This window comes from Pseudomonas urethralis, assembly GCF_021602465.1.
Classification (GTDB): Bacteria; Pseudomonadota; Gammaproteobacteria; order Pseudomonadales; family Pseudomonadaceae; genus Aquipseudomonas; species Aquipseudomonas vlassakiae.
On sequence record NZ_BQIJ01000006.1, the window covers coordinates 113067 to 224492 of the forward strand.

The following is a 111426-nucleotide window of genomic DNA, read 5'->3' on the forward strand; positions in this document are numbered from 1 at the left end:
GGCGCCGACAAGGCATCGAACGCTGCGATGCCGCTGGCCCACAAGGTGTCGCCGCCATAGGCCGGCAATTGCTTGGCGCTAAGCACCGCGCCCAGTGCCGGGGTCGGCAGGAAGGTCACGTCGGTGTGCCACACGGCGTTGTCACGCACGTCGGTGACGGCCGTGTCGAGGATCAGCACCTGCGGCGTCTCTGGCACGTTGGGGTAGATCGGGTGGATATGCAGGTCGCCGAAGCGGGCGGCGAAACGCGCCTGTTGCTCCGGGTTGAGCGGCTGGTCGCGGAAGAACAGCACCTGATGCTGGAGCAGCGCCTGCTCGATGGCATCGCGTTGTTCGGCGCTGATGTCGCGGCTGATGTCCACGCCGCTGATCTGTGCGCCGAGCGCCGGGCTGAGGGGGGTAATGGTCAGGCTCATGTCGGTCTCTTCAATCGGGCGCCAGGGTGCTGGCGTGGTCAACAGGAATTCAGTGGCTCTGCCCGTGCCAGGGCACCAGCTTGCGTTGCAGGGCGCGCAGGCCCATCTCCAGGGCGAAGGCGATCAGGGCGATCAGCAGGATGCCCAGCACCACCACGTCGGTGACCAGAAACTGCGCCGCCGACTGCACCATGAAACCCAGGCCGCTGGTGGCAGCGATCAGCTCAGCGGCGACCAAAGTCGACCAGCCGACCCCCAAACCGATGCGGATGCCGGTGAGGATGTCGGGCAGGGCGCTGGGCAGGATCACGTGGCGAATCAGCTGCGCCCGGCTCGCGCCCAGCGACTGTGCCGCCCGCAGCTTGGCCGGGTCGACGGTACGCACGCCGGTAGCGGTGGCGATGGCGATCGGGGCGAAGATCGCCAGGTAGATCAGCAGCACCTTGGACAGCTCACCGATGCCGCACCAGATGACGATCAGCGGCAGGTAGGCCAGCGGCGGGATGGGCCGGTAGAACTCGATCAGCGGGTCGAGGATGCCACGGGCCACACGGTTGTAGCCGATGGCAATGCCGACCGGGATCGCGGTCAGGGTCGCGGCGACCAGGGCCAGGCCGATACGGCCCAGGCTGGCGCCCAGGTGCTGCCACAGGCTGGCGTCCATGTAGCCTTGGGTGAGCAGGGCCCAGGCCTTGGTCAGGATGTCGCCGGGCGAGGGCAGGAACAGCGGCTCGATCCAGCCGGCGGCCGTCACCAGCCACCAGGCGAACAGCAAGCTGACCAGGGTCAGGGTACTGATCCAGCGGGTGGACAATGGGCGGCGCGCCTGGGGGGCAGACCGGGTTTGAGTGTCGCGTTTGCCGGCGACCGGCAGATCCAGGCTGCTCATGCGCGCTCCTGCAGGCTTTGGCGTTGGGAGAACACGCGGGCAAGGACGTGCTCGCGGGTTTCGATGAAGCGTGGGTCGGACTTGATCGCCCGGGCCGACTCGCCAGCCGCGTAGCGCTGGCCGAAGTCCAGTTGCAGGCGCTCGACCACGCGGCCGGGGTTGGGCGCCAGCAATACCAGTTCGCTGGCCAGGAACACCGCTTCCTCGATGTCATGGGTGATCAGGAACACCGGTTTGGCGGTGCGCTGCCAGACTTGCAGCAGCAGTTCCTGCATCTGTTCGCGGGTAAAGGCGTCGAGGGCGCCGAACGGTTCGTCCATCAGCAGTACCCGCGGGTCGGCGGCCAGCGCCCGGGCCAGGCCCACGCGCTGTTTCTGGCCACCGGACAGTTGCCAGATGCGCCGTTCGCCGAAGCCGTCGAGGTCGACCAACGCCAGCATCTCGCGGGCCTTGGCCTCACGCTGGGCGCGCGGCACTCCGGCCAGTTCCAGGCCGAAAGCGACGTTGCCCAGCACGTTCTGCCATGGCAGCAGGGCATCATCCTGGAACACCACGCCACGCTCGGCACCCGGGCCTTGCACGGGTACGCCGTCGAGGCTGATGCGCCCGCTGCTCGGGGTAACGAAGCCGGCGATCAGGTTGAGCAGCGAGGTCTTGCCACTGCCGGATGGCCCCAGGGCCACCAGCAGCTGGCGTGGCCCAAGGCTCAGGTTGATGTCGGCCAGCACCGGGGCGGTAGTGCCGGGGTACTGTGCGCTGATGCGCTCCAGTTCGAGCAAGGCCATGGCAGGCTCCGGATCAGTTTGGAAGGAATTTGTCGCTGACGTACGGCGAATAGTCGGGCAACACGGCTTCGACTTTGCCTTGTTGCTTGAGGAAGGTGGCGGTATCGGTCAGCGCCTTGGTGGTCGGCGCGCCCAGGGCGCTGGCCTGGTCAGCGGCCAATGGGTAGACGTTGCCTTGCAGCAGCACCGGAATGTCGCTGGGCTTGGCACCGGACAGCTTGGCCAGCTTGTCGATGTTGCCTTTGTCGGCCAGCCAGGCTTTCGGGTCCTTGCGGTAGTCGGCGTAGGCGTCGAGGGTGACCTTGGCGAACGCCTTGACCACGTCAGGGTGCTTGTCGGCAAAGTCCTTGCGCACGATCCAGGCATCGAAGGTCGGTGCGCCTTTCTGGGCCAGTTCGCCCGAGGTGATCAGCACCTTGCCGTTTTCCTTGGCGACACCGAGTGCCGGGTCCCAGACGTAGGTCGCGTCGATGTCGCCGCGCTTCCAGGCCGCGATGATCGCCGGTGGTGCCAGGTTGAGGATCTGCACCTTGGACGGGTCGATGTTCCAGCTTTTGAGCGCGGCCAGCAGGCTGTAGTGGCCGGTGGAGACGAACGGCACGGCGACTTTCTTGCCGATCAGGTCTTGTGGAGTCTTGATGCTGTCACGGGCGACCAGGGCCTCGCCGGCACCGATCTGGGTGGCGATGAGGAAGGTTTCGACCGGCAGTTTGCGGGTGGCGGCGGCAGCCAATGGGCTGGAACCGAGATAACCGATCTGCACATCGCCGCTGGCGACGGCGGTGATCACGTCGGCGCCGTTATCGAACTTGCGCCAGTCGATGCTGGCCTTGCTGGCTTTTTCATAATTGCCATCGACCTGGGCCACTTTGGCCGGGTCGACAGTGGTCTGGTAGGCAACGGTCAGGTCGGCGGCCTGGGCCAACCAGCTGGTGCTGGCGAGGGTCAGGGCGGCGAACAGGCGCAGCGGAGCGTGCGGGATCATGGTGAACCTCTCGTCAGGCAATGCATGTAGTGGATGGCGAGAAGACTAGATGATCTAAGAAATCAAAAATAAATAACTTTTTAGAATTAGCTTAGGAGCCAAATGCTTTAACGCTGGCCACAGCTGAGAACGGGCGGCTGGCGAAACAGTGATCCGCTGCTAACCTCTTTTCCCTTCGTGAGGGTGAGGAATCGGCTACTGGTCGGCAAACGTTTGCAAATAACCTAAAGGTATGATTGACATCGCCGATACAACTTTTCGCAGTAAAGGTTCCTACGATATTCCTTAAAAATCTTACAAATTCATAAAACGGTCATTTTGGATTTATAGGATTGTCATTATCCTGTAGCGCAGGGGCGTCTTAGACCAAAGTCGAGAAATGTTTAGAAACGATTGACTAAATGGTCACGCTTTGGGGCTAATCGCCCATCCACGGTTGAGCAGGGCAACAGATCCTGCCGCCAGAGATACACAAGAATTAGAACGTAGAGGAGCAAAACATGTACAAGTCCAGCCTGGCTCTGGCCGTGGCAGTGGGGGTTTTCGCCCAAGCAGCAGGTGCCGCCGGTTTCGTTGAAGACAGCAAACTGTCGCTCAGCTCGCGCACCATGTACTTCAACAACGACAACCGTGAAGCGCACGCCAGCCGCTCCACCAACTTCGAGCGTCCGGACCAACGCGAATCGGGTCAGGGCTTCAAGCTCGACTATATCTCGGGTTTCACCCCGGGTACCGTTGGCTTCGGTGTTGACGCCCAGGCGCTGTGGGGTATCCACCTGGATGGTGGTGAGGGTTACCACAAATCCGGTTTCTTCCCTGATGACGGCAAGGGCGCAGCTGCCCAGTGGGCTCGCTTCGGCGCCAATGCCAAGGCTCGCTTCTCCAAGACCGAAGCTCACTTCGGTAGCGCCCTGGCACCGAACCTGCCGATCCTGGTCTCCAACGATGGTCGTCTGCTGCCACAGACCTTCGAGGGTGGCACCATCCAGTCGAAAGAAATCGACAACCTGACCATTAACGCCGGTCAGCTGACCCACGCCATGGGTCGTGCTTCGAGCAACCGTACCGGTCTGTCCGTTGCTGGCGCCACTGCAGAAAGCAACAAGTTCCGCTTCGGTGGCCTGGACTACAAGCTCACTCCAGACCTGACCCTGCAGTACTACTACTCGAACCTGGAAGACTTCTACAAGCAGCACTTCCTCGGTGCGACCCACGTCTTCAAAATCGCTGACAACCAGTCGTTCAAGACCGACCTGCGCTATTTCGACAGCAGCAGCGACGGTAAAAACGGCAACGACAGCACTTACAACTTCAACAACAACGGTGGCTACGCCAAGAACACTGGCGAGGTCGACAACAAGACCTGGTCCGCCATGTTCACCTACACCCTGGGTGGCCACGCGTTCATGGTCGGCCGTCAGCAGGTTAGCGATGATGGTGGCTTCGTCTGGCTGAACCAAGGCAACCTGGTGAACGACAGTGGCACTTCCGAAGGTGCCGGTGGCTCCAGCTTCTACCTGTTCACCGACAGCATGATCAACCAGTTCGCCCGTGCCGGTGAGAACACCAACTTCGGCCAGTACTCCTACGACTTCGCTTCGCTGGGCATTCCGGGCCTGAAGGCTTCGATTGCCTACCTGCGCGGTGACGACATTCGTTACAAGAGCGGCCATGGCACCTACAACGAGTGGGAACGTGACGCACGCGTTGACTACACCATTCAGGAAGGCACCCTCAAAGGCCTGGGCTTCAGCCTGCGTCAAGGCGTCTACCGTGGCGGTAGCAACGAAGCCAGCGCCGACCAGGATCAGGCTCGCTTCATCGTGAACTACACTTACAGCTTCCTGTAAGCCGTAGCCACACAGAAAGCCTCGCCTAGTGCGAGGCTTTTTTATGTCCGCGCTTTCGTATGCTCAAAGGTTATAAATAAATCATTATTTATTCTTTTTATTTCTCATCGAATGCAGGCACATTGAACCCACACGCCAGAACACAGCACAGGAGCCGCACCCCATGAGCCTCAAACTCGGCGACATCGCCCCGGACTTCGAGCAGGAATCCAGCGAAGGCAAGATCCGCTTTCACGAATGGCTGGGCAACAGCTGGGGTGTGCTGTTCTCCCACCCGGCGGACTTCACCCCGGTGTGCACCACCGAACTGGGCCTGACCGCCAAGCTCAAGGAAGACTTCGCCAAGCGCGGCGTGAAGGCCATCGCCCTGTCGGTCGACCCGGTCGAGTCGCACCACAAGTGGATCGAGGACATCAACGAGACCCAGAACACCGTGGTCAACTTCCCGATCATCGCCGACGCCGACCGCAAGGTCTCCGACCTGTACGACCTGATCCACCCCAACGCCAGCGACACCCTCACCGTGCGCTCGCTGTTCGTCATCGACCCGAACAAGAAGGTGCGCCTGACCATTACCTATCCGGCCAGTACCGGGCGCAACTTCAACGAGATCCTGCGGGTGATCGACTCGCTGCAGCTCACCGACAACCACAAGGTCGCCACACCAGGTAACTGGCAGGACGGCGACGAGGTGGTGATCGTGCCTTCACTGAAGGACGAAGACGAGATCAAGCAGCGCTTCCCGAAAGGGTATCGGGCGGTGAAACCGTATCTGCGGCTGACTCCGCAACCTGACCGTTGATGAATTCCTCGTTGCATTGCTCTTAGCCATAGCAGGGATTTTCGGGCCGTTTCGACGGCCCTTTTTTTGTGTTTGCCGTGGCATTTGTAGCGCCAGTGAGATCGAGCGCCGCGCGCGCGGCGCTCGATCTCACTGGCGCTGAAAACGTCTCGACGTAAAGATAGAAAAAGAATAAACAAATGAAAAAATATGATTTCTAGATATATGAGCAGGCTGGTAATGTCACTCCAACAGAACATCAGGCAACGCCGGCACCACTGACCGGCCTAGCCATTCGCTCCACCACCTTACTCGCCCGTCAACGAGGCAAGCAGGTGCAACCCGAACCCAACTCGCACAGGAGAGCGCCATGCGCACAGTCTTCTTGCGTCGTGGTCTGGTCGCCCTGTTTGCGGCGGCTGTGTCCTTCGGCGCCATCACCCAAGCCCAGGCCGAGAGCCTGCGTATCGGTTATCAGAAATACGGCACCCTGGTGTTGCTCAAGGCCAAGGGCACGCTGGAGAAGCGCCTGGCCGAGCAGGGCGTGCAAGTGCAGTGGACCGAGTTCCCCGGTGGCCCGCAGCTGCTCGAAGGGCTGAACGTCGGTTCCATCGACTTCGGCGTCACTGGCGAGACGCCGCCGGTATTCGCCCAGGCCGCTGGCGCCGATCTGCTCTACGTGGCCTACGAGCCACCAGCGCCGCACAGCGAAGCCATCCTCGTGCCGAAGGGCTCGCCGATCCAGTCGGTGAAGGAGCTCAAAGGCAAGAAAGTCGCCCTCAACAAAGGCTCCAACGTTCACTATCTGTTGGTCCGTGCCCTGCAGGACGCTGGCCTCAATTACAGCGACATCCAGCCCGTCTACCTGCCGCCTGCCGATGCCCGCGCCGCTTTCGAACGCGGCAGCGTCGATGCCTGGGTGATCTGGGACCCCTACCAGGCGGCCGCCGAGCAACAGTTGCAGGCCCGTACCCTGCGTGACGGCAAGGGCCTGGTCGACAACCACCAGTTCTACCTGGCTACCCGCACCTACGCCAACCAGCACCCGGCGGTGATCAGCACCCTGATCGACGAGGTACGCGCGGTGGGCCAATGGTCCCAGGCCAACCCGCAGGAAGTCACCGATCAGGTCGCGCCACTGCTTGGCCTGCCCGCCGATATCACCCTGACCTCGGTTAAACGCCAGGGCTACGGTGCTCAGCCGCTCACCCCGCAAGTGGTGGCCGCACAACAGAAGATTGCCGACACCTTCCAGGCGCTCAAGCTGATTCCCAAGCCGCTGAGCATCAAGGACGTGATCTGGACACCCCCGGCCAAGGTCGCCACTGCGCCTTGATTGATTCGCCTGCGCCGGGGCGCCGCCCTGGCCTGCGCCACCCTTGAGGAGACAACTCCAATGAGCCTTAACATTTTCTGGTTCCTCCCTACCCACGGTGACGGCAAGTACCTGGGCACCTCCGACGGCGCCCGCGCAGTCGATCACGGCTACCTGCAACAAATCGCCCAAGCCGCCGACCGCCTCGGTTTTGGTGGGGTGCTGATCCCTACCGGGCGGTCCTGCGAGGACTCCTGGCTGGTGGCGGCGTCGCTGATTCCGGTGACCCAGCGCCTGAAGTTCCTCGTGGCCCTGCGCCCAGGCATCATTTCGCCGACCGTGGCCGCACGGCAGGCCGCTACCCTCGATCGGCTTTCCAACGGCCGTGCGCTGTTCAACCTGGTGACCGGCGGCGACCCGGATGAACTGGCCGGCGATGGCCTGCACCTGAACCACGAGGAGCGCTACGAAGCCTCGGTCGAGTTCACCCGCATCTGGCGCAAGGTGCTGGAAGGCGAAACCGTCGACTACGACGGCAAGCACATCCAGGTGAAGGGCGCCAAACTGCTCTATCCGCCGATTCAGCAGCCGCGCCCGCCGCTGTACTTCGGTGGCTCTTCGGAAGCTGCCCAGGACCTCGCCGCCGAACAGGTCGAGCTGTACCTGACCTGGGGCGAGCCGCCAAGCGCCGTCGCCGAGAAAATCGCCCAGGTGCGTGAAAAGGCCGCTGCGCAGGGCCGCGAAGTCCGCTTCGGCATTCGCCTGCACGTGATCGTGCGTGAAACCAACGAAGAAGCCTGGGCTGCCGCAGACAAGCTGATCTCGCACCTGGACGACGACACCATCGCCCGTGCCCAGGCCTCGCTGGCCCGTTTCGACTCGGTCGGCCAGCAGCGCATGGCGGCCTTGCACAAGGGCAACCGCGACAATCTCGAGGTCAGCCCCAACCTCTGGGCCGGTGTCGGCCTGGTGCGTGGCGGTGCGGGTACCGCGCTGGTCGGCGATGGCCCGACCGTGGCCGCACGGGTCAAGGAGTACGCCGAACTGGGCATCGATACCTTCATCTTCTCCGGCTACCCCCACCTGGAAGAGTCGTATCGGGTTGCCGAACTGCTGTTCCCGCACCTCGATGTGCAACGCCCGGAGCAGGCCAAGGCGGGCGGTTACGTGAGCCCGTTCGGTGAAATGGTCGCCAACGACATCCTGCCCAAGTCCGTCGCGCAGAGCTGAGGGCCGGGCCATGAGTCGCAAAACTTCCACCACCCTGAGCCAGCGCCTGGCCCCGTGGGCACTGCCGGTGCTGCTGCTGGCAGCCTGGCAGCTGGCGGTCAGCGCCGGCTGGCTGTCGACCCGTATCCTGCCTGCGCCGAGCGCGGTGGTCAGTGCGGGTGTCGAGCTGGTGCGCAGCGGTGAAATCTGGACTCACCTGGCGATCAGCGGCTGGCGGGCCGGGCTGGGCTTCGTGATCGGCGGCAGCATCGGCCTGGTGCTGGGCTTCATCACCGGCCTGTCGAACTGGGGCGAACGCCTGCTCGACAGCTCGGTGCAGATGATCCGCAACGTGCCGCACCTGGCGCTGATCCCCCTGGTGATCCTGTGGTTCGGTATCGATGAGTCGGCGAAGATCTTCCTGGTCGCGCTCGGCACACTGTTCCCGATCTACCTGAACACCTACCACGGCATCCGCAATGTCGACCCGGCACTGGTGGAAATGGCACGCAGCTATGGCTTGTCCGGCTTCGGCCTGTTCCGCCAGGTGATCCTGCCCGGTGCGCTGCCCTCGATCCTGGTCGGTGTGCGCTTCGCCCTGGGCTTCATGTGGCTGACGCTGATCGTCGCCGAGACCATTTCGGCCAGCTCCGGCATCGGTTACCTGGCCATGAATGCCCGTGAATTCCTGCAGACCGACGTCGTGGTGCTGGCCATCGTCCTGTACGCCGTGCTCGGCAAGCTCGCCGACCTTGCTGCCCGCGGCCTGGAACGGGTGTGGCTGCGCTGGCACCCGGCCTACCAGGTGGCGAAGAAGGAGGGCGCATGACCGTGCTCAAAGAACAGCCGCCACGCCTGCTGCGTGGTATCCCGCTGGCCGCCAACGGCCTGCGCAAGGCCTTCGGCCAGCGGGAAGTGTTGAAAGGTATCGACCTGCATATCCCGGCCGGGCAGTTCGTGGCCATCGTCGGTCGCAGCGGTTGCGGCAAGAGCACCTTGCTGCGCTTGCTGGCCGGTCTCGACCAGCCGACTTCCGGCCAGTTGCTGGCCGGAGCCGCCCCGCTCAGCGAAGCCCGCGAGGAAACCCGGCTGATGTTCCAGGAGGCGCGCCTGCTGCCCTGGAAGAAGGTGATCGACAACGTTGGCCTGGGGCTCAGCGGCAACTGGCGCCAGCGCGCTCTGGATGCGCTGGAGGCGGTCGGCCTGGCTGATCGCGCCAACGAATGGCCGGCAGCGTTGTCCGGTGGCCAGAAGCAGCGTGTGGCCCTGGCCCGGGCCCTGATCCACCAACCGCGCCTGCTGCTGCTGGATGAGCCGCTGGGCGCGCTGGATGCACTGACCCGCATCGAGATGCAGCAACTGATCGAACGCCTGTGGCGTCAGCACGGTTTTACCGTGCTGCTGGTGACCCACGACGTCAATGAGGCGGTGGCCGTCGCGGATCGGGTGATCCTGATCGAAGACGGTGAAGTCGGCCTCGACCTTACCGTTGACCTGGCCAGGCCAAGGGCGCGTGGTTCTCACCGCCTGGCCGCGCTGGAAAGCGAAGTGCTCAACCGTGTTCTGTCGGTTCCGGGTACTCCGCCCGAGCCGGACCCTGTAGCCCCTTTGCCCACGCAACTGCGTTGGGCGCACTGAAGCCAAAGAGAAGGAATCAAGCCATGACCATCAAAGCGATCAACGTCCGTAACCAGTTCAAAGGCACCGTGAAAGAAATCCTCGAAGGCCCGGTACTGTCCGAAATCGACGTGCAGACTGCCTCGGGCGTCGTCACCTCGGTGATCACCACCCGCTCCGTGCGCGAGCTGGAGCTGCAGGTGGGCAGCGAAGTGATTGCCTTCGTGAAGTCGACTGAAGTGTCCATCGCCAAGCTGTGATGCAGCGCGTGACAGGGGCTGCGTTGCAGCCCTTCGCGGGTAAACCCGCTCCCACAGGTACTGCGCAAGATTCGGAGTTTGCGCGGTCCCTGTGGGAGCGGGTTTACCCGCGAATGGGCGCTAATGCGGCTCCAACATCTCAGTTCGAACGCTTGGCCAGAAACGGCGGCAGATAAAGCCCCAGATACGCCTCGAATACCCGCTTGCCCTCTTCGGCCATGCGCGGGGTGATTGCCTCATGCAGCTGCACCGACCGCGCATACACCCGGTCGCTCAGTTCCATCGCCAAGGCGAACACATCCACATCCGTCGGCATCGGCGGCAGATGAAAATGCTGGCCGAACAGCTTTTGCATCAGCTCGCCCAGTTCCATGTCGTGTTGCCGATCGGCCTGCACCACTTCACTGAGGCCGTGCTGGGCCAGGATCAACTGCCGCGCTGCGGCATCCTCGTTGTAGATGTCGAGCATGCGTTGTTCGATCAATCGCGACAGCTCATGCCACGTGGCAAACGCGCTGCTGTCGATTGGCGCACTCAATGCCTCGCGAAAGGCCCGGTGCACATCGGCGGTCAGCGCCTCCAGCAAGGCCGGGACGCTGGCGAAGAAGTGATACACCGACGACGGCGGAATCTGCGCCCGCTCGGCCACGCTGTAGATCGACAGCGCCGCCACCCCTTGTTCAGCCAGCAGCTCGCGCGCGGCTGCCAGGATCGCGTCGATCCTGGCCTGGCTGCTGGCGCGGGGCTTGCGCTGGACGGTGCTGCGGTTCATCAGTTGCTGATTGCCAGGATGCTGGCCTGGTAGGCGCCGACGAACAGGTCGAAGTCGCCGACTTCCTCCTGCTCCAGCTCGGACTGCCTGGCAAGCGACTCATGGGCCAACGTCTCGAAGGCCTGTTGCTGCTCGACTGACAGCGGCTGCTCGCGGAAGGTCTGTGCGTGCAGGCGGCTCTGGCGCAGGGAGAACTGGATGAAGGTTTCGTCGTGCTCGGTCATGCGCGCCAGCACCTGGGCCGACGGGGTCAGCGAGGCGTCATCGACCTTGGCCTGCTGGGCGGCCAGGGCCTTGGCGTGGTCGTCGCCACCCTGGGCGCGGTCGAGCAATTCTGCCAGCTGGCCAATACGGCCGATCAGTTCGGTGGCCCATTCGCGCAGGCCGACAGGCTGGCCATTGCGATGCAGTTCCAGGCCCGGACGACGGCCTTCCTTGACCACGTTGAGGAAGTTGCTGGTGCACTGACCGCACTCACCGTTGTCCAGTTGCGGGCTTTCTTCAAGGGCGCAGAACAGCAGGAACGCGTCGAGGAAGCGCGCTTCGGTAAGGTCGATGCCCACCGGCAGGAAGGGGTTGATGTCCAGGCAGCGCACTTCGACATACTGCACGCCGCGCGAGGTCAGGGCCTGGATCGGCCGCTCGCCGGTGTAGGTGACGCGTTTCGGGCGGATGTTCGAGTAGTACTCGTTCTCGATCTGCAGGATGTTGGTATTCAGTTGCACCCATTCGCCATCGACGTGCGTACCGACCTCGACGTAAGGCGGGTAGGGCGTGCCAACGGCCTTGCGCAGGCTGTCGGTGTAGCTGGCAAGGTTGTTGTAGCAGGGCGTGAGGCCGGCCTGGGCGTTGCTCTGGTAGCCCAGGTCGCTCATGCGCAGGCTGGTGGCATAAGGCAGGTACAGGGTTTCGGCGTCGAGTTCTTCGAGCTGGTGCGGGCGGCCGCGCAGGAAGCCCTTGTCCAGTGCTGGCGAGGCGCCGAACAGGTACATCAGCAGCCAACTGTAGCGGCGGAAGTTGCGGATCAGCGCAATGTACGCCGAGGACTGGTAGTCGCGATCGCTTTCCTCACCGCCTTCGGCATCACGCAGCAGTGGCCACAGCGCTTCCGGCAGGGAGAAATTGTAATGAATGCCGGCGATGCACTGCATGGTGCGGCCGTAGCGCAGGGCCAGGCCCTTGCGGTAGACGTGCTTGAGCTTGCCGATGTTCGACGTGCCGTACTCGGCGATCGGGATATCCTCCTCGGCCGGTAACGTGCAAGGCATCGACGGACTCCACAAATACTCGTCGCGAAGCTTGCTGTAGACGAAGCGGTGGGTCTGTTCGAGGCTTTCGAGCACCTCGGCCGGGTCGGCCAGCGCCGGTGTGATGAACTCGAGCAGCGACTCGGAATAGTCGGTGGTGATCTGCTCGTTGGTCAGCGCCGAGCCCAGTGCCTCGGGGTGCGGGGTCTGGGCCAGGCGACCTTCGTCGGTCACGCGCAGGCATTCGCGCTCAATACCGTGCAGGCACTGCTTGAGCAGGGGGAGATTGGCGCCGAGCAGGCTCAGGCGGCGGTTGAGGAGGTCGCTCAAGATGTATTCCTTCACGCGTCAGTCGCCCCAATATGGGGGTAGAGCTGACGGTCTACAAGGGTAGGAAGAAAGGAACTGGCGTTGTCGCCTGGTTTACGCGGTTCCGGCAGTGCCAGCGCACTGCCGAAAAATACCGCAGATAGCCCTTGGTGAGCTAGAGAACCGCGAAGGTTCCTTGCGCTTTCGCCACCAGTTTGTCGCCTTGAACTACGTCGGCGTCGACCACCAGGGTACGGCGCCCGGCGTGCAGCACACGGGCGGTGCACAGCACTTCACCGTCGCTGACCGCGCGCAGGTAGTTGATCTTGCATTCGATGGTCACGCTCTGCTGGTCGAAACCGTGGCTGGCCGAGCAGGCCAGGCCCATGGCGATGTCCACCAGGCTGAAGATCGCCCCGCCGTGCAGCTTCTGGCCACGGTTGCGCAGGTGCGGCTCGAGCGCCAGGGCCACTTCGGCAACGCCTGTATCCAGACGTTGCACGCGGCAGCCCAGGAGCTGGCTGTAAGCGCTTTGGACCACTTCCTTGGGGATGTCCATCACTTCTTCTTCAGTTGCTTGGCGTTGGCGAACAGGGCGGCCATGGCGTTGTTGGCCGGGGCTGCGGTGGCGGTCTCACGCTGGCGTGGCGCCTGCTGCTGGCGGTTGCCGCCATTGCCCCGGCTGCCGCCACGGTTGCCGTCGACTTTCTCGCCCGGGGTGTCGCTCATGCGCATGGACAGGCCGACGCGCTTGCGCGGGATGTCGACCTCCATGACCTTGACCTTGACCACGTCACCGGCCTTGACCGCTTCACGCGGGTCCTTGACGAACTTCTCCGACAGCGCCGAGATATGCACCAGGCCGTCCTGGTGCACGCCGATGTCGACGAAGGCACCGAAGTTGGTGACGTTGGTCACCACGCCTTCGAGGATCATCCCCGGCTCCAGGTCCTTGAGGTCCTCGACGCCGTCCTGGAAGGTGGCGGTCTTGAACTCCGGGCGTGGGTCGCGGCCAGGTTTGTCCAGTTCCTGGAGGATGTCGGTGACGGTCGGCAGGCCGAAGGTCTCGTCGGTGAACTGCTTAGGGTCCAGGCGCTTGAGGAAGGCGCTGTCGCCAATCAGCGAGCGGATGTCACGGTCGGTGCCGGCGGCGATGCGCTGCACCAGCGGGTAGGCCTCAGGGTGCACGGCTGAAGCGTCGAGCGGGTTGTCGCCGTTCATCACGCGCAGGAAGCCTGCGGCCTGCTCGAAGGTCTTCTCGCCCAGGCGGCTGACCTTTTTCAGTGCCGCTCGGGTGGCGAACGGGCCGTTGGCGTCGCGGTGGGCGACGATGTTCTGGGCCAGGGTCGCGTTCAGGCCCGAAATCCGGGTGAGCAGCGCGACCGAAGCGGTGTTGACGTCGACCCCCACGGCGTTCACGCAGTCCTCGACCACCGCGTCCAGGCCGCGGGCCAGCTTGATTTGCGACACGTCGTGCTGGTACTGGCCGACCCCGATGGATTTCGGGTCGATCTTCACCAGTTCGGCCAGCGGGTCCTGCAGGCGGCGGGCGATCGACACGGCGCCACGGATCGACACGTCCAGGTCCGGGAATTCCCGGGCGGCCAGTTCAGACGCCGAATACACCGAAGCACCTGCTTCGGAGACCATCACCTTGGTGATTTTCAGGGCTGGGTACTTCTTGACCAGTTCGGCCACCAGCTTGTCGCTCTCGCGGCTGGCGGTGCCGTTGCCGATGGCGATCAGCTCCACCGAGTGCTTGGCGCACAAGGCGGCCATGATGGCAATGGTGCGGTCCCAGTCGTTCTTCGGGGCATGCGGGTAGACCGTGGTGTGGTCCAGCAGCTTGCCGGTGGCATCGACCACGGCGATCTTGCAGCCGGTGCGCAGGCCCGGGTCGAAGCCCAAGGTGGCGCGCGGGCCGGCCGGGGCGGCCAGCAGCAGGTCGTGCAGGTTGTGGGCGAAGACGTTGATCGCCTCGCTCTCGGCATTGTCGCGCAGCTCGCCGAACAGGTCGGTTTCCAGGTGAGTGTAGAGCTTGACCTTCCAGGTCCAGCGCACCACCTCAGCCAACCATTTGTCGGCCGGGCGGCCGCGGTTTTCGATGCCGACGTGGTTGCCGATCATCAGTTCGCACGGGTGCAGGGTCCCGGGCAATTCTTCGCCGACCTTGAGCGAGGCGCTCAGCACGCCTTCGTTGCGCCCGCGGAAAATCGCCAGGGCGCGGTGCGACGGGGCCGTGCGCAGCAGCTCGTCATGGGCGAAGTAGTCGCGGAACTTCGCGCCCTCTTCTTCCTTGCCCGCCACCACGCGGGCGCTGAGCACCGCTTCCTGCTTGAGGAAATTGCGCAGCTTGTCGAGCAGGGCAGCGTCTTCGGCGAAACGCTCCATGAGGATGTACTTGGCGCCTTCCAGCGCGGCCTTGACATCGGCCACGCCCTTTTCGGCGTCGACGAAGCGCGCGGCTTCGCTTTCCGGCGCCAGGCCGGGGTCGTTGAACAGGCCGTCGGCCAGCTCGCCGAGGCCAGCTTCCAGGGCGATCTGGCCCTTGGTGCGGCGCTTCTGCTTGTACGGCAGGTAGAGGTCTTCGAGACGCGTCTTGGTGTCGGCCAGCTTGATCTCGCGGGCCAGTTCCGGAGTCAGCTTGCCCTGTTCCTCGATGCTGGACAGGATGCTGGCACGGCGCTCGTCGAGCTCGCGCAGATAGCGCAGGCGCTCTTCCAGATGGCGCAGCTGGGTGTCGTCGAGGCTACCGGTCACTTCCTTGCGGTAACGGGCGATGAAAGGCACGGTCGAGCCTTCGTCCAACAGGCCCACGGCCGCCTCGACCTGCTGGGGGCGTACGCCCAGTTCCTCGGCGATACGGCTGTTGATGCTGTCCATGTAAACCACCTGACATTTGTGAATACGGGGGTCGCCGGTGGGCCTTGGGCCCGGTGGCGCTGGATGAAAGCCGCGCATTATACCCATCGCAAACAGCTTGCGGTGATGGCGCCCGGCCAGCCGAAACTGGCGCCCGGGGAAAAATCTGCTAACAATGCTCACGCAACGTGCAGCAGTGGCTACGCCATAATGCGCGGCGATATCAGAGGAGTTATTCATGACCGGCACCGCAAACACCGCTGAAGGTGACAAGATTCTCATCGTCGACGACGACCCGGGGCTGAGCAGCCTGCTGGAACGTTTCTTCACCAGCAAGGGCTACCGCGCCCGTGCGGTGCCCAACACCGAACAGATGGACCGCCTGTTGGCGCGCGAGGTGTTCAACCTGGTGGTGCTCGACCTGATGCTGCCAGGCGAAGACGGCCTGTCCGCCTGCAAGCGCCTGCGCCAGTCGAACAACCAGATCCCGATCATCATGCTCACCGCCAAAGGTGACGAGCTCAGCCGCATCAAGGGCCTTGAACTCGGCGCAGACGACTACCTGGGCAAGCCGTTCAACCCGGACGAGCTGATGGCGCGGGTCAAGGCCGTGTTGCGCCGCCAGGCACCGAGCGTGCCGGGCGCCCCGGGCAGCGAGGACGAGTCGGTCACCTTCGGCGACTACGAGCTGTCGCTGGCCACCCGCGAGCTCAAGCGTGGCGACGAAGTGCACATGCTCACCACCGGCGAATTCGCCGTGCTCAAGGCGCTGGTGATGCATGCGCGCGAGCCGCTGACCCGCGACAAGCTGATGAACCTGGCCCGTGGCCGCGAGTGGGATGCCCTCGAGCGCTCCATCGACGTGCAGATCTCGCGCCTGCGCCGCATGATCGAGCCGGACCCGTCCAAACCACGCTACATCCAGACGGTCTGGGGCGTCGGCTATGTGTTCGTGCCAGACGGAAACGCTGGCAAATGATGCTTCGCCGTCGATGAAAACGCCGCTCTGGTTCCCGCAAAGCTTCTTTGCCCGCACCCTGTGGCTGGTGTTGATCGTTGTCCTGTTCTCCAAGGCACTGACGCTGGTCTACCTGCTGATGAACGAGGACGTACTGGTCGATCGGCAGTACAGCCACGGCGTGGCGCTGACCCTTCGCGCCTATTGGGCGGCGGATGAGGAAAACCGCGACAAGATCGCCGAAGCCGCCGGGCTGATCCGGGTTACCGGTTCCGGTGTGCCGGAGGGCGAACAGCACTGGCCTTACAGCGAGATCTACCAGCGGCAGATGCAGGCCGAGCTGGGCGAAGATACCGAAGTGCGCCTGCGCATCCATGCGCCGCCCGCCTTGTGGGTGAACGCACCGAGCCTGGGCCCGGGCTGGCTGAAGGTGCCGTTGTACCCGCATCCGCTGCGTGGGCAGAAGATCTGGAACGTGCTGGGCTGGTTCCTGGCCATTGGCCTGTTGTCCACTGCCTCGGCATGGATCTTCGTGCGCCAGCTCAACCAGCCATTGAAACGCCTGGTGTTCGCCGCCCGGCAGCTGGGACAGGGGCGCAGCGTGCGCCTGCCGATCAGCGACACGCCCAGCGAGATGACCGAGGTTTACCGGGCCTTCAACCAGATGGCTGAAGATGTCGAGCAGGCTGGTCGTGAGCGAGAACTCATGCTGGCGGGGGTTTCACATGACTTGCGGACCCCGCTCACGCGCCTGCGCCTGTCGTTGTCGTTGTTGAACAGTGACAACGAGCTGAGTGACGACATGGTCCGCGATATCGAGGACATGGACGCGATTCTGGATCAGTTCCTCGCGTTCATCCGCGATGGTCGGGACGAGCCGGTGGAGGAGGTCGACCTGGCCGACCTGGTGCGCGAGGTGGTGGCGCCTTATAACCAGCCGGAAGAGCGCGTGCGCCTGTGTCTGGAGCCCATTCCGCCATTCCCGCTGCGTCGGGTTTCGCTCAAGCGCATGCTCGGCAACCTGATCGGCAATGCCTTGCATCACGCTGGCAAGGGCGTCGAGGTGGCGGCCTATGTGTCGGGGGACGAGAGCGCACCCTATGTGGTGCTCAGCGTGCTTGACCGGGGTACCGGGATCGACGAATCCGAGCTGGAAACCATTTTCAACCCGTTCATTCGTGGGGACCGTGCCCGCGGGGGCAAGGGGACCGGGCTGGGCTTGGCCATCGTCAAGCGGATCGCGGCGCAGCATGGCGGCAATGTCGAGTTGCGTAATCGCTCCGGTGGCGGGATCGAAGCGCGGGTGAGGCTGCCATTGGGGCTGTTGTTGCCGCGCAATGCTGTTTGAGGTTCTCTGGCCTCATCGCGGCTAAAGCCGTTGCTACAGGTATTGCGCAATCCCTGTAGAAGCGGTTTTAGCCGCAATGAGGCCGGTACAGGCTTGATTCAGCCCTTGCCCTTGGTCCGGGTCTGGTTCGGCCCGCCATTCTTCTCGAGGTGCTCGATGATCATCGCGGCCACATTCTTGCCGGTGGTCACTTCGATCCCTTCCAGCCCAGGCGACGAGTTCACTTCCATCACCAGTGGCCCATGGTTCGAGCGCAGGATATCCACACCCGCCACGCTCAGCCCCATTACCTTGGCGGCACGAATGGCGGTCATACGCTCTTCAGGGGTGATCTTGATCAGGCTGGCCACCCCGCCGCGGTGCAGGTTGGAGCGGAACTCCCCCGGCTTGGCCTGGCGCTTCATCGAGGCGATCACCTTGTCGCCCACCACGAAGCAGCGGATATCCGCACCCCCGGCCTCCTTGATGTACTCCTGAACCATGATGTTCTGCTTCAGCCCCATGAATGCCTCAATCACCGACTCGGCTGCCTTGGTGGTCTCGCACAGCACGACGCCGATGCCTTGGGTGCCTTCCAGCACCTTGATCACCAGTGGTGCGCCATTGACCATCTGGATCAGGTCGGGGATGTCATCCGGCGAGTGGGCGAAACCGGTGATCGGCAGGCCGATACCCCGCCGCGACAGCAGCTGCAGCGAGCGCAGCTTGTCGCGCGAGCGGGCGATGGCCACCGATTCGTTTAGCGGGTATACGCCCATCATCTCGAACTGGCGCAGCACCGCGCAGCCGTAGAAGGTCACTGAGGCGCCGATGCGCGGGATCACTGCATCGAAGCCTTCCAGCGGTTTGCCGCGGTAGTGGATCTGCGGCTTGTGGCTGGCGATGTTCATGTAGGCCCGCAGGGTGTCGATCACCACCATTTCATGGCCCCGCTGGGTACCGGCTTCGACCAGACGGCGGGTGGAATACAGACGCGGATTGCGCGACAGCACAGCGATCTTCATGCAGCACCTGTGACAGGGGAGAGGGTGGCCGGATAGACCGGTTTGTCTTGTACGTACTTCAAGCCGGGGTTGACCACCAGCTGGCCATGTATCAGCGCCTTGGAGCCCAGCAGCAGGCGATAGCGCATGTTCTTGCGGCAGGCCAGGGTGAATTCGACTTCCCAGACCGCATCGCCCAGTGCCAGCGTGGTGCGGATCACGTAACGGGTCTGTGCCTGGCCGTTGGAGCTCTTGATGGTCTTCATGGTTACCAGCGGAGCTTCACAGCGGCGGTGGCGCAGTTGCACCACCGAACCCAGGTGGGCGGTGAAGCGTACCCAGCGTTGGCCGTCACGCTCGAACGGTTCGACCTCGGTGGCATGCAGGCTGGAGGTGCTGGCACCGGTGTCGATCTTGGCGCGCAGGCCTGCCACGCCAAGGTCGGGCAGGGCCACCCACTCGCGCAGGCCGATGACTGTCAGATGGTCAAATTTCTTCACGAAGCACACCCTGCGGATAAGGTGGTGAACTGTAAGCACGGCGGGGACTTTTTGCATCCGTCAGTTACGGTAGTACAGTTCGATGAAAGACAGAATTCGAGGAAACGAGATGGCACAAAAAGCCGAGGATGACGACAAGGTCCGCCTGGACAAGTGGCTGTGGGCGGCGCGCTTCTACAAGACCCGTGCGCTGGCCAAGGCGGCCATCGAGAGCGGCAAGGTGCACTGCCGGGGTGAGCGCTGCAAGCCGGGCAAGGAGCCGCGGGTAGGCGATGAGTTCGTACTGCGTACCGGGTTCGACGAGCGCACGGTCGTGGTCAAGGCGTTGTCGGTGGTGCGGCGTGGGGCGCCAGAAGCGCAGACGTTGTATGAAGAGACCGAGGACAGCGTGCGCCGCCGCGAGCAGGCGGCCGAGATGCGCAAGGCGGGGGCGATGGGGGTTACTTCGGATGGCCGCCCGAACAAGAAGCAGCGGCGGCAGATTCACCAGTTACACGGGAGCTTTGAATAGCTGGGGCCGCAAGGCAGCCCCAGTGGTCTAGCGGATTACTGCCAATCGCCCGACCAACGGTAACTTCCTGGCCAAGGCAAACAGCGGAGCGGTCCAGCGCAGCAGCAAGGCACTGCCCTTGGCTGCCAACGGCGTATGGCAGCTCCAGCCCAGCGCCAGCACTGCCATCAGCAGGCCACCGATGTAGTCGTCCTGTCCCCAATGTGCTCCGGCCACCAGCCGCGGCATCATGAACAGGAACGCCAGGCCCCAGACCACCAGATGCTGCACAAGCCGGCGGCTGAACAGGCTCATGAACAAGGCCCAGATCAGCAGCACCGAGGCATGATCGCCCGGGAAGCTGTTGCTTGAACGGTCTTTCAGCTCCCAGGCTTTTTCCAGGTTCGGGTAGTAGCTGCTGAGGTGTACCACGTTGTCGAACACCATCGATGGGCTGTCGTGTTGCCAACCCATTGCGTCCACCCACTTGGAAAACAGCGCGCGAATCACCACTAATAGGAGCAGCGTGACCATAAAGCCAAAGAAGGCTTCGCGAACCTGGCTGGCCTTGAACACCCAGTTGCCGCGGATCAGTACGGTCAGAAGGATCAGGCCGACGACGATGTCGAAGGGGCGCAGGCTGCCGACGGTCCAGATGTAGCGCCAGGCCGTGTGGTCGGCCAGGGGAGCGTTCAGGCTGTGGAATAGCCACTCGTCGAAAGTCAGGCACAGGATCTGGCCAATAGGCCATAACCAGAAACACAGTAGAGCGATGGGAAGCAGCGTACAGGCTGCCAACGGCCCCCAGGACCACCTTGCTTGGAACAGTGGTCGATTGTCCATAAAATACCTCTATTGCCAACGGGAATCAGAGCGCCTTGTGAGCGTTCTACCGCGGGATTGCGCAGTAGTTCGAAATCCCGTGTAACCATTTTGTCATCATTTTTCAGATAGCCAAAACCTATGAGCGATTTGCCTGATACCGATTTCACCCAACGTTTCATCTTCGACGAGCGCGATGTGCGCGGCGAGTGGGTGTCTCTCGATGACAGCTACGCCGCGGTGCTGGCGCGTCATGATTACCCGCAGCCGGTGCAGGCGCTGCTTGGCGAACTGATGGCCGCCACCGCCTTGCTGGTGGGCGCGCTGAAGTTCGACGGCCTGCTGATTCTGCAGGCGCGCTCCGAAGGTCCGATCCCGCTGCTGATGGTCGAATGCTCGGGCGAGCGTGACATCCGTGGCATGGCCCGCTACGAAGCGGAGCAGATCCCGGCCGACGCTACCCTGGAGCAGTTGATGCCCGGCGGCCACCTGACCCTGACCATCGACCCCATCAAAGGCCAGCGCTACCAGGGCACCGTCGACCTGGACGGCGCCAACCTGTCGGAGTGCTTCACCAACTACTTCGTGCAGTCGCAGCAGCTCAACACCCGCTTCTGGCTCAATGCCGAAGGCGGCAAGGCCCGTGGCCTGCTGCTGCAGCAACTGCCACGCGACCGCCAGCCGGACGATGAGGAACGTGAAGACAGCTGGCAGCATGTGATTGCCCTGGCCAAGACGCTCAAGCCCGAAGAATGGTCGGAAGACAACGAAACCCTGCTGCACCGTCTTTACCACGAGGACGCGGTACGCCTGTTCGACATCCAGCCGCTGCGCTTCAAATGCAGTTGCTCGCGCGAACGTTCCGGCAATGCGCTGGTCAGTTTGGGCGAGCAGGATGCCAAGGCGCTGGTCGAGGAGTGCGGCGGAACGGTAGAGATCGATTGCCAGTTCTGTAACGAGCGCTATTTCTTCGATGCCAGCGATGTTGCGCAACTGTTTGCCGGTGGCGGCACGGAAGCGGCGTCAGAAACTCGCCACTGAAACGTTTAATTTCAGGGAAATCTCCTGTCGAATTGCGCAAAAGAGCGGTTCTGACAGGAGGGGCCTACTTTTTTTGGGCGTTTCTGGCATAATCCGGCCACTTTTTTCGCTGTAGTAGTTTTTTCGAGACAACTACAAAACGTTTGGAGCACTCGGCCTCGGGCCGGATGGGGTATCTCATGACGCAAGCCAACAACACCGTGTACACCGACCTGAGCGTCGATGAGCTGGTTAAAGAAGCGCTGTCCCGCGGTGAAGGCGTGCTGGCCGATACTGGCGCACTGGTAGTCGAAACTGGCCACCGTACTGGTCGCTCGCCGGCTGACCGTTTCATCGTCGAAGAACCTTCCACCCAGGCCGCCATCGCCTGGGGCCCGATCAACCGCAAGTTCCCGGCCGACAAGTTCGATGCCCTGTGGGACCGCGTCGAGGCGTTCAACAACGCCCAGGATCACTTCGTTTCCTACGTTCACGTAGGCGCTGCTGCCGAGCACTACCTGCCGGTGAAGATGACCACCCAGACTGCCTGGCAGAACCTGTTCGGTCGTTGCCTGTTCATCAACCCGGAGCAGTTCAACCCGGCTGGTCGCGACCAGTGGCAGATCCTCAACGTCGCCAACTTCGTTTGCGAACCTGAGCGTGACGGTACCAACTCCGATGGTTGCGTGATCATCAACTTCGCCCAGAAGAAAGTGCTGATCGCTGGCATGCGCTACGCCGGCGAAATGAAGAAAGCCATGTTCTCGGTGCAGAACTTCCTGCTGCCGGCCGCTGACGTGCTGCCGATGCACTGCGCTGCCAACATTGGCGAAGAGGGTGATGTCACCCTGTTCTTCGGCCTGTCCGGCACTGGCAAGACCACCCTGTCGGCCGACGAAAGCCGTTACCTGATCGGCGACGACGAGCACGGTTGGGGCGAAGGCGTTGTCTTCAACATGGAAGGCGGCTGCTACGCCAAGTGCATCGACCTGTCCGAGAAGAACGAGCCGGTCATCTGGAAAGCCATCAAGCATGGCGCCGTGCTGGAAAACGTCGTTCTCGACGCCAACAAGCACGCCGACTACGCTGACGTCAGCCTGACCCAGAACAGCCGCGCTGCCTACCCGCTGGAGCACGTCGCCAAGCGCGCCGAGGCCAACCTGGGTGGCGAGCCGAACGCAGTCATCTTCCTGACCTGCGACCTGACCGGTGTTCTGCCTCCGGTTTCGATCCTGAATAACGAGCAGGCGGCCTACCACTTCCTGTCCGGCTACACCGCGCTGGTCGGTTCCACTGAAATGGGCTCGGGCGGCGGCATCAAGTCGACCTTCTCCACCTGCTTCGGCGCGCCGTTCTTCCCGCGCCCGGCGGGTGAATACGCCGAGCTGCTGATCAAGCGTATCAACGCTTTCGGCTCCAAGGTCTACCTGGTCAACACCGGCTGGACCGGTGGTGGCTACGGCGTTGGCAAGCGCTTCAGCATCCCGACCACCCGTGGCGTGATCGCCGCTATCCAGAGCGGTGCTCTGGTAGGCGCCGAAACCGAGCACCTGGACATCATCAACCTGGACGTGCCGAAGGCCGTACCGGGCGTGGAAACCGAGCTGCTCAACCCACGCAACACCTGGGCTGACAAAGCTGCCTACGACGAGGCAGCCAAAGGCCTGGCCAAACTGTTCATCGAGAACTTCAAGAAGTTCGAAGTTTCCGATGCGATCAAGGCAGCGGGTCCAAAGCTGTAAACTGAGCCCAGCCGTAACGAGAAAGCCGCCCATTCGGGCGGCTTTTTAGTGTCTGGGTCACGGCCACTGCTGCCGTGCATGGAGGATGCGTATGATTTCTATGCGGTCATCCATGATTCGGTAAATCATCACATAATTCGACCTTACGACAATTTCTCTCGTGCCTGGGCATCTGCCGGCCTTATACAGCGTAGGTGCCAGGGTAGCGCGCCGCGCCTTGTCTCTGAACGTCTCGTCCAACACTAGGGCAGCTGCAGGGTTGTCCTCGGAAATGTGCTCCATGAGGCGAATACGGTCTTTGAGCGCCATTTCTCGCCAAACCAGGCGCATCAGCGAATCTTGGCTTTGAGGTTGGCGCGCAAGACATCGAGCTGCCGCTCCGCATCATCCTCCTCGATCACAGGGGATGCATCTTTGAGGCTTGCCTCGACCTGTTCGGCAAACCAGCCTTCATAGGCTGCTGCCTCATGGGCTCGCTTTAGTGCCTGAGCACGGTCAGGGCGCTGATAGGTGCTCAGCTGGCTAGGGTCGAAGGTGGACGCATCGACCTGGAAATGGTCAATGCCGAGGTCGAGCAGGTAGGTCACCAAGGTTTCGAATTTCTTGAACAGCCTGACATTGCCACTGCGTTGGGCAATCAGCACATGTTCCTGATGGTTGACGTCAACCTGGACTGCCCAGCCTCCGGGCTGCCCTACAATATGTGTTGCATTGATTCGGCCTGATTCTGCCATTCGGCTAAGGTTTGCATGGTCCAGCTGATGAGTAGGCACTGGTGTGATTCTCGGGTTCATTGGCGATACACCATGCTATGCAATCTATAGTTGATTGCGACTATAGGCCTTCCTCACTTGTTGTGGGAAGCTTCTCTTTGAAGTAACCAATTGTGGATAACTCATGACCGAAACCCCCAACCGCACGGCCTTCTCCCACTTCCACCCAATCCTCACCCGTCCCCAGGACAACGAGGTCAACGGCCATATCGCCGGCGCCACCGTGCACGGTTTCTTCGAAACCGCGATCCAGGCCTTCCTGGTTGAACAGGCGGATCTAGACCTGCGCGATGGCGAGTTGGCGGCCTTCGTGGTGAGCTCTGCGGCAGACTTCTTCGCCTTGCCGGGCTTCCCGGATGTGCTGGAGGTGGGGCTGGGGGTGACGCGGCTGGTGGGCAGTACCGTGGAGTACCGCCTGGCGCTTTACCGCCCTGGGGAAACCGATGCGTGCGCGGCGGGGACGGTGGTGCAGGTATTCATCGAGCGCGCCAGCGGCCGGCCGGTGCCGCTGCCCGAGCCGCTGCAGGTAATCCTGGCCGGCCTGCAACTCGATTCGCAGGCATGAAAAAGCCCTGCCGGTGAGGGTAGGGCTCTTTTTACCCGCAGGCTGAGCCTCAGGTATCAGTCGCGCCAGTGGCGCTTGTGCTTGCGGTGGCCGTAGTGGTGGCCACGGTCGTAGTGGCGACGGTCGTCGTAGTCACGACGGTAGCGACGCTCGTCATGGCGCTCGTCTTCATCGGCCTTGTTGCCCATGTAGTTACCCAGCGCACCACCAGCACCGCCGCCTGCGGCCGCACCGATGTAACTACCGGTGGTGCCGCCCATCGAGCGACCTACCACGTTACCGCCTGCAGCGCCCAGGGCGCCGCCGATGGCGGCCTCGCCACGCTGGCGCTTGTCGGCACCGAGGGCACCGCCGGCCGCACCGCCCAGGCCGGCACCAATGGCACCGCCAGTGCTACCACCGATGGAGTTGCCCACTACGGAGCCGAGTACCCCACCCAATGCGCCGCCAATGCCAGCCTCGGTATTGCCGCCTGCCATGGCAACGCCGCTGAGCAAGCTGAAAGACAACAACAGAATCGAGGAGTACTTCTTCATCGAGAAAGCCTCATAGGGATGACGATGGCGAATTTGAGGCTAAGGTGAGCGGCTGGCAACGAAAATCCGACGAGTAACACGAGTTGTACACAATTCTCTAAGTTACTGTATTTGCTATGAAACTTTATCGCTTTTTGCTTGTCAGAGGTATTTGTGACAAAGCCCTGGACCTCGCGGTTCAGGGCTTTTTTGGTTTTTGCCGAGGCGCTTCCGTTACAGGATACGGCCGTCGTCCCGCGCGCGTTCCAGTTTGATGGCAACGAATTTGGACGTCGGCGTATGGCTGCCGTCGCCGATGCTTTCCAGCGGAATCAGCGGATTGACTTCCGGATAGTACGCCGCCGCCTGCCCGGCCGGGATGTCGAAGGCCAGCAATGTGAAGCCGTGCACACGGCGCACATGTTCATCTCCCCACAACGAGACAATGTCGACCTTCTGCCCAGGCTGGAAGCCCAGGCGGATGATGTCGGCCTCGTTGGCAAAAAGTACCTCGCGCTGCCCGCGCACGCCACGGTAGCGGTCGTCCAGGCCGTAGATGGTGGTGTTGTACTGGTCGTGGGAACGCATCGATTGCATGATCAGGTCCGGCACCTGGCCGCTGGCTCGAACGCGCTCGTCGATCAGGGTGTCGGGCAGCAGGTTGGCCTTGAAGTTGGCGCGGCCAGTGCTGGTCTTCCACTGACGGCTGCCGGCGCTGTTGCCAAGGTAAAAGCCGCCCGGGTGAGCCAGGCGCTGATTGAAACCGGCAAATCCGGCAATGGTGTCGCCAATCAGGTCGCGAATGCGCGCGTAGTCGGCCACCAGCCAGTGCCAGTCCACCGGGTGTTTGCCAAGGGTGGCGGCCGCGATACCGGCGACCACGGCAGGCTCCGAGCGCATCTGGTGTGAAAGCGGCTTGAGCTGGCCATTCGAGGCGTGAACCATGCTGAACGAGTCTTCCACGGTGACTGCCTGAGGCCCGTCGGCCTGCAGGTCGATGTCAGTGCGGCCCAGGCACGGCAGGATCAGTGCTTGCTTGCCGTGGATCAGGTGGCTGCGGTTGAGCTTGGTGCTGATCTGCACGGTGAGTTCGCAGTTGCGCAGTGCCTTGGCGGTACGCTCGGTGTCTGGGGTGGCCTGGGCGAAGTTGCCGCCAAGGCCGATGAACACTTTCGAACGGCCATCGAGCATGGCGTGGATCGCCTCCACGGTGTTGTGGCCGTGATGTCGCGGCACCGGGAAGTTGAAGCGTTTTTCGATGGCATCGAGCAGCGCCACTGGCGGCCGCTCGTTGATACCCATGGTGCGATCGCCTTGCACGTTGCTGTGCCCACGTACCGGGCACAGGCCGGCGCCCGGCACACCGATGTTGCCGCGCAGCATCTGCAGGTTGACGATTTCCTGGATGGTCGGCACCGAGTGACGGTGCTGGGTGATACCCATCGCCCAGCACATGATCACGCGCTTGCCACGGCAGTACATGCGCGCAGCCAGCTCGATGTCGGTCAGCGTCAGGCCGGATTGTGCCTGGATGTGCTCCCAGGAGGTGGCGTCAACCGCTGCCAGGTATTCGTCCACGCCATGGCCGTGTTCGGCGATGAACACATGGTCGAAGATGGCGGGCTCGCCGTTGGCCTGGGCTTCGCGCTCCCACTGCAAGACGAACTTGGCCATGCCGCGCAGCAAGGCCATGTCACCGCCCAGTGCCGGGCGGAAGAATGCGGTGTTGGTCGGCCGGTCGCTGTTGGTCAGCATCTCCAGCGGGTTCTGCGGGTGCTGGAAGCGCTCCAGTCCACGCTCCTTGAGCGGGTTGACGCAGACCACCTGGGCGCCACGTTTCACCGCATCGCGCAGTGGGTCGAGCATGCGTGGGTGGTTGGTGCCCGGGTTCTGGCCCCAGACGAAGATCGCATCGGCGTGCTCGAAATCGTCGTAGGTGACGGTACCCTTGCCGACCCCGACGCTCTGGCTCAGGGCCACGCCGCTGGCCTCGTGGCACATGTTCGAGCAGTCGGGGAAGTTGTTGGTGCCATAGGCCCGCACGAACAGCTGATACAGATAAGCCGCTTCGTTGCTGGCCCGGCCGGAAGTGTAGAACTCGGCCTGGTCGGGCGTGGCCAGCTTGTTCAGCTCACGGGCGATCAGGGCGTAGGCGGCATCCCAGCTGATCGGCTGGTAGCGATCGGTTTGTGCGTCGTAGACCATTGGCTCGGTCAGGCGGCCCTGGTACTCAAGCCAGTAGTCACTTTGCTGCAGCAATGCGTTGACGCTGTAGCGAGCGAAAAACGCCGCGTCGACACGGCGTTTGGTCGCTTCCCAGTTGACCGCCTTGGCACCGTTCTCGCAGAACTTGACCATGCCGCTCTCGGGCGAGTCGCCCCACGCGCAGCCGGGGCAGTCGAAGCCGCCGTTCTGGTTGGTCTTGAGCAGGGCGCGAATGTTCTTCAGCGCGTTATCGCTGCCGACCCAGGCCTTGGCTACGCTGCGCAGCGCGCCCCAACCACCGGCAGGGCCGTGGTAGGGCTGGTAACGAGGAGTGGAGGCAGGGGTGTTGTCCGGGAGTTGCTGGTACGAGGTCACGACTGTTACGACTCCGCCGCAGGGCTGTAGACCCGCGGTGCACTGTGTTTGGGCAGATGAATAAGGTTGAGGTTGTGCTTGCGCGCCCATTGCAGGGCCAGGCCAGTGGGCGCCGAAAGGCTGACCAGGGTCTGAATGCCGGCGCGCAGCACTTTCTGGATCAGCTCCAGGCTGCAGCGGCTGGTGACGATGGCCAGGCCGCCCGCTGTGCTGATGCCTTGGCGCAGCAGGGCGCCGATCAGCTTGTCGAGGGCGTTGTGCCGGCCAATGTCTTCGCGGCCCATCAGCAATTCGCCCTGGGCGTTCATGAACAGCGCGGCGTGCACGGCACCGCAGTGCTGGCCCAGCGGCGTGAACGCATCGATACGCTCGCGCAGGCCCGCCAGCCATTGCGCCGGCGGCAACGGCGCGCCAGGCAGAGCGGTCAGCTCTGGCAGCGCCTGTTCCAGGGCTTCCACCCCGCACAGGCCGCAACCGCTGGTTCCGGCCAGCTGGCGGCGCTGGTTCTTCAGGTTCCAGAACGCACGGCTGGAAATCTCCAGGTCGGCATACATCGCCGAGCCACTGCCGGACAGTTTCAGGTCGTAGATTTCCGCAGTGCCTTCGACGATGCCGCTGCCAACGCTGAAACCGACCGCGAAGTCTTCCAGGTCGGTAGGGCTGACCAGCATGACCGCCTGGTTCAGGCCGTTGTAGGCAATGGCCAGGGCGACCTCTTCGGCCAGTGGCGTGCAGGCGCTTGCGCCATCGCTGAGCTGGACGTAGTCGTAGGTGTTGCTGGCGGCGGGCAGTGCCAGAGGCAGGTTGGCCGCGCAGACCGGAGGTTTGCTTTGCATCAGGAGGCTGACTACCGGCGGCTATTTGATAGCATCCAGCCTAGGCCTGTGGGCCGGTCGCGTCTAATCGCTAGGGTCTATGCCTTGATAGACCGCGTCGATTGGTCGCAGCGGGGCAGGCGCGGCAATCCTGGCCTAGACTCCTGGCTCCAGGGTTTACGTCAACAAGGAGCGCGTCATGAGCCTGTTCAGTTTCGTCAAGGAAGCCGGCGAGAAGTTGATCGACCTGCTGACTCCCGGCAATGCGAAGGCCGAAGAGCAGCTGAAGAAACACGTGGAAAGTGTCGGCCTGGGCAACCCGAACATCTCGGCCACTGTAGAGGGTGACACGGTCATCCTCAAGGGCGAGGTGGGCAGCCAGGAGGAGAAAGAGAAGATCATTCTTGCCGCCGGCAATATCGAAGGGGTGGCCAGTGTCGATGACCAGATCACCGTGGCCGGGCCGGTCGTGGCGGCGGCAAGGTTTGTCACCGTGAAAAAGGGTGACACGCTGTCAGCTATTTCCGTTGTCGTGTACGGCAATGCCAGCCAGTACAACAAGATTTTCGAGGCCAACAAGCCGATGCTCAAGCACCCGGACAAGATCTACCCGGGGCAGGTGTTGCGCATTCCTGACTGATCTCTATCTGCTGTCCCGGCCCTTTCGCGGGTAAACCCGCTCCCACAGGTTTTTCATCACATTCAAATGTGGCGCCATATCTGTGGGAGCGGGTTTACCCGCGAAGAGGCCTTTACAGGCCGACCAGCAATTCCCGGTAGTTCTCGACCGCCGCGAACTCCTCGGTATCGCGCGGCTGCGCCTTGCTGTCCGGCTGGCGTACCGCCAGCAGGTGCCCCACGCCAAAGCGCCGCGCACTGCGCAGGATGGCCAGAGTGTCATCGATGAACAGGCTGCGCTGCGGATCAAAGCCGATATCCGCCTTCAAGGCGTCCCAGAACTGCGGGTTTTCCTTCGGGTAGCCGTAGTCGTGCGAACTGATCAGCCGCTCGAAATACGGCGCCAATTCCACCCGCTCCAGCTTCAGCGACAGTGAATCGCGGTGGGCGTTGGTGATCATCACCACGCGCTTGCCGGCCTTGCGGATAGCAGCAAGGAAGGTATCGGCATCGGGCCGCAGGGCGATCAGGTCGGCGATTTCGCGTTTGAGCTCGCGAATCGGCAATTGCAGCTCGCGGCTCCAGAAGTCCAGGCAGTACCAGTTGAGCGTGCCGGCATTGCGTTCGAACAGCGGTTGCAGTTCCATTTCCGCCATGGCCCGGCTGACCCCGTGCAGCTCGGCGTAGCGCTGGGGCAGGTGGTCGAGCCAGAAGCGGTTGTCGTAGTGCAGGTCGAGCAGGGTGCCGTCCATGTCCAGCAGGACGGTATCGATGGCAGACCAGGGAAGAACAGGCATGGGAAACTCTCGATCAGTCGGCAAGCCACGGTATAGTAACGCGTTCACGCCAAGGAGCTGCCCCATGCGCCAGAAACCCACCGTCCTCAGTCGCGAGATCGTCGCCAGCAGTCGCCTGTTCAGGGTCGAGGCCGTGCAACTGCGCTTCAGCAATGGCAACGAGCGTACCTATGAGCGCCTGGTTGGCCGAGGCAACGGCTACGGCGCGGTGATGATCGTCGCCATGCTCGACGCCGAGCACGCGGTGCTGGTGGAGGAATACTGCGGCGGCACCGACGAATATGAGCTGTCGCTGCCCAAAGGCCTGATCGAGCCGGGTGAGGACGTGCTGGCCGCGGCTGACCGTGAGCTCAAGGAAGAAGCCGGCTTTGGCGCTCGCCAGCTGGAGCATCTGACCGAGCTGTCGCTGTCCCCAGGCTACATGAGCCAGAAGATCCAGGTGGTGCTGGCCAGCGACCTCTACGAGGAGCGCCTGGAGGGCGACGAGCCGGAGCCGATGCGGGTCGACAAGGTCAACCTGCGCGAACTTTCGGCCCTGGCCATGCACCCGCAGTTCACCGAAGGGCGGGCGTTGGCGGCGCTGTACCTGGCCCGTGACCTGCTGATCCAGCGGGGGTTGCTCGAAGCATGAACGACCTGCAACTGATGCACGAAGTGGTCAAGCTGGCCCAGCAGGCCGGCGAGGCCATCCTGCCGTTCTGGCGCGCCGACGTGAGGGTGACCACCAAGGCCGACGATTCGCCGGTGACGGCTGCCGACCTCGCGGCGCATCGGGTTATCGCCGATGGCTTGCTGGCGCTGGCGCCGCAGATTCCGGTGCTGTCCGAAGAGGACTGCAATATCCCGCTGGCCGAGCGCCAGGGCTGGAGCCGCTGGTGGCTGGTCGATCCGCTCGATGGCACCAAGGAATTCATCGCCGGCAGCGAGGAGTTCACCGTCAACATCGCGCTGGTCGAGAACGGCGAAGTGGTGTTTGGCGTGGTGGCGATGCCGACCAACGGTCGCTGCTATTTCGGTGGCCGCAGTTTCGGTGCCTGGCGCTGTGAAGGGGCGGCCGAGGCGCAGCCGGTTCAAGTGCGCAATGCGCCGCCTGCCGGTGGCCGCTTCACCGTGGTAGCCAGCCGTCGTCATTCCAGCCCGCAGCAGGAAGCGCTGCTGGCTGGCCTGAGTGCTGCCGTGGGTGAGCTGGAACTGGCGAATATCGGCAGTTCGCTGAAATTCTGCCTGCTGGCTGAAGGCAGCGCCGATTGCTACCCACGCCTGGCGCCGACTTCGCAATGGGACACTGCGGCGGCGCAGGGTGTGCTGGAAGGCGCCGGGGGCGAGGTGATCGAGGTCGATGGCCAGCCATTCCGCTACCCGGCGCGTGAGTCGCTGCTCAATCCGTTCTTCCTGGCGTTACCTGCCAACGCGGCCTGGCGCCAGGCATTCCTCGAGCTGATCTGACCTACCCTGTCAGCGGTGCAGGACGTACTGCCCGCTGAACGCGACGGCGGGCTCGTCGCTGCCAGCGTTGCTGACGGTGGTCGCCAGTGTCAGCCGCGCCCGGCCCCGGCGCTGGTACATCGTCAGGAACCGCTGCCAGGTCTTGTCGTCCGGTGCTGCGCAACGCGCCACCGCCGCGCCGGTCACCGGTAACGGGTAACTGATCTGGCCTTCCTGGATGACGATATGCCCGTCATCGATGCCCAGTTCACGCAGCCGAAGGTGCAGCCAGCCCCAGCCCGCCAGTACCGCGGCACAGTACAGGCTGCCGCCAAACATGGTGCTCTTGTGGTTGACGTTGGCCGCCAGTGGCAGCTGCAGGCGCAGGGTCTGGGCTTGCCAATCGATGACTTCCAGGCCCATGTCACGGGTCAGGGGAATGTCGCCGTGCAGCACGGACTGCAGGTATTGGCTATCGGCACTCATGAGCGGTTTTCCTCGTGGTCGTCGCTGCCGCTGCTACCGCCTTCGAAATGCAGGCCGTGCTTGCGTAGCTTGTCGTGCAGGGTCTTGCGCGGAATGCCGAGGGCTTCGGCGAGGCTGCGCATGGAGCTGTGGGGTTGGGCCAGTTCGGCGGCGATCAGCGAGCGTTCGAACTGCTCGACCTGTTCGCTGAGGTTGCCCAGCAGGATTGGCGCCGCCGTCGGGGCAGCAGCAGGTGCCTGGCCGTCCAGGGCCAGCTCCAGGCCCAGGGCAAAGCGTTCGGCGGCGTTCTGCAGTTCGCGCACGTTGCCTGGCCAGTCATGGCGCAGCAGCATGGCCCGCTGGGCCGGTTGCAGGCTGTGGGGCGGCAGGCCATGCCGCTGGCTGGCGGCATCGGCGAAGTGCTGGAACAGCACCAGGATGTCGTCCCCACGCTCGCGCAAAGGGGGGATGCGCAGTGGCGCCACGTTGAGGCGATAGTAGAGGTCGGCGCGGAAGCGGCCCTGGTCGGCGGAGGTGCGCAGGTCTTCCTTGGTGGCCGCGATGATGCGGATATCCAGCGGGATGAGTTGGTTGCCACCGAGCCTCTCGACCACTCGCTCCTGCAGCAGGCGCAGCAGCTTTACCTGCACGTCCAGGCTCATGCTCTCGATTTCGTCGAGGAACAGCGTGCCGCCATTGGCGAACTCGAACTTGCCGATGCGGCGCTTCTGAGCACCAGTGAAGGCGCCCGGCTCGTGGCCGAACAGCTCGCTTTCGACCACCGACTCGGCCAGTGCGCCGGCGTTGATGGCCACGAACGGGCCTTCGCGGCGGCTGGACAGGTCGTGCAGGGCGCGGGCGACCACCTCTTTGCCGGCACCGGTCTCACCGAGAATCAGGACATCGGCACGGGTACCCGCCAGGGCGCCGATCTGTTCACGCAGGCGTTGCATCGACGGTGAATGGCCGACCAGGCGCGTGGCCAGTTGCTGGCGGTCGCTCAGGGCCAGGCGCAGGCTGCGGTTGTCCAGCACCAGGCGGCGCACGGCCAGGGCGCGGCGCACGCTGTCGAGCAGGGCGTCGCTGGCGAAGGGTTTTTCCAGAAAGTCGTAGGCGCCCGCGCGCATGGCCTGTACCGCCAGCGGCACATCGCCATGGCCGGTAATCAGCAACACCGGTAGCTCGCTGTCGCCGCCGTGCAGCTGCTCCAGCAGTTGCAGGCCGTGGATGCCTGGCATGCGGATATCGCTGACCACCACGCCTGGCCAGTCAGGCTCGATGCGCTCGGCCAGGCCCTGGGCGTCGGCCAAGGCGACAACCTTGAGCCCGGCCAGGTCGAGGGTCTGGCTCAGGGCCTGGCGCAGGTGTGGGTCGTCATCTACCAGGATCACCTGGGCCTGGCTGTCGATGTTAGGCTCGGTCGTCATGCCGAGGAGTCCTCCGAAGTGGGCAAGGTCGCGCCGGGTGCGGCCACGCGCAATTGCAGGGTGAGCAGGGCACCACCTTCAGGGTGATTGGCCAGCAGCAGCTCACCGCCCAGCGTCCGCATCAGGCTTTCGCAGATGGCCAGGCCCAGGCCCAGGCCCTGGGTGCGGGTCTTGGTGGTGAAGAACGGCTCCTTGGCGTGCTCCAGGGCCTGGCGGCTGAAGCCTGGGCCGTTGTCGCGAATGTACAGGTAGACGCAGTCCTCGTGCTTCTCGGCACTCAGCCACAGGCGACGCGGGTTGGCCTTTTCGGTCAGGGCATCGAGGGCGTTGGCCAGCAGATTGCCGAGCACCTGGCGCAGGCGGGTTTCGCCGGCCTGCACCCACAGGGTGGCCTCGGGCAGGTCGCGGATCAGCTCCACGGCCATCGCCCGGCGGCGCTTGGCCAGCAGCGCCAGGGCATCATCCAGTGCCGGTTGCAGCGCCACGCTTTCCGGGGCGTGGCGGTCGCGACGGGCAAAGGCGCGCAGGTGGGCGATGATCGAGGCCATGCGCCCGGTCAGCTCACCAATCAGCTTGAGGTTGCCGCGGGCGTCCTCGGTGCGCTGGTGGTCGAGCAGGATCTCGGCGTTTTCGGCGTAGCTGCGGATCGCCGCCAGGGGTTGGTTAAGCTCGTGGCTGATGCTCGCCGACATGGTACCGAGTACCGACAGCTTGCCGGCCTGGACCAGTTCATCCTGGGCGCGCACCAGCTCCTGCTGGGCATTTTCGCGCTCCAGCACCGCGCTTTTCAGCCGGGCATTGAGGCCTTCGAGGGCCGCAGTACGCTCGGCCACGCGTGACTCCAGCTCCTGGCGGCCGCGGGCTTCAAAGTCGATACGGTCGATGTAGTGGCGCCGCCGCTGCATCACCAGGCCGGTAAACAGCATCAGTACCAGCAGAGCGCCAGCGCCAATCGCCATCACCGTCTGCACCGAGCGATCAACCAGCTGGCGCGGGGCGAGGATGCTCACCTGCCAGCCGGTTTCCTTGATGTCGCGGGTCTGGGTGAGCCAGGCGTCATGGTTGAGCACCAGCGGCTGCGGGGCCTGGGTCGGGTAGGGCTGGATCGCGATGATCGCCTGGCGCTCGGCGTCGGTCAGCTCACGGGTGGCGCGAAAACGCCATTCGGGGCGTGAGGTGAGGATCACCACGCCGTTGTGGTCGGTCAGCAGCAGCTGTTCGGGGGTGCGGCCCCAGAGGGTTTCGGTGTGGTCCAGGTCGACCTTGACCACCAGCACACCCACGATGCGCTCGCGGTCGCGCACGGCGGCAGCGAAGAAGTAGCCGCGTTTGGCCGAGGTGGTGCCTTGGCCGAAAAAGCGCCCCAGGTGGCCGGCCATGGCTTCGATGAAGTACGGGCGGAAAGAGAAGTTACGGCCGACGAAGCTGTCCGGCTTGTCCCAGTTGGAGGCGGCGAGCGTATTGCCACTGACGTCCATCAGGTACATCACTTCGGCGCCGGTCTGGTGGACGATGTCCTTGAGCAGGCGGTTGGCATTGGTCACGGCTTCGAGGCGGAACGGGTCGGCCAGCACGCCGCGCAGCGCCGGGAGGTCGCCAAGGATCTGCGGCAGGGTTTCGTAGCGGTGCAGGGTGCCGAGCAGGTTGGCGACGTACAGGTCGAGGGTCTGGCGGTTCTGTGAGGCCAGCTCATCCTGGTAGTAGCGCTCGGCCAGATGGTGCAGTGGCCACAACAGGGGCGCCAGGCACAGGGCCAGCAGGGCCAGGCTGCGCCAGCGGGGTCGGCGTGGGGGCGTGGGTTTTGCAATCATCAGGTCAATGCGCCAGAAGGGTCTGGCGCAATTATGCGCTACTTGAGGCAGTCGATCAGTGCCTGCTGCCAGTGCGGCAGGTGCACATCCCACTCACCGGCCAGGCGCGAGCAGTCCAGGCGTGAGTTGGCCGGGCGACGCGCTGGGGTCGGGTATTCGCTGGAAGCGATCGGCACCAGTTCGGCGCAGGGCAGGCCGCGTGCCTTGAGCTGTTCGCCGATAGCCTGGGCGAAGCCGAACCAGGACGTCTCGCCTTGTGCGGTCAGGTGATAGGTGCCCCATGCGCCGCGCTGCCCGGCTTGCCAACGGGCGATCAGTTGCCGGGTGGCGACGGCGATGGTCGTGGCCCAGGTGGGGGCGCCGACCTGGTCGTCGACCACGCGCAGTTGCGGTTTTTCCTGCAGCAGGCGTTGCATGGTCAGCAGGAAATTGCGCCCGTACAGCGAATAGACCCAACTGGTGCGCAAAATCAGGTGTTCGCCATCCACAGCGGTGATGGCTTGCTCCCCGGCCAGTTTGCTGCGGCCATAGACGCCCAGCGGGTTGGGGCGGTCGAGCTCGGTGTAGGGCAGGGCCTTTTCACCATCGAAGACATAGTCGGTGGAGTAGTGAATCAGCGGCGCACCCAGGCGTACCGCCTCTTCGGCCAACACCCGTGGGCCTTCTGCGTTGATTGCGAAGGCCAGGTCCGGTTCGCTTTCGGCCTGGTCCACTGCGGTGTGGGCGGCGGCGTTGATGATCAGTTGCGGGGCCAAGCGCCGCAGTGGTTCGCGCAGGGACTCGGGTCTGGCCAGGTCCAATTGGTCGCGGCCAAGCAGGTGCACCTCGCCGAGCCCGCGCAACTGCGCTTGCAGGGCCTGGGCGACCTGGCCATGGTGGCCACAGACGAGCATTCTCATGGGAACAGGTCCGCGTCTTTCAAAAGCACGGCCGCCTGGTCCTTGGCCGACAGGGTCGGGTGCTGCACGCCCCAGTCGATGGCCAGATCAGGGTCGTCCCAGCGGATCGAGCGCTCGGCGGCGGGATTGTAGTAGTCGGTGGTCTTGTACAAAAAGTCGGCGGTTTCGCTCAGCACCAGGAAGCCATGGGCGAACCCCGGTGGAATCCAGAACTGCAGGTGGTCAGTGGCGGTGAGGCGTCGCGCCACCCAACGGCCAAAGGTCGGTGAACTGCGGCGGATGTCGACGGCCACGTCCAGCACCTCGCCCTGCACCACGCGCACCAGTTTCCCCTGAGGATTGTCGATCTGGTAATGCAGGCCCCGCAGCACGCCGCGCTGTGAGCGCGAATGGTTGTCTTGCACAAAATGGCCGTCGAACCCGGTCTGGATCTTGAATTCGCGCGCATTGAAGCTTTCGAAGAAGAAGCCACGGCTGTCGCCGAAGATCTTCGGTTCGATGATGACTACGTCAGGTATCTCGGTCGCTATGATGTTCATGGAAGTTCTTCGGTCAGTGTGCTGATGGTCCGACCTTGAAAGGTCCGCTCTAGGTCCGCCGCCCTGCAACCTGAGCCTAGATCGGCTGGCGGTGAGCCAGCATGAGACTACCTGCGGATTTCATCTTTACACGGGGTTATCGGCCACAAGCCCGGCTTCCCGAGCAGAAAAATGAAACAGATTTCATCTTGAGGCCTTTTGGCGTCCTGGTGCAGCCTGCGCCAAGCGATTATATCGAAGGTATGAGCCCCAAGGGCTCTGGCAAGCCTTTTGCCGATCTATATCGGTAAAATTTGCGATTTTATCGGGATAAAATGACTTTATAGGCTTCTAAAGTCGATATGTATCGGTTATAAATTAGCCAGTCGCGGCGAGCATCCTGCACCGTCGAAAATGCCACATTCATTTGCCATCCATCGCCCAGTGCCTTGCAGAGGTCAACCATGAAAACCCTCAACTCCACCCCCCGCGCCGACGGCTTCCACATGCCCGCCGAATGGGCGCCACAAAGCCAGGTCTGGATGGTCTGGCCGGAGCGCTCGGACAACTGGCGCCTGGGCGGTAAGCCAGCCCAGGCGGCCCATGTCACCCTGGCCAAGGCCATTGCCCGCTTCGAGCCGGTAACCGTGGCCGTTTCCGCCGGGCAGTACGAAAACGCCCGTCGTCAGCTCGACCTGCCGAACATCCGCGTGGTGGAAATCAGCAACGACGACGCCTGGGTGCGCGACACCGGCCCGACCTTCGTGATCAATGACCACGGTGAAGTGCGTGGTGTGGATTGGGGCTTCAACGCCTGGGGCGGCTTCGACGGCGGCCTCTATGCGCCGTGGAACCGCGATGAGGAACTGGCGGCCAAGGTCCTGGAAATGGAGCGTTGCCAGCGCTACCACACCGAGGGCTTCGTGCTGGAAGGCGGCTCGATCCATGTCGATGGCGAAGGCACCCTGATCACCACCGAAGAGTGCCTGCTCAACCGCAACCGCAACCCGCACCTGAACCGCGAGCAGATCGAAGAGATCCTGCGCGAGCACTTGGCAGTGGAAACCATCGTGTGGCTGCCCGATGGCCTTTACAACGACGAAACCGACGGCCACGTCGACAATTTCTGCTGTTACGTAAGCCCAGGCGAAGTGTTACTGGCCTGGACCGATGATTCCAACGACCCCAACTACGCCCGTTGCCACGCCGCCTACGAGGTGCTGAAAAACACCCGTGATGCCAAGGGCCGCGAGTTTGTGGTGCACAAGATGCCGATCCCTGGCCCGCTGTTCGCCACGGAGGAAGAATGCGCCGGTGTCGACCAGGTGGCCGGTAGCCAGGAGCGTGATCCGTCGGTTCGCCTGGCGGGTTCGTACGTGAACTTCCTGATCGTCAACGGCGGTATCATTGCGCCGAGCTTCAACGATCCCGCAGATGCTCAGGCCAGAGCGATTCTTGCCAAGGTCTTCCCGGACCATGAAGTGGTGATGATCCCAGGCCGCGAGCTGCTGCTCGGCGGTGGCAACATCCATTGCCTGACCCAGCAACAGCCGGCACCGCTCAAGCGCTAATCGACTGCCAGCGAAAAAGCCCGTCTAATGACGGGTTTTTTTTGCCCGGGCGATATGCGGACAGTCGGGTGGCATACGTTTTGTATTGTTTTTCAGGGGGTTACCCAGGCAGACCGGGCACACCGTTCTGTAACAATCAAGACGTAAATTAGCCGCTCACGGGCCAGGGAGTACGTGTGGACATGAACGCAGCAAGTGAGACGGCTTTGCGCCCATCGGCAGTCAATCACCAATCGCTCAGGGTTGTGGCGCAGTGGTTGAAACACCATGGAGGCAAACGGGTCAGGACGACCGACCCACGACGTCTGCTTGACGGCCGCTACCCTCAAGGGCTGATAAGCGACGCTGAGCTGGAAGCGCTGCTGGGGGTCTGGCACTGACCAGGGCAGGAGCCCGACCCATGAATAACGCCACCGCATTTGCGGTGGCGTTTTCGTTTGTGGGCTCGCAAAGGTGGGTTACCCAATGGCTCGGACTTTCTGATCGGACAATCCGGCAAATCATACAAAGGCGAAATTACCTTTCGTCTTGCTGAACATGCATGGAAATGCACCAGGCAAGCGCTCGATTTTGGTTATAACAACCTGCAATTCACGACTTTTTGACATTTGTAATCGCCCACGGCTAGGATTCGGCCAACGCTTGCTGGCCACCCATGGCCATGCTGCTGCGAAAGCCCCGCCACACGATGGTCGGCGGGCCTTTCAGTTCGGATCCGCATAGCGTCGAACCTACGAAGGGGCGTTGGTTCCTGGCGTAATAGTGCAAAGCGTTTTTGATTTAGAAATAAGGAAAACAACATGTTGAAAACCAGGATCAGCCTGGTCGCCCTGGCGATGATCGCCGCGACCCAGGCCCAGGCCAACGATCAGGCCGACAGCAAGGGCTTCCTCGAGGACAGCCACGCCAACATTCTGCTGCGCAACGCTTATATCAACCGTGACAAGAAGCACGGCAAGAACGACCAGAGCGAATGGGGCCAGGCCTTCATCGGCAAGTTCTCCTCCGGTTTCACCCAGGGCACCGTGGGCGTGGGCGTTGACGCCTTCGGCCTGTACGCACTGCGCCTGGATGGCGGCAAGGGCCGTAATGGCGCGGCCGGCGTCGACTTCTTCAAGCCCAGCGACACCGCGCCGACCAATTCGCCGCACAATCTGGCCCGTGGTGGCGCTGCCATCAAGTTCCGCGTCTCCAACACCGTGCTCAAGTACGGTGACATGATGCCTGAGCTGCCGGTGCTGCAATACGACGACAGTCGCCTGCTGCCCGAGAGCTACACCGGTACCTTCATCACCTCCAAGGAGATCGAAGGCCTGGAACTGAACGCCGGTCACTTCACCGAGGAAGCTCGCAAGAGCGCCGAAGGGCGCGACAGCGGCCACCTGAAGTCGATCGATGTGTTCGGTGGCAGCTACAAGTTCACCAAGAACTTCACCGCTTCCGCCTACACGTCGAACATCGAAGACGTGATGAAGAAGCACTACCTGGGCATGAACTACGTCTTCCCGATCGCGGTTGACCAGTCCCTGACCCTGGACTTCAACGGCTACAAGTCGGACATCAACAGCAAGTACGTCCAGAAAGCCGAGCTGACCGGTGACGAAAACACCATCTGGAGCCTGGCGGCCACCTACGCCTTTGGCCCGCACTCGGTGACCCTGGCGCACCAGCGCAGCACCGGCAGCACCGGCTACAACTACGGCTGGTACCAGGACCGCGGTGGCGTGGGTGATGGTGGTTCGACCATCTACCTGGCCAACTCCTACTGGTCCGACTTCAACGCCGAAGACGAGCGCTCCTGGCAGCTCGCCTACGGCCTGGACTTCGGCGCCTTCGGCGTGCCGGGCCTGACCTACAAGATCGCCTACGTGGCGGGTGACAACATCAATACCCACGGCTTTGGCGAAGGTAAAGAGCGCGAAATCTTCAACCAGCTGCGCTACGTCGTTCAGGACGGCCCGGCCAAGGACCTGTCGGTCAAGCTGCGCGGTTCCTGGGTGCGCACCAACAACGCGGTACAACAGAACGGCTACTTCGACGACGGCAACGAAGTCCGCGTATTCGTCGAGTACCCGATCAGCATCTTCTGATCCTGACCACGCGTCACGAGCAGCCCCGGCCTATGCCGGGGCTGTTTCTTTGCGGCGCACGCTGGCCGCTGTCGGTGCGACCGCTGCATCCCCCGTCTCCGGCGCAAAGCTGTCACTGCGCGCCATCCGCCACATCCGCGCATAGAACTCGCTTTCGATCGAGCCGCTGAGCAATTCGCCAGGCTTGAGAAATTGGTGCAGGTCGGAAAACAGGCTGATCTCGCTGGTGCTGATACGCCGCGCCAGGTGCTTGGGCTTGAGCTCCGAAGGGTGTTCAAGGCCTGCGGCAGCAAGCATTTCGGCCAGGGCATGCAACGTGTTGCGATGGAAGCTGGCTACACGCTCGGCCTTGTCGGGCACCACCAGCGCACGCTGGCGCAACGGGTCTTGGGTAGCAACGCCGGTCGGGCACTTGTTGGTGTGGCAGCTCTGCGACTGGATGCAACCGATGGCGAACATGAAGCCACGGGCCGAGTTGACCCAGTCGGCGCCGATGGCCAGCACGCTGGCGATATCGAAGGCGCTGACGATCTTGCCCGCCGCGCCGATGCGGATGCTCGAGCGCAGGTTCAGGCCGACCAGGGTGTTGTGCACGAACATCAGGCCTTCGCGCATCGGCACGCCCATGTTGTCGCTGAACTCCCGGGGCGCCGCGCCAGTGCCGCCTTCCTTGCCGTCGACGACGATGAAGTCCGGGGTGATGCCGGTGACCAGCATGGCCTTGGCGATGCCCATGAACTCCCACGGGTGGCCCAGGCAGAACTTGAAGCCCACCGGCTTGCCGCCCGACAGCTGGCGCAGGCTGGCAACGAAGTGCAGCAGCTCCACCGGGGTACGGAACGCGCTGTGCGCTGCCGGCGAGATGCAGTCCTCACCCACTCGCACACCGCGGGTGGCAGCGATTTCCGGGCTGACCTTGTGTGCCGGCAGAATCCCGCCGTGGCCGGGCTTGGCGCCCTGGCTGAGCTTGATTTCGATCATCTTCACCTGCGGGCTGCGCGCCTGCTCGGCGAACCGTTGCGCGTCGAAGCGGCCGTCTGCGGTGCGGCAACCAAAGTAGCCGCTGCCGATTTCCCAGATCAGGTCGCCGCCATGCTCGCGGTGATAAGGGCTGATGCTGCCCTCGCCGGTGTCATGGGCAAAGCGGCCAAGGCGTGCACCTTGGTTGAGCGCAGCAATCGCGTTGGCACTGAGCGCGCCAAAGCTCATGGCCGAGATGTTGAAGATCGACGCGGAATAGGGCTGGCGGCATTGCGGCCCGCCGATGGCAATGCGGAACGATGCCGGGTCGGGCGTGGCGACCGGCAGCATCGAGTGGCTGATGAATTCGAAGCCAGGCTTGTAGGCATCGTTGAGCGTGCCGAAGGCTTTCTCGGCGCTCTCGTTCTTGGCCCGGGCATACACCAGCGAGCGCTGCGAGCGGGAGAACGGCAGCTTGTCGTCGTCACCTTCGATCAGGTACTGGCGGATCTCCGGGCGGATGGTCTCGATCAGGTAGCGGATGTTGCCCAGGATCGGGTAGTTGCGCCGCACCGCGTGGTGGCTCTGGCGCAGGTCGTTGAGGCCGACCAGGCTGAGCAGGGTGGTAACCGCCGTCAGCGGCCAGAGCCAACTGTGCTGGGCAAGGAACGGAATGCTGGCGAAGGTCAACAGCAGGCACAGGGCCAGGCAGGCATAACGGCTGGGGAGCGAGTCTTTCATGGGTCCATCGCAGGCAGGATGACGCGGCCTAGGATAGGCAAACCCCAGGTCGCGAAAACCTGGGGTTTCGGTAAAAGACTATTACCTTGTGAGCACTTTTGCCTGGCGTGAGCTCACGCTGGCGCCGAGGCTGCGTGGGCGTCGTCGATTCAGGTGGCGGGGGGGATAAGGGTGAAGTCGAAACAGTCTGGGCAATTTGTCTCCAGCCAGTGCTTCGCGCGCTCGTTGAGAAAATAGCCACCGTAGGTGTCAGCTTTGAAAAAGTCGGCCTTGTCGTCGACCTTGAGCACCTGCAGGTACTGGCTCAGCTCGCTCTGCTGTTTCTCATGATCCTTGCGCAGGCTGAGCTTGCCCACCACGAATGCCTGCCAGTACTCCGGCATGCGCCTTGCCAGTTCTGGATCATGGGGGCGGCTATGGATGATCGACTCAGGTTCACCGTCGAGGTCCAGGTGCTCGGTGATTGCTTGGCGGGTGTCCCAGTGTTGCCATTCAAGCTCGACGACGTGGGTCTTCTCCAAGTGCTCAAAGCGACTGATACCCTTCAGGTCACTGCTCTCCAAGGCGTCCTTGATTGCCTGGGTCAGAACCAGCACGCCAGAACGAATGTAAGCGAGCGGCGTGTAAGGGCCACTGCGCTCGATACTGTCGATGTCGGTGTCTTCGTCCCAGCCGATCATGCCGTAGGCCAGTACCGTACCCCAGTCTCCCCAAGGCCTGGTCACGTTGTTGAAATGATAGATGTTCATATCAGCCTCCACAGTTTTCGCCATAGCGACGGGCGTGGTTTCTGGTCGCTTTGGGCACGTTGTATTTGCTGCCCCGTGGGCTCAGGACACCTCGAAGTACCATTCAAGGAACGCATTGAAATCCGGCCATTGCGGCTTGACGCTCCCTTGCAGGAAGCCTTCCAGCAAGGGGCCCGCCTCCAGTTCGAGTACTTCCTGCGTGTGGCGGTTGTAGAAGAAACCATGCTCGCTCTGGAAGTCATCCAGGGGCAGGTACGCTTCTGGCAGGCCCATGTCGTGGGCGGCTTCGATTGTGTCCTCATAGCTGGAGTAAGTCAGGCACCAGCCGATCTGAAACATCTCTGCACCGCGCCCGCGGAATGTCGGGCAGTCTTCCACATGAAGGAAGAAACGCATGAAGTCGGTGCCTGGCGTGAGTCCCAGGTCCAGCAGTGGTTGCCGGTACGCCTCTATGGCCGTGTCAAACCACCAGCCCTTGGCTTTGCAGTGTGCGATCAGTTCTTCGGAAAGCATTCAGGCTCCACATTGGTTGGCTTTGCCACGGATTTCCGGGCCAATGGTTCCGATCAGGGAGGCAGCTGCTCATGGTTGCTCAGCTTGCCAGCAGTTCGGGATAGTCGCTGAACCAGTAGCGCACGGCGCCATCGTTGATGCCGTGCTCGCCGCACCAGAAGTCCAGCGGATAGCTCCAATCCGACGAGCGCGAATTGCGCGGTGCCAGGCCGAGGTTCGTGTAGTGATAGAGCAGGCCAGGGTGCTCCGGCGTTTGCAGAATGCCGCAGTGGCCCAGCAGGTTAAGAAACCCGCGCCCCTCGTCATAATGCCGGGCTCGGCGCTTCGTTAGGGTGCTGTGCCTTGAGGAGCTTGCACAGTAGTTCCGCAGTTACTGTCATGTACATTTCCCACAAGATTTTTCATTGGCCTTCGGTGGCAATGCGCCGCGACTGGTGAGCACGGGAAGCTGTGTGACTTTCCTGACGGCGTTGGCCTTGAGATACTCGTTGGCCAATGCGATGCGTTTGATGCGGAGTTGTTCATTAATTTGCGTGTCAGCATAATGCTTCAAGTTGCTTTTTAACTACCCTCGCAAACCAGTTCTCATGGTGTTAACGAATTGTTTTTTTCGAGGTTTTTCCAAAGAGATTATTCAGTGATGCCGATCTATCCATTTGGATGGAAGTACGATTCGGGTACAGGCAAGGAAGCAGGATGGCAATTCGTCTTACTATCACCCGTTATCAAAAGGAATGAAGATGGGCTTCAGTGAGTTTCGGGCTTTCATGGCCCGTTACTTCCCGACCTTCATGTTGGGGTACTTCCTCTGTGTGCTGGCCGTCGCCATCACCACGGTACTGTTCTTCAATACTTACTGGCGGCATCATCCGGACGCGCCGTTTTACGCGATTGGCTGTGCCACCATGCTTTCGTTGCTGCTGTCGTTCGGCCATATCATGATGGTCCGAGGGGTGAGCTGGTCGATGTGGGCCACGCTGCCGGTACCTGGTGCAGCCTTGCTGATGGGCTTGAGCCTGATCGGTACCGGCACCAGCATGGCTGAATTGGGGGTTGCCCTTGCTTTCCCGTTGCTGGCCTTGCTGGCCTTCAACAGCGCCCGCCATCGACAGATGCGCCAGCGCCTGGTCGAGCTGCGCCAGGCCCGCCAGCACAGCTAGGCGGCGCCATTTCGTGGCAGCAGCACACTAACCCGCAAACCACCGCCTTCGCGGTTGTGCAGCAGCAGGGCGCCACCGTGGCTGCTGGCGATGCGCTGGGCGATGCTCAGGCCCAGGCCATAACCACCCGAGGCCTGGTTGCGTGAGCCTTCGCCACGCACGAACGGGTCGGTGATGGTTGCCAGCAGCGCTGGCGCGATGCCCGGGCCGCGGTCGTCGATGTGCAGGTAGACACCGGTGAGCGCGGTCTCCAGGGTGACCGAGACCGTGTTGGCGTAACGCAGGGCATTGGTCAGCAGGTTTTGCAGGCAGCGCTGCAACAGGAGGGCATCGACCCGCAAGGTACCGCCTTTGCCGTGTACCGGCAGCGGTTCGCTCGCGGTGGCCAGGTCGGCGCACAGGCGCGCCACCAGGCGGTCCAGGTCGACCTGCTGGAGGTTGCACTGCTCGCCGGCCCGCAAGTAGTCCAGCACCTGGCCGATCATGGCGTCCATCTGGGTGATGCTCTGCCGCAGGCGTTCGCGGTGTTCGTTGTCGGGCAGGCGCTCCAGGCGCAGGCGCATGCGTGTCAGCGGGGTGCGCAGGTCGTGGGACACGGCGGCGAGGAAGTAGGCCTTGTCGTTGACCATGGCGATCAGCCGTTGCTGCATGGCATTGAAGGCCAGCGCAGCCTGGCGCACTTCCTCCGGGCCGTCCAGGGCCAACGGTGGCTGTTCGAGGTTGCTGCCCAGCCCACGCGCTGCATCGGCCAGGCGCCGCAGCGGGCGCAGGCACAGGCGCACCGCGATCAGGCAGACCAGCAGCACGGCGACGATGCGCAGCGCGTAGACCCGCAACAGGTAGTCACTGATCAGCACCCACGCCGACTCGCCGCTCCAGCCCTGCAGCTCCTGGCCGTCGATGCTCAGCCAATGGCCATCGGGCAACGGCACGGCGAACTGGATATGCGCCTGGGCGGTGCGCAGGCCGAACAGGCTGCGCCAGACGATCGGCTGGCCAAGTTCATCGGTCAGTTGCACCTTCAGCAGGCGCACTTCCTGGGCATGGCCCAGTTCATACCTGAGCGCCTGTTGCAGCAACAGCTCGACGCGCCGGCGCCCGCGCCGCTGATCCTGCTGTTGAACAGGTTCGTTCTCGGCGCAACGCAACTGGTAGTGCGCGGGCACCTGCAGGTGTTCCGCGTGACAGCTGGCCTGGGCAATCAGTGGGGCACTGCGTGCAGCCATGAGCCGGACCGGTGCCTCGAGCACCTGGGCGAAACGCACATCGAACCAGATGCTGCTCGACATCAGCTGGATCACCAGCGTGCCGCTGACCATGATCAGCAGCAGCTGGCCAAACAGCGTGCGCGGCCACAGGCGACGGAGCCAAGGCATTTCAGCTCCCGACCTCGGCACGGCCGAGGCTTAGCAGGTAGCCTTCGTTGCGGATGGTCAGGATCTGGATATCGCTGGCCGGTGCACGGCGCAATTGCTGACGCAGGCGGCTGATGCACATGTCCACCGAGCGATCGTCGGGGTGGTGATCGCGGCCAAACGCGCTGCGTGTCAGCAGATCGCGCGAGACCACACGGTTGTTGGCCTCCAGCAGCTCCCGCAGCACCCGGTAATCGGAGCGGGGCAGGGTGAGGCTCGCGCCGTCTGGGCGGGTCAGCAGACGTTTGACAGGGTCGAGGCTGAAACCGGCGAAACGCTGAGCTTCGCTAGCCTGCTCGTCTGGGCTATCCAGGCGTTGCGGGCGGCGCAGCACGGCCTTGATGCGGGCGACCAGCTCGCGCGGTTCGAAAGGCTTGGCCAGGTAGTCGTCGGCACCCACTTCCAGGCCGATGATGCGGTCCAGCGTGCTGCCCTTGGCCGACAGCATGATCACCGCCAGGCCCGGCGTCGCCTGCAGCTGGCGGCACAGGCTCAAGCCATCCTCGCCAGGCAGCATCAGGTCGAGCACCACCAGGTCGACCTTGCTCGCGGCCAGTTGCTCGCGCATGCCTTCACCGTCTGCTGCCGCCAGTACGGTGTAGCCGGCATCGGTAAGGTAGTCGCAAAGAAGTTCGCGGATCTCGTCGTCATCGTCGACAACCAGCAAGGTCGTGCTCATCGGAAAAACACCTGTTGGGGAGGGCCGGCAGCGCTCGTTACGTTCAATTACATCCCCGTACAAGCCGGGTATGGAGCCCAAAGGGCGGTTCCCTAGAATCGTAACAAAAAATCATCTGCGAATACGAAACCTTCCCAAATGAACCTCAAGAGCGCCATGAACGACTTCACTCCTGTTGTCCGGGGCGGTAGCCGCCTGCACCCGCTTGCCTTCTTCATTGCCGTCGCCATCAGTGGCAGCGCCCTGGCTGCCGAAAGCCAGCCGTTGGAACTGGAGGCCACGCAGATCGAGGACAGTGCGCTGGTATCCGCAGACGAAACCGGCCAGCTCGGCTACACGGTGGAAAGCACCCGCAGCTCCACCGGCCTGCAGCTGACCCCACGGCAGACGCCACAGTCGGTCACCACCATCACCCGCCAGCAGATGGACGACCGCGATGTGCACTCCATCGAGCAGGCGCTGGACACCACGCCAGGCGTGAGTGCCACCAAGTCCGAAGTGGGTGGGCGCACTGACTTCCGTGCCCGTGGCTACTCGATCAGCAACTGGAAGGTCGATGGCCTGCAGTTCCAGGGCGGCTCCGACTTCAGCGGTGGCGGCAACGCGCTGAACATGGACCTGTACGAGCGCATCGACATCGTCCGCGGCGCCAACGGCTTGCTTGGCGGCACCGGCGACCCGTCGGCCACCGTCAACCTGATCCGCAAGGCCCCGACCCGGACCTTTGGCGGCAGCGCCTACGCCACTTATGGCAGCTGGGACAAACGCCGCCTGGGCGCCGACCTCAACCTGCCGCTGTCTGAAGATGGCCGCCTGCGTTCGCGTTTCGTAATGACCCAGGGCGACGCCAACTCGTTCCGCGACAACCAGTCCGAACGCGCGCGTGCGGCGCTGGCCAACTTCGAATTCGACATCGACGATGCCACCACGATTGGCGCCGGTTACCAGTACGAATACAACAAGGTGGTCGGTGGCGGTTGGGGCGCCAACATCCCGATCTGGTACAAGGACGGCAGCAAGACCGACTTGCCACGCAGCACCAACGTGGTGCCGAGCTGGAGCTTCGGCGAGTACACCACCCGCACCGCCTTCGGCTCGCTGGAGCACCGCTTCGACAACGACTGGACGCTCGACCTCGAGGCGGCCCAGAGCACGGCCGAAGTGCTCAACCATCGCGGCCTGGCCAAGGTCAATTCGGCCGGACGTGGCAGTTACGGCGGCTACTGGGACCAGGATGGCAGCGGCGCGGTGCTCAACGGCCTGCACAGCTCCAGTGACACCACCCAGCAATCGGCGCAGATCGACCTGTCCGGCCCGTTCCAGCTGTTCGGTCGCACCCATCAGGCGATGGTCGGCTACAACGACAGCCGCACCGTGGCCTGGTCGCCGGAATACAGCTGCACCCTGGTCAGCGACGACCGCGTCAGCGCGCCCTCGGTGGGCTGCCAGTTCCGCGCCAACAACGGCTTCCCGCTGACCGACTGGCACAACGGCGTGGACAGCGACTACGACATGATCGCCTCGCGCACCGGCCGCCACAGCAAGACCACCACCCGCTTACAGGGCATGTACGCCGCCACCCGCCTGAGCATTACCGACCCGCTGTCAGTGATCGTCGGCGTGCGCACCACCGATTATTCGGCAACCACCAACAGTGTCGCCGGTGTGCGCAGCAACCAGCAGAACAACGGCATCGTCACCCCCTACCTGGGTGCGGTGTACGACCTCAACGACACCTACTCGCTGTACGCCAGCTACACCGACATCTTCAACCCGCAAACGGCCGAGACCGAAAGCGGTGCCAAGGTCGAGCCGATTCGCGGCCAGAGCTACGAGACCGGCATCAAGGGCGAGTGGCTGGATGGGCGCCTGAACGCCTCGGCGGCGTACTTCCGCACCAAGCAGCAGAACAAGGCAGTGCTCGACGACGGCCTGACCACGCCAACCGGGGGTGACGCCTACAAGGCCGGCACCGGCCAGGAAACGGACGGTATCGACCTGGAAATTGCTGGTGCGCTGACGCCGAACTGGAATGTGTATGCCGGTTATACCTACCTGCATTTCCGCCGCGTCGACAGCGACGGGCGCAGCGACCCATCGCACCTGTTCAAGGCCTCGACCACCTATCGTCTGTCTGGCTCGCTGGATCGCTTGACCCTGGGGGCCGGGGTGAAGGCACAGACCAACATCCGCGCGATTTCCAGCCCGGCCGGGCAGCCGGTGAACGGGGTGAGTGCGGGGGCGACCGATGTGAACTGGTCTGGTTATGCGATCTGGAATGCCATGGCCAAGTACCAGCTCACCGATGACACCACGGTGAGCCTCAATGTCGACAACCTGTTCGACAAGCACTACTACACCCAGTACGGGTTCTATGCCGGGGCGATTTACGGTGACCCGCGCAACCTGTCGCTGACGGTCAGCACTGCGTTCTGATCAATTGGGGCCGCAAAGCGGCCCCACTTTGTGGGGCAACTGTCTTGCACAGACCCTGAAATCGACGCGATCCCTGTAGGAGCGGGCTTGCCCGCGAACACGGGCGAAGCCCGTGCCATCCACCGCAGTGCCTGCTTCGCGGCTAAAGCCGCTCCTACAGACATGCGCAAGGCTACTCGTCCTCTGGTATTTCATCGGTGACCATGACGCGCACATGCGAGCCGCACGGGTCTTCCATGTGCAAGCCAAAATAGCGCGCGTCGTTGGCATCCCAGAATTCCTCGACCTGCGCCATGGAGGCATTGGCAAGCAGCACTTCGGCGGTGTGCTCCAGGATGATCGAGTAACGGATTTCGGCATTCATTGCACAGGGGCTCGCAAGGCGGATTAAAAAACGGATGGGCGGGTAAATCGCTAAGGCGATGCCATTATGCCCACCTGTGGATGTTCGATCTTCGCCACTCGTCGCGCGGTGCCTCACAGCTTTCCGCTTACCCGTGACTTGGGGCTGCCCGTTTTGCAACGGTTTGTTCGAGCATTCAAGGCCAATCAGCCGCTCCTTGATGTATCGCCAAATTGGCGATACGATCGAGCCATGTCTACCAAATACCGATTTCGCGAAAAGTATCGTATCGAGCTAAGGGAAAGGGACCATCTGCCACCTCACGTGCACCTTACGGGAGGTGGGGTGGACGTGGTGATCAGTCTTGAAACTGTGACTGTTACGCAGGGCAGAGCACCTGCCAAAGTAATGCAAGAGGCCCTAGCGTGGGTCGCGGCCAATCAGGCCGATCTGTTGAAGGAGTGGATGAAATGGCATCGATGAAACGTCCCCGCTTGCGGGCTGTTCAGCCTCGCTCGGGCGCCTGCCTCGAACTGATCTTTACCAATGGTCAACAGTTCATCCTGGATATGAGCGACGCTTTGAGGGCTTATCCGGGATTGGCACCACTGGTTGAGCGTAAAGCGTTTGACGGTGTCACGTTGGGCGATGGGGGGTGGTCTGTGGAGTGGCCGGAGCTGGATATTCAGATTGGTGCCGACACTCTATTACTGGACGCGCTTGCCCAGACTGCCCCTGATGAGAACACCCGAATCTTCATTCGCTGGCGTCTGCGACACAGGATGACGCTCGACCAGGCAGCCGAAGCGCTGGGGGTTAGTGCGCGCAGTATTAGCCGCTATAGCAGTGGACGTGAAGCGGTGCCGCGTACGTTAGCGCTGGCTTGTTTAGGTTGGGAGATGTTGGAGCAGAAAGCTGCCTGATAGGCAGTCGTTTCAAGCATGTGAAAACAAAAAAGGCCCACCTTTGGGTGAGCCTTTTTTGATACTGCGTATGGTGCCGGCACCAGGAATCGAACCCGGGACCTACTGATTACAAGTCAGTTGCTCTACCATCTGAGCTATACCGGCAATGGGGCGTCATTATAACGATCGGTTGGCGCCTGTAAACCACTTCCTTGCGAAAGCTTGAAAATAGCCTAAGTCACCGGCCCAAAAGGATATTTTCTTACCAGCCGCGGTGAATGGTGTTGACGTTCGGCTCGGTCTTGCCGGGGTTGAAAAACAGCTTGTCGTTATCGCAGCCGCGCTTGCGGCACGGGCTTTCGACGCGCAGGGGCAGGCCGTTGTCGCCGCCCAGCTGCATGCCGGGAGTGTTCCAGTCCAGGTTACTGACCGGCTGCGGGGCAGGATCGCTGGCGCAGGCGCCCAGGGTCAGGGTGAAGGCCAGCAGGGCGAGGGATTTGGCTTGGGTCACGATGGTGTAGTCCGTTAGTCCATTGTCGATTCTGGCGCAACGCCAGACGGTCGCAGGGCTGGCGGGCAGCGTGCGACGTAGCTTTTTAATGATTTGGGGGGCGGATGATACACCGTCGCGCCTCTACGCGGGTGAACCCGCTCCCTCAGGGTGTGCAATCAGGCGCAATTTCTGGGCATGCCTGGGGGGAATTTGCTTAATCGAATTTTTGTTTATGCACAAGAGGCATTGCCGCCGTGCGCGAAAGGCATGCCGCTTCTCCGTACCGCCTGTCTTTGCGCAAACATCTGTTTTTACTGGGCTTGAGGCCCGTTCTGGAATAAGCCAAGCGCTTGAAATAGCGCTTGGCTCCATCCAGTCATCAAAAGCTTGTTCACAGAGTTATCCACAGGTTGTGCTGCGGCTAACAGTCACGTTCGGCCAGCAGCAGCAGGTTGCGTGGGGTGAGTGGGTAATCGCAGAAAGTACCGAGGCGCACGGAGTAGCCCTGTTCTTCGAGGAACAGGGCGCGGTCGAGCACCAGCCATAGCTCCAGCGGCCGGCGGAACAGGTTGCGCAGGCGCTCGAGGTTGCGTACTTCGGCCAGGCGCTGCCAGCCGGCGGCCTCCAGCGCAGCCCAGTCCGGGTTGCCCCTCAGCTCGACCTCGCGCAGGGCGGCCAGCTCACGGCAGTACTGCTCGAAAGGCTTGTCCAGCCAGGCGATCGGCAGCGAAGGGGTGGACAGGTATTGATCACACTGGCGCTGTTCGCGCTGCAGCAGGTCGAAGCCCAGGCGCCGGGCCATGGAGCAGTCGCGCTGATGGCGCACGCGGGTGCTGGCGGTGACGGCTTCGTTCAGCGGCAGGCCCAGGTCGATCATGCTCAGCTGTAGTGGAGAATTCTGCGCGGCTGAGGATAACGGTTGATAGTGCTCGCCAGGGATGCGGTTGTAGCAACAGGGGGCCACGGCCAGGTGTCGGCAACCTTGCTGGCTGGCCTGGCGCAGCAGGTGTACGTGCAGCTCGCCGCACGCGTGCAGGGCGACCACGCTTTTCTCGTGGTTCAGGTGGAGGGTGCAGCTGGCAGCCATCACATCCTGGTGGATATGGGTCGCGGGCAGGTGATGGTGATCGCTCAGGGCCTGGCCGGCGGCCACCAGCTCAGGGTTGTATTCCAGGCAGGTGAGCTGCTGGCCGGGTTGCAGCAGGCGGCGGCCGAGGTGGCCTTTGCCGGAGCACCAGTCTAGCCAGTGACGGGTCTGCTCGCGAAAGCCCAGGCGGCGGCTGAAGGCTTCGATCTGCTGCCATTTGCGGCCGGGAACGGCGACGTTGAGGCGGTGCCCGGCGGCAGGCAGGCCGTTGTCGGGGAGTTCGCCCAGGGCCGACAGTTGCCCGGCTTCTGCAGCCAGTTGCGGAAACGGGGCCGGTAGGCCTTGCGGGTCGATGTCGGCTTCGGCGTCGGCCAGGGTGCACTGGCGCAGGTGGGCGGCGAGTTCGGGGTATTCGGTTTCCCAGTCCAGGCGCAGGACGGTGAAGGGCCGGGGTTTCCACAGCGACTGGTGCTCGGTCAGGAACTGGTCGAGGGCCTGGAAGCGGTCGTGCAGGTGGTGGCTGTGGAGGTAGGTGGACATGGGGCGGGTTTGAAATGTGTGGTGTTTTTCAGGACCCTATCGCGGGTAAACCCGCTCCTACAGGGTTCACCACAGGCCTCGAGGCAGTGGGGATCCCTGCGGGAGCGGGTTTACCCGCGAAGACGGCAGTGTAGGTTTATCGACCCTGGCAGGCGTCCACGCGCAACCAGCGCTCCAGCAGCTTGAAGCCTTGCACCAGCACGAACGAGATCACCAGGTAGAACACCCCGGCAGCGAAGAAGATTTCCACTGGCAGGTAGGTCCGGGCAATGATCGTACGGGCCATGCCGGTCAGTTCCAGCAGGGTCACGGTACTGGCCAGGGCGCTGGCCTTGAGCATCAGGATCACTTCGTTGCTGTAGGCCGGCAGGCCGATGCGCGAGGCGCGTGGCAGCATGATGTAGAACAGCGTCTTGCCCCGCGACATACCCAGTGCCCGTGCGGCTTCGATTTCACCCTTGGGGATCGACTGCAGCGCACCGCGCAGAATCTCGGCGATGTAGGCGGCGGTGTGCAGGGTCATGGTCAGCACCGTGCACCAGAACGGATCGCGCAGGTACGGCCACAGGCTGCTCGAGCGCACTGCGTCGAACTGCGCCAGGCCGTAGTAGACCAGGAACAGCTGCACCAGCAGCGGCGTGCCGCGGAAGAAGAAAATGTAGCTGAACGGCACGGCGCGCACGTACCAGTGGCGCGACGAGCGGGCGATGCCCAGCGGGATGGCCAGGATCAGCCCGGCGACCACGGCGATGGCCACCAGCTCCAGGGTCAGGGTCGCGCCTTGGGCCAGGCGCGGCAGCCACTTGATGATGACTTCCCAATTCATTATTCAGCCCTCGCAAAGCCGCGAGCGGCACGTTTTTCCATGAAGTGCATGCCGGTCATGGCGAGGATCGTGAGGCTCAGATAGATACAGGCGGCGACCATGTAGAAGGTGAACGGCTCCTTGGTCACGGTCACGCCGATCTGCGCGTGGCGCATGATTTCTTCCAGGCCGATCACCGACACCAGTGCGGTGTCCTTCATCAGGATCATGAACAGGTTGCCCAGGCCCGGCAGGGCGATGCGCCACATCTGTGGCAGGATGATCCGCGACAGGATGCGGCCCTTGGACAGGCCCAGTGCCAGGCCGGCCTCACGGTGGCCCTTGGGGATCGCCAGGATCGCGCCGCGGAACACTTCGGTGGCATAGGCGCCGAAGCACAGGCCCAGGGCGATGACGCCGGCGGCGAAGGCGCTCAGCTCGAGGCCCGGCATGTTCAGGGCTTCGCCGAGGCTGTTCATCAGGCCGACGGTGCCGAAGTAGATGAGCAGAACCCAGAGCAGCTCGGGCACGCCGCGCACCAGGGTCGAGTAGAAACCGCCAAGCCATTGCAGCGGCTTGATCGTGGAAGTCTTGGCCAGGGCGCCGAGCAGGCCCAGGACCAGCCCCAGCAACAGGGCGCAGAGCGCCAGTTTTACGGTCATCAGGGTGCCAGCCATCATGGCCGGACCGAATCCGTGCAGGTCGATATTCATGGGCAGGTCATTCTAGGGACCTGCGCGCCCCGGGGGCGCGCAGGTCGGAGCGGATCATTCGATGCTGAATGGGAAGTACTTGTCGTTGATCTTCTTGTACGTACCGTCAGCCTTGATTTCCGCCAAGGCCTTGTTCAGCTTCTCGCGCAGCGGGTCACCCTTGCGCACGGCGATGCCGATCTTGTCGCTGTCGACCACTGGCTCGCCCTTGAACTCGAAGTTCATGCCGTCCTTGCTCTTGAGCCACTCGTACTGCACGTACTTGTCGGCCAGGATGCCGTCGATGCGGCCGGACACCAGGTCCAGGTAGGCGTTTTCCTGGGTGTCGTACAGCTTGATCTCTACGTCGTTGCCGTAGTTGTCTTCCAGCCAGGTGCCCGCCAGGGTAGCGCGCTGGGTGCCGATCACCTTGCCTTTGAGCGACGCCTTGTCGGTCTTGAAGTCGACGTTCTTCGGCGCGATGAACTGCAGCTTGTTGGAGTAGTACGGGTCGGTGAAGTCGACCGCCTGCTTGCGCTCGTCGGTGATCGACAGCGACGACACCAGGAAGTCGAACTTCTTGGCATTCAGGGCCGGGATGATGCCGTCCCAGTCGGAGGTGACCACGTCGCACTCGACCTTCATCTTGGCGCACAGGGCGTCGCCGATGTCCTTGTCGAAGCCGACGACGTTACCGCTGGCATCCTTGTTGTTGAACGGTGGGTAGGCGGCTTCGATACCCATGCGCAGTTTTTCCGCGGCCATGGCGTTTGCCGACATCACCAGGGTGGCAGCGGCTGCCAGGAGGAACTTCTTGTAAATGTGCATGTATTGCTCCGTTAGCGGTGGCTGGACATGAATTGCTTGCAACGCGCCGAGGTCGGGTTCTCGAAGACCTGCTGCGGCGATCCTTGCTCTTCAACCAGGCCCTGGTGCAGGAAGACCACTTCACTGGACACCTGGCGGGCAAAGTTCATCTCGTGCGTCACCAGCAGCATGGTACGGCCTTCTTCGGCCAGTGCGCGGATAACGTTAAGCACTTCCTGGACCATTTCCGGATCGAGCGCCGAGGTCGGCTCGTCGAACAGGATGACCTTGGGCTTCATGGCCAGGGTGCGGGCGATGGCAGCGCGTTGTTGCTGGCCACCGGAAAGCTGGGCGGGGTAGCTGTGGCGCTTGTCGTGGATGCCGACCTTGTTCAATAGCGCTTCGGCGGCTTCGATGGCCTCGGCCCTGCTCTGGCCGAGCACGCGACGCGGCGCCTCGATGATGTTGTCGAGGATCGACATGTGTGGCCACAGGTTGAAGTTCTGGAAGACGAAGCCGATCTCGCTGCGCAGGCGGTTGATCTGGCGATTGTCGGCGGCGATCAGGTCACCGTTCTTGGCGGCCTTGAGCTTGAGGCTCTCGCCGGCGACGAGGATTTCACCCTGGTGGGGGTTTTCCAGCAGGTTGATGCAGCGCAGCAGGGTGGACTTGCCGGAGCCGGACGACCCCAGGATGGAGATCACGTCACCGTCGCGCGCGGTCAGCGAAATGCCCTTGAGAATTTCCTGCTCGCCGTAGCGTTTGTGCAGATTGCGGATTTCCAGCGCGGGCGTGGCCTGGGCCATGTGCGGTCCTCATGTGATCGGGTGCGTTCCCAGCTGTTGGCGGCCTTCCTGGCGAGCGCCACGCTAGCATAGCGGCAATAGACGGCCAACAGGGTCGCAGGGGGCTCAAGGCGTTGCCGGGGCAGTTTGTCGCATCGTTGCAGCGCAACGTCGCGCAGATGTCCGCAAAGGGTCTCGCCCAGCGCCGTAGCCTTGATGAAAAAAGGCGCGATGGTGCCAGTTTTGGCCGGCACTGGGAAGCGCTTTTAGACCACTCGCGGGTCTGGCCCGCTGCTGTGGGTGCGACCGTAGCCTATTGAAGTCGGCGGGGAGGGTTGTACCTGCAGGTTGCGCTTTTGTGCTTTGCGCCGGTGCAAAGGTGTTACCGTGGAGCACCTTTGGTGCGTTTGTAAGTGGGTATTTCCGTAATCCGGACGCAGCAGGGTTGTTTGGCGCCCTTTCGGACAGAGGTTGGCCGAATGCCCTGCAACCCGCACCGTTAGAAGGCTCGTGTAAGGATCCGACGAATGTATTCAGCACATGGCGCGGTTATTGCCAGTACGAAGCCGCCGATTGCAGCGACGCCTAGGTCAACCCCAGGTGCGCTCTGTTAACGCAGTCGGAGTGGTCCACTCCTTACAAAGGTAGTTTTAATGAGCGGTAACAATTCCAATGACCTCGCTCAGGGGCTCAAACAACGGCATGTCACCATGCTGTCCATTGCTGGCGTTATCGGCGCCGGTCTGTTCGTGGGTTCCGGCCATGCCATCGCAGCTGCCGGCCCTGCCGTGCTGCTGGCCTACGCCGCCGCTGGTACCTTGGTCGTACTGGTGATGCGCATGCTCGGCGAAATGGCGATCGCCTCGCCGGATACGGGCTCGTTCTCCACTTATGCCGACCGCGCCATTGGCCGCTGGGCCGGTTTTACCATTGGATGGTTGTACTGGTGGTTCTGGGTGCTGGTGATTCCGCTGGAAGCCAACGCCGCTGCGGCCATTCTTCACGCCTGGTTCCCGTCGGTGGACCTGTGGGCCTTCTCGCTTCTCATTACCTTGGCGCTGACCCTGACCAACCTGTGCAGCGTGAAGAACTACGGTGAGTTCGAGTTCTGGTTCGCCCTGCTCAAGGTGCTGGCGATCATCGGCTTCATCGTCGTCGGCTGTATCGCCATGTTCGGCTTCGTGCCGAGCAGCCAGGTGAGCGGTGCTGCGCACCTGTTCGACACCCAAGGGTTCATGCCTAACGGTCTGGGCGCAGTGCTGGCGGCCATGCTGACCACCATGTTCTCGTTCATGGGTACCGAGATCGTCACAATCGCCGCTGCCGAATCGAAAGACCCGGGCAAGCAGATCAGCCGCGCCACCAACTCGGTGATCTGGCGTATCTGCCTGTTCTATCTCGTGTCGATCTTCCTGGTCGTGGCCCTGGTGCCGTGGAACGACCCGGCGCTGGCCGAAGTCGGTTCCTACCAGACCGTGCTGAGCCGCATCGGCGTGCCGAACGCCAAGCTGATCGTCGACATCGTGGTACTGGTCGCCGTGACCAGCTGCCTGAACTCGGCGCTGTACACCTCGTCGCGCATGCTGTTCTCGCTGAGCAAGCGTGGTGACGCCCCGGCCATCGCCCAGCGCACCACCAAGGCGGCAACCCCGCATGTGGCCGTGCTGCTGTCGACCGCTGCTGCGTTCCTCTGCGTATTCGCCAACTACGTGGCCCCGGCCCAGGTGTTCGAGTTCCTGCTGGCCAGCTCCGGCGCCATCGCGCTGCTGGTGTACCTGGTGATTGCCGTGTCGCAACTGCGCATGCGTAGCCAGCGTGAAGCGCGCGGCGAGAAGATCGACTTCAAGATGTGGCTGTTCCCTGGCCTGACCTGGGCAACCATCGCCTTCATCATTGCCGTGTTGGCGGTGATGGCACTGCGTGAGGATCACCGTGCCGAGATCATCGCGACTGCGCTGTTGAGCATTGGCGTGGTGGCGGCGGGCTTGCTGGTGCACCGCAAGCGTGAAGCGGCCGGGCGGGTGGCGCTGGATAACTGATCCGCGCTGCTTGAAATGAAGAAAGGCCGCGTCCTGCACAGGACGCGGCCTTTTTTGATGCCTGTTCCGGCCCTTCGCGGGTAAACCCGCTCCTACAGCTTGCGGTGAATCTGTGGGAGCGGGTTTACCCGCGAAGAGGCCAGATCAGGTCAAGCAGCCCGGTCAGCCAAACTGCTTCTGCTGTTGCTGCTGCTTGGCGACCAGTTCGGAAGCGGCGATATAGGCTTCCTGGAACTCATCGCTCTCCAGCCAGGCCATGGTGGTGTCTTCGTCGGCGCCGTCGAGCCAGGTGCGGTAGGCGTTGAACACCAGCACGATGTAGTCGGTGGCGTGCTCTTCCTTGTGGCCCTTGAGTACCAAGGCCAGCAGCGGGTCGACCAGGAACACCGAGATCATCGCTACCAGGCTGGTTTCCTGGGCGGCTTTCATCTTCGCGAACAGCTCTTTGTAGCTGTCGGTCTCCATGGCTTTGTTGAACACCTGCTCGATGCTGGCGCTGTCACCGGCACTGGCCTTGACCGCCTGGCCGCTGCGCACCATGCGGTTCTGCTTGGCTTTGCTGGCGGCACGCTTGGCGCGTTTCTGTTGCTTGGTTGGGGTGGCCATGGGTGAATCCTTGGGGTGTTCGGAAATTGCGCGTATTGAAGCGCAGCAGCCCGGGTGATTCAACTGGTGGGCGGTGTCGGCTCGTCTCCCTCGAACCCGCGCGATGCGCGGCCGACCAACAGCTCATCGGGCGCATGAGCCACGCGGTGGTCCTTCCCCGGATAATCCAGCGAATGCAGGAAGTGCCGGATACAGTTGATTCGTGCGCGTTTCTTGTCGTCCGACTTGATCACCGTCCACGGTGCATCGGCGGTATCGGTATGGAAGAACATCGCCTCCTTGGCTGCGGTGTAGTCTTCCCACTTGTCCAGCGACTTGATGTCGATGGGTGAAAGCTTCCAGTGCTTGAGTGGGTCGTCCCGGCGCGAGATGAAGCGGCGCAGCTGCTCTTCGCGGTTCACCGAGAACCAGTACTTGAACAGCAGGATGCCGCTGTTGCACAGCATTCGCTCCAGGTCCGGTGCCTGGCGCATGAACTCCAGATACTGCACCGGCGAACAGAAGCCCATTACCTTCTCGACCCCGGCGCGGTTGTACCAGGAGCGGTCGAAGAAGACCATTTCACCCGCCGTGGGCAGGTGCTGGATGTAACGCTGGAAGTACCACTGCCCCAGTTCCTGCTCGGAAGGCTTCTCCAGCGCGACGATCCGAGCGCCTCGCGGGTTGAGGTGCTCCATGAAGCGTTTGATGGTGCCACCTTTGCCCGCTGCGTCACGCCCCTCGAACAGTATGACCACGCGCTGGCCGGTTTCCTTGACCCAGCTCTGGACCTTCAGCAGTTCGATCTGCAGCGCATGCTTGGCCTTCTCGTAATCCTGGCGGCGCAGGCGGGTGCGGTACGGGTAGCTGGCCGGCAGGCGCGCCGAGGTGCTGTCTTCGTTGCTGCCCTTTGGTGCGCTGGCCACTTCCAGCGCGGCTGGGGCCTGGCTGACCTTGCTGATGGAGGGCTCGGGTTTGCGCTGGCGAGGGCGGCGCGTGCGAGGTGCAGCAGGGGCGGGGGAAGAGGATTCGCCGGGTGCGGGGAGCAGGAGGGTGGCTTCTTCGCTCATGGAGGTCCTTGCGAGGTTGGGTCGAATGTCCACTTCTGATTGTGAGTTTGGGGGTGGGGGAGGTCGTTGATGCTGATCAATGCCGGTGGGCGGAGGATGCGGCGCTGCGTAATCAAATAGTTTGAAACACGTCCAGATTGATGTAGTGTGAACTACGGTTTACATTTTTCCCATGCACACACTATTCCAAACCGACAGCTACAGAAGGTGGTTCGCCGCGTTGCGGGATGCTCATGCACAGGCTCGTATCAATGTGCGCTTGCGACGGGTCGAGCTTGGCGTGATTGGGGACTGTAAGCCGGTAGGTGAAGGAGTGTCCGAGTTGCGGATCGATTACGGTCCGGGCTATCGGGTGTATTTCGTTCAGCGAGGCTACGAGGTGATCATCCTTCTGGCGGGTGGCGACAAGTCCACTCAGGCCAGGGACATCAGTTCAGCCCTCAAGCTGGCACGCGAGCTTTAGGAGGCCGTCATGACTGAGACCAAACTGACCAAGTGGGATGCCGCAGATCACCTCAAGACAGAGGAAGACATGGCTCTGTACCTTGAGGCCTGCCTTGAGGAAAACGATCCGGTGTTGCTTGCCGCTGCCTTGGGCGATATCGCGCGTGCTCGTGGCATGGCTCAGCTGGCGCGTGATACGGGCCTGACTCGCGAAGGGCTCTACAAAGCTTTGTCGGCGGAGGGTAATCCAAGCCTGGCGACCATCATGAAAGTGATGGCGGCACTCGGACTGAGGCTACATGCCGAGGTGGTGTCTCCGCGAACTGGGGGGTAGGGCTGGAGGTGTGGGGGTGGCAGCTACCGATGCTGCTCATCCCAAAAGCAAAAAACGCAGACAACAAAAAACCCGCACTAGGCGGGTTTCTTGTGTCGCTTCGGGTAACTTTGCAACCACCAGAAGCTTGAAGGTGGTGCCCAGAGACGGAGTCGAACCGCCGACACGAGGATTTTCAATCCTCTGCTCTACCGACTGAGCTATCTGGGCGACGAGGTGAATTAAATAGATTTTCTGACGGCCCGTCAACGACTTTTTGAAAAAATTTTAAATTAATTCCGTCGCTTACGGTTCGTGGGGTCATTCGGAGGGGGGAACGTACCCTTCCGCCTGGGCGTATTCCTCGCCAGCGAAAAACTTGTCCATCTCGCCCTGGAGGAACTTGCGGTCCTCGCCGTTCATCATGTTCAGGCGTTTTTCGTTGATCAGCATGGTCTGGTGTTTTTTCCAGTCTTCCCAGGCTTTCTCCGAGCTGTGTTCGATGATGTCCTGGCCCTTGGCACCGGGGTAGGGCGGGCGGGCCAGGCCTGGGAGTTCTTCTTTGTACTTGCGGCACATCACGGTGCGGGTCATCGGGCTTCTCCTGCAATCAGTTCGTCGGCCGCGCGTTTGAGCAGCTTCTTGACCGGGGCGGCGAGGCCCAGGCGCGGCGGGGTGGCGAGGTTATACCAGAGCCAGTCGGCCTCGGCCACGTGCTGGCCAACCGGCTCGACACGTACCAGCCATGGCTCGATCGCCAGCTGGAAGTGGCTGAAGGTATGGGTCAGGCCGTCCAGTGCGCGGCTTTCGGCCAGGCGCAGGCCGTGCTGGTAGGCGAGGTCGTCGAGCTGGGCAAGATCGTCCAGCTCCGGGAGGCTCCATAAGCCACCCCACAGGCCGCTGGATGGGCGGCGGTAAAGCAGAATGGCGCCTTCATCGTTGGCCAGCAGTGGCATCAGCGCGCGTCTTTGCGGCAGGGCCTTGCGGGGTTTGGGCTCGGGGTAGCGGGTTTCTTCGCCGTGCAGATGTGCTTCGCAGCCGCGCTGCAACGGGCAGATCAGGCAGCTGGGCTTGCTGCGCGTGCACAGCGTCGCGCCCATGTCCATCATCGCCTGGGTGTAGTGGTTGGCGCGCTGCTGCGGCGTGAAGCGCTCGGCTGTGGCCCACAGCTGGTTGGCCACCTTGGGCTCGCCGGGGTAGCCGGCCTGGGCGGTGTAGCGGGCCAGCACACGCTTGACGTTGCCATCGAGAATCGGCGCGCGAATGCCCATGCTGATGCTGGCGATGGCACCCGCTGTGGAACGGCCGATGCCGGGCAGCTCGGTGAGCTGCTCGACGCTGCGCGGGAATTCGCCGCCATGTTGCTCGACGACGATCTTCGCGGCCTTCTGCAGGTTGCGTGCGCGGGTGTAGTAGCCAAGGCCGGTCCACAGGTGCAGCACTTCGTCCTCTGGCGCCTCAGCCAGGGCCTGCACGGTCGGCAGGGCCTGCATGAAGCGGTCGAAGTAATTGAGCACGGTGCTGACCTGGGTCTGCTGCAGCATGATTTCCGACACCCACACGCGGTATGGGTTGATGCCCTGTTGCCAGGGCAGGTCGTGGCGACCGTGCTGGTCGTACCAGTCCAGCACGGCGTTGGAGAACTGCGTGGGGGTCATCGCTTGAACAGCCCCTTCAGCGCGTCTTTCAGTTCTGGGCTCACTTTATCTCCGAGCTTTTCATCGATCTTGTCTTGCAGGCGGTTGCCGGCCAGCTTGGCCGCGACCTTGCCCAGGCCGTCCTGGTCCAGGCGGCAAGCCTTGGCGCCGATCTCCAGCGGGCCGCGGCAGCGCAGCGGCACTTCCACGCCCACGAAGCGTTCGTTGACCTGGCAGGCCGGGTCGGGCATGGCGCGCTGATCGCCTTCGACGATCACGCCGACGTTGTAGTCCATGCCCAGCACGCGCAGGTCGAGGTCGCCATGGCCGTTGACGGTCAGGCCAGGGATGCGTGCCTTGAGGTCCGGGTTGCTGGCCACGCCATTGCGAATCACCAGGCTGCCGCGTAGCTCTTCGAACGGGGTGTCCTTGCCACGGGGTTCGCCGCTCAACGTCTTGCGGTTAAGGGTGGCGATGGCCTGGCACAGTTGCTGTTCGAGGTTGGCATTGACCAGCACGCCATCGTTGATGGTGAAGTTTGCGCTGCCATTGAGGGTGTCGACCAGTGCCTTCTGGCTGTTACCGGTGGCCGTCAGATCACTGGTCAGGGTCAGCAGGCCTTTGACCGGCGGCGTCTGCTCCTTGCCTTCAGCTTTGATGAAGTGCTCGACCGGCACCCGGTTGATCCTGGTGTTGATGCCGAGCTGCGGCACGGCAGGGCGCACGTCGACGTTGCCCTTGGCTTCGAAGGTGCCGTTGTAGAGGCCGCCACGCAGGGTTTGCAGGGTCAGCAGCCCGCCCTGGGAGGTGGCCCGCAACTGAGCGTCGCTGATGGGCAGCTTGTCCAGGGTCAGCGCACCGAAGGCCAGGTCAGCTTGCAGGTCGAGCACGCGCAGGCGGTCTACCGGCAACAGCTTGTCGTCGCTCCAGGCTACCTGGGTCGGGGCATTGGGCAGTGGCGAGCTGCCGGCACCGGCGACTGCGCTGGCTTCCTGCTGCTGCACCTCCGCCTGGCGTGCGGCAGTGGCGCCTTTGGCTTGCTCGCTCTTGGCCAGCAGGTAGCGATCGGCAACGAACCTGTCGCCTTTGAGCTGCAGGCGCAGGGCCTGCTTGGCGAAGTCATCGATGGCCACGCGGCCAGTGAAGGTGGTGTCGTCCAGCTTCACAGCCAGGTCGGCCAGGGTCAGGCTGGACGGTGTGCCTTGCAGGCGGGTCACCAGCTCCAGCTTGCCAAAGGCTGCCGGGTCGTTGGTGGCCGGCAGCGGGTGGCCGATGCCGTCGAGGAAGGTGCGCAGGTTGAACTGGGCGATGGACAGGCCGCCGCTCAGTTGCGGCGCCTTGTCCAGGTCGCGCAGGTTCAGTTCGCCGAGGGCGCGCAGCTGGTTCGCCGAGACTTTCAGGCCGCTCCAGGAGGCCACGTTGGCCCCCATGTCGACCAGCAGCTGGCCCTGGGCGCCAAAGGTGACGGTCTTGCCAGCGGTAGGTTCGCCGGAGGTTTCGCCCGTCAGGCGCAGGTCTTCGAAGTTGTAGCGCTTGAGCTTGCGATCGAAGCGCAGCTCGCCGGCAAGCTCGGTGCGGGCCTTGATGGCCGGCTGGCTGGCGCCGAGGAAGGCGCTGGCTTTAAGGGCGATATTGGTGCCCTCGTGGACCGGGCCGGTGCTCAGCTGGATGCTTTCGGCGCTGTAGCTCTGGCCGCTCTTGGCATCGGTGTAGTAAACCCGGGCGTTGTTCACGGTCAGGCTGTCGATGTCGAGCTTCACCGCGCGCTCACTGCTGCTTTCAGCAGGCTTCGCCGGTTGCTCGGCAGGTGCCTGGGCCGGCGCACTGGCAGTGCCATCGGTGGTGGCCGGTAGCGGCTTGCCGATGTCCTCCCAGTTGCCGTGGCCGTTTTCGTCGCGTACCAAGCTCAGGTTCAGGCCCTCGACGCGTACATCGCTCATCTGCACTTCGCGGCGCAGCAGTGGCAGCACACGCACGGAGAGGCCGAGCATCTGCAGGTCGGCGAACGGCTCCTTGGGTTTGGCCAGCGTCGCGATGCTGGCTTCGTGCAGCTCCAGGCCCAGCCAGGGGAACAGGCTCCAGCCGATGTCGCCGTTGAGGGTCAGCTCGACGTGCGCCTTGTCGCGCGCCAACTGGCGGATCTCGTCTTTGTAGTCGTTGGGATCGAAGAGGTGGGTCAGGGCGAAGCCCAGCGCCACGATGATCAGCAGCAACCCGAGAAGCCCCAGTCCCAGGATTTTGCCGAACGCTTTCATGGGCGAGTCCTTGTAGTCCGTAGTGTGAATTCCGAACGGCTGAGTATAGCGCCGCAGGGGTGGGCCCTGCGCATACGACTAGCGATGCAGGGTGTTTCCGATGATTGCGGCATTCGACAGCTGTGGCTTCGTCAGTTCCTTCGCCGCCGGATTGCTGGAAATACCGATTCAGCCACCCGAAAAATAACGATATCAGATTGCTTTCATGTCATCTTCGAACTGGTACCCTTGTGCCGCTTTGCGGAGCGACCGCGACCCATTGTCGCGGGCCGTTGCCCAGGGAAAAGGCCCAGATCGCCCTGCGTGCGAGAACAAGAGCCCGGGATTGCCATCCGCCAGCACTGTCTACCTACAAAAGGAATGAATCCATGAGCAGTACCATCACGGCAGAGGGGCTGGCCAGCGCGCCGAGCTTCCTGTCGAAGGAGCGCATCATCGCCCGCCCGGGCTTCAACCGCTGGCTGGTCCCGCCAGCTGCCTTGGCTATCCATCTGTGCATCGGCATGGCCTACGGCTTCTCGGTGTTCTGGCTGCCGCTGTCGCAAGCCATCGGCATCACCGCACCGGTTGCCTGTTCGGCGGACATGGGCTTCATCGCCCGCATGTTCAGCGCCGAATGCGACTGGCCGATCTCGATGCTGAGCTGGATCTACACCCTGTTCTTCGTCTTCCTCGGCTGTTCGGCAGCGGTGCTGGGCGGCTGGCTGGAACATGCCGGTCCTCGCAAGGCTGGCCTGGTATCGGCCCTGTGCTGGTGTGGCGGCATGCTGATCTCGGCGATCGGCGTAAAGACCCACCAGCTGTGGCTGATGTGGTTGGGGTCCGGTGTGATCGGTGGGATTGGCTTGGGGTTGGGCTACATTTCACCGGTCTCGACCCTGATCAAGTGGTTCCCGGACAAACGCGGCATGGCCACCGGCATGGCGATCATGGGCTTCGGTGGTGGCGCCATGGTGGGTGCACCGCTGGCTACCGCGCTGATGGGCCATTTTGGCAATGCCCATGAAGTGGGCGTATGGCAGAGCTTCGTCGCCATGGCCGCAATCTACTTCGTGTTCATGACGGCTGGCGCCCTGGCGTACCGCGTTCCGCCAACCGGCTGGAAGCCTGAAGGCTGGAGCGCACCGGCGAAGAAGGCCGGCAATGGCATGGTCACCGACCGCCACGTGCACGTCAGCGTCGCCTGGAAAACCCCGCAGTTCGCCCTGGTGTGGCTGGTGCTGTGCCTGAACGTTTCGGCCGGTATCGGCATCCTCGGCATGGCTTCGCCGCTGCTGCAGGAAGTGTTTGCCGGCAAATTGCTGGGCAACGAGCTGAGCTTCAGCGAGCTGAACGCCGCGCAACTGGCGCAGATCGCCGCCATCGCCGCCGGCTTCACCGGCCTGCTGAGCCTGTTCAACATCGGTGGTCGCTTCTTCTGGGCATCGTTCTCCGACTACATCGGCCGCAAGAACACCTACTTCGCCTTCTTCGCCCTGGGCGTCGGCCTCTACAGCCTGGTGCCGAACATGGGTCACCTGGGCAACGTGGCGCTGTTCGTGGCGGCATTCTGCATCATTCTGTCGATGTACGGCGGTGGCTTCTCCACGGTACCGGCCTACCTGGCCGACCTGTTCGGCACGCAGATGGTGGGGGCCATTCATGGTCGCCTGCTGACTGCCTGGGCGGCAGCCGGCGTGCTGGGCCCGGTGCTGATCACCTACCTGCGCGAGTACCAGTTGGCGGCGGGCGTGGAGCGTGCAGCGGCCTACGACATGACCCTGTACATCCTCGCCGGCCTGCTGGTGCTGGGCTTTATCTGCAACATGCTGATCCGCCCGGTGGCCGACAAATACTTCATGACCGATGCCGAACTGGCCGCCGAGCGTGCGCTGAGCCACGACAAAGGTGCTGATGGTGCGCGTTCGCTGGAGTGGCATGCCTCGCCGGGTAGCCTGCCGCTGGTGCTGCTGGCCTGGGCTGTGGTGGTCGTGCCGCTGGCCTGGGGGGTGTGGATTACTCTGCAGAAGACCGCTGTACTGTTCCATTGATGTAGCTGCCTGGGGGCGCTTTGCGCCCCTTTCGCGACGCAAGGCCGCTCCCACAGGGGTCGCCTGGCAGCCCCAATGATCGGGTTGTATAGACCTGTAGGGCTCTCCGGCCCCGCAATTGCTTGCCATGCCATATGTCATCCGCGTTTCAAGCGGGCGCGTTCTGGGCCTATAATGGAGCCCTTTTCGCCCAATGATTTTGCGGAGCTGGTGATGGTCGAACGTAAGGCTTCCGTCGAGCGCAATACCCTGGAAACCCAGGTCAAGTGCTCGATCAACCTCGATGGCAGTGGCAAGGCCCGATTCGATATCGGTGTGCCTTTCCTTGAACACATGCTGGACCAGATCGCCCGCCATGGGCTGATCGATCTGGATATCGAGTGCAAGGGTGACCTGCATATCGACGATCACCATACCGTCGAAGACGTCGGTATCACGCTGGGCATGGCATTCGCCCAGGCCATTGGCGACAAGAAAGGCATCTTCCGCTACGGCCACGCCTACGTGCCGCTGGACGAAGCGCTGTCGCGCGTGGTCATCGACTTCTCCGGCCGCCCAGGCCTGCAGATGCATGTGCCTTACACCCGTGCCACCGTTGGCGGCTTCGATGTCGACCTGTTCCAGGAGTTCTTCCAGGGCTTCGTCAACCACGCCCTGGTGACCCTGCACATCGACAACCTGCGTGGCCACAACACCCACCACCAGATCGAAACCGTATTCAAGGCTTTCGGCCGCGCCCTGCGCATGGCCGTGACCCTCGACGAGCGCATGGCCGGGCAGATGCCGTCCACCAAAGGGTGCCTGTAAATGCAGACGGTAGCCGTAATCGACTATGGCATGGGCAACCTGCACTCGGTGGCCAAGGCGCTTGAACACGTTGGCGCCGGCAAGGTGCTGGTCACCAGCGACGCTGCGGTGATCCGCGAGGCTGACCGCGTGGTGTTCCCGGGCGTGGGCGCGATCCGTGACTGCATGGCCGAAATTCGCCGCCTGGGCTTCGACAGCCTGGTCCGCGAAGTGAGCCAGGACCGCCCGTTCCTCGGCATCTGCGTCGGCATGCAGGCGTTGCTCGACCATAGCGAAGAGAACGACGGTGTCGACTGCATCGGCCTGTTCCCTGGCCAGGTGCGCTTCTTTGGCAAGGATCTCAAAGAAGACGGCGAGCACCTGAAGGTGCCGCACATGGGCTGGAACGAAGTCAGCCAGTCCATCGACCACCCGCTGTGGCACGACATTCCCGACCGTGCGCGTTTCTACTTCGTGCACAGCTACTACATCAATGCCGGCAAGCCGGGCCAGGTGGTCGGCCGCGGCCACTATGGCGTCGACTTCGCTGCCGCGCTGGCAGACGGCTCGCGCTTCGCCGTGCAGTTCCACCCGGAAAAAAGCCATACCCATGGCCTGCAGCTGCTGCAGAACTTCGTCGCCTGGGACGGGCGCTGGTAAATGAGCCGTTCGAAGACCAAGGCCCCGATCATCACCCTGGCCCCCGAAGAGGAACGCGAGGCGCTCGACACGCTCAAGCGCTTTCTCGAAGACCGCTTCGAACTGCAGCTCGGGTCGTTCGAGGTGGCCGAGGTCCTCGAGCTGTTCAGCAAAGAAATTGCACCCCATTACTACAACAGGGCGATTGCCGATGTTCAGCTGCACCTCAAGGAGCGGTTCGAGAGCATCGAAAGCGATCTGTGGGCACTCGAAAAGCCCTGAACCCCCAAGAACAGACAGGTTCCCAAGATGCTGATTATCCCCGCTATCGATCTGAAGGACGGTGCCTGCGTGCGCCTGCGCCAGGGCCGCATGGAAGATTCCACGGTATTTTCCGACGACCCGGTGAGCATGGCTGCCAAGTGGGTCGAAGGTGGCTGCCGCCGCCTGCACCTGGTCGACCTCAACGGCGCCTTCGAAGGCCAGCCGGTCAACGGTGAAGTGGTCACCGCCATTGCCAAACGCTACCCGAACCTGCCGATCCAGATCGGCGGCGGCATCCGCTCGCTGGAAACCATCGAGCACTACGTCAAGGCCGGCGTCAGCTACGTGATCATCGGCACCAAGGCGGTCAAGCAGCCTGAGTTCGTCGCCGAAGCGTGCAAGGCCTTCCCGGGCAAGGTCATCGTTGGCCTGGATGCAAAGGACGGCTTCGTTGCCACCGACGGCTGGGCGGAAGTCAGCTCGGTACAGGTCATCGACCTGGCCAAGCGTTTCGAGGCCGATGGCGTCTCGGCGATCGTCTACACCGACATCGCCAAGGACGGCATGATGCAGGGCTGCAACGTGCCGTTCACCAAGGCACTGGCCGAAGCCACTTCGATCCCGGTGATCGCCTCGGGCGGTATTCACAACCTGGGTGACATCAAGGCCCTGCTGGACGCCAAGGCGCCGGGCATCATCGGCGCCATCACCGGCCGTGCCATCTACGAAGGCACCCTCGATGTCGCCGAGGCCCAGGCTTTTTGCGACAACTACCAAGGCTGAGGACTGAACCATGGCACTGGCCAAGCGCATCATCCCTTGCCTGGACGTGGACAACGGCCGGGTGGTCAAGGGCGTCAAGTTCGAGAACATCCGTGATGCCGGCGACCCGGTGGAAATCGCCCGCCGCTACAACGAGCAGGGTGCCGATGAAATCACCTTCCTCGACATCACGGCCAGCGTTGATGGCCGCGACACCACCCTGCATACCGTCGAGCGCATGGCCAGCCAGGTGTTCATCCCGCTGACCGTGGGCGGCGGCGTGCGCACCGTGCAGGACATCCGCAACCTGCTCAATGCCGGCGCCGACAAGGTTTCGATCAACACCGCCGCGGTGTTCAACCCGGAGTTCGTCGGTGAAGCAGCGGACCGCTTCGGTTCGCAGTGCATCGTCGTCGCCATCGACGCCAAGAAGGTGTCCGCGCCAGGCGAAGCGCCACGCTGGGAGATCTTTACCCACGGCGGGCGCAAGCCAACCGGGCTGGACGCGGTTGAATGGGCGAAGAAGATGGAAGGCCTGGGGGCCGGCGAGATCCTGCTGACCAGCATGGACCAGGACGGCATGAAGAATGGTTTCGACCTGGGCGTAACCCGCGCCATCAGCGATGCGCTGGGGATTCCGGTGATTGCTTCGGGTGGTGTGGGTAACCTGCAGCACCTGGCAGACGGGATTCTGGAAGGGCACGCCAGCGCGGTGCTGGCGGCGAGTATCTTCCACTTTGGCGAGTACACGGTGCCGGAGGCCAAGGCCTACATGGCTTCGCGCGGGATTGTCGTTCGCTGAGATAGTGATTGTTGGGGCCGCAAGGCGGCCCCAATTGCATCATCCGTGGTTCTTGCCCAGCAAGGCGTGGTAGAGCTCGGTATCGCCAAGAATCCCCACCACCCGGTCATTCTCCTGCAGCACCAGCTTGTTGCCGGTCTGGTAACGAATCTGCAGCGCCTCACGCATGCCAATGTCGGCATGCACCAACGTCGGCTTGCGACCCAGGCCTTCCACAGCCTGCCCCGGCACCCAGTTCTGCATGTCCAGCCCGTTCTGCCCCTGGCGTGCACGCTTGATCGAATTCCCTTCGCCCAGGTCCAGCCACGAATCGCCACCCGGGTCCAGGCACACCGAGCCGTTGACCCGCTTGCAGTTGTCCAGGCTGCGCATCAGGCTGCGGCCGCACAGCACGTTCAGCGGGTTGGTGTGGGCGACGAAGGTACGCACGTATTCGTCGGCCGGGTTCAGCACGATCTCTTCCGGCTTGCTGTACTGGATGATCCGCCCATCCTTCATGATGGCGATGCGGCTGCCCAGCTTCAGCGCCTCGTCGAGGTCGTGGCTGACGAACACGATGGTCTTGCTCAGCTTGGCCTGCAGGCCCAGCAATTCGTCTTGCAGGCCTTGGCGGATCAGCGGGTCGAGGGCCGAGAACGGTTCGTCCATCAACAGGATGTCGGCATCCATCGCCAGCGCCCGGGCCAGGCCCACACGCTGCTGCATGCCGCCGGAGAGTTCGTCTGGCTTCTTGTTGCGCCACTGGGTCAGGCCGACCAGTTCGAGTTTCTCGTCGACCAGCTTGCGCCGTTCCTTTTCCGGGCGGCCCTGCATTTCCAGGCCGAAGCTGATGTTCTCGCGCACCGTCAGCCATGGCATCAGGGCGAATTTCTGGAACACCATGGCGATGCGCTTGGTGCGCATCATCTTCAGCTCTGCCGGGGTGCAGTGGGCAATATCGATGTGCTTGCCCTCATGTTCGACGAACAGCTTGCCGCGGCTCACGGTGTTGAGGCCGTTGATGCACCGCAGCAGGCTCGACTTGCCTGAGCCGGACAGGCCCATCAGCACACAGATCTCGCCTTTGTTGATATCGAGGTTGGCCTTTTCCACACCGACCACCATCCCGGTCTGCTTGAGGATCTGCTCGCGGGTCTGGCCTTTGTCCAGCAGCGCCAGCGCTTCGCGCGGCTTGTTGGAGAAGATGACGTCTACGTCTTCGAATCGAATGATGCTCATGCCTCACCCCTTACCGGCAGTTCCGGTTGCTTGCAGATACGGTCGAGCATGATCGCCAGCAGCACGATCGCCAGGCCCGCTTCGAAGCCCAGGGAGATATCGGCGGTGTTCAGTGCGTTGACCACAGGTTTGCCCAGCCCGTCGGCACCCACCAGGGCGGCGATCACCACCATCGACAGCGACAGCATGATGCACTGAGTGACGCCGGCGGCGATGCTCGGCATCGCGTGCGGCAGTTCGATACGGGTGAGTAGCTGGCGGCGCGAACAGCCAAAGGCCTTGCCGGCGTCCATCAGCTCCTGCGGCACGTCGCAGATGCCCAGGTAGGTCAGGCGGATCGGTGCGGCGATGGCGAACACCACTGTCGAGATCAGCCCCGGCACCACGCCCAGACCGAACAGGGTCAGGGTCGGGATCAGGTAGACGAAGGTTGGCACGGTCTGCATCAGGTCGAGCACCGGGCGCATGGCGGTGTAGAACATCGGCTTGTGCGCGGCGACGATGCCCAGCGGCACGCCGATGGCCACGCAGACCACGGTGGCGAAGGTCACCTGGGCCAAGGTTTCCATGGTTTCCTGCCAGTACCCCAGGTTGAGGATCAGCAGGAAGGAAAGGGCGACGAATGCGGTGAGCGCCCACTTGCGCTGGATGAAATGCGCCAGGGCGGCGAACAGGGCGATGAGCACGAACGGGTTGAAGAAAGTCAGGGTACTGGTGACGCCATGGATCATGAACTCCAGGCCTCGGGCAATGGCATCGAAATAGTTCGCGCCATTCTGGGTCAGCCATTCGACGAACGCCGCGATGTACTGACCCAAGGGTATTTTCTGATCGATGAGCATGATAGCGAGCTTCCACCTGCGAAGATTGAAAACAGTCCGGGGCGGGCACGGTCCCGCCCCGAGGTAGCGCTACGACGTATTGCGTTATTGAGTGAGTTTCGCCTTGGCCGCCTCAAGGCCGGGTTTGCCATCCACGGTGGTGACGCCCGCCAGCCAGGTGTCCAGCTTGCCGGGGTTGTCTTTCAGCCACTTCCTGGCGGCCGCCTCGGGCTTCATCTTGTCGTCCAGGACGTAGCCCATCATGGTGCTTTCATCCTTGAGCTCGAACGACAGGTTCTTCAGCAGTTGGCCGACGTTGCTGCATTCCTGCACATAGCCCTTGCGGGTGTTGGTCAGCACGGTGGCCTTGCCGAATTCGGGGCCGAAGAACTCGTCACCGCCGGTGAGGTACTGCATCTTGAAGCGGGTGTTCATCGGGTGCGGTTCCCAGCCCAGGAACACCACTGCCTCGCCACGCTTCTGTGCGCGATCGACCTGCGACAGCATGCCGGCCTCGCTCGATTGCACGATCTTGAAACCGGCGTCCTTCAGGCCGAAGGCGTTCTTGTCGATCATGCTCTGGATGGTGCGGTTGCCATCGTTGCCCGGCTCGATGCCATAGATCTTGCCGTCCAGTTCCTTCTTGAACTTGGGAATATCGCTGAAATCCTTCAGCCCCTTGTCATACAGCGCCTGGGGCACGGCCAGGGTGTACTTGGCGTTTTCCAGGTTGGCGCGCACGGTTTCTACAGTGCCGGCATCGCGGTATTGCTTGATGTCGTTCTCCATGGTCGGCATCCAGTTGCCGAGAAACACGTCCAGGTCCTTGCCGGTGGCCAGCGACTTGTAGGTCACCGGTACCGAGATCATGGTGGTGTGGGTCTTGTAACCCAGTGCTTCGAGCACAACGCTGGTGGTCGCCGTGGTGACGGTGATGTCGGTCCAGCCGACATCGGAGAAACGTACCGTCTGGCACTGCTCCGGCTCGGCGGCCTGGGCCAGCAGAGGTGCGGACAGCATCGCAACCAGCAACAGCGAGGGTGAACCTTTCATGGATGGACTCCTGTGATTTTGTCTTCGGGTTCGCGTGGGTCGCCGGGCTTTCTCAGGGTCCGGTCGACCAGGCCTGCAGAGGGCAGGATGCGTGGCCGTGCTTTACGAGTCGCTTTCGATAATCCTCCAGCGCCGGGCAATCGCCTACTGGTGGGGTCGTAACCAGTACGGAACGGGTCGCATCCAGTACGGGCGATGTCGTTTATGAGTTTTTCCACCCCTGTAGCCGCATTTTTGCGTCAACCGGCCACCGGAAAACGGCGATCGGGTGGCCGAAATGACAGCGGCGCTGCTGGACAAAATTACGTCGGTTGCAGACGGCGAGGGGGTAGGCAAAAGCCCGATGATGCGTGCATTCGTGGCGGCTCGCAGCTTCAGCCTAGCAGTTGCCCCGCCCTGCGCATGGCGCGCAGAGACAAGCCCAGCAAGAGGTGATTCGACAATGGCCATCAGCGTGTTCGACCTGTTCAAGATCGGTGTCGGGCCCTCCAGCTCCCACACCGTCGGCCCCATGCGTGCCGGTGCCCTGTTCGTCCAGGGCCTGCGTGAACGCGGCGAGCTGGAACAGGTGCGCAGGATCGAAGTGCGGCTGTACGGTTCCCTGTCGGCCACTGGCATCGGCCATGGCACCGACAACGCCACCATCATGGGCCTGATGGGCGAGTGGCCGGACGCCATCGACCCGACCCAGATCGTCCCGCGGATCGCCGACCTGCGCGAAACCAACACCCTGAAGCTGGATAACCGCCTGCCCATCGAGTTCGTCTGGGCCCGCGACATGCTGCTGCTGGACGAGAACCTGCCGTACCACCCCAACGCCATGACCCTGATCGCCGAAGGTGCCCAGGGCGAGCTGCATCGCGACACCTATTACTCGGTCGGTGGCGGCTTCGTGGTCGACGCCGCCCAGGCCGCCAGCGGTGTGCTGGATGCCGACCAGACGGTGCTGCCCTACGATTTCAACAGCGCCGCCGAGCTGCTGCGCCTGTGCAAGCAAAACGACCTCAGCGTGTCGCAATTGATGATGGCCAACGAGAAGGTCTGGCGCAGCGAGGAAGAAATCCGCGCCGGCCTGCACAAACTCTGGGAAGCCATGCAGGAGTGCGTCAACAACGGCCTGAAATACGAAGGCACGCTGCCCGGCGGGCTCAACGTGCGCAGGCGCGCCGCCAAGTTGCACCGCAGTCTGCAGGAAATCGGCAAGCCCAACGTGATCGGCTCGACCATGAGCGCCATGGAGTGGGTCAACCTGTTCGCCCTGGCGGTCAACGAAGAGAACGCCGCTGGCGGGCGCATGGTCACGGCGCCTACCAACGGTGCGGCGGGCATCATCCCGGCGGTGCTGCACTACTACATGCGCTTCAGTGATGCGGTGGACGAGTCGAGCGTGGTCGACTTCTTCCTCGGCGCCGCCGCCGTGGGCATCCTGTGCAAGAAGAACGCGTCGATTTCCGGTGCAGAAGTCGGCTGCCAGGGCGAGGTCGGCTCGGCCTGTGCCATGGCTGCTGCCGGCCTCGCCGAAGTGCTGGGGGCGACCCCGGCGCAGGTGGAGAACGCTGCCGAAATCGCTCTGGAACACAACCTCGGCCTGACCTGCGACCCGGTCGGCGGCCTGGTGCAGGTGCCGTGCATCGAGCGCAACGCGATAGCCGCAGTGAAGGCGATCAATGCCGTGCAGATGGCGTTGCGCGGCGATGGCGAGCACTTCATCTCCCTCGACCAGGTGATCCGCACGATGCGCGACACCGGGGCCGACATGCACGACAAGTATAAAGAGACTTCTCGCGGTGGCCTGGCGGTCAGCGCCATCGAGTGCTGAGTTCTTGAGCCAGCCTCAAGGGCCCCATCGCGGATGAATCCGCTCCTACAGGAAATGCATGATCTTGTAGGAGCGGATTCATCCGCGATGGGGCCCTTGAGTGTTTTAAGTGCACCGCGCCCTGTTTAAGTGCATGACCCAAGCTGACCAATCGTCGGCTGTCGCTATCAGTGTGGGCATTGTCGGTGACACTCAAGAGTGTCGTTTCTGGGCAACCAAGGCTGCGCGTGTCACCAAATTGCTCAGTTGTTACACGCAAGGCGCTAGCACGGCGCTTTGCGAAGAATTGCCAACTTGATCGAAGTCCCTGATTTGCCGAATGAAGGCGTCGTTTTCAGGTTTTTTCGGATGGTCGTTCAATTTCAGGCACGACCCTTGCGTTGAGATTGGCAGCAAGCCCCTGCACATGAACCTGGGGCCATAACAAGAAAATCAGTGCCCGCCTGAGGCACACCCTGCATTTGTGTGAGGAGAAATCGCGATGACGTCGTACACCTCCGGGAACCCAACCCAGAACCGCACAGCCCCCCAGTCCATCGGGTTTCTCCTTCTGGACAATTTCACCCTGATATCTCTGGCATCGGCCGTGGAGCCGCTGCGCATGGCCAACCAGCTTTCTGGTCGCGAGCTGTACCGCTGGCACACGCTGACCGTCGATGGCGGCCAGGTATGGGCCAGTGACGGCCTGCAGATCACTCCCGATGCAGCCATGCACAGCGCACCGCCGATCGACACCGTGATCGTCTGCGGCGGTGTTGGCATCCAGCGCACGGTCACCCGTGAGCATGTCACCTGGCTGCAGGCCCAGGCTCGCCAGTCGCGCCGCCTCGGTGCGGTGTGCACCGGCAGCTGGGCGCTGGCCTGTGCCGGCCTGCTCGATGGTTTCGATTGCAGCGTGCACTGGGAATGCCTGGCGGCCATGCAGGAGGCCTTCCCGCGGGTCAACATGAGCACCCGCCTGTTCACCCTCGACCGCAACCGTTTCACCAGTTCCGGCGGCACCGCGCCGCTGGACATGATGCTGCACCTGATCAGCCGCGATCACGGCCGTGAGCTGTCGGCGGCGATCTCGGAGATGTTCGTCTACGAGCGTATCCGCAACGAGCAGGACCACCAGCGCGTGCCGCTCAAGCACATGCTCGGCACCAACCAGCCGAAGTTGCAGGAAATCGTCGCGCTGATGGAGGCCAACCTCGAAGAACCGATCGACCTGGATGAACTGGCCGTATATGTGTCGGTGTCGCGCCGTCAACTCGAACGGCTGTTCCAGAAGTACCTGCATTGCTCGCCGTCGCGCTACTACCTCAAGCTGCGCCTGATCCGCGCCCGGCAGTTGCTCAAGCAGACACCGATGTCGATCATCGAAGTGGCCTCGGTGTGCGGCTTCGTCTCTACCCCGCACTTCTCCAAGTGCTACCGCGAGTACTTCGGCATTCCGCCGCGTGACGAGCGCGTGGGCTCCAACACCGCGCAGCAGGTGGCAATGATGCCGATTCCGCAGGCCATGACCCTGTCGCCGCACAGCGGGCCGATGGCGGCCCTGAGCCAGGCGCGCAACGAGTCGACCTTTGCCAGCGTAAGGCTCTGAAACGGCACCGGCCCCTTCGCGGGTTTACCGCGAAGGGGCCGGTGCCGGAATAATCGCTCAGGCGCGTTTGTTGAACTGCGCCAGCGCTGGCAACAGCTGCTTGTCGATCGCCTGGCGCACTGCCGGCAGGATCGTCGCGCTGCCGGTATACATCTGCTCGACCATCCCCTTCAGCGCCCGCGCATTGGGCTCGGTCAGCCCGCGCACCACCGCTTCGCAGGCCTGCTCGGCACTGGCCCCGGCCGGAATGTCGAACCCGCGCGCGCGCAGGTGGCCTGCCAGGTCGTCCTGGTCTATCAAATCCGCATGCATCATGGCTGTTGTCCCTTTTATTGCGAAGAGAGTGCTGCTGTGATTTACGACCGATTCTGTGTCCGCTGCGACAGGCCCGCAAGGGCAGAATGTCGCAATGGCCGGTTTGGCTAAGAACAGGTCGTTCCCGGCTAATTGCAGGGGCCGGGAAGCCAGCAGACTGCATGCATTCACGGCTCACGAGGGTTTGGTCACCCTCACTCATGCACAGTGGATGTTGCTCGCTCTTGGCCCCGGATGCTCACGGCTTTCCGGGGTTATTTTTTTGAGCGCTCAGCGGGGTAGTTGCAGGACGCGGCCGACGAATTCCGCAGCAGGCAGGTCGCGTTGGCTATCTACCAGGCTCTGCAGCAAGGCCGCACTTTGCTCACTGAAAGGCGCCGATTTCGGCCCCGCCAGGTCGACATGCAACAGCATCTGCTCGCTCGCAGCCAGCACCTCGTCGAACCCGGCCCGGTGCAGGCTGTGGTAGACATGCAGGCGCTTGAGGTCGAAACCGATGATCTGTGTCTGCACCCACACCTCGGTACCTAGCTTTACCTCGTGCAGGTAATTGATGTGCGCTTCCAGGGTGAACAGCGAGTTGCCACTCTGCCCACGGCTGTCGGCATCGAGGCCGATGCGCTCCATCAGCGCATCGGTGGCGTAGCTGAAGATCAGCAGGTAAAAGGCATCGCGCAGGTGCCCGTTGTAGTCGACCCAGTCCTCCTGGACTGGGGTGCGGTAGGTGATCAGTGCGGGCATCGTCTGCTCCTCAGTCGCCAAAGGCCATGCCGTGGCTGGCTTTGCTGGTCTTCACCGCTTCCAGTACGGCCAGCAGCGTGTCATCACGATAGCGCTCCAGCGCGGCGATGCTGCGCTCGCCCAGTTGTTCCGAGGTGCCTTCGACCACATCGTCGATCAGCTTGTCGGTCAGCTCCGGTGCTGGCAGGTAGGTCCAGGGCAGCTTCAGCGCCGGGCCGAACTGGGCCATGAAGTGGCGCATGCCGGCATCACCGCCTGCGAGGGTGTAGGTGAGGAAGGTGCCCATGAACGACCAGCGCAGGCCGGCGCCGAAGCGGATCGCATCGTCGATCTCCCCGGTGCTGGCCACGCCATCGTTGACCAGGTGCAGGGCCTCGCGCCACAGCGCTTCGAGCAGGCGGTCGGCGATGAACCCGGGGACCTCCTTGCGTACATGCAGCGGGCGCATGCCTAGTGCGGTGTAGATGGTTTTCGCGGCCTCGATGGCTTCGGGTGCTGTGCGGTTGCCGCCGACGATCTCCACTAGCGGCAGCAGGTAAACCGGGTTGAACGGGTGACCGACCACACAACGCTCGGGGTGCGTGGACGACTCGTAGAACTCGCTGGGCAGCAGCCCCGACGTGCTGGAACCGATGATTGCGTTGGGCTTGGCGGCGGCACTGATCTTGGCGTGCAGGTCGAGCTTGAGGTCCAGGCGCTCGGGTGCGCTTTCCTGGATGAAGTCGGCGTTGCGTACGCATTCCTCGATGGTCGCCACGAATTTCAGTCGGCCCTGCGCTGCACCCGCTGCCAGGCCTTGTTTCTCCAGTGCCGGCCAGGCGTTGGCGATGCGCTTGCGCAGGGCCTGCTCGGCGCCGGGTGCCGGGTCCCAGGCGACCACGTCCAGGCCGTGGGCCAGGGCCCGGGCGACCCATCCGCTGCCGATCACGCCGCTACCCAGGGCGGCGAAGGTCTTGATTTCGGTGATGAAGGGCATATCGGTCTCCTGAAGGGGATCAGCGGCGCTTGAGGTTCATTTTTGCCCGGCCTTCTGCCGGGCTGAGCACGCGGCCACCCATGCGGGTGATGATTTCGGCGGCACGCTCCACCAGCTGGCCGTTGCTGGCCAGCACGCCACGGTCCAGGTACAGGTTGTCTTCCAGGCCCACCCGCACGTTGCCACCCAGAAGCACGGCCTGCGCCGCCATCGGCATCTGCATGCGGCCGATGCCGAAGCCGGCCCAGGTCACATTGGCCGGCAGGTTGTCGACCATGGCCTTCATGGTGGTGGTGTCGGCCGGCGCGCCCCATGGGATGCCCAGGCACAGCTGGAACAGCGGGTCCTCGAGCAAACCTTCTTTCATCATCTGTTTGGCGAACCACAGGTGGCCGGTGTCGAAGATTTCCAGCTCGGCCTTCACCCCAAGTTCGGTGATGCGCTTGGCCCCGGCGCGCAGCTGCGCGGGGGTGGAAACGTAGATGGCGTTGCCGTCGCCGAAATTCAGGGTGCCGCAGTCGAGGGTGCAGATTTCCGGGAGCAGGGCTTCGACGTGGGCCAGGCGCTCCAGTGGGCCGATCAGGTCGGTGCCGGGGCCGAACTCCATGGGCGATTCGCCCGGGCCGATTTCCAGGTCGCCGCCCATGCCGGCGGTGAGGTTGACGATGATGTCGACGTCGGCCTCGCGGATGCGCTCCATGACTTCGCGGTACAGCGCCACGTCGCGGCTGAAACGGCCGGTTTGCGGGTCACGGACGTGGCAGTGGACCACAGTGGCGCCGGCCCTGGCGGCTTCCACGGCGGATTCGGCGATCTGTTTCGGGGTGACGGGGACCAGGTGGCTCTTGGCGACCGTGTCGCCAGCGCCGGTGAGGGCACAGGTGATGATGACGTCGTGGTTCATGGCGGTTCCTTGTGTGGTCTGTGAGGGCCCTTTCGCGGGCAAGCCTGCTCCTACAGGGGACCGTGATGGCCCTGGCATGCGCGTTACCTGCAGGAGCGGATTTATCCGCGAGTAGCCTTGTCAGTTGGCGGTGAGCTTGAGGTTGTCCGCCGCAGGCTTGCCATCGAAGGTGGTCACCCCCTCAAGCCAGCGGGCCTTGTCCTCGGGGTGGTCCTTGAGCCACTGGCGGGCCGATTCCAGCGCGTCCTTGTGGTCGAGCAGCGGCTGCATCATGCGGCTCTCGTCCTCGGCGCTGAAGTTCAGGTTGGCCAGCAGGCGGTGGGCGTTGGGGCAGCGTTCGGCGTAGTCCGGCGCGGTCACCGTCCACACCGTGGCACGGCCTTCGTCCGGGCCCAGGGCGCCCTGGCTGTCGCCGAGATAGGCCATGTCGATGTTCACGTTCATCGGGTGTGGCGCCCAGCCGAAGAACACTACCGCTTCCTTGCGCCGTACGGCGCGGTCCACGGCGGCGAGCATGCCGGCTTCGCTGGACTCGACCAGCTGGAACTTGCCCAGCTCGAACTGGTTCTTGCTGATCATGGCTTTGATCTGGGTGTTGGCACCGGAGCCGGGTTCTATGCCGTAGATCTTGCCGCCCAGCTCCTTCTCGAACTTGTGAATGTCGGCGAAGGTTTTCAGGCCCTTGTCATACAGGTACTTCGGCACGGCGAGGGTGGCGCGGGCGTCTTCCAGGCTGGGTTTTTCAAGGACCTTGACCTGGTTGGCGTCGACGAACGGGGTGATGGTCTGGGTCATGATCGGGTTCCAGTAACCCAGGAACATGTCCAGGCGCTTGTCGCGGATACCGGCGAAGATGATCTGCTGCGAGGCGCTGGTCTGCTTGGTCTGGTAGCCCAGGCCATCAAGCAGTACCTGGGCCATGGCGCTGGTGGCGATGACGTCGGTCCAGTTGACCACGCCAAGGCGCACGTTCTTGCAGGCCGCGGGCTCGGCGGCGAAAAGCGGGGTGGCGACGATGCTGCTCAGGGCAAGGGACAACAGGCTGCGGCGGATCAAGCGATGCATGGTGGCTCTCCATCGGCAGGACATTTTTTATAGGGGCCGGCCTCTCTGGGCCGTGTGAACACGCTACGCTGCTGCCAGGGGCGAAAATCGCACCCTGGCGACCAAGATTTGCACGGAGGCGACCACCTTCACGCGTGGAGCATGCAATGCCGCAACTGATTCATTTCCTGTTGTTGCCGGGGTTCTCGGCGATGGGCTTTATCAGCGCACTGGAACCGCTGCGCGTGGCCAACCGCTTCAAGGGGCCGTCGTACCGCTGGCGCGTGCTCAGCCTGGATGGCGGGGCAGTGCAGGCGAGCAATGGCATGTCGGTGAATGCCGATGGCGCGTTGGGGGAGGGTGAGGCGGGCGGCGTGCTGCTGATCGTCGCCGGCTTCGAGCCGCTGGCCTGTTATGGTCCGAAGCTGCAGCAGGCGCTGCGTCGGCTCGACCATGATGGGGTGATCCTTGGCGGAATCGACACCGGCCCGGTGGTGCTGGCCGAGGCCGGGTTGCTCGATGGCTACCGCGCAACCTTGCACTGGGAGGCGCTGGACGCATTCAAGGAGCGCTACCCACGCTTGCAGGTGACCCAGGAGCTGTTCGAGATCGACCGGCGGCGCATCACCTGTGCCGGTGGCACCGCATCGATCGACCTGATGCTCGACCTGATCGGCCAGGCCCATGGCAGCGAGCTGGCGGTGCAGGTGTCCGAGCAATTCGTGCTCGGGCGCATCCGCCCGCGCCAGGACCACCAGCGCATGCAGATCGCCAGCCGCTACGGCATCAACAACAAGAAGCTGGTGAAGGTGATCGGCGAGATGGAGCGCAATATCGAGCAGCCGCTCAATACCCAGGTGCTGGCCGATGCGGTGCAGGTGACCCGGCGGCAGCTGGAGCGGCTATTTCGCTTGCATCTGGACGACACGCCCAGGGCTTCTATCTGCGCTTGCGGCTGGACAAGGCACGGCAGCTGTTGCGCCAGACCGAGATGAGCGTGCTGGAGGTGGCGGTGGCGTGCGGGTTCGAGTCGGCCTCGTATTTCACCCGCTGTTACCGGGTGCGGTTCGAGCGCTGCCCGCGGGAGGATCGGTTGGCCCGAGCGGTCTGATGTTCTCCTGTGCCGGCCTATTCGCGGGTCGCCGTAGGAGCGGGTTCACCCGCGAAGAGGCCCGTGCAGGACTACTGCTGGCCGATGGACTGCAGATACTCCGAGCGGTCATCGCTGCGCTGCGCCACGCAGGTATCCCAAGCCGCCTGGAACGCCTTGCTGCCGGGTTTCTCGGCATAGGTCTCGACTTTACAGTCGGCATCTCGAAGCTGCGCCCACAGTTTCTCGGCGGCATCCATGCGCGCGACCAGGGCGGTGGCCTTGTCGCCTTCCTCGGCATACTGGTCGCGAATGCGCTGGATCAGGTCGTCATATGCCGATTTCAGTTCGCGCTCGGCGGTCTGTTTGCTGAATGCCGCGCAGGCGTAGGTCTGCTGGTCGCTCTCGACGTTGTCGCACGGGGTGCTTTCTTCCTCGCCGGCGTGGGCGCCCGAGACGACAGCCAGCAGTACCAGCCATGCCATTGATTTCATCCGCTTTCTCCTTATCGAGGCTGACCAATCGGCTGGATTCTCGCTCAGCCGCAGTGAAGACGATAGCTCCCTGGCGAAATGTTCATGAAACAGCATGCGATGTCGTTATCGAGACCGTCTCTCATCGCCAGGCGGCGCGCCAGAGGGCGCGATGTCGCGCATTGACGCTTTCGGCAAACCCCCTGTCGTTTTTGCACCGGGGCGTCGCAGGGCACAGGCATATGCTGGCCCCAAAGCGCCGACAGAAGATTTGGCGCGGCCCATATCAACAAAGGGGACAGCCTGATGAGCCCAGCCGAACTTCACGCCGACAGCATCGTCATTGACGGCCTGATCATTGCCAAATGGAACCGCGAGCTGTTCGAGGACATGCGCAAGGGCGGGCTGACTGCGGCCAACTGCACGGTGTCGGTGTGGGAAGGCTTCAAGGCGACTGTCGACAACATCGCCGCCAGCCAGAAGCTGATCCGCGACAACAGCGACCTGGTGATGCCGGTGCGCACCACCGCCGACATCCGCAAGGCCAAGGAACTGGGCAAGACCGGCATCCTCTTCGGCTTCCAGAACGCCCATGCGTTCGAAGACCAGATCGCCTACGTCGACGTGTTCAAGCAGCTGGGCGTAGGCATCGTGCAGATGTGCTACAACACCCAGAACCTGGTCGGCACCGGTTGCTACGAGCGTGACGGCGGCCTGTCGGGCTTCGGTCGTGAGATCGTCGCCGAGATGAACCGTGTCGGCATCATGTGCGACCTGTCCCACGTCGGTTCCAAGACCTCCGAGGAAGTGATCCTCGAATCGAAAAAGCCGGTCTGCTACTCCCACTGCCTGCCTTCGGGCCTGAAGGAACACCCGCGCAACAAGTCTGACGCCGAGCTGAAGTTCATCGCCGACCACGGCGGCTTCGTTGGCGTGACCATGTTCGCGCCGTTCCTGGCCAAGGGCATCGACTCGACCATCGACGACTACGCCGAAGCCATCGAGTACACCATGAACATCGTCGGTGAAGACGCCATCGGTATCGGTACCGACTTCACCCAGGGCCACGGCCAGGACTTCTTCGAGTACCTGACCCACGACAAGGGCTACGCCCGTCGCCTGACCAACTTCGGCAAGATCATCAACCCGCTGGGCATCCGCACCGTGGGCGAATTCCCCAACCTCACCGAAACCTTGCTCAAGCGCGGCCACTCCGAGCGCGTGGTGCGCAAGATCATGGGCGAGAACTGGGTCAACGTCCTCAAGGACGTGTGGGGCGAGTAAGCCGCTCTCCAAGCCTGAAAGCCCCTGCCAGCAACGCCGGGGCATCCCGATAAAAAATTTTATGGAGTTGAGTTTCCATGGCCAAGATCGCCCCGCAATTGCCAATCGAAGTCGACAGCGAAACCGGTGTCTGGACCAGCGACGCCCTGCCGATGCTGTATGTGCCGCGCCATTTCTTCGTCAACAACCACATGGGCATCGAAGAGGTCCTGGGCGCAGACAAGTACGCCGAGATCCTCTACAAGGCCGGCTACAAGTCCGCCTGGCACTGGTGTGAAAAAGAAGCCGAGTGCCATGGCCTTGAAGGCGTGGCGGTGTTCGAGCACTACATGAAGCGCCTGAGCCAGCGTGGCTGGGGCCTGTTCGAAATCCAGGACATCGATCTGGATAAGGGCACCTGCAGCGTCAAGCTCAAGCATTCCGCATTCGTGTACGTCTATGGCAAGTGCGGCCGCAAGGTCGACTACATGTTCACCGGCTGGTTCGCCGGCGCCATGGACCAGATTCTCGCTGCCCGCGGCAGCTCGATCCGCACCGTGGCCGAGCAGGTCTACGGCGGTTCGGAAGAAGGCCACGAAGATGGCCTGTTCGTCGTCAAGCCGTTGTAAGCCGGAGAGAGCGTCATGGCATTCGAAGCAATGTTCCAGCCGATCCAGATCGGCAAACTGACCATCCGCAACCGCGTGCTCAGCACCGCGCATGCCGAGGTCTACGCCACTGACGGCGGCATGACCACCGACCGCTACGTGAAGTATTACGAAGAGAAGGCCAAGGGCGGCATCGGCCTGGCGATCTGCGGCGGCTCATCCGTGGTGGCCATCGACAGCCCGCAGGAATGGTGGTCGTCGGTCAACCTGTCGACCGACCGCATCATCCCGCACTTCCAGAACCTCGCTGACGCCATGCACAAGCATGGCGCCAAGATCATGATCCAGATTACCCACATGGGCCGGCGCTCGCGCTGGGACGGCTTCAACTGGCCTACCCTGATGTCGCCGTCGGGCATCCGTGAACCCGTGCACCGTGCCACCTGCAAAACCATCGAGGTGGAAGAGATCTGGCGGGTGATCGGCAACTATGCGCAGGCTGCGCGTCGTGCCAAAGAGGGCGGCCTGGATGGCGTGGAACTGTCGGCCGTGCACCAGCACATGATCGACCAGTTCTGGAGCCCGCGGGTCAACAAGCGTACCGACGAATGGGGCGGTACCTTCGAAGGCCGCATGAAGTTCGGCCTGGAAGTGCTCAAGGCGGTGCGTGCCGAAGTCGGCGACGACTTCTGCGTGGGCATGCGTATCTGCGGCGACGAGTTCCACCCCGATGGCCTCAGCCACGAGGACATGAAGCAGATCGCCGCCTACTACGATGCCACCGGCATGATCGACTTCATCGGCGTGGTCGGTTCGGGTTGCGACACCCACAACACCCTGGCCAACGTCATCCCCAACATGAGCTACCCGCCGGAGCCGTTCCTGCACCTGGCGGCCGGCATCAAGGAAGTGGTCAAGGTCCCGGTGCTGCACGCGCAGAACATCAAGGACCCGAACCAGGCCACGCGCATTCTCGAAGGCGGCTATGTCGACATGGTCGGCATGACCCGCGCGCACATCGCCGACCCGCACCTGATCGCCAAGATCAAGATGGGCCAGATCGACCAGATCAAGCAGTGCGTGGGTGCCAACTACTGCATCGACCGCCAGTACCAGGGCCTGGATGTGCTGTGCATCCAGAACGCCGCGACCTCCCGTGAATACATGGGCGTGCCGCATATCATCGAGAAGACCACCGGGCCGAAACGCAAGGTGGTCATCGTCGGCGCCGGCCCTGCCGGCATGGAGGCGGCCCGCGTGGCGGCCGAGCGCGGCCACGACGTCACCGTGTTCGAGAAGAAGGACCAGATCGGCGGGCAGATCACCATCGCCGCCAAGGCACCGCAGCGCGACCAGATCGCTGGCATCACCCGCTGGTACCAGCTGGAGTTCGCCCGCCTGAAGATCGACCTGCGCCTGGGTACCGCCGCCGACGCGGCAACGATCCAGGACCTGCGCCCGGACATCATCGTGCTCGCGGTTGGCGGCCATTCGTTCCTCGAGCAGAACGAGCACTGGGGCGCCGCCGAAGGCCTGGTGGTCAGCAGCTGGGACGTGCTCGACGGCAAGGTTGCGCCGGGCAAGAACGTGCTGGTGTACGACACCATCTGCGAATTCACCGGCATGTCGGTGGCCGACTTCATCGCCGACAAGGGCAGCCAGGTCGAGATCGTCACCGACGACATCAAACCGGGCGTGGCCATGGGCGGTACGACCTTCCCGACCTACTACCGCAGCATGTACCCGAAAGAAGTGATCATGACCGGCGACATGATGCTGGAAAAGGTCTACCGCGAAGGCGACAAGCTGGTGGCGGTGCTGGAGAACGAATACACCGGTGCCAAGGAAGAACGTGTCGTCGACCAGGTGGTGGTGGAAAACGGCGTGCGTCCTGACGAGCAGCTGTACTACGCGCTGAAGGAAGGGTCACGCAACAAGGGCCAGATCGACGTGGAGGCGCTGTTCGCCATCAAGCCTCAGCCGATCCTCAGCCAGCCGGGCGAGGGCTACCTGCTGTACCGCATCGGCGACTGCGTGGCCCAGCGCAACGTGCATGCGGCGATCTACGACGCCTTGCGCCTGTGCAAGGACTTCTGATCGCTCCGCCTCTGTAGAGGCGGGACTGGCCCCCTGCAGGAGCGGATTCATCCGCGATAGCGTCGGCACTGACAACGCAGTTGCCTGTGCTGGCCTCATCGCGGATGAATCCGCTCCTACAGGGTCCGCGCCGTCTTTGAAGGTGGCGCAAGAATCCAGCTGTTGTGGGAGTCTCCCATGTTGAACACCCTTCTACCCATCCTGCTGTTCGCTGCCCTTGGCCTGGCAGTGCTCGGCGCCCTGCGCCGGGTGCGCATGTGGCGACGTGGCCGGCCGTCCAAGGTCAACCTGATCGGCGGCCTGCTGGCCATGCCGCGGCGTTACCTGGTCGACCTGCACCACGTGGTGGAGCGCGACAAGTACATGTCCAAGACCCACGTGGCCACTGCGGGTGGCTTCGTGCTGTCGGCTGCGCTGGCGATCCTGGTGCACGGCTTCGGCCTGCAGAGCAAGATCCTCGGCTATGCGCTGCTGGTGGCCACGGTGATCATGTTCGGCGGCGCCATCTTTGTCTTCAAGCGCCGCCTGAACCCGCCTGCGCGCCTGTCCAAGGGCCCGTGGATGCGCCTGCCGAAGAGCCTGCTGGTATTCGCTGCCAGCTTCTTCATCGCCACCTTGCCGGTCGCCGGCATCCTGCCGGCCAACACCGGCGGCTGGGTGATGGTCGGCATTCTCGGCCTGGGCGTGTTGTGGGGCGTGTCGGAGCTGTTCTTCGGCATGACCTGGGGCGGCCCGATGAAGCACGCCTTCGCCGGTGCCCTGCACCTGGCCTGGCACCGCCGTGCCGAACGCTTCGGCGGCGGCCGCTCCACCGGCCTCAAGCCGCTGGACCTGGAAGACCCGAACGCGCCGCTGGGCGTGGAAAAACCGGTGGATTTCACCTGGAACCAGCTGCTCGGCTTCGATGCCTGCGTGCAGTGCGGCAAATGTGAAGCCATGTGCCCGGCGTTCGCTGCCGGCCAGCCGCTGAACCCGAAAAAACTCATCCAGGACATGGTCATCGGCCTGGCCGGTGGCAGTGACGCCAACTTTGCCGGCAGCCCTTACCCAGGCAAGCCACTGGGTGAACACAGCGGCAACCCGCACCAGCCGATCGTCAACGGCTTGGTCGATGCCGAGACGCTGTGGTCGTGCACCACCTGCCGCGCCTGCGTCGAGGAATGCCCGATGATGATCGAGCACGTCGATGCCATCGTCGACATGCGCCGCCACCTGACCCTGGAAAAGGGCGCGACCCCGAACAAGGGCGCCGAGGTGCTGGAAAACCTGATCGCCACCGACAACCCTGGCGGCTTCGCCCCCGGCGGGCGGATGAACTGGGCGGCTGACCTCAACCTGCAGTTGCTGTCGCAGGTGAAGTCCACCGAAGTGCTGTTCTGGGTCGGTGATGGCGCCTTCGACATGCGCAACCAGCGTACCTTGCGTTCGTTCGTCAAGGTGCTCAAGGCCTCCGGCGTGGACTTCGCCGTGCTCGGCCTGGAAGAACGCGACAGCGGCGACGTGGCGCGCCGCCTGGGTGATGAAGCGACCTTCCAGCAACTGGCCAAACGCAATATCCAGACCCTGGCCAAGTACAAGTTCCAGCGCATCGTCACCTGCGACCCGCACAGCTTCCATGTGCTGAAGAACGAGTACGGCGCGCTGGGTGGTGAGTACCAGGTGCTGCACCACAGCACCTACATCGCCGAACTGATCGCGGCCAACAAGCTGAACCTCGGCCAGCACAAGGGCGGCAGCGTCACCTACCACGACCCGTGCTACCTGGGCCGCTACAACGGTGAGTACGAAGCCCCGCGTGAAGTGCTCAAGGCACTGGGTATCGAAGTGCGCGAAATGGAGCGTTCGGGCTTCCGTTCCCGTTGCTGCGGCGGTGGCGGCGGTGCGCCGATCACCGACATCCCTGGCAAGCAGCGGATTCCTGACATGCGCATGGACGACATCCGCGAGACCCAGGCCGAGCTGGTGGCCGTGGGTTGCCCGCAATGTACCGCGATGCTCGAAGGCGTGGTCGAGCCGCGCCCGCAGATCAAGGACCTCGCCGAGCTGGTGGCGGAGGTGCTGATCGAAGAGGAAACTCCTGCGGCCCCAAAGTCGCCAACGGTTAAACGCGAACCTGCGGAGGTGCACTGATGAGCGACATTATCCGCCGCGACCCACGCGCCGAGTGGATCGCCCGTAACCGTCTGCATCCGCTGCATGCGGCGATGCAGACGCAACAGACCCGCTGGATGGGGCCCAACGGCCTGATCCGCAAGAACCCCCATGCGCTTGCCGCAGGTTTCATCGGCCCGGCCGGGCTCAAGCGCATCGACCGCAGCGGTGCCCAGCAGGGCACCGGTGTCGGCGGGCGGCGTACGGCGGCAGCCGAAGTACAGCTGCCGCTGCACCAGGTACCGGCGCCAGCGTTCTACATCGCCGTGGTACCGGACATGGTCGGTGGCCGCCTGAGCAGCCACGACCGCGACCTGCTGGGCTTGGCCCATGGCCTGGCCGGCAGCGACGGCGCCGTGCTGGCGGTGGTGTTTGGCGAACACAAGGAAAGCAACTTTTCCACAGCCGGTGTCGATCGCCTGCTGGTGCTCGATGGCGAGGCATTCGAAGGTTATGCACCGGAGCAGCGGGTGCAGGGGCTGCGCGCTGTGGATAACCAGTTCGCTCCGCGTCACTGGCTGTTGCCCGATAGCCGCAGCGGCGGCGGCGAGCTGGGCCGGCGCCTCGGCGCGTCGCTCGGCGAGCGCCCGGCGACTCGGGTGTGGCAGGTCAAGGATGGCCAGTGCATCGGCCGTGCCGGTGCCGGCCAGCAAGACCTGCAACGCGCCGTGCCACGCCTGATCCTGGGCGCGGCGGAGTGTGCCGAGCCGGTCAGCGAAACCCGTCACGAAGCGCTGCCGGTGGAGTTGTCCACAAGCGTGGTGCGTAGCCTGTCGCGCATCGAGGACCTGGGTGCGGTGGCGGTCGACCCGGCGACCATCGCCATGGCCGAGGCCGAATTCATCGTCTCGGGCGGCAACGGTGTCAAGGACTGGGACCTGTACCACAAGGCCACCGCGGCCCTCGGCGCCACCGAAGGCGCTTCACGGGTGGCGGTGGACGATGGCTTCATGCCGCGCAACCGGCAAGTCGGCGCCACCGGTACCTGGGTCACCGCACGGGTGTACGTGGCTGTGGGTATCTCGGGGGCGATCCAGCACCTGCAGGGCATTGGCGCCTGCGACAAGGTGGTGGCAATCAACATGGACCCGGGCTGCGACATGATCAAACGGGCCGACCTGTCGGTGATTGGCGACAGTTCGGCGATTCTCCAGGCACTGATCGAGGCTGTGGGCAACTTCCGCAGCGGCGGCCAGCGCGACGCGGCGTAAGGGCACGAGCATGAGTACGAAAGTGATCAGCCTGGTTTCCATCGGTGCCCACCCCAGCTCCGGGCGCGCCCGCCGCGCCGAGCAGGATGCGCGGGCGGTAGAGCTGGGCTTGCAGCTGGCTGGGGATAACTTGCAGGTGGTGCATGCCGGCGACCCGCGCGAAGAGGCGCTGCGCGCCTACCTGGGCATGGGCCTTGACCACCTGGATGTGCTGGAACAGCCGGCCGGGGCCGATGTGCTCGGCGTGCTGGGTGATTACCTGCGCGATGCTGGCGCTCAGCTGGTGCTGACCGGCAGCCAGGCCGAGACCGGTGAAGGGTCGGGCATGCTGCCGTTCCTGCTGGCTGAGAAGCTTGGCTGGCCGTTGGTGGTGGGGCTGGCCGAAGTCGAGTCGATCGACAACGGTACTGCCCAGGTATTGCAAGCCCTGCCTCGCGGTCAGCGGCGCCGGTTGAAGGTGCGCTTGCCGTTGCTGGCAACTGTGGATAACGCCGCGCCCAAGCCGCGCCAGAGCGCCTTCGGCCCGGCACGCCGGGGCGTGCTGGCAGCGCGCAATGTGGCGATCGTCGAGGATGACCTGCTGGCTGATGCCGAGCTGCAACCGGCGCGGCCACGGCCCAAGCGGCTCAAGGTGATCAAGGCCAAGAGCGGCGCGGACCGGATGAAGGCCGCCACGGCCAAGGCCAGCGGCGGCGGTGGCAAGGTATTGAAGGATGTTTCTCCACAGGAAGGCGCCGAGGCGATTCTAAAGCTGCTGGTGGAAGAGGGGGTTTTGCGCTGAGCGTGATCCGGCCCGATTCGCCGGCTTGCCGGGGAATCGGGTCCTTACAGGGGCCGTAGAATAATGGGCGTCCGCGACTTTTGCCCACGGAATCTGTTCGCCAAGGTGTGGGTAAAGTGTTCGTGCTTCGCTGCAGGCCAGGGATTACGCCGGCTTCGTAGGTTTGGTCAAAAATCGCTCAAACTGAGTGCAGGAACTGCACAGGAGTTGAGATTAGGTATTCTGCTGTTTTCCACAATCGCTGTTGGCGGCTCTGTGGATAATATGTTCAGCAACTTACGGATGCCACGGAATACGCGCCTTACAGCGTGTTGATCAAATAATAGCCATTGCTACATGAAAGTGCTCATAGCGCTTGATTTTCAAGGGGCCGACAGAGTTACTCACACCCCTGTGAACCATTTCGCAATTTGCTCACAGAGTCTGTTGGCCACTCTGTGGACAAGTTGTTTGGTAACGCTTGTATCCATTGATTTTAAAGGCCTGTAGAAAACTGATCATTATTTGCACAGACATTTGGCCAAGATGAGTTGGCCAGCTGCGCACTCATCTTGTGGATAACTTCCCCACCCTGTTAATTCTGCTAGTTCCTGAAGGCTGGCCCGAGTGTTAGCGTTAGAGGTGAATCCTCCAGGGGGCCATGATGAGTATCGCAACGTCGATCAGATCTGACCTGCATCGCAGTTATTCCCCTTATGGCGCCTTCAGCCCTGTCGGAGGGCCTTGGCAGTCATTCGCTGGCGCTCATCTTGATCACATCAGCGGCTGTTACCTCTTGGGCAACGGTCGTCGCGCCTACAACCCAACCTTGATGAGGTTGTGTAGCTCCGACCGCCTTAGCCCTTTTGATAAAGGGGGTAGAAATAGCTACGCCTATTGCGCGGGCGATCCGGTGAATCGGGTAGACCCTTCAGGTGAGGCTTCCCTGGCGATCAAGGGCAAGAGAGCATCCTTCATAGAGCGGGGCAGCATGCCTGTTGAATCGATCACGGCTGGTGATGCGGTGGGCTATGCGGTTCAAGCACTCTACGCAGGTAATGGTGTGTTGGGCGTTACCAACACCATTGTTCGAGGCATGGAGGCAGTGCAGGGTGGTAATCAATCTGCAGTAGCCCGAGGCGCGATGATTGGTGACTTCTGGGGGTATGGCCTTTCCTTGGGGACTCGCGCAACGACCGTTTCGGAAATGCTACAGTCTCCGGCGGCCTTGTCGGCGGTTCCGCCCAGCAGCCTGTTTGCAATGGCCAGTGGAACGGGCAGCACTCTTTCTTATGCTGAACTTCCCGGACGGATCGGTCAGCTGTGGCGCAGCTCAGACTCCACCCTGGATTTTCTGATGCTGGCCGTAAGAGGCACTGCGAGGGCGAGCGGCTTTGATCTGGCAGGAAACGCAGTGGCACGAGTAGGGTCACCCTTGCTCAGTACTGCGCGCGTGATCGGACGCTCAATAGCGTCCATTGCCCAGGGCCGGGAAGTTGTAATCACGGTCAGGGCCAGGCCCCCTGATGTACAAAATACCCGTCTCTGACGTGCACTGTGTCCAGGGCGGCAGTCGCCGCCCCTGGATCTGTTCAGCTTACTGCGCCTGCACTTCCTTGAGGTACGCCGCCGGCTCCGCCCCCAGGTTGTTCAACACCCGCTGGCTGTACCAGTCGATGAAGTTGACCACGCCAAACTCGTAAGTCTTCGAGTACGGCCCTGGCTGGTACGCGGTGGAGTTGATCCCCCGCTGGTTCTCTTCGGCCAGGCGGCGGTCCTGGTCGTTGGTGGCGTCCCACACCTTGCGCATGTGCTCAGGGTCGTAATCCACACCCTCGACGGCGTCCTTGTGCACCAGCCATTTGGTGGTGACCATGGTTTCCTGGGCACTGATCGGCCACACGGTGAACACGATCATGTGGTCGCCCATGCAGTGGTTCCACGAGTGCGGCAGGTGCAGGATGCGCATCGAGCCCAGGTCTGGATTCTTGATCCGGCCCATCAGCTTCTGGCAGGCCTGCTTGCCGTCCATGGTCATCGACACGGTGCCCTTGAGCAGCGGCATGCGCACGATGCGGTTACGCAGGCCGTGGCTCTTGTGCAGGTACGGGATCTTTTCGGCTTCCCAGGCGGCGGCGGAGGCCGCTACATGGTCCTTGAAGGCCTGGTCGGCGCGCGGGTCGTTGGTGTCGTCCCATTCCAGCAGGGTCTGCAGCAACTCCGGATGCGAACCGGAGCAGTGGTAGCACTCGCGGTTGTTTTCCAGCACCAGCTTCCAGTTGGCCTTTTCCATCAAGGTGGTCTGCACCGCCACCTTGGTGTTCTCCATGTCGTACGGTTCCATGTAGTGGTCCAGGGTGGCCAGGAACTCGTCGATGGCAGGCGGGTTTTCTGCCAGGCTGATGAAGATGTAGCCGCCGGATACCTTCACGTGCACAGGCTTGAGGCCGTATTGCTTCATGTCGAAATCGGCGCCCATTTCGGTGCCGGCGAACAGCAGGCGACCGTCCAGCTCGTAGGTCCACTGGTGGTAGTGGCAGACCAGCTTGGCCACCTTGCCCTTGTCGCTCACGCACAGACGCGAACCGCGGTGGCGGCAGACGTTATGGAAGGCGTGCACCTTGCCTTCGGCACCCCGTACCACGAGGATCGGGTTGTTGCCGATCTGCAGGGTGATGTAGTTGCCCTTGGCCGGGATCTCGCAGGTCATGCCGGCGATCAGCCATTCCTTCTGGAAGATCTCCTGCATGTCGATCTGGAACAGACGCTCGTCGGTGTAGAACGGCTGGGGCAGCGAGTAGGTGCGCTCGCGGGTCTGCAGCATTTCGGCGGTGGCCTTGCGTGCAGGTTCCAGTGGATCGCCCAGGCTCAGGGTTGCGGTGACGTCCATCGTTGATTCCTCGGGGCCGTGTGCGGCCGGCAAAAGGTGGCTAATCGTTGTTGTGGTGCCGCAAGGCTGCTTGTCAGCAAACAGCTGGTTGTTTTGCCGTGGAGTGTGCGTCCGAAGACGCCACGAACCGTATCCATGGGCGACATGGCCGATTTGAATTACGACGCGCCAGCCCTTGCAGCGCGGGGCTGGTCGCGATAAGCACGCCGATGTCGCTGGCAGGAATGTACGTCGCTCACGGGATGCGCATTATCGGAGCCATGAAAAGGGCCAGAATCGGCCGCTGGAGATGAACATGTCCGATACCTTCCTCAATCCGGTCACCACCCAGACCTGGGCCAATGGCCGCCACATCGTGCGCTGCGTCAAGGTCATCCAGGAGACCTGGGACGTGCGCACGTTCTGCTTCATGGCCGACCAGCCAATCATGTTCTTCTTCAAGCCCGGGCAGTTCGTCACCCTGGAGCTGGAGATCGAAGGCAAGCCAGTGATGCGTTCGTACACCATCTCCAGCTCGCCATCGGTGCCCTACAGCTTCTCGATCACCGTCAAGCGCGTGCCGGGCGGGTTGGTGTCCAACTTCCTCCACGACACCATGCACGAAGGCGCCGAGCTGCCGGTGCACGGCCCGGTGGGCTTGTTCAACGCCATCGACTTCCCGGCGGGCAAGGTCCTGTACCTCTCCGGTGGCGTGGGCATCACCCCGGTAATGTCGATGGCGCGCTGGTTCTATGACACCAACGCCAACGTCGACATGGTGTTCGTGCACAGCGCCCGTTCGCCGAAGGACATCATCTACCACCGCGAGCTGGAACAGATGGCGTCGCGCATTCCCAACTTCAGCCTGCACATCATCTGCGAGAAGCATGGGCTGGGTGAACCTTGGGCGGGCTACCGCGGTTATCTCAACCAGCGCCTGATGGAGCTGATTGCGCCGGACTACATGGAGCGTGTGGTGTTCTGCTGCGGCCCGACGCCGTACATGACAGCGGTCAAGCGCATGCTCGAAGCGGTCGGCTTCGACATGAAGAACTACCACGAGGAGTCGTTCGGCGCGACGCCCCCCGAGGCCAAGGCCGATGCCGTGGAGCATGCCGAGCAGGCGGCCGACGCACCGGAAGTGGATGCTTCGGACCTCAACCTGGTGGAGTTCATCGGCAGCGAGAAAAGCATCCGCGTCGCCCCGGGCGAAACCGTGCATGCGGCAGCAGCGAAGGTTGGCCTGATGATCCCGAAAGCCTGTGGCATGGGCATCTGCGGGACCTGCAAGGTGCTCAAGCTGGGCGGCGAAGTGGAGATGGAACACAACGGCGGGATTACCGAGGACGACGAAGCCGAGGGCTACATCCTGTCGTGCTGCAGTGTGCCGAAGGGGGATGTGCGGATCGATTACTGATCCGAGATTGCCGGGGCTGAAGGCCGCTCCTGCAGGGTTACGCGTTCTCTTGCAGGAGCGGCCTTCAGCCGCGATGGGCCGCAAAGCGGCCCCGGTTTCTTGACGTCAGGTACGGAAGCGCGCCACCAACCCGTTCAAGTCAACGGCCAGGCGCGACAGCTCGGCACTCGCTGCGCTGGTCTGATGCGCCCCGGTCGCACTCTGCACCGACAGGTCATTGATGTTCACCAGGTTGCGATCCACTTCACGCGCCACCTGAGCCTGCTCTTCCGCTGCACTGGCAATGACCAGGTTACGCTCGTTGATCTGCGCCACAGCCCCGGCAATGGTATCCAGCGCCATGCCCGCACCCTTGGCGATATTCAGCGTCGATTCGGCGCGCTCGGTGCTGGTGCGCATCGATTCCACCGCCTCTTCGGTACCGCCCTGGATGCTGCCGATCATGCGCTCGATCTCGCTGGTCGACTGCTGGGTGCGGTGCGCCAGCGCCCGCACTTCATCCGCCACCACGGCAAACCCCCGCCCGGCCTCACCGGCACGCGCCGCTTCGATCGCCGCGTTCAGCGCCAGCAGGTTGGTCTGGTCGGCCAGGCCGCGGATCACGTCGAGCACCTTACCGATATCACGCGACTGTTCGGCCAGGTGGGTGATCAGCCTGGCGGTGGCTTGTACGTCGCCGCTCATGCGCTCGATGGCACCCACGGTTTCCATGACCAGGTCACGACCGTCGCCGGCGGAACGGCTGGCTTCGCTTGACGCTTCCGAAGTGCTGACCGCGTTGCGCGCCACTTCTTCCACGGCACTGGTCATCTCGGTGACGGCAGTAGCCGCCTGTTCGATTTCGTTGTTCTGCTGCTGCAGGCCGCGTGCGCTTTCGTCGGTGACGCAGTTCAATTCCTCGGCTGCGGAGGCCAGCTGGGTGGCGGAACCGGCGATCAGTTGCAGGGTGTCGCGCAGCTTGTCCTGCATGCGCGCCATGGCGCGCTGCAGGCGGGCTGCTTCGTCGCTGCCTTCGGCGCGGATGACTTTGGTCAGGTCGCCGTCGGCCACCTGCTCGGCGGCCTGCAGCGCTTCTTCGATCGGCTTGACGATGCTGCGGGTCAGCAGGAAGGCGCAGAGGAAGGTCAGCGCCGTGGCGGCAATCAACAGGCCGATTACCAGGGCGAACGCGGTGTCGTACTGCTGGGCGGCGGTTGCGTTGGTGGCGCGGGTCTGCTCGGTGTTGATCTGCACCAGAGTCTCCATGACCTTGTTGATCTGCTCGGAATTGGCCAGCAGGTCGCGGTTGAGCAAGTCACGCAATTCGTCGAGGCGGTCGGCCTGGCTCAGGCTGCGCATGCGCGACTCGAGCTGGCGGTACTGGTTGAGCAGCTGGGTGTACTGCTCGAAGGCGGCACGCTCGTCGGCTGCGGTGATCATTGGCAGGTAGGCCTGGCGGGCGCGGTCGATCTGGGCGTTGCGCTGGTCCAGCAGGTTGAGGGTGTCGCGCTGGGTTTCCGCTTCGCGGTTGAGCAGCAGCCGGTAGGACAATGAGCGCAGGCGCAGGTTGAGCGCAGCCAGTTCGTCGAGCGTCTTGATGCTGGGCACGCTGTTGACTTCAATGGTTACGCCGGCCTGTCGGATGTTGCCCATCTGCATGAGCGAGAAGATACCGAGGCCGAGCATGAGCGCGCCGATCAGAGCGAACCCGAGCAACGCGCGCGGTGCAATGTTCATGTTGCGTAGTGACATGGAGAGAGTCCAGGCTGGGTGGGGTGGCGCGGTCCATGCGACGGAATATGACCTACCTGTCTATCGGTCGTGACTGAACAGTCTTGAGGATGACCCCATGAAACTTTTCAGCGCGCTGGCCCATTACCTGACCGGCGGTTGATCCAGGTCGGAACAAGGGGCCAGATACCCTGTCAATCTGCGGGTTAGAAACCTTGAGAATCCGATATTTAATGGCGGGGGCTCACGCTTTTCTTTATCGTGTGCGCCCTTTGCAACAACCCGAGATAGACCCATGCTGGAAGCCTCCCTGAATCAACTCGAGCAACTGGTCAGCGACCTGATGCAGAAAAACGCTCAACTCACCGAGCAGAACACCGCCCTCGACCAGGCACTGGCCCAGGCCAAGGAAGAAAACGAAACCCTGCAACTGTCGCTGATGGAGCAGGAAGAGAAGCACGGCGCCACCGCCGCGCGCATCCAGGCGCTGGTTGACCGCGCCAGCGCTGGCGTCGTCGGCGCATGAGACTGCAAGCGCAGCCGATCAATGTCGTGTCGATTCTTGGCAGCGACTATTCGATCAAGGCGCCCGCAGGCCAGGAAGAAACCCTGGCCCAGGCCGTGCGGATGCTCAACACCGCGCTGAGCGAGACCAAACGCCAGTACCCGACCCTGATCGGCGACAAGCTGCTGGTGCTGGCCGCGCTGAACCTGTGTTCCAAGCAGGTCGAACTGCAAAAGGAACATCAGCAGACCCTCGAGCGTACCCAGGCGCAGATCGACGCCACGGTGGATGCCATCGTCAAGACAATCGCTGAGTCCTGACGCATCTTCGGGGTCGCGGTGCGACCCCATTGTTCCAGATCACTGGATTAACTGAATACGCAAGTGTATACACTTCCCGCAAAACAATAATTAGCGGGGAGCAGGGGCATGCGTATCTGGCGTAAGAGCATCCAGTGGCAATTGATTGCAAGCATGGGCGCCGCCCTGCTGGCGAGCATCCTGGTGGTGGTGATCATCTTCACGGTGGCACTCAACCGCCTGACCGAACGTTACCTGGTCGACACCGCATTGCCGGCCAGCATCGAAGCCATCCGCAACGACATCGAGCGCATGCTCGGCCAGCCTCTGGTGGCGGCCGCCGACATTGCCGGTAATACGCTGCTGCGCGATTGGCTTGCCGCTGGCGAAGACCCCGGTCAAGCCCCGCAATTCCTCGAATACCTGCAGGCCGCCAAGCAACGCAACCATGCGTTCACCACGTTGTTCGCCTCGACCGAAACGGGCAACTACTACAACGAGAATGGCCTGGATCGTGTGCTCAGCCGCGGCAACCCCAATGACAAATGGTTCTACGGCTACATCGATAGCGGCGCCGAACGCCTGGTGAATATCGACATCGATCACGCCACGGGTGAACTGGCATTGTTCATCGACTACCGCGTGGAAAAGGCCGGCAAGCTGGTTGGCGTGGCCGGCATGGGCCTGCGCATGACCGAACTGTCGAAACGCATCCACGACTTCAGTTTCGGTGAGCACGGCAGAGTCTTCCTGGTGCGCAATGACGGCCTGATCCAGGTGCACCCGGACGCGGCCTTCAGCGGCAAGCGTCAGCTCGCCGAACAACTCGGCGCAGAAGCTGCCAAGGCGGTGATGACCGGTGGTGAAAGCCTGCGCAGTAGGCGCTTCAACCGCGACGGTGAAAGCTACCTGGCGCTCGGCCTGCCTCTGCGCGACCTCAACTGGACCTTGGTGGCCGAGGTACCGGAGGAGGAAATTTACGCGCAGATGCACCAGACGGTGGGGCTGACCAGCCTGGTCGGCGGCAGCGTGGCCCTTGTGTCGCTGCTGCTGGTGGTGCTGCTGGCGCGTGGCCTGGTGCGCCCGATCCGCCGCGTCACCGCCGCGCTGGTACAGATCGGCAGTGGCGGTGGCGACCTCAGCCACCGGCTGGACGATGCCCGTCAGGATGAACTGGGCGATCTGGCCCGTGGCTTCAATCGCTTCCTCGACAGCCAGCGTGGCCTGATCGGCGAAGTGTTGCGCACCAGCGACCGCCTGCACCAGTCAGTAGAGCAGGTGACCCAGGTGGTGAACAACACCGCCGAGCGCTCTGGTCGGCAGCAGGAAATGACCGAGATGGTCGCCACCGCCGTGCACGAGATGGGCCTGACGGTACAAGACATCGCCCGCAATGCTGGCGATGCGGCGCAGGCATCGCAATCGGCGCGGGATGAGGCCCTGCAGGCGCGCGAAGTGGTACGGCGCTCGATCCAGGGAATCGAGGGCATGTCCGGGGATATCGGCAAGGCAGCCGATGCGGTCAGCCAGCTGGCCGATGAAGTGGCCTCGATCGACCAGGTGTTGGCGGTGATTCGCAGTATTTCCGAACAGACCAACCTGTTGGCGCTGAACGCAGCCATCGAGGCGGCCAGGGCAGGGGAGATGGGGCGTGGGTTTGCCGTGGTGGCTGACGAAGTGAGGACGTTGGCCCGGCGTACACAGCTGTCCACCGATGAAGTGCAGCAGATGATCCAGCGCCTCAAGCAGGGGGCGGGTTCTGCCGTGAGTTCGATGCAGGCGGGGCAGCAGGCGACTGGCAGTGGTGTGGCATCCAGCCAGCGTACTGGCGCGTCCTTGGGCGCGATTACCGACCAGGTCGAGCACATCAGCGACATGAACCACCAGGTGGCCACGGCGACCGAAGAGCAGTCAGCGGTGACCGAAGAGATCAACCGGACGGTGCAGGGGATTTCCGATTTGGCCCGGGAGACGGCGGCCGAGGTGCAAGGGTGCCGGGAGGAGTGCCAGGCGCTGCGTGGCCTGGCTGATGACCTGGCGCGGCAGATGGGTGGGTTCAAGCTGTAGATCGGGGTTGGCTTCTACGCGGGTGAACCCGCCCCCACAGGTTGGGCGTCAACCTCAAGGTCGACGCGGCACCTGGGGAAGCGGGCTTACCCGCGAACATGGCCTGTCAGGCAGTGATGATGCTACGGATATCCGCCGCCAGTTCACGCACCCGTTCTTCCTCGGTATCCCACGAACACATGAACCGCGCACCGCCGCTACCGATGAAGGTATAGAACCGCCAGCCCTTGTTGCGCAGCGCTTCAATGGCAGGCTCCGGCATCTGCAGGAACACCCCGTTGGCCTCCACCGGAAACATCAGCTCTACCCCCGGCAGGTCACTCACCAGCGAGGCCAGCAATTGCGCGCAACGGTTGGCGTGGCGGCCATGGCGCAGCCAGGCGCCATCTTCCAGCAGCCCGACCCACGGCGCCGACAAAAAGCGCATCTTCGACGCCAGCTGACCGGCCTGCTTGCAGCGGTAGTCGAAGTCCTCGGCCAGCTGGCGGTTGAAGAACAGGATCGCCTCGCCCACCGCCATGCCGTTCTTGGTGCCGCCAAAGCACAGCACATCGACGCCGGCCTTCCAGGTCAGCTCGGCCGGGCTGCAGCCAAGGAAGGCGCAGGCATTGGTGAAGCGCGCGCCGTCCATGTGCAGGTTCAGGCCCAGCTCCTTGCAGGTGGCGCTGATCGCCCTGAGCTCGTCGGGGCGGTAGACGGTGCCGACTTCGGTGGCCTGGGTGATGGTGACCACGCGTGGCTTGGGGTAGTGGATGTCCTGGCGCTTGAGTGCCACTTCGCGGATCGACTCGGGCGTCAGCTTGCCATTGACGCTGGGCGCAGTCAGCAGCTTGGAGCCGTTGGAGAAGAACTCTGGCGCGCCGCATTCGTCGGTTTCGACGTGGGCGGTTTCGGAGCAGATCACGCTGTGGTAGCTCTGGCACAGCGAGGCCAGGGCCAGGGAGTTGGCGGCGGTGCCGTTGAAGGCGAAGAACACCTCGCAGTCGGTTTCGAACAGGTTGCGGAAGTACTCCGATGCACGCTCGGTCCACTGGTCGTCGCCGTAGGCGCGGTCGTGGCCGTGGTTGGCCTTTTCCATTGCCGCCCAGGCTTCGGGGCAGATGCCGGAATAGTTGTCGCTGGCGAATTGTTGGCTCTTGTCTGTCATGACACTGTCCTGTGAACGACGCAGAACAGCACTCTAAACCATTGCTGAAACGGTTGCCTATACAAGCTGCCGGTTCCGGCCCTTCGCGGATAAATCCGCGCCTGCAAACGACACATCGTCCGTAGGAGCGGATTTATCCGCGAGAGGCCGGCATGAACAACACAAATGCCAATGTCGTAAACGCGCCATTGCAAGGCGTGCGCAGGCATCTGACCCGCCCCGGCCAGTCATAACATCGCCACAAAGGGCCACAGTGCCCCACGACAAAAATCGATCGCTGCCGGGAGATACACGATGTTCAGCAAGCAAGACCAGATCCAGGGTTATGACGATGCACTGCTGGTGGCGATGAATGCCGAAGAACAGCGCCAGGAGGACCACATCGAGCTGATCGCCTCGGAAAACTACACCTCCAAGCGCGTGATGCAGGCCCAGGGCAGCGGCCTGACCAACAAGTACGCCGAAGGCTACCCGGGCAAGCGCTACTACGGTGGCTGCGAGCACGTCGACAAAGTCGAGGCCCTGGCCATCGAGCGCGCCAAGCAGCTGTTCGGCGCCGACTACGCCAACGTCCAGCCGCACTCCGGTTCTTCGGCCAACGGCGCGGTCTACCTGGCCCTGCTGCAGGCCGGTGACACCATCCTCGGCATGAGCCTGGCCCACGGCGGCCACCTGACCCACGGCGCCAAGGTGTCGTCCTCGGGCAAGCTGTACAACGCTGTGCAGTACGGCATCGATACCACTACCGGCCTGATCGACTACGACGAAGTCGAGCGCCTGGCTGTCGAGCACAAGCCGAAGATGATCGTTGCCGGCTTCTCGGCCTACTCCAAGACCCTCGACTTCCCACGCTTCCGCGCCATTGCCGACAAGGTGGGTGCCTACCTGTTCGTCGACATGGCCCACGTTGCCGGCCTGGTTGCCGCAGGCCTGTACCCGAACCCGATCCCGTTCGCCGATGTGGTCACCACCACCACCCACAAGACCCTGCGCGGTCCACGTGGCGGCCTGATCCTGGCCAAGGCCAACGAAGAGATCGAGAAGAAACTCAACGCCGCCGTATTCCCGGGCGCCCAGGGCGGCCCGCTGATGCACGTGATCGCCGCCAAGGCCGTGTGCTTCAAGGAAGCGCTGGAGCCAGGCTTCAAGGCTTACCAGAAGCAAGTGATCGAAAACGCCCAGGCCATGGCTCAGGTATTCATCGACCGCGGCTACGACGTGGTCTCCGGCGGTACCGACAACCACCTGTTCCTGGTCAGCCTGATTCGCCAGGGCCTGACCGGCAAAGATGCCGACGCCGCCCTGGGCCGCGCGCACATCACCGTCAACAAGAACGCCGTGCCGAACGACCCGCAGTCGCCGTTCGTCACCTCCGGCCTGCGCATCGGTACCCCGGCCGTCACTAGCCGCGGCTTCAAGGTAGCGCAATGTGTCGCCCTGGCCGGCTGGATCTGCGACATCCTCGACAACCTCGGTGACGCCGACGTCGAAGCCGATGTGGCGAAGAACGTCGCGGCGCTGTGCGCTGACTTCCCTGTTTACCGCTGAGTGGAGTAAACGAACATGCAACGCTACTCGGGCTTCGGCCTTTTCAAGCACTCCCTCAGCCACCACGAGAACTGGCAGCGCATGTGGCGCACGCCGACCCCGAAAAAGGTCTATGACGTGGTCATCGTCGGCGGTGGCGGCCATGGCCTGGCCACGGCCTACTACCTGGCCAAGGAACACGGCATCACCAACGTCGCGGTGATCGAGAAGGGTTACCTGGGCGGCGGCAACACCGCCCGTAACACCACCATCGTGCGTTCCAACTACCTGTGGGACGAGTCGGCGCACCTGTACGAGCACGCCATGAAACTGTGGGAGGGCCTGTCCCAGGACCTCAACTACAACGTGATGTTCTCCCAGCGCGGCGTCTACAACCTGTGCCACACCCTGCAGGACATGCGTGATTCCGAGCGCCGTGTCAGCGCCAACCGCCTCAACGGCGTCGATGGCGAGCTGCTGAACACTGCCCAGGTTGCGGCCGAAATCCCGTACCTGGACTGCTCCAAGAACACCCGCTACCCGATCCTTGGCGCCACCGTTCAGCGCCGTGGTGGCGTGGCCCGCCACGACGCCGTGGCCTGGGGCTTTGCCCGTGCCGCCGATGCCCTGGGCGTGGACCTGATCCAGCAGACCGAAGTGATTGGCTTTCGCAAGGAAAACGGCGCGGTCATCGGCGTGGAAACCAACAAAGGCTTCATCGGCGCCAAGCGCGTCGGCGTGGTCACCGCCGGTAACTCCGGGCACATGGCCAAGCTGGCCGGCTTCCGCCTGCCGCTGGAATCGCACCCGCTGCAGGCGCTGGTCTCCGAGCCGATCAAGCCGATCATCGACAGCGTGATCATGTCCAACGCCGTACACGGCTACATCAGCCAGTCCGATAAGGGCGACCTGGTGATCGGCGCCGGTATCGACGGCTGGGTCGGCTACGGCCAGCGCGGTTCGTACCCGGTGATCGAGCACACCCTGCAGGCCATCGTCGAAATGTTCCCCAACCTCTCGCGTGTTCGCATGAACCGCCAGTGGGGCGGCATCGTCGATACCTCGCCAGACGCCTGCCCGATCATCACCAAGACGCCGGTCAAGAACCTGTTCTTCAACTGCGGTTGGGGGACTGGCGGCTTCAAGGCGACCCCGGGTTCGGGCAACGTCTTCGCCGCGAGCCTGGCCAAAGGCGAAATGCACCCATTGGCCGCGCCGTTCTCCATGGACCGCTTCTACAACGGCGCACTGATCGACGAACACGGCGCCGCCGCCGTCGCCCACTAACCGGAGCCACCGTCATGTTGCATATTTTCTGTCCCCACTGTGGCGAGCTGCGCTCCGAAGAAGAGTTCCACGCCTCTGGCCAGGCGCACATCGCCCGCCCGCTGGACCCTAACGCCTGTTCCGACGAGGAGTGGGGTACCTACATGTTCTACCGTGACAACCCACGCGGTATTCACCACGAACTGTGGGACCACGTTGCCGGTTGCCGCCAGTACTTCAACGTCACCCGCAACACCGTGACCTACGAGATCCTGGAAACCTACAAGATTGGCCAGAAGCCGCAAGTGACCGCTGAGGGCAAAGCTGCGATCGCACCGTCCGCCGTCAAAGGCCAAGGGGAAAAAGTATGAGCCAGACCTATCGCCTCGCCAGCGGCGGCCGTATCGACCGCAGCAAGGTCCTGAACTTCACCTTCAACGGCAAGACCTACCAGGGTTATGCCGGTGACAGCCTGGCCGCCGCGCTGCTGGCCAACGGCGTCGACATCGTTGGCCGCAGCTTCAAGTACTCGCGCCCACGCGGCATCATCGCCGCCGGTAGCGAAGAGCCGAACGCGATCCTGCAGATCGGCTCCAGCGAAGCCACCCAGATCCCCAACGTGCGAGCCACTCAACAGGCGCTGTACGCGGGCCTGGTCGCCACCAGCACCAATGGCTGGCCGAACGTCAACAACGACGTCATGGGCATCCTCGGCAAGGTCGGCGGCAACATGATGCCGCCGGGCTTCTACTACAAAACCTTCATGTACCCGAAATCGTTCTGGATGACTTATGAGAAGTACATCCGCAAGGCAGCCGGCCTGGGCCGTGCGCCGCTGCAGAACGACCCGGACAGCTACGACTACATGAACCAGCACTGCGACGTGCTGATCGTTGGCGCCGGCCCTGCTGGCCTGGCCGCCGCGCTGGCCGCTGGCCGCAGCGGTGCCCGCGTGATCCTGGCTGACGAGCAGGAAGAGTTCGGCGGCAGCCTGCTCGACACCCGCGAAACCCTCGACGGCAAGCCTGCCGCCGATTGGGTCAACGCCGTGGTCAAAGAGCTGCAAAGCCTGCCGGAAGTGACCTTGCTGCCACGCGCCACGGTCAACGGCTACCACGACCATAACTTCCTGACCATTCACGAGCGCCTCACCGACCACCTCGGCGACCGCGCCCCGATCGGCCAGGTGCGTCAACGCGTGCACCGTGTCCGCGCCAAGCGCGTGGTCCTGGCTGCCGGCGCTCACGAGCGCCCGTTGGTGTACGGCAACAACGACCTGCCGGGCAACATGCTGGCTGGTGCAGTTTCCACTTACGTTCGCCGTTACGGCGTGGCCCCAGGGCGCAAGCTGGTGCTGTCGACCAACAACGACCACGCCTACCGCGCCGCGCTGGATTGGCACGACGCCGGCCTGCAAGTGGTCGCCATTGCCGACGCTCGCCACAACCCGCGTGGTTCGCTGGTTGAAGAAGCGCGTGCCAAGGGCATCCGCATCCTCACCTCCAGCGCCGTGATCGAGGCCAAGGGCACCAAGCACGTCAGCGGCGCCCGTGTGGCGGCCATCGATGTGCAGGCGCACAAGGTCACCAGCCCCGGTGAAACCCTCGAATGCGACCTGATCGCCACCTCCGGCGGTTACAGCCCGATCGTGCACCTGGCTTCGCACCTGGGCGGTCGCCCGGTCTGGCGTGAAGACATCCTCGGCTTCGTGCCGGGCGATGCCCCGCAGAAGCGCGAATGCGTGGGTGGCATCAACGGCGTCTACGCCCTGGGCGATGTGATTGCCGATGGTTTCGAAGGCGGTGCCCGCGCCGCCACTGAAGCGGGCTTCAAGGCCACCGTTGGCAGCCTGCCGAAAACCGTGGCGCGCAAGGAAGAGGCCACCGTGGCGCTGTTCCAGGTGCCGCACGACAAGGGCACTGCCCGTGCACCCAAGCAGTTCGTCGACCAGCAGAACGACGTCACTGCTGCCGCCATCGAACTGGCCACCCGCGAAGGCTTCGAGTCGGTCGAGCACGTCAAGCGCTACACCGCGCTGGGCTTCGGCACCGACCAGGGCAAGCTGGGCAACATCAACGGCCTGGCCATCGCCGCCCGTTCGATCGGCATCACCATCCCGGAAATGGGCACCACCATGTTCCGCCCGAACTACACGCCGGTGACCTTTGGCGCGGTAGCCGGTCGTCACTGTGGCCACCTGTTCGAGCCCGTGCGCTTCACCGCCCTGCATGCCTGGCACGTGAAGAACGGCGCCGAGTTCGAAGATGTCGGCCAGTGGAAGCGCCCTTGGTACTTCCCCAAAGCCGGTGAAGACATCCATGCCGCGGTTGCCCGTGAATGCAAGGCCGTGCGCGACAGCGTGGGCCTGCTGGACGCTTCGACCCTGGGCAAGATCGACATCCAGGGCCCGGATGCGCGCGAGTTCCTCAACCGCATCTACACCAACGCCTGGACCAAGCTTGACGTGGGCAAGGCCCGCTACGGCCTGATGTGCAAGGAAGACGGCATGGTCTTCGACGACGGCGTGACCGCCTGTGTCGGCGACAACCACTTCATCATGACCACCACCACCGGCGGCGCTGCCCGCGTATTGCAGTGGATGGAGCTGTACCACCAGACCGAATGGCCAGAGCTGAAGGTGTACTTCACCTCGGTCACCGACCACTGGGCCACCATGACCCTGTCCGGCCCGAACAGCCGCAAGCTGCTCAGCGAGCTGACCGACATCGACATGGACAAGGACGCCTTCCCGTTCATGACCTGGAAGGAAGGCAACGTCGGCGGCGTGCCGGCCCGCGTGTTCCGTATCTCGTTCACCGGCGAGCTGTCGTACGAAGTCAACGTGCAGGCCAACTACGCCATGGGCGTGCTGGAACAGATCATCGAGGCCGGCAAGAAGTACAACCTGACCCCGTACGGCACCGAGACCATGCACGTACTGCGGGCCGAGAAGGGCTTCATCATCGTCGGCCAGGACACCGACGGCTCGATGACCCCGGACGACCTCAACATGAGCTGGTGCGTGGGCCGCAACAAGCCGTTCTCGTGGATCGGCCTGCGTGGCATGAACCGCGAAGACTGCGTGCGCGAGAACCGCAAGCAGCTGGTAGGCCTGAAGCCGATCGACCCGACCAAATGGCTGCCGGAAGGCGCCCAGCTGGTGTTCGACCCCAAGCAGCCGATCCCGATGGACATGGTCGGCCACGTCACCTCCAGCTACGCGTCCAACTCCCTGGGCTACTCGTTCGCCATGGGTGTGGTCAAGGGCGGCCTCAAGCGCATGGGCGAGCGCGTGTACTCGCCGCAGGCCGATGGCAGCGTGATCGAGGCGGAAATCGTGTCTTCGGTGTTCTTCGATCCGAAGGGTGAGCGGCAGAACGTCTAAGGCCCCGGATGGCGGCGCAGCCTGCTTGCAGTGCTGCGCCACCCTGACGAACAAGAATTCAAGGCAGGTAAGAAATGAGCGCTATCAACGTCTTCCAGCAAAACCCCGGCGCCGAGGCCAAGGCCCAGTCGCCACTGCACCACGCCGACCTGGCCAGCCTGGTTGGCAAGGGCCGCAAGAACGCAGGCGTGACCCTGCGTGAACGCAAGTTCCTCGGCCACCTGACCCTCCGTGGCGATGGCCACGACCCGGAATTCGCCGCCGGCGTGCACAAGGCCCTGGGCCTGGAGCTGCCGGTTGCCCTGACCGTGGTCGCCAACAACGAGATGTCGCTGCAATGGGTCGGCCCTGACGAGTGGCTGCTGATCGTCCCGGGCGGCCAGGAACTGGCGGTCGAGCAGAAGCTGCGCGCAGCCCTCGAAGGCCAGCACATCCAGGTGGTCAATGTCAGCGGCGGGCAGAGCCTGCTGGAACTGCGCGGCCCGAACGTGCGCGAAGTGCTGATGAAATCCACCAGCTATGACGTGCACCCGAACAACTTCCCGGTCGGCAAGGCGGTCGGCACCGTGTTCGCCAAGTCGCAGCTGGTGATCCGCCGCACCGCCGAAGACACCTGGGAACTGGTGATCCGCCGCAGCTTCGCTGACTACTGGTGGCTGTGGCTGCAGGACGCTTCGGCCGAATACGGTCTGAGCATCGAAGCGTAAGGAGAGCAGAACATGAGTCGGGCACCGGACACCTGGATTCTCACCGCCGACTGCCCGAGCATGCTCGGCACCGTCGACGTGGTGACGCGTTACCTCTACGAGCAGCGCTGCTACGTCACCGAGCACCACTCCTTCGATGACCGGCTGTCGGAGCGTTTCTTCATTCGCGTGGAGTTCCGCCAGCCGGACGCTTTCGACGAGGCCGGCTTCCGTGCCGGCCTGGCCGAGCGCAGCGAAGCGTTCGGCATGGCCTTCGAGCTGACCGCACCCAATCACCGTCCCAAGGTGGTGATCATGGTGTCCAAGGCCGACCATTGCCTGAACGACCTGCTGTATCGCCAGCGCATCGGCCAACTGGCCATGGACGTGGTCGCGGTGGTGTCCAACCACCCGGACCTCGAGCCCCTGGCGCACTGGCACAAGATTCCTTACTACCACTTCGCTCTCGACCCGAAGGACAAGCCGGCGCAAGAGCGCAAGGTGATCCAGGTGATCGAAGAAACCGGCGCGGAGCTGGTGGTGCTTGCCCGCTACATGCAGGTGCTGTCGCCGGAGCTGTGCCGGCGCCTGGATGGCTGGGCGATCAACATCCACCACTCGCTGTTGCCCGGGTTCAAGGGCGCCAAGCCCTATCACCAGGCCTACAACAAGGGCGTGAAGATGGTCGGCGCCACGGCGCACTACATCAACAACGACCTCGACGAAGGGCCGATCATTGCCCAGGGCGTCGAGGTGGTGGACCACAGCCATTACCCCGAAGACCTGATTGCCAAGGGGCGCGACATCGAATGCCTGACCCTGGCGCGGGCGGTGGGTTACCACATCGAGCGGCGGGTGTTCCTCAACGCCAACCGGACGGTCGTTCTCTAACAACCTGTTCCGGCCTCTTCGCGGCTAAAGCCGCTCCCACAGGGTTCGTTCAGTCTCGGAGACTGGCGCATTACCTGTGTAGGAGCGGCTTTAGCCGCGAAGAGGCCGGCACAAGCCGCCACCTCTGTTTGCCCCCTGTCCTCCAACGACAGCACTGCCGTTAAAAGGCAACTCCCTGTCGCTTCCAGTCAGTGCAATCCGCCGTATCAGGCCCACAATTCCCTGCATTCCAGTAACACAAGCCGCCCATGGATGGCGGCGCGTTCAACCACCGCTGCATAAATATAAATCGAGCGAGGTAAGAGCATGTCTGGCAATCGTGGAGTGGTGTATCTCGGCGCGGGCAAGGTCGAGGTGCAGAAAATCGACTACCCGAAAATGCAAGACCCACGCGGCAACAAGATCGAGCACGGCGTGATCCTCAAGGTGGTTTCCACCAACATCTGCGGCTCCGACCAGCACATGGTCCGCGGCCGCACCACTGCCCAGGTCGGCCTGGTCCTGGGCCACGAAATCACCGGTGAAATCGTCGAGATGGGGCGTGATGTCGAGCGCCTGAAGATCGGCGACCTGGTGTCGGTACCGTTCAACGTCGCGTGCGGGCGCTGCCGCTCGTGCAAAGAAATGCACACCGGTGTCTGCCTCACCGTCAACCCGGCCCGCGCCGGCGGTGCCTATGGCTATGTCGACATGGGCGACTGGACCGGTGGCCAGGCCGAATACGTGCTGGTGCCGTACGCCGACTTCAACCTGCTGAAACTGCCGGACCGCGACAAGGCCATGGAGAAGATCCGTGACCTGACTTGCCTGTCCGACATCCTGCCGACCGGCTACCACGGCGCTGTCACTGCCGGTGTAGGCCCTGGCAGCACCGTCTACGTCGCCGGTGCCGGTCCGGTCGGCCTGGCCGCCGCTGCCTCGGCGCGCCTGCTGGGCGCCGCCTGCGTGATCGTCGGTGACCTCAACCCGGCCCGCCTGGCCCACGCCAAGTCCCAGGGCTTCGAAGTGGTCGACCTGTCCAAGGACACCCCGCTGCACGAGCAGATCGTCGACATCCTCGGCGAGCCTGAAGTGGACTGCGCCGTCGACGCCGTTGGCTTCGAAGCCCGTGGCCACGGCCACGAAGGCGCCAAGCATGAAGCCCCTGCCACCGTGCTGAACTCGCTGATGCAGGTGACCCGCGTGGCCGGCAACATCGGCATCCCGGGCCTGTACGTGACCGAAGACCCGGGCGCGGTCGATGCCGCCGCCAAGATCGGCGCGCTGAGCATCCGCTTCGGCCTGGGCTGGGCCAAGTCGCACAGCTTCCACACCGGCCAGACCCCGACCATGAAGTACAATCGCCAGCTGATGCAGGCGATCATGTGGGACCGCATCAACATTGCTGAAGTGGTCGGCGTGCAGGTGATCAACCTTGACCAGGCGCCGGAAGGCTATGGCGAGTTCGATGCAGGCGTGCCGAAGAAGTTCGTGATCGACCCGCACAAGATGTGGGGTGCGGCGTAACAATCATTGAGTGAATATAGCCCTTCGCATTGAGGGGCTATATTGTGATATTTGATTTTATAATTGATGGCCCTTTAGAGCTTTTCGTATTCCCTCATTTATTCTTTGTATTTCGTCCTCAGAATCTGAACCGTAAGGTGTTGAATCAGCTGACGCGGTTCTGCGGTTTTGACTCGCACGGAAACTTCTCGCGATTCGAATGTTTTCCAGCAGCTCTACGGTTGGTGCGTCAGTCGAAGGGAACTGAGAGATATCTATATCTGACTTTCGAACCAGCAGTTCAATTGCGTGTGTTTTGGCAATATTCTTCTCGTTGCCGAGTGCAGCGCCGATCAGTTTTTCAGGGTTGTTAAGAAAGCGCTTGATTTCTTGCAAGGCCGGTCTGGTCATTCTGTTCAAATGTCTGTTCGTTTCTGATAGTGCCACTGCAGAATCCAGGTCAAGGTGCTTGATAATATTGGTAAAAATATCAGGCTCTGTGAGTTTTGTTATCTTTGTGCTGAAGGGCATATGCCCGGATGGGTCTGAGAAGTTTACTGGGTCACCTCTCACGAAGCAGTAAGTGTTCAGCCCGCCGGCACCGAATGGGCTCAGTCGATCAGTTGAAAAAAAGCGCATTGAAACAGTGCTATATCTTCGATAACCATTGCCAAGTAGATACCCGTGGGAACTCTTGTCATAAAACTCACCCTTGAATCCTATCGATATGCGGATTGATAGCGCCCCGGGGTCGTGTCCATATGCAGAATAGCTACGGGCTTCGCCTTCTTCTTCTTCTTCAGCGTCCAACGCCATGAATACTGACCCCTTATCATCTGTGGCAAGCAAGCTGGTTGTTGAGTCACCTTGCAGTTGCTGCTCAGCTAGCGGTAACTCATTACTGCGGAAGATGGCGCGTTGCTGATCGCCTTGCTTCACGGTGATCAGCTTGTCGCCCTGATAGAAGAAAAGTGTACCGTTCGATGCTTTGCTCATGATTCAAGTCCCTGCGGTGCTAGATGAATGGAGGCTGCTTGAAGCCCATTCTGAACGGCCGCAGGGATTTTGATACTGGCAGAAATACTAGTTTGTGGCCTGACCCGGAACCTGTGGGAGCGGGCTTGCCCGCGAAAGGGCCAGCCCTGCCAACCCATCACTCAGCGCATCATCCCCAACTCGGCATCATCCATCAGCGCCTTGGCCAGCGCGCTCAGATAGTGTGAAGCCCAAAGCAACTGCGGCTTGTTGTCCATCAGGCCGTCTATGGTCAAATCCCGTACATAGCCCATCAGTTCCGAAGCCTGTTCTCGTGCACTATGGCAGGGAATGCCCGGGGCAATGCAGAACAGCGGGTGGGTCTGGCCTTCGCCCTGGTAGAAAAAGGTCGTGCCTACGGTGGTCTTGGTCTCGTCGCCGGTCATATTTCAATCTCCCTGAAGTTTCTCGACTGCCAAGCCCAGCCCTTTCGCGGCTAAAGCCGCTCCCACAGGTTTTGCGCCAAGCCTGAGGCCTGCATTGAACCTGTGGGAGCGGGCTTGCCCGCGAAGAGGCCAGGCCAGCCAACACAAGGTTTGAACCCTAGTGCAGCGTCCGCGGCTCCGCCGGCAGCTGCACCTGGATCAAGGCCGTTTCAAGCAGCACCCGCAGCGTTTCGAGCTCATGCATCGTGGCCATCATCAAGATTGAAACCGGTGACTTGGGCTGCAGCAGAATCGCCTGATGCGCGACGGTTTGGGCGCACAGCGCATAGTCCGTGGCCTGGATGAGGGTATCTTCGAGGGAATGGGAGGTGTGGGGTGGATCGGGGACAATCTTAAGCATGATGGAACACCTTGAATGAGGGCCATCACCATCTGCTGTCAAACAATTGGTGGCAGCTGTACATGGGTTGACAGACCGGTAGGTGAACCAAAACCCGGCGCACACGAAGTGCCCCATGCACAGCTGCCATACAGGCGAAGCCATGTGATTCATACCAAGGCGGCCTGTCAAAGCCGGTCGCTGATTTCGCAGCGACCGCCCGAGACTAGAGCGCAGCCCAGATCATCGCAATGGCTTAAGCCGCTTGGGAGCATATTTCAGAAACGTCCTACGAGTAAGCGGAAAAAGTTGGAAAATAGAATTGATTTTGCCGCGCTGAGCATCCCTATGCAAAAGTTGAACGGGTATTATCTGCGAACTCCACGATTGACCTGTTGCAAATCTTTTTCGACCTCGCTGACGACTTGTTGGTATGTGGCTGCGCCCATGATAAGCTGGAGCTCATCAGCTTCATCTGCCAATAAATTATATTCCGCAACGATTGATTCTTCTTGTTTTCTTAATGCAAGTGCTTCTTTCATTTCTGAAACGGCTTGCTGATGTAGTTGCTTCTTCTTGGCCTCTGCTTCAGCCCTTGTCCTATCAGAGACTTTAACTTTTACGCCGTCGACCTTTTGACCGATCCCGTAACTTCTATCGACTTCCGTTTCTAATTGAGTGTACTGGGATGAATTTGCTCGGTGCTTTTGCTGTTGTTTGACTACATTAGTTTTTTGTGTCTCAAGTTCTTTTCTGCGCAATATATTAGTTTTGAGAAGCTGCTTGGGGCTAGCCGGCATATGTCCGGATGGGTCTGTTGAGTTGACAGGGTCATTGTAACAGTAGGCATAGCAGTTTATGCCGCCTTCTCCGAATGGCGAAATGCTATCCGGCGACAGGAAACGCATCAATAAGGAAGAAAATAGCCTGTAGCCGTTGCCAAGCATGTACAAGCCTTTGAGCTCTGCACGTTCACCATTAAAACCGAGCATGGATGTGTTCGAGGGCACCGTGGCGGAATACCCGTATGCTGAATAACGGTGTGTTTCATTGTGCGCGGTGCTGGTTGCGGCAAAAACCGAGCCATTTATATCTGTAGCCAGAAGGGCATGATTTTTATCACTTTGCGATTGTCGCTCAGCCAGTGGAACCTGATTACCTTTGAGGATTGAGCGGTTTGTTTGACCTAGCGTTACGGTTGCAATCTGTTCTTTTTGGTAAAAAAGTCTCGTGGTACTCATGGGCGGGTATCCAAGGTTGGGAGTAATGGGGGCGCTGCCAGTATTCTGCGATCCTCATCGATTGCGCTACTGGCAATAATGCTAGGTCGATAGATGTGGCTTTGGTATTTCAACCGGTTCATCGTGGTTTTTGCCGATACTCGGTCAGGAACAAACCCAGAAGCCACCAGTCAAAGTCCTCGTTTCCCAGGCATACCGGCCAACCGAGGTCCCTCCCGATGAAAGCATTCACCC

The 111426-nt window shown here is 62.7% G+C and carries 107 protein-coding genes, 2 tRNA genes and 4 pseudogenes (2 of these 113 running past the window's edge); 55 read left to right on the top strand and 58 right to left on the bottom strand.

Annotated elements, in window-relative coordinates; genetic code table 11:
• The 4 genes in view from tauD to tauA are tightly spaced (at most 49 nt apart) and all read right to left on the bottom strand, a layout consistent with a single transcriptional unit that may run on beyond the window.
• Positions 1 to 416: the 5' portion of a taurine dioxygenase gene (gene tauD / locus L6D64_RS12055; protein ID WP_176509135.1), read on the bottom strand. Its footprint begins 418 nt before the window's first position; 416 of the gene's 834 nt are visible here — the first part of the coding sequence; it begins with the start codon at positions 414 to 416; the stop codon falls past the left edge of the window.
• Between the two features lie 49 nt (positions 417 to 465).
• A complete protein-coding gene (tauC, locus tag L6D64_RS12060) occupies positions 466 to 1305 on the bottom strand; it encodes a taurine ABC transporter permease TauC (RefSeq protein WP_176509134.1) in 840 nt (279 codons plus the stop codon).
• Positions 1302 to 2090, bottom strand: a complete 789-nt coding sequence (gene tauB, locus L6D64_RS12065; protein ID WP_176509133.1) for a taurine ABC transporter ATP-binding subunit — start codon at positions 2088 to 2090, stop codon at positions 1302 to 1304. Before tauB ends, tauC begins: the two co-directional genes overlap by 4 nt.
• 13 nt (positions 2091 to 2103) lie before the next feature.
• Complete coding sequence (gene tauA, locus L6D64_RS12070) at positions 2104 to 3075, bottom strand: taurine ABC transporter substrate-binding protein (RefSeq protein WP_176509132.1); 972 nt, start codon at positions 3073 to 3075, stop codon at positions 2104 to 2106.
• 500 nt (positions 3076 to 3575) lie between these two features.
• On the opposite strand from tauA, the gene L6D64_RS12075 reads away from it, so the two are divergent.
• From L6D64_RS12075 to L6D64_RS12105, 7 genes are all read left to right on the top strand, one after another.
• Complete coding sequence (locus tag L6D64_RS12075) at positions 3576 to 4925, top strand: OprD family outer membrane porin (RefSeq protein ID WP_176509131.1); 1350 nt, start codon at positions 3576 to 3578, stop codon at positions 4923 to 4925.
• 163 nt (positions 4926 to 5088) lie between these two features.
• Positions 5089 to 5727 (top strand): peroxiredoxin, encoded by a 639-nt coding sequence (locus tag L6D64_RS12080; RefSeq protein WP_176509130.1) that lies wholly within the window; start codon positions 5089 to 5091, stop codon positions 5725 to 5727.
• A gap of 349 nt (positions 5728 to 6076) precedes the next feature.
• The gene (locus tag L6D64_RS12085; protein WP_176509129.1) at positions 6077 to 7042 is read left to right on the top strand and encodes a sulfonate ABC transporter substrate-binding protein; all 966 of its coding nucleotides are present in this window, start codon (positions 6077 to 6079) and stop codon (positions 7040 to 7042) included.
• A 60-nt stretch (positions 7043 to 7102) separates the two neighbouring features.
• Positions 7103 to 8251, top strand: coding sequence for an FMNH2-dependent alkanesulfonate monooxygenase (ssuD, locus tag L6D64_RS12090; protein ID WP_176509128.1), 1149 nt, complete (start codon positions 7103 to 7105; stop codon positions 8249 to 8251).
• Between the two features lie 10 nt (positions 8252 to 8261).
• On the top strand, positions 8262 to 9059 hold the full coding sequence (ssuC, locus tag L6D64_RS12095; RefSeq protein WP_176509127.1) for an aliphatic sulfonate ABC transporter permease SsuC: 798 nt from the start codon (positions 8262 to 8264) through the stop codon (positions 9057 to 9059).
• Entirely contained in the window at positions 9056 to 9868 is an 813-nt protein-coding gene (gene ssuB, locus L6D64_RS12100) for an aliphatic sulfonates ABC transporter ATP-binding protein (RefSeq protein WP_176509126.1), read from the top strand. The genes ssuC and ssuB overlap by 4 nt, the downstream gene beginning before the upstream one ends.
• A gap of 23 nt (positions 9869 to 9891) precedes the next feature.
• Positions 9892 to 10107 (top strand): TOBE domain-containing protein, encoded by a 216-nt coding sequence (locus L6D64_RS12105; protein WP_027595183.1) that lies wholly within the window; start codon positions 9892 to 9894, stop codon positions 10105 to 10107.
• Between the two features lie 139 nt (positions 10108 to 10246).
• Here the strand turns inward: L6D64_RS12105 and L6D64_RS12110 are convergent, their stop codons facing one another.
• The 4 genes from L6D64_RS12110 to L6D64_RS12125 form a co-directional block, all read right to left on the bottom strand.
• Positions 10247 to 10879 carry a TetR/AcrR family transcriptional regulator gene (locus tag L6D64_RS12110; protein WP_176509125.1) on the bottom strand — a complete coding sequence of 211 codons (633 nt, stop codon included), beginning with the start codon at positions 10877 to 10879 and terminating at the stop codon, positions 10247 to 10249.
• Positions 10879 to 12456: a glutamate--cysteine ligase gene (gene gshA / locus L6D64_RS12115; RefSeq protein ID WP_176509124.1), complete on the bottom strand. Its 1578-nt coding sequence runs from the start codon at positions 12454 to 12456 to the stop codon at positions 10879 to 10881. Before gshA ends, L6D64_RS12110 begins: the two co-directional genes overlap by 1 nt.
• A gap of 154 nt (positions 12457 to 12610) precedes the next feature.
• Positions 12611 to 12994 carry a PaaI family thioesterase gene (locus L6D64_RS12120; protein WP_176509123.1) on the bottom strand — a complete coding sequence of 128 codons (384 nt, stop codon included), beginning with the start codon at positions 12992 to 12994 and terminating at the stop codon, positions 12611 to 12613.
• Positions 12994 to 15318 carry a Tex family protein gene (locus tag L6D64_RS12125; RefSeq protein WP_176509122.1) on the bottom strand — a complete coding sequence of 775 codons (2325 nt, stop codon included), beginning with the start codon at positions 15316 to 15318 and terminating at the stop codon, positions 12994 to 12996. The genes L6D64_RS12120 and L6D64_RS12125 overlap by 1 nt, the downstream gene beginning before the upstream one ends.
• A gap of 217 nt (positions 15319 to 15535) precedes the next feature.
• Between L6D64_RS12125 and ompR the strand changes: the two genes are divergently transcribed.
• The gene (gene ompR / locus L6D64_RS12130; RefSeq protein ID WP_085273867.1) at positions 15536 to 16276 is read left to right on the top strand and encodes an osmolarity response regulator transcription factor OmpR; all 741 of its coding nucleotides are present in this window, start codon (positions 15536 to 15538) and stop codon (positions 16274 to 16276) included.
• A 13-nt stretch (positions 16277 to 16289) separates the two neighbouring features.
• Complete coding sequence (locus tag L6D64_RS12135) at positions 16290 to 17603, top strand: ATP-binding protein (RefSeq protein WP_099813846.1); 1314 nt, start codon at positions 16290 to 16292, stop codon at positions 17601 to 17603.
• A gap of 98 nt (positions 17604 to 17701) precedes the next feature.
• Here the strand turns inward: L6D64_RS12135 and rimK are convergent, their stop codons facing one another.
• Positions 17702 to 18607: a 30S ribosomal protein S6--L-glutamate ligase gene (gene rimK, locus L6D64_RS12140; protein ID WP_013970455.1), complete on the bottom strand. Its 906-nt coding sequence runs from the start codon at positions 18605 to 18607 to the stop codon at positions 17702 to 17704.
• Positions 18604 to 19086: a retropepsin-like aspartic endopeptidase RimB gene (gene rimB, locus L6D64_RS12145; RefSeq protein ID WP_282441590.1), complete on the bottom strand. Its 483-nt coding sequence runs from the start codon at positions 19084 to 19086 to the stop codon at positions 18604 to 18606. The genes rimK and rimB overlap by 4 nt, the downstream gene beginning before the upstream one ends.
• A 109-nt stretch (positions 19087 to 19195) precedes the next feature.
• On the opposite strand from rimB, the gene L6D64_RS12150 reads away from it, so the two are divergent.
• Positions 19196 to 19597: an RNA-binding S4 domain-containing protein gene (locus L6D64_RS12150; protein WP_054885910.1), complete on the top strand. Its 402-nt coding sequence runs from the start codon at positions 19196 to 19198 to the stop codon at positions 19595 to 19597.
• Positions 19598 to 19624: 27 nt separating this feature from the next.
• On the opposite strand, the gene L6D64_RS12155 is transcribed toward L6D64_RS12150, so the two are convergent.
• The gene (locus tag L6D64_RS12155; protein ID WP_176509121.1) at positions 19625 to 20419 is read right to left on the bottom strand and encodes a phosphatase PAP2 family protein; all 795 of its coding nucleotides are present in this window, start codon (positions 20417 to 20419) and stop codon (positions 19625 to 19627) included.
• Between the two features lie 120 nt (positions 20420 to 20539).
• Between L6D64_RS12155 and hslO the strand changes: the two genes are divergently transcribed.
• Positions 20540 to 21439 carry an Hsp33 family molecular chaperone HslO gene (hslO, locus tag L6D64_RS12160; protein WP_054885908.1) on the top strand — a complete coding sequence of 300 codons (900 nt, stop codon included), beginning with the start codon at positions 20540 to 20542 and terminating at the stop codon, positions 21437 to 21439.
• 179 nt (positions 21440 to 21618) lie between these two features.
• Entirely contained in the window at positions 21619 to 23160 is a 1542-nt protein-coding gene (locus L6D64_RS12165; RefSeq protein WP_054885907.1) for a phosphoenolpyruvate carboxykinase, read from the top strand.
• 57 nt (positions 23161 to 23217) lie between these two features.
• On the opposite strand, the gene L6D64_RS12170 is transcribed toward L6D64_RS12165, so the two are convergent.
• A complete protein-coding gene (locus L6D64_RS12170; RefSeq protein WP_176509120.1) occupies positions 23218 to 23490 on the bottom strand; it encodes a type II toxin-antitoxin system RelE/ParE family toxin in 273 nt (90 codons plus the stop codon).
• Positions 23490 to 23954 (bottom strand): hypothetical protein, encoded by a 465-nt coding sequence (locus tag L6D64_RS12175; RefSeq protein WP_236192449.1) that lies wholly within the window; start codon positions 23952 to 23954, stop codon positions 23490 to 23492. Before L6D64_RS12175 ends, L6D64_RS12170 begins: the two co-directional genes overlap by 1 nt.
• Before the next feature lie 103 nt (positions 23955 to 24057).
• Here L6D64_RS12175 and L6D64_RS12180 point away from each other — a divergent pair, with 103 nt between their 5' ends.
• Positions 24058 to 24498, top strand: a complete 441-nt coding sequence (locus L6D64_RS12180) for an acyl-CoA thioesterase (RefSeq protein ID WP_176509119.1) — start codon at positions 24058 to 24060, stop codon at positions 24496 to 24498.
• Positions 24499 to 24554: 56 nt separating this feature from the next.
• Here L6D64_RS12180 and L6D64_RS12185 read toward each other — a convergent pair whose 3' ends face one another.
• The 3 genes from L6D64_RS12185 to fdhD form a co-directional block, all read right to left on the bottom strand.
• Positions 24555 to 25034, bottom strand: a complete 480-nt coding sequence (locus tag L6D64_RS12185; protein WP_054885905.1) for a glycine zipper domain-containing protein — start codon at positions 25032 to 25034, stop codon at positions 24555 to 24557.
• Between the two features lie 213 nt (positions 25035 to 25247).
• Complete coding sequence (locus L6D64_RS12190) at positions 25248 to 27593, bottom strand: FdhF/YdeP family oxidoreductase (RefSeq protein WP_176509118.1); 2346 nt, start codon at positions 27591 to 27593, stop codon at positions 25248 to 25250.
• A 5-nt stretch (positions 27594 to 27598) separates the two neighbouring features.
• A complete protein-coding gene (fdhD, locus tag L6D64_RS12195; RefSeq protein ID WP_176509117.1) occupies positions 27599 to 28429 on the bottom strand; it encodes a formate dehydrogenase accessory sulfurtransferase FdhD in 831 nt (276 codons plus the stop codon).
• 178 nt (positions 28430 to 28607) lie between these two features.
• On the opposite strand from fdhD, the gene lysM reads away from it, so the two are divergent.
• A complete protein-coding gene (lysM, locus tag L6D64_RS12200) occupies positions 28608 to 29048 on the top strand; it encodes a peptidoglycan-binding protein LysM (RefSeq protein ID WP_176509116.1) in 441 nt (146 codons plus the stop codon).
• A 112-nt stretch (positions 29049 to 29160) separates the two neighbouring features.
• Here lysM and yrfG read toward each other — a convergent pair whose 3' ends face one another.
• Complete coding sequence (gene yrfG, locus L6D64_RS12205) at positions 29161 to 29823, bottom strand: GMP/IMP nucleotidase (protein ID WP_176509115.1); 663 nt, start codon at positions 29821 to 29823, stop codon at positions 29161 to 29163.
• Positions 29824 to 29887: 64 nt separating this feature from the next.
• On the opposite strand from yrfG, the gene nudE reads away from it, so the two are divergent.
• Both nudE and cysQ read left to right on the top strand, forming a co-directional pair.
• Positions 29888 to 30454, top strand: coding sequence for an ADP compounds hydrolase NudE (nudE, locus tag L6D64_RS12210; RefSeq protein WP_015268611.1), 567 nt, complete (start codon positions 29888 to 29890; stop codon positions 30452 to 30454).
• Positions 30451 to 31269, top strand: coding sequence for a 3'(2'),5'-bisphosphate nucleotidase CysQ (gene cysQ, locus L6D64_RS12215; RefSeq protein WP_176509114.1), 819 nt, complete (start codon positions 30451 to 30453; stop codon positions 31267 to 31269). The genes nudE and cysQ overlap by 4 nt, the downstream gene beginning before the upstream one ends.
• Positions 31270 to 31278: 9 nt before the next feature.
• On the opposite strand, the gene L6D64_RS12220 is transcribed toward cysQ, so the two are convergent.
• Genes L6D64_RS12220 through rfbC form a run of 5 tightly spaced genes read right to left on the bottom strand, consistent with a single transcriptional unit; the run spans position 31279 to position 36389 of the window.
• The gene (locus tag L6D64_RS12220; RefSeq protein WP_176509113.1) at positions 31279 to 31734 is read right to left on the bottom strand and encodes a YiiD C-terminal domain-containing protein; all 456 of its coding nucleotides are present in this window, start codon (positions 31732 to 31734) and stop codon (positions 31279 to 31281) included.
• Positions 31731 to 33140, bottom strand: coding sequence for a sigma-54-dependent transcriptional regulator (locus L6D64_RS12225; protein WP_176509112.1), 1410 nt, complete (start codon positions 33138 to 33140; stop codon positions 31731 to 31733). The genes L6D64_RS12220 and L6D64_RS12225 overlap by 4 nt, the downstream gene beginning before the upstream one ends.
• Positions 33137 to 34951 (bottom strand): sensor histidine kinase, encoded by a 1815-nt coding sequence (locus tag L6D64_RS12230; RefSeq protein WP_054885897.1) that lies wholly within the window; start codon positions 34949 to 34951, stop codon positions 33137 to 33139. The genes L6D64_RS12225 and L6D64_RS12230 overlap by 4 nt, the downstream gene beginning before the upstream one ends.
• Before the next feature lie 38 nt (positions 34952 to 34989).
• Positions 34990 to 35850: a dTDP-4-dehydrorhamnose reductase gene (rfbD, locus tag L6D64_RS12235; protein WP_176509111.1), complete on the bottom strand. Its 861-nt coding sequence runs from the start codon at positions 35848 to 35850 to the stop codon at positions 34990 to 34992.
• Positions 35847 to 36389 carry a dTDP-4-dehydrorhamnose 3,5-epimerase gene (rfbC, locus tag L6D64_RS12240; protein WP_176509110.1) on the bottom strand — a complete coding sequence of 181 codons (543 nt, stop codon included), beginning with the start codon at positions 36387 to 36389 and terminating at the stop codon, positions 35847 to 35849. The genes rfbD and rfbC overlap by 4 nt, the downstream gene beginning before the upstream one ends.
• 443 nt (positions 36390 to 36832) lie before the next feature.
• Between rfbC and aguA the strand changes: the two genes are divergently transcribed.
• Positions 36833 to 37939 (top strand): agmatine deiminase, encoded by a 1107-nt coding sequence (aguA, locus tag L6D64_RS12245; RefSeq protein ID WP_054885894.1) that lies wholly within the window; start codon positions 36833 to 36835, stop codon positions 37937 to 37939.
• An 800-nt stretch (positions 37940 to 38739) separates the two neighbouring features.
• Positions 38740 to 40029, top strand: coding sequence for an OprD family porin (locus L6D64_RS12255; RefSeq protein ID WP_176509109.1), 1290 nt, complete (start codon positions 38740 to 38742; stop codon positions 40027 to 40029).
• Between the two features lie 30 nt (positions 40030 to 40059).
• On the opposite strand, the gene L6D64_RS12260 is transcribed toward L6D64_RS12255, so the two are convergent.
• The 3 genes from L6D64_RS12260 to L6D64_RS12270 form a co-directional block, all read right to left on the bottom strand.
• A complete protein-coding gene (locus L6D64_RS12260) occupies positions 40060 to 41730 on the bottom strand; it encodes an FMN-binding glutamate synthase family protein (protein WP_176509108.1) in 1671 nt (556 codons plus the stop codon).
• Positions 41731 to 41879: 149 nt separating this feature from the next.
• Positions 41880 to 42479, bottom strand: coding sequence for a hypothetical protein (locus tag L6D64_RS12265; RefSeq protein WP_176509107.1), 600 nt, complete (start codon positions 42477 to 42479; stop codon positions 41880 to 41882).
• Between the two features lie 81 nt (positions 42480 to 42560).
• A complete protein-coding gene (locus L6D64_RS12270; RefSeq protein ID WP_176509106.1) occupies positions 42561 to 42992 on the bottom strand; it encodes a hypothetical protein in 432 nt (143 codons plus the stop codon).
• Between the two features lie 740 nt (positions 42993 to 43732).
• Between L6D64_RS12270 and L6D64_RS12275 the strand changes: the two genes are divergently transcribed.
• A complete protein-coding gene (locus L6D64_RS12275) occupies positions 43733 to 44152 on the top strand; it encodes a hypothetical protein (RefSeq protein ID WP_176509105.1) in 420 nt (139 codons plus the stop codon).
• On the opposite strand, the gene L6D64_RS12280 is transcribed toward L6D64_RS12275, so the two are convergent.
• Both L6D64_RS12280 and L6D64_RS12285 read right to left on the bottom strand, forming a co-directional pair.
• A complete protein-coding gene (locus tag L6D64_RS12280; RefSeq protein ID WP_176509104.1) occupies positions 44149 to 45528 on the bottom strand; it encodes an ATP-binding protein in 1380 nt (459 codons plus the stop codon). The two genes, L6D64_RS12275 and L6D64_RS12280, sit on opposite strands and share 4 nt — an antisense overlap.
• A 1-nt stretch (position 45529) precedes the next feature.
• Positions 45530 to 46246 carry a response regulator gene (locus tag L6D64_RS12285; RefSeq protein WP_176509103.1) on the bottom strand — a complete coding sequence of 239 codons (717 nt, stop codon included), beginning with the start codon at positions 46244 to 46246 and terminating at the stop codon, positions 45530 to 45532.
• Positions 46247 to 46384: 138 nt separating this feature from the next.
• Between L6D64_RS12285 and L6D64_RS12290 the strand changes: the two genes are divergently transcribed.
• On the top strand, positions 46385 to 48682 hold the full coding sequence (locus L6D64_RS12290; protein ID WP_176509102.1) for a TonB-dependent siderophore receptor: 2298 nt from the start codon (positions 46385 to 46387) through the stop codon (positions 48680 to 48682).
• 172 nt (positions 48683 to 48854) lie between these two features.
• Here L6D64_RS12290 and L6D64_RS12295 read toward each other — a convergent pair whose 3' ends face one another.
• Positions 48855 to 49046, bottom strand: a complete 192-nt coding sequence (locus L6D64_RS12295; protein ID WP_176509101.1) for a hypothetical protein — start codon at positions 49044 to 49046, stop codon at positions 48855 to 48857.
• A gap of 231 nt (positions 49047 to 49277) precedes the next feature.
• Between L6D64_RS12295 and L6D64_RS12300 the strand changes: the two genes are divergently transcribed.
• Positions 49278 to 49508 carry a DUF4160 domain-containing protein gene (locus L6D64_RS12300; protein ID WP_176509100.1) on the top strand — a complete coding sequence of 77 codons (231 nt, stop codon included), beginning with the start codon at positions 49278 to 49280 and terminating at the stop codon, positions 49506 to 49508.
• Positions 49496 to 49948, top strand: a complete 453-nt coding sequence (locus L6D64_RS12305; protein WP_176509099.1) for a DUF2442 domain-containing protein — start codon at positions 49496 to 49498, stop codon at positions 49946 to 49948. The genes L6D64_RS12300 and L6D64_RS12305 overlap by 13 nt, the downstream gene beginning before the upstream one ends.
• 71 nt (positions 49949 to 50019) lie before the next feature.
• Here L6D64_RS12305 and L6D64_RS12310 read toward each other — a convergent pair.
• The 7 genes from L6D64_RS12310 to L6D64_RS12340 form a co-directional block, all read right to left on the bottom strand.
• Positions 50020 to 50095 (bottom strand) — tRNA-Thr (locus L6D64_RS12310).
• 97 nt (positions 50096 to 50192) lie between these two features.
• Complete coding sequence (locus tag L6D64_RS12315; protein ID WP_176509098.1) at positions 50193 to 50441, bottom strand: hypothetical protein; 249 nt, start codon at positions 50439 to 50441, stop codon at positions 50193 to 50195.
• Between the two features lie 403 nt (positions 50442 to 50844).
• Entirely contained in the window at positions 50845 to 52050 is a 1206-nt protein-coding gene (locus L6D64_RS12320) for a methyltransferase (protein WP_176509097.1), read from the bottom strand.
• A 136-nt stretch (positions 52051 to 52186) separates the two neighbouring features.
• A complete protein-coding gene (locus L6D64_RS12325) occupies positions 52187 to 52876 on the bottom strand; it encodes an ABC transporter permease (protein ID WP_054886716.1) in 690 nt (229 codons plus the stop codon).
• Positions 52876 to 53568 (bottom strand): ABC transporter permease, encoded by a 693-nt coding sequence (locus tag L6D64_RS12330; protein ID WP_176509096.1) that lies wholly within the window; start codon positions 53566 to 53568, stop codon positions 52876 to 52878. Before L6D64_RS12330 ends, L6D64_RS12325 begins: the two co-directional genes overlap by 1 nt.
• Before the next feature lie 54 nt (positions 53569 to 53622).
• Complete coding sequence (locus L6D64_RS12335; RefSeq protein ID WP_176509095.1) at positions 53623 to 54375, bottom strand: ABC transporter substrate-binding protein; 753 nt, start codon at positions 54373 to 54375, stop codon at positions 53623 to 53625.
• An 11-nt stretch (positions 54376 to 54386) separates the two neighbouring features.
• Positions 54387 to 55160: an ABC transporter ATP-binding protein gene (locus L6D64_RS12340; protein WP_176509094.1), complete on the bottom strand. Its 774-nt coding sequence runs from the start codon at positions 55158 to 55160 to the stop codon at positions 54387 to 54389.
• Between the two features lie 632 nt (positions 55161 to 55792).
• Between L6D64_RS12340 and gabP the strand changes: the two genes are divergently transcribed.
• Positions 55793 to 57178, top strand: a complete 1386-nt coding sequence (gene gabP / locus L6D64_RS12345) for a GABA permease (RefSeq protein ID WP_176509093.1) — start codon at positions 55793 to 55795, stop codon at positions 57176 to 57178.
• Between the two features lie 162 nt (positions 57179 to 57340).
• Here gabP and L6D64_RS12350 read toward each other — a convergent pair whose 3' ends face one another.
• Positions 57341 to 57784: a hypothetical protein gene (locus L6D64_RS12350; RefSeq protein WP_054886711.1), complete on the bottom strand. Its 444-nt coding sequence runs from the start codon at positions 57782 to 57784 to the stop codon at positions 57341 to 57343.
• Positions 57785 to 57843: 59 nt separating this feature from the next.
• Positions 57844 to 58833 carry a polyphosphate kinase 2 gene (ppk2, locus tag L6D64_RS12355; RefSeq protein ID WP_236192450.1) on the bottom strand — a complete coding sequence of 330 codons (990 nt, stop codon included), beginning with the start codon at positions 58831 to 58833 and terminating at the stop codon, positions 57844 to 57846.
• 172 nt (positions 58834 to 59005) lie between these two features.
• Here ppk2 and L6D64_RS12360 point away from each other — a divergent pair, with 172 nt between their 5' ends.
• Positions 59006 to 59296 carry a type II toxin-antitoxin system RelE/ParE family toxin gene (locus tag L6D64_RS12360; protein WP_176509092.1) on the top strand — a complete coding sequence of 97 codons (291 nt, stop codon included), beginning with the start codon at positions 59006 to 59008 and terminating at the stop codon, positions 59294 to 59296.
• A gap of 9 nt (positions 59297 to 59305) precedes the next feature.
• Positions 59306 to 59611 (top strand): addiction module antidote protein, encoded by a 306-nt coding sequence (locus L6D64_RS12365; protein ID WP_176509091.1) that lies wholly within the window; start codon positions 59306 to 59308, stop codon positions 59609 to 59611.
• Positions 59612 to 59745: 134 nt separating this feature from the next.
• On the opposite strand, the gene L6D64_RS12370 is transcribed toward L6D64_RS12365, so the two are convergent.
• From L6D64_RS12370 to L6D64_RS12385, 4 genes are all read right to left on the bottom strand, one after another.
• A tRNA-Phe gene (locus tag L6D64_RS12370) sits at positions 59746 to 59821 on the bottom strand.
• Positions 59822 to 59911: 90 nt separating this feature from the next.
• Positions 59912 to 60184 (bottom strand): oxidative damage protection protein, encoded by a 273-nt coding sequence (locus tag L6D64_RS12375; RefSeq protein ID WP_236192451.1) that lies wholly within the window; start codon positions 60182 to 60184, stop codon positions 59912 to 59914.
• Entirely contained in the window at positions 60181 to 61248 is a 1068-nt protein-coding gene (gene mutY, locus L6D64_RS12380; protein WP_176509090.1) for an A/G-specific adenine glycosylase, read from the bottom strand. The genes L6D64_RS12375 and mutY overlap by 4 nt, the downstream gene beginning before the upstream one ends.
• Complete coding sequence (locus L6D64_RS12385) at positions 61245 to 63482, bottom strand: AsmA family protein (RefSeq protein ID WP_176509089.1); 2238 nt, start codon at positions 63480 to 63482, stop codon at positions 61245 to 61247. Before L6D64_RS12385 ends, mutY begins: the two co-directional genes overlap by 4 nt.
• 368 nt (positions 63483 to 63850) lie before the next feature.
• Here L6D64_RS12385 and L6D64_RS12390 point away from each other — a divergent pair, with 368 nt between their 5' ends.
• The 6 genes from L6D64_RS12390 (at position 63851) to hisF (ending at position 68765) form a co-directional block, all read left to right on the top strand.
• Positions 63851 to 65512 (top strand): OFA family MFS transporter, encoded by a 1662-nt coding sequence (locus L6D64_RS12390; protein WP_054886706.1) that lies wholly within the window; start codon positions 63851 to 63853, stop codon positions 65510 to 65512.
• Between the two features lie 213 nt (positions 65513 to 65725).
• Complete coding sequence (gene hisB / locus L6D64_RS12395) at positions 65726 to 66319, top strand: imidazoleglycerol-phosphate dehydratase HisB (RefSeq protein ID WP_027917570.1); 594 nt, start codon at positions 65726 to 65728, stop codon at positions 66317 to 66319.
• Complete coding sequence (gene hisH, locus L6D64_RS12400; RefSeq protein WP_176509088.1) at positions 66320 to 66958, top strand: imidazole glycerol phosphate synthase subunit HisH; 639 nt, start codon at positions 66320 to 66322, stop codon at positions 66956 to 66958.
• Entirely contained in the window at positions 66959 to 67219 is a 261-nt protein-coding gene (locus L6D64_RS12405) for a DUF2164 domain-containing protein (RefSeq protein WP_027917568.1), read from the top strand.
• A 27-nt stretch (positions 67220 to 67246) separates the two neighbouring features.
• Positions 67247 to 67984, top strand: coding sequence for a 1-(5-phosphoribosyl)-5-[(5-phosphoribosylamino)methylideneamino]imidazole-4-carboxamide isomerase (gene hisA / locus L6D64_RS12410; RefSeq protein WP_023382794.1), 738 nt, complete (start codon positions 67247 to 67249; stop codon positions 67982 to 67984).
• 10 nt (positions 67985 to 67994) lie between these two features.
• On the top strand, positions 67995 to 68765 hold the full coding sequence (hisF, locus tag L6D64_RS12415) for an imidazole glycerol phosphate synthase subunit HisF (protein WP_176509087.1): 771 nt from the start codon (positions 67995 to 67997) through the stop codon (positions 68763 to 68765).
• A 39-nt stretch (positions 68766 to 68804) separates the two neighbouring features.
• On the opposite strand, the gene choV is transcribed toward hisF, so the two are convergent.
• From choV to L6D64_RS12430, 3 genes are all read right to left on the bottom strand, one after another.
• Positions 68805 to 69983 carry a choline ABC transporter ATP-binding protein gene (gene choV, locus L6D64_RS12420; RefSeq protein WP_176509086.1) on the bottom strand — a complete coding sequence of 393 codons (1179 nt, stop codon included), beginning with the start codon at positions 69981 to 69983 and terminating at the stop codon, positions 68805 to 68807.
• On the bottom strand, positions 69980 to 70828 hold the full coding sequence (choW, locus tag L6D64_RS12425; protein ID WP_176509202.1) for a choline ABC transporter permease subunit: 849 nt from the start codon (positions 70826 to 70828) through the stop codon (positions 69980 to 69982). The genes choV and choW overlap by 4 nt, the downstream gene beginning before the upstream one ends.
• Positions 70829 to 70909: 81 nt before the next feature.
• A complete protein-coding gene (locus tag L6D64_RS12430) occupies positions 70910 to 71857 on the bottom strand; it encodes a choline ABC transporter substrate-binding protein (RefSeq protein ID WP_176509085.1) in 948 nt (315 codons plus the stop codon).
• Between the two features lie 442 nt (positions 71858 to 72299).
• Between L6D64_RS12430 and L6D64_RS12435 the strand changes: the two genes are divergently transcribed.
• Both L6D64_RS12435 and gbdR read left to right on the top strand, forming a co-directional pair.
• On the top strand, positions 72300 to 73676 hold the full coding sequence (locus L6D64_RS12435; RefSeq protein WP_054886701.1) for an L-serine ammonia-lyase: 1377 nt from the start codon (positions 72300 to 72302) through the stop codon (positions 73674 to 73676).
• A 481-nt stretch (positions 73677 to 74157) separates the two neighbouring features.
• Positions 74158 to 75264, top strand: coding sequence for a choline metabolism transcriptional regulator GbdR (gene gbdR, locus L6D64_RS12440; RefSeq protein ID WP_054886700.1), 1107 nt, complete (start codon positions 74158 to 74160; stop codon positions 75262 to 75264).
• Positions 75265 to 75321: 57 nt separating this feature from the next.
• Here the strand turns inward: gbdR and L6D64_RS12445 are convergent, their stop codons facing one another.
• The 5 genes from L6D64_RS12445 to choX form a co-directional block, all read right to left on the bottom strand.
• Entirely contained in the window at positions 75322 to 75579 is a 258-nt protein-coding gene (locus L6D64_RS12445; RefSeq protein WP_003255717.1) for a hypothetical protein, read from the bottom strand.
• Between the two features lie 270 nt (positions 75580 to 75849).
• Entirely contained in the window at positions 75850 to 76320 is a 471-nt protein-coding gene (locus L6D64_RS12450) for a thioesterase family protein (protein WP_176509084.1), read from the bottom strand.
• 10 nt (positions 76321 to 76330) lie between these two features.
• Positions 76331 to 77296 carry an L-carnitine dehydrogenase gene (locus L6D64_RS12455; protein ID WP_176509083.1) on the bottom strand — a complete coding sequence of 322 codons (966 nt, stop codon included), beginning with the start codon at positions 77294 to 77296 and terminating at the stop codon, positions 76331 to 76333.
• A 19-nt stretch (positions 77297 to 77315) separates the two neighbouring features.
• Positions 77316 to 78200 (bottom strand): 3-dehydrocarnitine:acetyl-CoA trimethylamine transferase CdhC, encoded by an 885-nt coding sequence (cdhC, locus tag L6D64_RS12460; protein WP_176509082.1) that lies wholly within the window; start codon positions 78198 to 78200, stop codon positions 77316 to 77318.
• A gap of 120 nt (positions 78201 to 78320) precedes the next feature.
• Entirely contained in the window at positions 78321 to 79265 is a 945-nt protein-coding gene (choX, locus tag L6D64_RS12465) for a choline ABC transporter substrate-binding protein (protein WP_176509081.1), read from the bottom strand.
• A gap of 146 nt (positions 79266 to 79411) precedes the next feature.
• On the opposite strand from choX, the pseudogene L6D64_RS12470 reads away from it, so the two are divergent.
• Positions 79412 to 80355, top strand: a pseudogene (locus L6D64_RS12470) (GlxA family transcriptional regulator).
• 71 nt (positions 80356 to 80426) lie between these two features.
• Here L6D64_RS12470 and L6D64_RS12475 read toward each other — a convergent pair.
• On the bottom strand, positions 80427 to 80828 hold the full coding sequence (locus tag L6D64_RS12475; RefSeq protein ID WP_176509080.1) for a lysozyme inhibitor LprI family protein: 402 nt from the start codon (positions 80826 to 80828) through the stop codon (positions 80427 to 80429).
• Positions 80829 to 81113: 285 nt separating this feature from the next.
• On the opposite strand from L6D64_RS12475, the gene L6D64_RS12480 reads away from it, so the two are divergent.
• The 8 genes and pseudogenes from L6D64_RS12480 to L6D64_RS12515 all read left to right on the top strand — a co-directional run bounded on the left by L6D64_RS12480 (position 81114) and on the right by L6D64_RS12515 (position 90446).
• The gene (locus L6D64_RS12480) at positions 81114 to 82091 is read left to right on the top strand and encodes a dipeptidase (RefSeq protein ID WP_016392223.1); all 978 of its coding nucleotides are present in this window, start codon (positions 81114 to 81116) and stop codon (positions 82089 to 82091) included.
• 77 nt (positions 82092 to 82168) lie between these two features.
• Positions 82169 to 82699 (top strand): DUF5943 domain-containing protein, encoded by a 531-nt coding sequence (locus L6D64_RS12485; protein ID WP_046614486.1) that lies wholly within the window; start codon positions 82169 to 82171, stop codon positions 82697 to 82699.
• A 15-nt stretch (positions 82700 to 82714) separates the two neighbouring features.
• A complete protein-coding gene (dgcA, locus tag L6D64_RS12490; protein ID WP_176509079.1) occupies positions 82715 to 84775 on the top strand; it encodes a dimethylglycine demethylation protein DgcA in 2061 nt (686 codons plus the stop codon).
• A gap of 177 nt (positions 84776 to 84952) precedes the next feature.
• Positions 84953 to 86905: a dimethylglycine demethylation protein DgcB gene (gene dgcB / locus L6D64_RS12495; RefSeq protein ID WP_176509078.1), complete on the top strand. Its 1953-nt coding sequence runs from the start codon at positions 84953 to 84955 to the stop codon at positions 86903 to 86905.
• Positions 86905 to 88137 carry an electron transfer flavoprotein subunit alpha gene (gene etfA, locus L6D64_RS12500; RefSeq protein WP_176509077.1) on the top strand — a complete coding sequence of 411 codons (1233 nt, stop codon included), beginning with the start codon at positions 86905 to 86907 and terminating at the stop codon, positions 88135 to 88137. Before dgcB ends, etfA begins: the two co-directional genes overlap by 1 nt.
• A 10-nt stretch (positions 88138 to 88147) precedes the next feature.
• Positions 88148 to 88918 (top strand): electron transfer flavoprotein subunit beta, encoded by a 771-nt coding sequence (gene etfB / locus L6D64_RS12505; RefSeq protein ID WP_176509076.1) that lies wholly within the window; start codon positions 88148 to 88150, stop codon positions 88916 to 88918.
• Positions 88919 to 89561: 643 nt separating this feature from the next.
• Positions 89562 to 89774: pseudogene (locus L6D64_RS12510) on the top strand (RHS repeat-associated core domain-containing protein); the annotation flags it as partial.
• 114 nt (positions 89775 to 89888) lie between these two features.
• Complete coding sequence (locus tag L6D64_RS12515; protein ID WP_236192463.1) at positions 89889 to 90446, top strand: hypothetical protein; 558 nt, start codon at positions 89889 to 89891, stop codon at positions 90444 to 90446.
• 48 nt (positions 90447 to 90494) lie between these two features.
• Here L6D64_RS12515 and gbcA read toward each other — a convergent pair whose 3' ends face one another.
• Positions 90495 to 91787 (bottom strand): glycine-betaine demethylase subunit GbcA, encoded by a 1293-nt coding sequence (gene gbcA, locus L6D64_RS12520; RefSeq protein WP_176509074.1) that lies wholly within the window; start codon positions 91785 to 91787, stop codon positions 90495 to 90497.
• Positions 91788 to 92082: 295 nt separating this feature from the next.
• On the opposite strand from gbcA, the gene gbcB reads away from it, so the two are divergent.
• The gene (gene gbcB, locus L6D64_RS12525; protein WP_054886038.1) at positions 92083 to 93183 is read left to right on the top strand and encodes a glycine-betaine demethylase subunit GbcB; all 1101 of its coding nucleotides are present in this window, start codon (positions 92083 to 92085) and stop codon (positions 93181 to 93183) included.
• Positions 93184 to 93288: 105 nt separating this feature from the next.
• Here gbcB and L6D64_RS28525 read toward each other — a convergent pair whose 3' ends face one another.
• Together L6D64_RS28525 and L6D64_RS28530 are read right to left on the bottom strand one after the other, a co-directional pair.
• The gene (locus L6D64_RS28525; RefSeq protein ID WP_373874240.1) at positions 93289 to 94161 is read right to left on the bottom strand and encodes a methyl-accepting chemotaxis protein; all 873 of its coding nucleotides are present in this window, start codon (positions 94159 to 94161) and stop codon (positions 93289 to 93291) included.
• A pseudogene (locus L6D64_RS28530) lies at positions 94144 to 94914 on the bottom strand (MCP four helix bundle domain-containing protein); the annotation flags it as partial. The gene L6D64_RS28525 and the pseudogene L6D64_RS28530, both read right to left, overlap by 18 nt.
• Before the next feature lie 274 nt (positions 94915 to 95188).
• Here L6D64_RS28530 and L6D64_RS12535 point away from each other — a divergent pair.
• The 4 genes and pseudogenes from L6D64_RS12535 to L6D64_RS28640 all read left to right on the top strand — a co-directional run bounded on the left by L6D64_RS12535 (position 95189) and on the right by L6D64_RS28640 (position 97764).
• Complete coding sequence (locus tag L6D64_RS12535) at positions 95189 to 95419, top strand: hypothetical protein (protein WP_176509072.1); 231 nt, start codon at positions 95189 to 95191, stop codon at positions 95417 to 95419.
• Positions 95416 to 95718: a cell division protein ZapA gene (locus L6D64_RS12540; RefSeq protein WP_054886035.1), complete on the top strand. Its 303-nt coding sequence runs from the start codon at positions 95416 to 95418 to the stop codon at positions 95716 to 95718. The genes L6D64_RS12535 and L6D64_RS12540 overlap by 4 nt, the downstream gene beginning before the upstream one ends.
• A gap of 153 nt (positions 95719 to 95871) precedes the next feature.
• Positions 95872 to 96900, top strand: a pseudogene (locus L6D64_RS28635) (HAMP domain-containing protein); the annotation flags it as partial.
• A gap of 135 nt (positions 96901 to 97035) precedes the next feature.
• Positions 97036 to 97764: a methyl-accepting chemotaxis protein gene (locus L6D64_RS28640; RefSeq protein ID WP_445009275.1), complete on the top strand. Its 729-nt coding sequence runs from the start codon at positions 97036 to 97038 to the stop codon at positions 97762 to 97764.
• A 106-nt stretch (positions 97765 to 97870) separates the two neighbouring features.
• On the opposite strand, the gene L6D64_RS12550 is transcribed toward L6D64_RS28640, so the two are convergent.
• Positions 97871 to 98911: a threonine aldolase family protein gene (locus tag L6D64_RS12550; protein WP_176509070.1), complete on the bottom strand. Its 1041-nt coding sequence runs from the start codon at positions 98909 to 98911 to the stop codon at positions 97871 to 97873.
• Positions 98912 to 99205: 294 nt separating this feature from the next.
• Here L6D64_RS12550 and L6D64_RS12555 point away from each other — a divergent pair, with 294 nt between their 5' ends.
• The 7 genes from L6D64_RS12555 (at position 99206) to fdhA (ending at position 108172) form a co-directional block, all read left to right on the top strand.
• The gene (locus L6D64_RS12555; protein ID WP_176509069.1) at positions 99206 to 100459 is read left to right on the top strand and encodes a serine hydroxymethyltransferase; all 1254 of its coding nucleotides are present in this window, start codon (positions 99206 to 99208) and stop codon (positions 100457 to 100459) included.
• A 15-nt stretch (positions 100460 to 100474) separates the two neighbouring features.
• Positions 100475 to 101725 carry a sarcosine oxidase subunit beta family protein gene (locus L6D64_RS12560; protein WP_176509068.1) on the top strand — a complete coding sequence of 417 codons (1251 nt, stop codon included), beginning with the start codon at positions 100475 to 100477 and terminating at the stop codon, positions 101723 to 101725.
• A gap of 14 nt (positions 101726 to 101739) precedes the next feature.
• Positions 101740 to 102075, top strand: a complete 336-nt coding sequence (locus L6D64_RS12565) for a sarcosine oxidase subunit delta (protein WP_176509067.1) — start codon at positions 101740 to 101742, stop codon at positions 102073 to 102075.
• Positions 102072 to 105089 carry a sarcosine oxidase subunit alpha gene (locus L6D64_RS12570; protein WP_176509066.1) on the top strand — a complete coding sequence of 1006 codons (3018 nt, stop codon included), beginning with the start codon at positions 102072 to 102074 and terminating at the stop codon, positions 105087 to 105089. Before L6D64_RS12565 ends, L6D64_RS12570 begins: the two co-directional genes overlap by 4 nt.
• Positions 105090 to 105163: 74 nt before the next feature.
• Positions 105164 to 105796 (top strand): sarcosine oxidase subunit gamma, encoded by a 633-nt coding sequence (locus L6D64_RS12575; protein ID WP_112251428.1) that lies wholly within the window; start codon positions 105164 to 105166, stop codon positions 105794 to 105796.
• A gap of 12 nt (positions 105797 to 105808) precedes the next feature.
• Positions 105809 to 106666, top strand: a complete 858-nt coding sequence (gene purU / locus L6D64_RS12580) for a formyltetrahydrofolate deformylase (protein WP_176509065.1) — start codon at positions 105809 to 105811, stop codon at positions 106664 to 106666.
• A gap of 306 nt (positions 106667 to 106972) precedes the next feature.
• Positions 106973 to 108172, top strand: a complete 1200-nt coding sequence (gene fdhA, locus L6D64_RS12585; RefSeq protein ID WP_051095434.1) for a formaldehyde dehydrogenase, glutathione-independent — start codon at positions 106973 to 106975, stop codon at positions 108170 to 108172.
• A gap of 57 nt (positions 108173 to 108229) precedes the next feature.
• Here the strand turns inward: fdhA and L6D64_RS12590 are convergent, their stop codons facing one another.
• The 4 genes from L6D64_RS12590 to L6D64_RS12605 form a co-directional block, all read right to left on the bottom strand.
• The gene (locus L6D64_RS12590) at positions 108230 to 109147 is read right to left on the bottom strand and encodes an RHS repeat-associated core domain-containing protein (RefSeq protein ID WP_176509064.1); all 918 of its coding nucleotides are present in this window, start codon (positions 109145 to 109147) and stop codon (positions 108230 to 108232) included.
• A 161-nt stretch (positions 109148 to 109308) separates the two neighbouring features.
• Positions 109309 to 109572: a DUF3077 domain-containing protein gene (locus L6D64_RS12595; RefSeq protein WP_176509063.1), complete on the bottom strand. Its 264-nt coding sequence runs from the start codon at positions 109570 to 109572 to the stop codon at positions 109309 to 109311.
• Between the two features lie 157 nt (positions 109573 to 109729).
• On the bottom strand, positions 109730 to 109972 hold the full coding sequence (locus L6D64_RS12600) for a hypothetical protein (protein ID WP_176509062.1): 243 nt from the start codon (positions 109970 to 109972) through the stop codon (positions 109730 to 109732).
• A 347-nt stretch (positions 109973 to 110319) separates the two neighbouring features.
• Positions 110320 to 111192: an RHS repeat-associated core domain-containing protein gene (locus tag L6D64_RS12605; RefSeq protein ID WP_176509061.1), complete on the bottom strand. Its 873-nt coding sequence runs from the start codon at positions 111190 to 111192 to the stop codon at positions 110320 to 110322.
• 218 nt (positions 111193 to 111410) lie between these two features.
• Between L6D64_RS12605 and L6D64_RS12610 the strand changes: the two genes are divergently transcribed.
• Positions 111411 to 111426 carry the start of a DUF2780 domain-containing protein gene (locus L6D64_RS12610; protein ID WP_236192452.1) on the top strand. Its footprint extends 560 nt past the window's final position, so only the first 16 of its 576 coding nucleotides appear in the window; it begins with the start codon at positions 111411 to 111413; the stop codon falls past the right edge of the window.

Coding starts and splice junctions, on each gene's coding strand:
- L6D64_RS12230 (WP_054885897.1), bottom strand. CDS start 34,951: ATGATTGCAAAACCCACGCCCCCACGCCGACCCCGCTGGCGCAGCCTG.
- dgcA (WP_176509079.1), top strand. CDS start 82,715: ATGGCATTCGAAGCAATGTTCCAGCCGATCCAGATCGGCAAACTGACC.
- L6D64_RS12340 (WP_176509094.1), bottom strand. CDS start 55,160: ATGGCCCAGGCCACGCCCGCGCTGGAAATCCGCAATCTGCACAAACGC.
- yrfG (WP_176509115.1), bottom strand. CDS start 29,823: ATGCCTGTTCTTCCCTGGTCTGCCATCGATACCGTCCTGCTGGACATG.
- L6D64_RS12600 (WP_176509062.1), bottom strand. CDS start 109,972: ATGCTTAAGATTGTCCCCGATCCACCCCACACCTCCCATTCCCTCGAA.
- L6D64_RS12590 (WP_176509064.1), bottom strand. CDS start 109,147: ATGAGCAAAGCATCGAACGGTACACTTTTCTTCTATCAGGGCGACAAG.
- hisH (WP_176509088.1), top strand. CDS start 66,320: ATGCAGACGGTAGCCGTAATCGACTATGGCATGGGCAACCTGCACTCG.
- L6D64_RS12220 (WP_176509113.1), bottom strand. CDS start 31,734: ATGAGTGCCGATAGCCAATACCTGCAGTCCGTGCTGCACGGCGACATT.
- L6D64_RS12305 (WP_176509099.1), top strand. CDS start 49,496: ATGGCATCGATGAAACGTCCCCGCTTGCGGGCTGTTCAGCCTCGCTCG.
- L6D64_RS12125 (WP_176509122.1), bottom strand. CDS start 15,318: ATGGACAGCATCAACAGCCGTATCGCCGAGGAACTGGGCGTACGCCCC.
- L6D64_RS12565 (WP_176509067.1), top strand. CDS start 101,740: ATGTTGCATATTTTCTGTCCCCACTGTGGCGAGCTGCGCTCCGAAGAA.
- L6D64_RS12390 (WP_054886706.1), top strand. CDS start 63,851: ATGAGCAGTACCATCACGGCAGAGGGGCTGGCCAGCGCGCCGAGCTTC.
- L6D64_RS12325 (WP_054886716.1), bottom strand. CDS start 52,876: ATGAATTGGGAAGTCATCATCAAGTGGCTGCCGCGCCTGGCCCAAGGC.
- L6D64_RS12260 (WP_176509108.1), bottom strand. CDS start 41,730: ATGAAAGACTCGCTCCCCAGCCGTTATGCCTGCCTGGCCCTGTGCCTG.
- L6D64_RS28525 (WP_373874240.1), bottom strand. CDS start 94,161: ATGGCGCGCATGCAGGACAAGCTGCGCGACACCCTGCAACTGATCGCC.
- lysM (WP_176509116.1), top strand. CDS start 28,608: ATGAGCCTGTTCAGTTTCGTCAAGGAAGCCGGCGAGAAGTTGATCGAC.
- L6D64_RS12575 (WP_112251428.1), top strand. CDS start 105,164: ATGAGCGCTATCAACGTCTTCCAGCAAAACCCCGGCGCCGAGGCCAAG.
- aguA (WP_054885894.1), top strand. CDS start 36,833: ATGAAAACCCTCAACTCCACCCCCCGCGCCGACGGCTTCCACATGCCC.
- tauB (WP_176509133.1), bottom strand. CDS start 2,090: ATGGCCTTGCTCGAACTGGAGCGCATCAGCGCACAGTACCCCGGCACT.
- L6D64_RS12175 (WP_236192449.1), bottom strand. CDS start 23,954: ATGAACCCGAGAATCACACCAGTGCCTACTCATCAGCTGGACCATGCA.
- L6D64_RS12430 (WP_176509085.1), bottom strand. CDS start 71,857: ATGAAAGGTTCACCCTCGCTGTTGCTGGTTGCGATGCTGTCCGCACCT.
- ompR (WP_085273867.1), top strand. CDS start 15,536: ATGACCGGCACCGCAAACACCGCTGAAGGTGACAAGATTCTCATCGTC.
- L6D64_RS12550 (WP_176509070.1), bottom strand. CDS start 98,911: ATGACAGACAAGAGCCAACAATTCGCCAGCGACAACTATTCCGGCATC.
- L6D64_RS12290 (WP_176509102.1), top strand. CDS start 46,385: ATGAACCTCAAGAGCGCCATGAACGACTTCACTCCTGTTGTCCGGGGC.
- etfA (WP_176509077.1), top strand. CDS start 86,905: ATGAGCGACATTATCCGCCGCGACCCACGCGCCGAGTGGATCGCCCGT.
- ssuD (WP_176509128.1), top strand. CDS start 7,103: ATGAGCCTTAACATTTTCTGGTTCCTCCCTACCCACGGTGACGGCAAG.
- L6D64_RS12165 (WP_054885907.1), top strand. CDS start 21,619: ATGACGCAAGCCAACAACACCGTGTACACCGACCTGAGCGTCGATGAG.
- L6D64_RS12485 (WP_046614486.1), top strand. CDS start 82,169: ATGGCCAAGATCGCCCCGCAATTGCCAATCGAAGTCGACAGCGAAACC.
- L6D64_RS28640 (WP_445009275.1), top strand. CDS start 97,036: ATGGTCGCCACCGCCGTGCACGAGATGGGCCTGACGGTACAAGACATC.
- rimK (WP_013970455.1), bottom strand. CDS start 18,607: ATGAAGATCGCTGTGCTGTCGCGCAATCCGCGTCTGTATTCCACCCGC.
- L6D64_RS12605 (WP_176509061.1), bottom strand. CDS start 111,192: ATGAGTACCACGAGACTTTTTTACCAAAAAGAACAGATTGCAACCGTA.
- L6D64_RS12595 (WP_176509063.1), bottom strand. CDS start 109,572: ATGACCGGCGACGAGACCAAGACCACCGTAGGCACGACCTTTTTCTAC.
- L6D64_RS12540 (WP_054886035.1), top strand. CDS start 95,416: ATGAGACTGCAAGCGCAGCCGATCAATGTCGTGTCGATTCTTGGCAGC.
- L6D64_RS12330 (WP_176509096.1), bottom strand. CDS start 53,568: ATGAATATCGACCTGCACGGATTCGGTCCGGCCATGATGGCTGGCACC.
- L6D64_RS12225 (WP_176509112.1), bottom strand. CDS start 33,140: ATGACGACCGAGCCTAACATCGACAGCCAGGCCCAGGTGATCCTGGTA.
- L6D64_RS12535 (WP_176509072.1), top strand. CDS start 95,189: ATGCTGGAAGCCTCCCTGAATCAACTCGAGCAACTGGTCAGCGACCTG.
- L6D64_RS12155 (WP_176509121.1), bottom strand. CDS start 20,419: ATGGACAATCGACCACTGTTCCAAGCAAGGTGGTCCTGGGGGCCGTTG.
- gabP (WP_176509093.1), top strand. CDS start 55,793: ATGAGCGGTAACAATTCCAATGACCTCGCTCAGGGGCTCAAACAACGG.
- L6D64_RS12570 (WP_176509066.1), top strand. CDS start 102,072: ATGAGCCAGACCTATCGCCTCGCCAGCGGCGGCCGTATCGACCGCAGC.
- hisA (WP_023382794.1), top strand. CDS start 67,247: ATGCTGATTATCCCCGCTATCGATCTGAAGGACGGTGCCTGCGTGCGC.
- purU (WP_176509065.1), top strand. CDS start 105,809: ATGAGTCGGGCACCGGACACCTGGATTCTCACCGCCGACTGCCCGAGC.
- L6D64_RS12475 (WP_176509080.1), bottom strand. CDS start 80,828: ATGAAATCAATGGCATGGCTGGTACTGCTGGCTGTCGTCTCGGGCGCC.
- L6D64_RS12270 (WP_176509106.1), bottom strand. CDS start 42,992: ATGCTTTCCGAAGAACTGATCGCACACTGCAAAGCCAAGGGCTGGTGG.
- rfbC (WP_176509110.1), bottom strand. CDS start 36,389: ATGAACATCATAGCGACCGAGATACCTGACGTAGTCATCATCGAACCG.
- choX (WP_176509081.1), bottom strand. CDS start 79,265: ATGCATCGCTTGATCCGCCGCAGCCTGTTGTCCCTTGCCCTGAGCAGC.
- ppk2 (WP_236192450.1), bottom strand. CDS start 58,833: ATGAGCGAAGAAGCCACCCTCCTGCTCCCCGCACCCGGCGAATCCTCT.
- L6D64_RS12120 (WP_176509123.1), bottom strand. CDS start 12,994: ATGGACATCCCCAAGGAAGTGGTCCAAAGCGCTTACAGCCAGCTCCTG.
- L6D64_RS12450 (WP_176509084.1), bottom strand. CDS start 76,320: ATGCCCGCACTGATCACCTACCGCACCCCAGTCCAGGAGGACTGGGTC.
- cdhC (WP_176509082.1), bottom strand. CDS start 78,200: ATGAACCACGACGTCATCATCACCTGTGCCCTCACCGGCGCTGGCGAC.
- L6D64_RS12365 (WP_176509091.1), top strand. CDS start 59,306: ATGACTGAGACCAAACTGACCAAGTGGGATGCCGCAGATCACCTCAAG.
- L6D64_RS12265 (WP_176509107.1), bottom strand. CDS start 42,479: ATGAACATCTATCATTTCAACAACGTGACCAGGCCTTGGGGAGACTGG.
- gbcA (WP_176509074.1), bottom strand. CDS start 91,787: ATGGACGTCACCGCAACCCTGAGCCTGGGCGATCCACTGGAACCTGCA.
- cysQ (WP_176509114.1), top strand. CDS start 30,451: ATGAACGACCTGCAACTGATGCACGAAGTGGTCAAGCTGGCCCAGCAG.
- gbdR (WP_054886700.1), top strand. CDS start 74,158: ATGACGTCGTACACCTCCGGGAACCCAACCCAGAACCGCACAGCCCCC.
- choV (WP_176509086.1), bottom strand. CDS start 69,983: ATGAGCATCATTCGATTCGAAGACGTAGACGTCATCTTCTCCAACAAG.
- L6D64_RS12275 (WP_176509105.1), top strand. CDS start 43,733: ATGGGCTTCAGTGAGTTTCGGGCTTTCATGGCCCGTTACTTCCCGACC.
- hisB (WP_027917570.1), top strand. CDS start 65,726: ATGGTCGAACGTAAGGCTTCCGTCGAGCGCAATACCCTGGAAACCCAG.
- L6D64_RS12555 (WP_176509069.1), top strand. CDS start 99,206: ATGTTCAGCAAGCAAGACCAGATCCAGGGTTATGACGATGCACTGCTG.
- L6D64_RS12080 (WP_176509130.1), top strand. CDS start 5,089: ATGAGCCTCAAACTCGGCGACATCGCCCCGGACTTCGAGCAGGAATCC.
- L6D64_RS12320 (WP_176509097.1), bottom strand. CDS start 52,050: ATGTCCACCTACCTCCACAGCCACCACCTGCACGACCGCTTCCAGGCC.
- L6D64_RS12560 (WP_176509068.1), top strand. CDS start 100,475: ATGCAACGCTACTCGGGCTTCGGCCTTTTCAAGCACTCCCTCAGCCAC.
- L6D64_RS12375 (WP_236192451.1), bottom strand. CDS start 60,184: ATGACCCGCACCGTGATGTGCCGCAAGTACAAAGAAGAACTCCCAGGC.
- L6D64_RS12170 (WP_176509120.1), bottom strand. CDS start 23,490: ATGCGCCTGGTTTGGCGAGAAATGGCGCTCAAAGACCGTATTCGCCTC.
- fdhA (WP_051095434.1), top strand. CDS start 106,973: ATGTCTGGCAATCGTGGAGTGGTGTATCTCGGCGCGGGCAAGGTCGAG.
- L6D64_RS12295 (WP_176509101.1), bottom strand. CDS start 49,046: ATGAATGCCGAAATCCGTTACTCGATCATCCTGGAGCACACCGCCGAA.
- L6D64_RS12435 (WP_054886701.1), top strand. CDS start 72,300: ATGGCCATCAGCGTGTTCGACCTGTTCAAGATCGGTGTCGGGCCCTCC.
- L6D64_RS12350 (WP_054886711.1), bottom strand. CDS start 57,784: ATGGCCACCCCAACCAAGCAACAGAAACGCGCCAAGCGTGCCGCCAGC.
- L6D64_RS12180 (WP_176509119.1), top strand. CDS start 24,058: ATGACCGAAACCCCCAACCGCACGGCCTTCTCCCACTTCCACCCAATC.
- rfbD (WP_176509111.1), bottom strand. CDS start 35,850: ATGAGAATGCTCGTCTGTGGCCACCATGGCCAGGTCGCCCAGGCCCTG.
- gbcB (WP_054886038.1), top strand. CDS start 92,083: ATGTCCGATACCTTCCTCAATCCGGTCACCACCCAGACCTGGGCCAAT.
- L6D64_RS12185 (WP_054885905.1), bottom strand. CDS start 25,034: ATGAAGAAGTACTCCTCGATTCTGTTGTTGTCTTTCAGCTTGCTCAGC.
- L6D64_RS12135 (WP_099813846.1), top strand. CDS start 16,290: ATGAAAACGCCGCTCTGGTTCCCGCAAAGCTTCTTTGCCCGCACCCTG.
- tauC (WP_176509134.1), bottom strand. CDS start 1,305: ATGAGCAGCCTGGATCTGCCGGTCGCCGGCAAACGCGACACTCAAACC.
- ssuC (WP_176509127.1), top strand. CDS start 8,262: ATGAGTCGCAAAACTTCCACCACCCTGAGCCAGCGCCTGGCCCCGTGG.
- L6D64_RS12515 (WP_236192463.1), top strand. CDS start 89,889: ATGCCTGTTGAATCGATCACGGCTGGTGATGCGGTGGGCTATGCGGTT.
- L6D64_RS12280 (WP_176509104.1), bottom strand. CDS start 45,528: ATGCCTTGGCTCCGTCGCCTGTGGCCGCGCACGCTGTTTGGCCAGCTG.
- L6D64_RS12285 (WP_176509103.1), bottom strand. CDS start 46,246: ATGAGCACGACCTTGCTGGTTGTCGACGATGACGACGAGATCCGCGAA.
- etfB (WP_176509076.1), top strand. CDS start 88,148: ATGAGTACGAAAGTGATCAGCCTGGTTTCCATCGGTGCCCACCCCAGC.
- dgcB (WP_176509078.1), top strand. CDS start 84,953: ATGTTGAACACCCTTCTACCCATCCTGCTGTTCGCTGCCCTTGGCCTG.
- ssuB (WP_176509126.1), top strand. CDS start 9,056: ATGACCGTGCTCAAAGAACAGCCGCCACGCCTGCTGCGTGGTATCCCG.
- hisF (WP_176509087.1), top strand. CDS start 67,995: ATGGCACTGGCCAAGCGCATCATCCCTTGCCTGGACGTGGACAACGGC.
- L6D64_RS12385 (WP_176509089.1), bottom strand. CDS start 63,482: ATGAAAGCGTTCGGCAAAATCCTGGGACTGGGGCTTCTCGGGTTGCTG.
- L6D64_RS12255 (WP_176509109.1), top strand. CDS start 38,740: ATGTTGAAAACCAGGATCAGCCTGGTCGCCCTGGCGATGATCGCCGCG.
- L6D64_RS12335 (WP_176509095.1), bottom strand. CDS start 54,375: ATGCACATTTACAAGAAGTTCCTCCTGGCAGCCGCTGCCACCCTGGTG.
- tauA (WP_176509132.1), bottom strand. CDS start 3,075: ATGATCCCGCACGCTCCGCTGCGCCTGTTCGCCGCCCTGACCCTCGCC.
- L6D64_RS12445 (WP_003255717.1), bottom strand. CDS start 75,579: ATGATGCATGCGGATTTGATAGACCAGGACGACCTGGCAGGCCACCTG.
- L6D64_RS12150 (WP_054885910.1), top strand. CDS start 19,196: ATGGCACAAAAAGCCGAGGATGACGACAAGGTCCGCCTGGACAAGTGG.
- L6D64_RS12480 (WP_016392223.1), top strand. CDS start 81,114: ATGAGCCCAGCCGAACTTCACGCCGACAGCATCGTCATTGACGGCCTG.
- L6D64_RS12300 (WP_176509100.1), top strand. CDS start 49,278: ATGTCTACCAAATACCGATTTCGCGAAAAGTATCGTATCGAGCTAAGG.
- L6D64_RS12405 (WP_027917568.1), top strand. CDS start 66,959: ATGAGCCGTTCGAAGACCAAGGCCCCGATCATCACCCTGGCCCCCGAA.
- L6D64_RS12085 (WP_176509129.1), top strand. CDS start 6,077: ATGCGCACAGTCTTCTTGCGTCGTGGTCTGGTCGCCCTGTTTGCGGCG.
- L6D64_RS12110 (WP_176509125.1), bottom strand. CDS start 10,879: ATGAACCGCAGCACCGTCCAGCGCAAGCCCCGCGCCAGCAGCCAGGCC.
- L6D64_RS12075 (WP_176509131.1), top strand. CDS start 3,576: ATGTACAAGTCCAGCCTGGCTCTGGCCGTGGCAGTGGGGGTTTTCGCC.
- L6D64_RS12455 (WP_176509083.1), bottom strand. CDS start 77,296: ATGCCCTTCATCACCGAAATCAAGACCTTCGCCGCCCTGGGTAGCGGC.
- nudE (WP_015268611.1), top strand. CDS start 29,888: ATGCGCCAGAAACCCACCGTCCTCAGTCGCGAGATCGTCGCCAGCAGT.
- hslO (WP_054885908.1), top strand. CDS start 20,540: ATGAGCGATTTGCCTGATACCGATTTCACCCAACGTTTCATCTTCGAC.
- fdhD (WP_176509117.1), bottom strand. CDS start 28,429: ATGCAAAGCAAACCTCCGGTCTGCGCGGCCAACCTGCCTCTGGCACTG.
- mutY (WP_176509090.1), bottom strand. CDS start 61,248: ATGACCCCCACGCAGTTCTCCAACGCCGTGCTGGACTGGTACGACCAG.
- L6D64_RS12360 (WP_176509092.1), top strand. CDS start 59,006: ATGCACACACTATTCCAAACCGACAGCTACAGAAGGTGGTTCGCCGCG.
- L6D64_RS12105 (WP_027595183.1), top strand. CDS start 9,892: ATGACCATCAAAGCGATCAACGTCCGTAACCAGTTCAAAGGCACCGTG.